We start from the raw sequence: 110,399 nt of genomic DNA, 5'->3' as shown, positions 1-110,399 counted from the left end.
AACAGCAGCATTGTAGATGGCGCTGACGCGAAGCGCGATTTCGGGCACCTCATAGGCCGCGCCCAGGCGCCAGCCAAGGCCCGATCCATCCAGCGAAATGTATTCTGTCGCGGCCGGGTAGGGAGCGGGCAGCACGAGGCTTGCTTGATAGTCCAACTGTTGTGCCGAAAGGCCGCCGATGATGCTGGCAACGCCGGGGCCGACATTGAAGCCATAGGTGCAGGTTGCACCGATATCGGTAGAGGTGAGGCGCTCGCGCAGGATCTGCCCCGTGGCGCGGCCATAGACAGCGTCGCGGTCGATGCCGGTACCCCAAGGATTTTGCACCGAAACCAGACACGAGGCGTTATCCAGCAGGTCCGCCTTGAAGCCAAAATTGTAGTAGAGGCGGTTCGATGATGTTGCCACAGTGCCAGGGCCGAAGCCGGGATTGGCGATGTCATGATTGATGGTTACATGGGTCAGCGTGCCCCGGCCGACATAAGTCGCCGGGTCAAACAGCAGATCCCAATTATAGCCATTGGCTTCAAGGCCTCCGGCCTGGGCCATGCCGGTTGTGGCAGAAGCGGCACAAGCCGCGAGCATAAGGGCGTGTAAGTGGCTGCGCGCCATCGATTTCCTCCTCAACAGCGGCAATCCTCCATCGCCGCTTCGCAACCCGCCGCATTTGCGATCTGGTTGACGTATAGGTCAAGAGCATAGCAATTCGCTGAGCGGGTCAATCTGGGCGAAGCTCAAATTTGTCCAAATTGTGCACGCGATGCAGCGGCGCAACAGAAGGATGTCTGCGCTTTGCACCGGCGCAACAAAAAAGGCGGCAGGGATGCCTGCCGCCTCGGTGCTTGATTTCAGTCTGGCCGGCTTACGCCGCCATGGCCTTCTGCAAGTTCTTGTCGATGGCATCGAGGAAGCCCAAGGTCGACAGCCATGGCTGATCGGGCCCGACCAGGAGCGAAAGGTCCTTGGTCATCTTGCCTTCTTCGATAGTGGCAATTGTGACCTTTTCCAGCGTCTCGGCGAAGCGGGCGAGCTCGGCATTGTCGTCGAGCTTGGCGCGGTGGGCGAGGCCACGGGTCCAGGCAAAGATCGAGGCGGTGGAGTTGGTCGAGGTTTCCTTGCCCTGCTGATGCTGGCGGTAGTGACGGGTCACCGTGCCGTGGGCAGCTTCGGCTTCCACGATCTTGCCATCGGGCGTTGCCAGAACCGAGGTCATCAGGCCCAGCGAGCCGAAGCCCTGCGCCACGATGTCGGACTGCACGTCGCCGTCATAGTTCTTGCACGCCCAGACATAGCCGCCGCTCCACTTAAGAGCCGAAGCCACCATGTCGTCGATCAAGCGGTGTTCGTACCAGATCTTCTTGGCTTCGAACTGCTCCTTGAACTCGGCATCGTAGATCTCCTGGAAGATATCCTTGAAGCGGCCGTCATAGGCTTTGAGGATGGTGTTCTTGGTGGAGAGGTACACCGGCACGCCCCGGGCGAGGCCGTAGTTGAAGCTCGAATAGGCGAAGTCGCGGATCGAGTCGTCGAGGTTGTACATGGCCATGGCCACGCCGGCGCCGGGCGCCTGGAACACTTCATGCTCGATGGTCTGGCCATCTTCGCCGGTGAACTTGATGGTCAGCGTGCCCTTGCCGGGGAAGGTGAAATCGGTCGCGCGGTACTGATCGCCAAAGGCATGGCGGCCCACGATGATCGGCTGCGTCCAGCCCGGAACAAGCCGCGGCACGTTCTTGCAGATGATGGGCTCGCGGAAGATCACGCCACCCAGAATGTTGCGGATGGTGCCGTTGGGCGACTTCCACATCTTCTTGAGCTTGAATTCTTCGACGCGCTGCTCGTCGGGCGTAATAGTCGCGCACTTGATGCCGACGCCGTGCTTCTGGATGGCCTTGGCGGCATCCACGGTGATCTGGTCGTTGGTGGCGTCGCGGCTTTCAACGCTGAGGTCGTAATACTCGATCGGCAGGTCGAGATAGGGATGGATGAGCTTGTCCTTGATCGCCTGCCAGATAATGCGGGTCATCTCATCGCCGTCGAGATCGACGACCGGGTTAGCGACCTTGATTTTGCTCATGAAGTTTTCTCCCTGGAAATCCATAGCTTGGCCCTGTGGCCTCGTTCGGGTGCCCCTATAGCACCACGGGCCAGAAGCGCAAAGACCGGCTCGGCATGGGGGCTTGCCCGTGAGGCGCTACTTGGGCGGGAGAGAAGAGACGAAGGCGAGGGCGCTGGCGATCCATTGCCCCAGCACATGGTCATCCTCCAGCACATCGCCGCCGACTTCCACATAGCCACCCATGGTGCGATCTCCCATGGTGGCGGGGCTAGCGCCTGGTAGGGCAAGATGCCCTGCGACATTGTCCTTGCCGACGCGCGCCAGCAAGACGCCTTCCTTGCTTATGGCGACCAGCATGTTGCCACTCACCATGAAGGCGCGGCCGCCAAACATGCGCTTTTCGGTGACGATCAAGCGGGGATCTAAAAGCGCGCGGATCCGATCGGATAGTTCGTCACAAGCAAAACTCACGGCTGGCCACCTTCGCGATAGGTTTGATGGCGAGGCAGGTGGTCGGCAATTAGATCCCATTCCTGCTGGCTGCGCGCAAAGATCAGCTGGTTGGGGCTGAACCAGCTGTTTTGCCCAGCGAAAAAGCCAATTGGGAGCATGCGCAGGGCGGGTGCGCGAGAGGATTGCCCATAAAGCGGCGTGCCGCATCGCGGGCAGAAGTGGCGCGTGAACTGGGCACCCGACTCGCTTGGCCGCGCAAAGGATTTTGCCTGTCCCACAACGCCTAGAGACTCGGCTGCAACAATGGCGACGTCGGCATGGCCTGACCCCGTCGAGCGCTGGCAATCAAGGCACGCGCACATCAACATGGACAGCACCGGCCCATGGACCGTGAGTTCAACAGCGCCGCAAGCACATGGCGCTTTAAGATCAACAATGAACCGGTCTGGCGCGTTCATGGTTGAAGGCTCGCACGGCCTTTGCCGGGCGGCAAGGCCCTTGGGCTTGCCTTTGCGTGCCCTAGCGGCCAGATTGCACCGCAGGTCCAGGAGAAAATGATGCCGCTCTATCCGACCTACCCCCTCCAAACGGAGCGGCTAACCCTGCGCCCCTTCACGCGGGGCGATGTGGATGGGGTGTTTGCCTATCGCCAACTCGAGGAGGTCGCGCGCTTCCTGTTTGATCATCCGCTCAGCCGGGAAGAATGCGCGCTTGCCGTGCAGCAGCGCATCACACAGACCGGCCTTGCCGAGGCGGACGACAAGATCATCCTTGCCGTTGAGCTTACCGGAACCGGCGCCCTGATCGGAGAGGTGTCGCTGATCTGGCGCAGTGTCGAGGCCCGGCAGGGGGAGCTGGGCTGGATCTTTCATCCGCAATACCAGAAGCAAGGCTTTGCCACGGAAGCCGCCAATTTCATGCTGGATCTTGCCTTTGGTCCCGGAGACATGCACCGCGTCTGCGCCCGGTGCGATGTTCGCAATGAGCGCTCCTGGCGGCTGATGGAGCGCCTGGGCATGCGGCGCGAGGCGCATTTTCGCGAACACGCCATCTTCAAGGGCTCCTGGGACGAGGAGTTCATCTACGCCATTCTTTGGCAGGAATGGCACCAATCGCGCACGCAAAAGCTGCAGTCGCCCTGACGCTCCGCTCATCATGGGCGTCTGTTATTTCCGGGTGGTCAGAGGAACTTACCTGCGAAAGCAACGTTCAAGAAGCTGGGTCATCCTTTTGACCGTGGGAGCGGAACTATCATGTCATCATTGTCACTGCCTGTTGAAACCGACCGTTTGGTGCTGCGCACGTTTGAGCGCAGCGACATTGATGATCTTTGTGCCTATCATTCCCTTCCGTCCATGCAGCGCTATGTCTTTAGCCGCACGCGCGATCATGCCGATGTTGCCGGCGCCCTCAACATCATGCGCAATCACGTGAGCCTGCAGCGCCCCGGCGATACGTTGACCCTGGCCATGATCCGCAAGGGCGACAAAAAACTGATCGGCCATATTTCCCTGCAATGGTCGGATGCGACCGCGGGGCAGGGAGAAGTTCGCTTCTGCATTAACCCAAGCTATTCCGGTCAGGGCTTTGCCAAGGAAGCGATCAGCGCGGTGTTCGACCTTGCCTTCAATCATTTCCGTATCCATCGCATCTTTGCCCGCTGCGATGGCCGCAACCATCATTCCATCAAGCTCATGCAGCAGATGGGCATGCGGCTCGAAGCCCATTACCGCGAGCATGCCCTGTTCCAGGGCGAGTGGGATGAAGAGCTCCACTTTGCGATCCTTGATCGCGAATGGCAGCGTTCCACCAAGGTCCGCGATCTGCCGCCGCGCCATCGCGTCGCCTGATTTGATTTCAGCGCCCTTTATCGGCTATGTGGCCTGATCGTTTGGATTGGGCAGCATGGCCGGTACGGATTCTTCCCTCAAAATCGAATTGCGGCCCACGCCAGCGATTATCCTGTGTGAACCCCAGCTGGGGGAAAACATAGGGACCGCCGCGCGGGCCATGGCCAATTTCGGCCTTTGGGATCTGCGGCTAGTGCGCCCCCGCGATGGCTGGCCCAATGAACGGGCCGTTGCCGCAGCGTCCAGGGCCGATCACGTCATCAACCAGGTGCGTGTCTTCGAGACGCTGGAAGCGGCCATTGCAGATCTGAGCCTCGTTTATGCCACGACGGCGCGTTCGCGCGACATGCAGAAGACCGTGCTTGGGCCCAACGAGGCCTCCGCCAACCTTCACAGCCACATCAGCAATGGTCGCGGAGCAGGGTTGCTGTTCGGGCGCGAGCGCTGGGGCTTGCTGAACGAAGAAGTTGCCTTGGCCGACGCCATCGTTACCCTTCCAGTAGAGCCGGCCTTTGCATCCCTGAACATCGCGCAGGCTGTCTTGCTGATGTCCTATGAATGGCGCCGCCACAGCGATCTGGGCACGCAACTACCCTTCTCAGACAACATGGCGGAAGTGGCGCCACGCGAAGAGCTGGTCGGGCTTTTCGGTCATCTCGAAGCGACGCTGGATGAATCGGGCTTCTTCACCACGCCCGACAAGCGGCCCACCATGGTCAACAACCTGCGTACCATGCTGGAGCGCGGCAAGTTCACCAGCCAGGAGATCCGCACCTTGCGCGGTGTGATTTCATCCATCGACCGGCGGCATCTTCGGCACAACAGCAATCGGCAGAAACCGCAGAAGGAAGGCGAGGAGTAGGGGATATTGGGCGGAGGCTCCGGATGAAGCCCACATGGATTTCACACTCTTGAGTTAGCGAAACCCATAGAAGTTCCACTCCCCGATGGCAGCTCACCTCAGCAATCGCCTGCTGAGCGCAACTTCCGCAAATCCTCGACTCATCCCCCAATTCCGCCTTTGACGGCGACACGCCGTCATGCCATTGGCTTAGATCATGAGCACGCCCCCAGCCGACGCCGCGCGTCGGGCCTTTAGCTATATCGGTTTTCGCTTTTTCTGGATCACCACGCTGCTGGTGAGCTTTGCCGTCCAGATCATGTCGGTGTCCATTGCATACCAGATCTATACGGTAACGCGTGAACCGCTGCTCGTCGGGCTGGTGGGGCTGTGCCTATTCCTGCCCGCGCTGGTGCTGATCCTTGTAACGGGCCTTGCCGCGGACCGCTTCAATCGACGTGGCATCATGGCGATCTGCCTTTCGGTGGAACTGCTCTGCGCCGTCGGCTTCCTGCTTTTCGTCAATGCCGAAGCGCACGAAATCGGGCCCTTGTTCGCCATTCTTGTGGTGCTGGGCACCGCGCGCGCCTTTTGGGGGCCTGCAGCCCAGTCGCTTGCGCCCAATCTTGTGCCGCCGGAGGCCCTGTCCAACGCCATCACCGTCAATGCCTCGGCCTGGCAGATCGCCGCCATTGCCGGTCCTGCGCTGGGTGGTGTGCTTTACGCCTTCGGGCCCGTCATCGCCTTTGGCACGGGCGCTGTCCTGCTGTTCTGCGCCATCGGCAGCGTGATGATGATTCCGAAGCCCCCGCAGCGCGAATCGCATGCGGCGACCAGCATGGAAACGCTTCTGGGTGGCTTTCGCTATATCTTCAGCAACAAGGTTGTGCTGGGCGCCATCTCACTCGACATGTTTGCCGTGCTGATGGGGGGCGCTGTTGCCATGCTCCCGATCTACGCCACGGATATTCTCCATGGCGGCTCGATTGCCAATGGCTTGCTGCGTGCCGCGCCCGGCTTGGGTGCCATCGCCATGGCGCTGTTTCTCACGCGCTTTCCTATCCGCAATTTTGCCGGCCGGCTCCTTTTCGTGTTCGTGGCCCTGTTCGGCGCCTTTACCGTGGTATTCGGCTTTTCTACTTCTATCTGGATCTCCATTCCGGCACTGGCGCTGGTAGGCGCCTCCGACATGGTCAGCGTGACCATCCGCGAAACCATCATGCAGCTGTGGACGCCCGAGGAAGTGCGCGGGCGCGTCAATGCCGTCAATTCGGTGTTTATTGGCGCCTCCAACGAGCTGGGTGAGTTCAGGGCGGGGACCGTTGCCCACTTCATTGGCCCCGTCGCGGCTGTGGTGATTGGCGGTTTTGGCGCTATGGCCGTTGCTGGCATCTGGAGCCAGATTTTTCCGGGCCTGCGCGACCAGGACACGCTGGATCGTAAGATGGTCGCCGACGGCGTAGCCGAACCCAGCACAGTCAAATAGCTATCGCGTGCCACGCTTGACTTTCCCGGGGACCGCCTATATCACGCGCCCACCTATTGCGGCTCTTTGAGCCATAGGCGCACCCGGGATCTCCTCCATTGTTGGGATCTGTCGGTCATCCTTTCGGGGGTGGCAGAGGAGGGCGCGATCCGTTTTTTCGACTTTGAAAAGGATACGCGATGTCGAAGCGCATTTCTGCTAAGCACAAAATTGACCGCCGTCTTGGCGAAAACATCTGGGGCCGTCCGTCCAGCCCGCTCAATGCCCGCGCCTATGGCCCCGGCCAGCATGGCCAGCGCCGCAAGGGCAAGCTGTCGGACTACGGCCTGCAGCTTCGCGCCAAGCAGAAGCTCAAGGGCTACTACGCCTCCATCACTGAAAAGAGCTTCAAGAAGCTCTACAACGAAGCCGCCCGCGTGAAGGGTGACACTGGCGAGAACCTGATCGGCCTGCTCGAATCGCGCCTGGATGCGATCGTCTACCGCGCCAAGTTCGTTGCCACCCCGTTTGCTGCCCGCCAGTTCGTGAACCACGGCCACATCCTGGTGAACGGCAAGCGCGTCAACATCCCATCCTACCAGGTCAAGGTTGGCGACAAGATCGAAGTGCGCGAACGCTCCAAGCAGCTCGCCATCCTGATCGAAGCCACCCAGCTGGCCGAGCGCGATGTTCCCGATTATGTGGAAGTCGACCACAACAAGATGACCGCCACCTATGTGCGCGTTCCCGCCCTGTCGGACGTGCCCTATCCGGTCCAGATGGAACCGAACCTGGTCGTCGAATTCTACTCGCGCTAAGCGAACTTCCCGATGTGAAAGGGCCGCTCCTCGGAGCGGCCCTTTTGTTTTTTCCGAACAAGCGCGTCGTTGGCCTTTGAACTACGAGGCCTCGGAGCCTCATGGTGAGCCTGTCGAACCATGGGGCAGGCGGAGTGCGGGCTCAGATTGTTGCTGCGTCTCCAACAGTTGGATTGATGGGTTCCTGATCCTGGGGGATGAAGCCCTCAAAGCGGCGCAGGCGCATATAGATCGACTGCAGCTCCACGATGGTCGTCCATGCCCGTGCAAAGAACTGGAATGACGTCGCGACTTCGCCAAAAGCGTTCTGCACCTGCTGGTAGATACCCAACGTAAGCGTGCCTGCCAGAATCGATGGCGACAGCGTCAGCAGCGGCACATATCCGGCAACTTGAAGGTACGAATACCGAGCCAGGTTGAAGTAGGTGTAGTGGAAGTACAGCCGGTAATAGTTCTTCTGCACATTGGCAAATAGCTCGCGGAAGGTGGGCGGATCGGCTCGGTCAGCGTGGTCCTCGCCATAGACCAGCTCCTTGCGGAGGGCCGCTTCGACTTTTTGATTCTCGAAATTGAGCCCAGGCAGGCGAATGCCGACAATCCAGAGCAGGGCTGTGCCAAAAGCCGACACCACCAGCGCAATCCACACAAGACTGCCCGGGATTTCTCCAAAGAACGGCACCTCGGTCACATTGGCCGATAGCCTCCAAAGAATGGGCAGGAACACCACCAGGGTCATCAGCGCCGACAGGAAGCTGGTGCCCAGATCCTCCACGATTGAGGCGAACCGCATCGTATCTTCCTGCACGCGCTGTGCGGCGCCTTCAACCGAGCGCAGCTGTGGCCAATAGTTCATGTAGTAGGCGGTCATCGCCTTGCGCCAGCGGAATACATAGTGCGAGGTGAAGAAGGCAGTGAACACGAGGAAAATGATGTTGGGCAGCAGCACCGCCATCAGCGTGATCACATAGGGCCAGTATTCTTCGGGCGACACGGACCCAGGCTGGCTCAATGCTCGTTGGACGACGTCGAAGAACCCGCCTTGCCAAAAATTGACGAAAGCGCTGACCTGCACCTGTCCATAGGTGATCAGCACAAGCGCAGTGCTGCCCACGACGGACCACCAATACCACTCGTTGCGCTTGTAGAAGTACCAAAAGGCGCAAAACAGGGCAGAGCAGATCAGGATGTACCAATATTCCCAAACCCTGCCGCCTTCGAGGAAGATCTCGCCCGGCTGCACGCAATTGGAAACAGCCGCGGGTACGGCGGCGCTTTCGGTACTGGCGGGAGCATTGGGCGCCGTTAGCTCGGCTCCCGCTGCCGGTTGCGGCACGGCCTCATCGGCTACGGTCGCTTGATCAGGGGCGGGCGCAGCAGCGCAAATCGGGGGGGTAACAAATCGATCGAAACTGATAACGCTGCGCAGCGGTTCACCCGCTAGCTGAAACACCAGTGTGGCGAACAACATCCACACCAATGCCGATGTGAAAAAGACTTTGGGAACAGGAAAGAAAGAGCGAAACACCGCGATACTCCAGGGTGTTATGGACGCGTCATCTAAATGCGGCGTCTGGGCGAAAGCAAGAACGGCAAATTAAGCTTTGGTAAGGTCCGCAGGTGCCGGTTTTCCTTCCCCTCTGCGGGCAAGGACGCTATCAGCTACGGAGCGATACGAGAGCGAGTTCCGGCATGAGCGAGGTGATGGAAACAACGACGGGTCAGCCCGACGAGGCTGAAACCGGCGGGCACCCTGTCTATTCCCAAGCGCCGCACACCGTCGAGTTCAACAAGCTGCGCAAGCGCCTGGTGCGCAACACGCGCGAGGCGCTCGAGAAGTTTGTCATGGTGCGGCCCGGCGAGAAATGGCTCGTGGCGCTTTCGGGCGGCAAGGACAGCTATGGCATGCTTGCGCTGCTGCTGGATCTGCAATGGCGCGGGCTGCTGCCCGTGGAGCTCCTTGCCTGCAATCTCGACCAGGGCCAGCCCAATTTCCCCAAGCACATCCTGCCCGACTATCTCGGTAAGCTCGGCGTGCCGCACCGTATCGAATACAAGGACACCTATTCGATCGTGACCGAGAAGCTGCCCGCCGGCGCGACCTATTGCTCGCTGTGTTCACGCCTGCGCCGCGGCAATCTTTATCGCATTGCGCGCGAGGAGGGCTGCACAGCCCTGGTCCTCGGCCACCATCGCGACGATAGCCTCGAAACCTTTTTCATGAACCTCTTTCATGGTGGCAAGCTCGCGGCGATGCCGCCGCGGCTGCTGAACGACGAAGGCGATATCGAGGTGCTGCGCCCGCTCATCTATTGCGCCGAGGATGATCTGCAGCGCTTCTCCGATGCCATGGCCTTCCCCATTATCCCCTGCGATCTCTGTGGTTCCCAGGAAGGGCTTGAGCGTAACGCCATGAAGGCCATGCTCGCCGACATCGAAAGGCGCATGCCCGGCCGCAAGGACGTGATGATCCGCGCGCTGGGGAACATAAATGCCAGCCACATGCTTGACACCAAGCTGTTTGATTTCAACGCCCTGTTCGACAAGAGGACTGCCTCGTGACCTTTGATGCCCTGGAGCTTGCCAATATCCTTCGCGATGCTTCGCGCGCCGAGGCCCTGCCGCGCTTCCGGCGGCTCGATGCCAGCATGGTCCACACCAAGACCGAAGCGATCGATCTGGTCACCGAAGCCGATATCGCCACCGAACAGGTGATCAAGACGCGCATTGCGCAATGGATGCCCGAGGCGCTGTTTGTGGGCGAAGAGTCCGTCGCAGCCGACCCGGCGCTGCTTGGCCGCCTGGCTGATGCGGATCTCGCCATTGTGGTCGACCCCATTGATGGCACGGCCAATTATGCTGCCGGCATGCCGCTCTTTGCCTGCATGGCGGCAGTAGTTTCGGGTGGCGAAACCGTGGCCGGGATCATCTATGATCCCATGGGCGATGACTGGATCATGGCCGAGCGAGGCGGCGGCGCCTGGCTGCGGCGGCCCAATGGCGAAGCCGTGGCGCTCCGTGTCGCGCCGCCACTGCCGCTAGAGGACATGGTGGGCACGGCATCGGCTGCCTATATGCCAGCCGGCTCCCGCGCCCGGATCCTGCAAAACAGCGACAAAGTTCGCCTGATGAGCAATTTCCGCTGCGCAGGCCACGAATACCGCATCTTCGTTTCCGGCCACACGCAGTTTTCCTGCTACAACAAGCTCATGCCCTGGGACCATCTGGCCGGCGTCCTGATCAGCCAGGAAGCCGGGGGCTACGCAGCCCGCATCGACGGCTCGCCCTACCAGCCCCATCATGTTGATGGCGGCCTGCTGGTGACGGCTGACCGCGAAAGCTGGGACGTCCTGCGGCGCGAGGTTTTTACGTTCTAGCCGGACGCCAAGTCGCTTCCCAAACGCGATCGTCATCCTCGGGCTCGACCCGGGGGCGTTACACTTTACACGGAGTTTAGGAAGTGCAGTGCCCTCGGTCAGGCCCCAGGGTGACGCTCAGTGGATTACTTCCAAACCGCTCGCGCGGCCGCCTCCAGTGCCCCCGTTCCATGCGGAATGTCCAGTGCCTGCAGCCCCGCTTCCATGCTCGCCAAAACACCCAGCACCATGTGCGCATTCACATGGCCCATGTGCCCCACGCGCAGGAAATCGGCATAGGCGGGCTCATGAGGCGCCGCCATGCCCAGGCCAATACCCAGCGTCACACCGGCTTCCGCTTCCAGCCAGGCCCGCAAGGCGCCCGCGCCGCCATTGGGGATAGTTGCCGATGTCACCGACCAACCGCGTGATTTCGTGTCGGCGACGTTTAGGGCAATGGCGCTGCCCTGGCCCCAGGCCCCGAACGCCGCCCAGACGGCGCTTGCCAGCTTGTGATGCCGCGCCCAGACGTTTTCAAGCCCCTCTTCATCAAGGATCATGGTGAGCGCTTCACGTAATCCATAAAGATGGTGCGTCGGCGCCGTACCGCCAAAATATTGCCAGAACTCGGCGCCGATCCCGCGTGGCTTCCAGTCCCAATAGGGCGTCACAAGGTCCGCGCTTTGCGACAGTTCCAGCGCCTTGTCCGAAAACCAGATAAAGCCCAGTCCGGGCGGCACCATTAGGCCCTTCTGGCTCGCGCCAACAAGAACATCGATGCCCCAATCATCCATCCGCAGCTCGTCGCATCCGAGCGAAGCAATCGCGTCCACGGCTAGGAGCGCGGGATGGCCTGTAGCATCGATCGCTGCACGGATGGCGGCAATGTCATTGCGGGCGCTGGAGGCCGTATCGACATGGGTGACAAGCACAGCCCGAATCTCCCGCGCTTTGTCTGCCTCCAACGCCTGGGCAATCCGCTGCGGATCAGCCGGGCCGTTCTTGCCGAAGTCGATGATATCGATCTCTATTCCTTGCCGGCGCGCCGCCTCCGCCCAGCCAAAGCCGAAGCGGCCTGTTGCTGCAAGGAGCGCGCGGTCACCGCGGCTGAACATGTTGCAATTAGCCGCCTCCCAGGCGCCATGGCCATTGGTGATGTAGATGGCAACATTCTGAGCCGTCATTGCCACCCGCTTGAGGTCATCGATGATCGTTTTCGTCATCTCGACCAGTTCGCCCTCATAAATGTTCGGCGCCGTCCGGTGCATGGCATTGAGCACCCGGTCGGGCGACACGGAAGGGCCAGGAATAGCGAGATAGGAGCGTCCCGTGTTTAGGGGCATGTGGCGGGTCCAGAAATGGTCAGTGAAGCTGATCTATCAGTCATGACTCGTGCAGGGAGGGCAAGGGGTGGTGATGCTGATCATACATCGCCGGTGTTCCCAAAGGCCGTATGGTGATCCCATCGAATCACGGGGCCGTGCAGTGGAGGCCTCGTGTGCCACGCCCTTATGGTTCGACAGCCTCACCATGAGGCTACTGAGCATCCACGGTCGCAGCTTGGCAAAAGGCCTGCGTGCAGTGGCACCATCCCATCCCACCCACAATGTCACCCCGGGCTCGACCCGGGGCCCACCCCAAGATCCCACCCCAGCCGCAAGGTGGTTCAAACGATCCACCTCCATCCAATAAGCCATCTCAGGATGGATCCCGGAGCAAGTCCGGGATGACACCGCGTTTGTGGCTGATCCGGCGAACTAAATCTCTCCCGCTTCTCCTCCCACCATCCTCCTGCGCTAATCTCCCCCCACTGCCTTCACTAACCAGCGGGTCGCGCGAACCGGCTTGTGAAGGGGCAGATGGGGCGGGGATGTCGCGATCCCCGTAGGACGGCGGAAGTGATTGTGGGGGCTATTGACGCCTCTCGTCCAGAGTCGCGCCGGGATCAGCCTAAAATCCCATCTGATGTGGCGAGGCTCTGTCTCACACACACTAAACTACTCCGAGGCAGGGCCTCGCCACATCAACGCTGTTCAAAACGCACAAGGGGCGATGCTTGCGCACGCCCCTTGCAATCCTGCGAAGCTGAAAGCCCCGTCTGTGAGCGATCCGAAAAACTCAGTGGGCAGCATGGCTAAGATCGGCGTCGCTATGTTCCTCTCCCACGCCGAAAAGCTTGCCGCGCTCGGCGATGAGGATGCAGATCAGTGCCAGCACGCCCATGCTGAAATATCCCGTAGCGGCCGGAACGGTGGTGCCGTCGAAATGCTGCCCGGTATAGCTGCCGATCAGTGCGCCGCCCACGGTCTGGATAAAGCCGAACACCGCGGCGGCGGTGCCGGCCACCGCGCCCAAGGGCTCCATGGAGAGCGAGTTCATGTTGGACGCGGCCCAGCCGAAGCTGAACATGATTACGGCCAGAAGCGAGAAAAACAGCCAGAGCGGCAGGAAGCCGATCAGCGCAAAGAACAGCCACACGGCAGCAAAGCCGGTGAACGACAGCATGGCCCCATGCGACAGCCGGCGCATGCCAATGCGGCGCACAATGCGCGAATTGGTGAAGGACGAAACGCCCATCAAGCCTGCCATGGCGGCAAAGGCGACGGGGAAGTAGACCCCCAGATCATAAATATCGACATAGATCTGCTGGCTCGAGCTGATGAAACCGAACAGGGCGCCGAAGAGGAAAGTGCCGGCCAGCCCATAGGAGATGGCCACGCGGTTGGTGAAAACGATCACGAACCCATCGAGCACGGCCTTGAAGCTGAGCGGCCGACGGTGTTCCACGGGAAGGGTTTCGGGCAGGCGGATAAAGGTCCACAGCCAGAAAGCTGCCGCCAGCACGCCCATGAAGATGAAGATATTGTGCCAGTCACCAACCAGGAGGATGATCTGGCCAATGCCGGGCGCGATAACGGGAATCGCCATGAAGACCATGAAGGTCAACGACATGACTTCGGCCATTTCGCGACCCGAATAGCGGTCGCGCACCACGGCGGTGGCAATCACGCGCACGCTGGCGGCACCCATGCCCTGGATGAACCTCAACACCAGCAGGATGGCAAAGCTGGGCGCAAAAATCGCGGCAATGGCCGCCGCGATATAGAGCGCCATGCCGGCCAGCAGCGGCGCTCGCCGGCCAAAGCGGTCGGTCAGCGGCCCGAACGCCAGCACGGCAATGCCCATGCCCAGCATATAGGAGGAGATCACGAATTGCCGCTCGTTCTCGCTCGCCACGCCAAGCGCCTCGCCCATATAGGGCAGGGCCGGCAGCATGACGTCGATCGCCAGGGCATTCAGCGCCATCAGCGCTGCAATCAGGCCAATGAATTCGGGACGCGAAAGAACGCGCGTGAAATGGTCGGACATGGGTGATCTCTGAAATGAAGTCGCCGCAGGAGGGGCGCCAAAGTCGTGGTTGGGCGGACCATGAACCCCGTGTGAGGCTTTGGCAAGCTTTGATCGGCAGAAAACGATGGTTCCTGCCGAAGGTTTCCGTCAGGCGGTCTTGAGGACAAAAGAAGGTGCACCGCGCTCATTGATGGGCAGGTGCAGGGCAGCAGAACCAAGGCCAAGCAGAACGCCCAGGTACCACACAAGACTATAGGAGCCGGTCTGATCATAGACATAGCCACCCAGCCAGACGCCCACAAAAGAGCCGATCTGGTGGCTGAGGAAGGCCACGCCATAAAGCATTCCCATATAACGGGCGCCGAAAAACAGCGTAACCAGACCTGCCGTCAGCGGGACGGTAGAGAGCCAAAGCAGACCCATGGCCGCTGCAAAGGCGTAAGCGGTGACTTCGCTCACGGGAATCAGCAGGAACAAGCCGATGGCCACGGCGCGCAGGAAATAAATGGTTGCGAGCAGTATCTGCTTGGGCAGGCGGCCACCGAGATAGCCGGCAAGCAGCGAGCCCATGATGTTGAAGAGGCCAATAACGGCAATGGTCCAGCTGCCCACTTCTGGCGAAAGCCCGCATTGCACAAGGTAGGCCGGCATGTGGACGTTGATGAAGGCGAGGTGAAAGCCGCAAACAAAAAAGCCGATCACCAGCAGGCGATAGGAGCCATGCCCCCAGGCCTTGGCAAGCGCCTCCATGAAGGGCAAATCGGCATGGCCGGTGGTATTTTCGGTATGCCCACGCAAGGCGTAGCTCAGCGGGATGATCAGCAGCAGCGCCATGCCGAGGTAGAGCAGGGCCGATTGCCAGCCAAAGGCATTGATGAAGCCCTGGCTGATCGGAGCAAAGGCGAATTGCCCAAAAGAGGAAGCAGCCGTCGCCACGCCGAAAATCAGCGAGCGCTTTTCTGCCGGAACCGAGCGGCCGAAGGCGGCCATGACGACGCTGAAGGAGCAAACGGCGATGCCAACGCCGGTGATGATGCCTGCCGTTACGGTCAGAAACCCCGCTGTTGGCGAAAATGCCATGCCCAGAACACCCAAGGCATAGATGGCAGCACCAACAGCAATCGTTCGGCCGGTACCGACCCGATCGGCAAAGGCGCCAGCGAAGGGCTGGGCTATGCCCCACGCCAGGTTCTGGATGGCCATCGCCATTCCCCAGCCCTCGCGGCTCAGGCTCAGATCGCTGGTCATGGGAAGCGTGAAAAGGCCGAAGCTGGTGCGCACGCCATTGCCGATCGCAGCAATGATGCAGCCCGCAATGATCAGGACAAGCAGGGGCACGGCAGGGCGAAGGGCGGTCGAAGGCATGGCAGGCTATCTCGAATGGGCTCGCTTCCTTGTACGCCTGCGCCCGGATGTCGCAAGCAACAAAGCGGAATGGCTTCCATCAATGGCGCTGATGACTTGACGCCTGCGTTGATCGCACCGACAAGGTGCCGCAAAAACAAGGACGTTTCCTTTGATCCGCCATATCGTGTTTTTCACCGCCAAGCCGGGCGAGAGCGTCGAAGCTATCTGCGAGGGGCTGAACCTTTTAGCCACCATCCCGCACAGCCAGCATTTCGAGGTGAGCCGCAACAGCAAGGTCGACCAGATCTCCAACGAGGTGGACGTGGTCGTTTATGCCGAGTTCAAGGATGCAGAGGCGCTGGCGCAATACAAGGCACACCCGACCTATGCCGAGGCTACCCGGCGCGTCCGCCCCTTGCGCGAGCTACGCCTTTCCGCCGATTTCGAGGCGCAATAAAAAACGCCGGACTTTGGGGTCCGGCGCTTTCTAAAGAGACTGGCTTCAGGCCGACTGCTTCACCGCAATACCGGCCGCTTCGAGCTGGCTCTGCAGCTCGCCGGCCTGGAACATCTCACGCACGATATCGGCGCCGCCGACGAATTCGCCCTTGATGTAGAGCTGGGGAATGGTCGGCCAATTGGTATAGGCCTTGATGCCGTCGCGCAGCTCGGCGCTTTCCAGCACATTGGCGCTGCCATATTCGACGCCGAGATAGTTCAGGATCTGCACGACCTGACCGGAGAAGCCGCACTGGGGAAAATCGGGCGAACCCTTCATGAACAGGAAGATGTCATTGTTCTTCACCTTGTCGTCGATGAAGGCATTAATGTCGGTCATGGAAGAAACCTTTCGTCGGGCTGCGCGGCCAGAATTGTGTTGCCGCATAAATAGGTCATCGCCATGGCGATGTCGAGGTCACCATCGGCAGCTCACGATGATGCGATATGCCGCCTGATCCAGGGGTGATCGGCGCAATCGGGAAGGGTGTTGAACAAGACGGCGTCCCAACCAGCCGCCTGTGCACCGGCGATCACCGCAGGCGTATCGTCGAAAAACAATGGAGGCTGTTCCTGCGGGCCTATCTTGCTGTCGACGAAGCGGAAGAACCTTAGGTCGGGTTTCCGGACGCCAATGCGGGCGGAATAGAAGATGTCCTCAAACAGATCGCAAAAGCCTAGATGGCTCCAGAGCCAGTGCGCACGCATGTGCTCCTGGTTGGTTGCAATATACAAGCGCACATCTGCTGCCATCTTCAACCGCCGGATAGCTTCGAGCAGGGGCTGGTTCAGCTCGCTGTCGCGCTTGAGCCAATAATGAAGGAAAGCCATGGGCGAATCCTTGTAGCCAAGGCCCGGCAGGCGCCGTTCCAGCGCTTCGATGATCGAGACCTGCCCGGTCACCACGCGCTTGAGGAAGATGTCGTAGATGAACTCAGACACAAAACGCTGCGGATCGACGCCCAAATCAGCGAGCAACTCACTGTCCCATCGCCGCACATAGGCTGGGTTGGCGTGCATGCCGTGGATCAACACGCCATCGACGTCAAAAATGACGGCGCGGCTCACCGCCTGGTTCTGTCGATTGCGCCAAGTCCAGCAAGCACTTCGCTTGTTATCTTGAGCTCCTGGATCACATCAGCATGCTTGCGAAAGCCGATGAGTTCACGCTGCACAAAATACTCCCAGACGACAAGGCGAGCTGCGGAAAGCGCCGCGTCACGGTCGGCTTCTGCGCTGGAGAGTGCAGCCATGGCGGCAACGACCTTGCGCTCGGCCGCACCTAGCGAAGAAGCGCGCTCGGCAACGATCTCGTGCTCGATCGCCGCCGTTCCGGCGTCCGGGCGAACGGCCCGGATCAGGTCCAGCGAGTCGCGCAGCGACATGGGAGCTACTCGGGCACACCGGTTTGCAGAGCGAGCGCGTGCAGTGCTCCGCCCATGTCGCCTTGCAAGGCTGCATAAACAATCTGATGCTGTTGCACGCGAGACTTGCCGCGGAACTGTTCCGAGATCACCGTGGCGGCCCAGTGGTCGCCATCACCGGCAAGGTCGCGGATTTCGATCGTGGCATCGGGCAGCGCGGCCTGGATGCGGCGTTCGATTTCGTTGGCTTCCATGGGCATGGCATAACTCCTGGCAAGAGGCGGCTGAGTGCGCCGACTCTTCCAAGATATGGCAGGGTACCCTGGGCTTCAAGCCAACCTTAGGCGATCACCCCATCCATATAGCTGGGGAACCAGCTTTCATGCGCTGCCTTGAGGTCTGCCACCGGCACTGGCCGCGCGGCGCCGAGGATCAGATCGGTTCCTCCGGTGGTGCCGATCCAGGGCGCAAAGACGCCAAGCTGCTCAGCTTGGTTCCACAGCGAGAGGATTTCATCGCCCTGCGGATCGAGATCAACGGTGACAAGATAGCGGCCCTGATCCTCGCCAAAATATTGCAGGATCGGATCCTGGCCGTTGAGGTCAGCAATGGTCGCGCCAATGCCGGATGCCACGGCCATCTCCCCGAGTGCCACTGCAAGGCCGCCATCGGAAAGATCGTGAACGGCGGTCGCAACGCCGTCGCGGATCAGCTTGCGTACGAAGTCGCCAGTGCGGCGCTCATGAGCAAGATCGACATGGGGCGCCGAACCATCGCGGCGGCCATGGAGATCGCGCAGGTAAATGGATTGGCCCAGATGCGTGCCGCGCTTAGGCGGAGCGCCGACGAGGAGGATCATCTGGTTCTCGGCGGCGAAGCCGATCCGTGCCATCTTGGTCCAATCGGGCAGCAGGCCAACACCGCCAATAGTCGGGGTTGGCAGAATTCCCCGGCCGTTGGTTTCGTTGTAGAGCGACACATTGCCCGAAACGATCGGGAAATCCAGCGCACGGCAGGCTTCGCCGATCCCCTTGATGGCATGCACCAGCTGGCTCATGATCTCGGGACGTTCGGGATTGCCGAAATTAAGGTTGTCGGTGGCGGCCAGTGGCTCGGCGCCCGTCGCCGTCAGATTGCGCCAGGCTTCGGCAACGGCCTGCTTGCCACCTTCATAGGGGTCGGCCTCGCAATAGCGCGGATTAACGTCCGAGGTGAATGCCAGGCCCTTGTTGGGGTGACCATCGACACGGATCACTCCGGCATCACCGCCAGGGCGCTGCATGGAATTACCCTGGATCAGAGTATCGTACTGCTCGTAGACCCAGCGGCGCGAAGCAATCTGGTGGCCGCCCATGAGCTGGAGGAGGGCGTCGGCAACATCCATCTGCGGCACGTCATCGTCCGCCAGAGCGGGAGCTGGTACGGAGGGCGTCCAGGGACGATCATATTCCGGCGCTTCGTCACCCAGTTCCTTGATGGGAAGGTTCGCCACTTCCTCGCCCTGCCAGAGAACGCGGAAGCGCAAATCGTCCGTGGTCTTGCCGACAGTGGCAAAGTCCAGCTCCCATTTTTCGAACACGGCGCGTGCTTCCGCCTCCTTCTCAGGGTGCAGCACCATGAGCATGCGCTCCTGGCTTTCACTCAGCATCATCTCGTAAGGGGTCATGTGGGTTTCGCGCACAGGCACTTTGTCGAGATCGAGTTCGATCCCGAGGTCGCCTTTGGCACCCATCTCAACGGCCGAACAGGTAAGACCCGCGGCACCCATGTCCTGGATGGCGATCACGGCACCGGTGGCCATCAGTTCAAGGCAGGCTTCAAGCAAACGCTTTTCAGTGAACGGGTCGCCAACCTGAACCGTGGGGCGCTTCTCCTCGATGTCGTCACCGAACTCGGCCGACGCCATGGTCGCGCCACCGACACCATCACGTCCGGTCTTGGCGCCGAGATAAACAACGTGGAGGCCGACACCTTCAGCTTTCGAGTAGAAGATCTTGTCGGTGTCCGCGAGGCCCGCGGCAAAGGCATTGACCAGAATGTTGCCATTATAGCGTTCGTCGAACTCGACTTCGCCACCCACGGTCGGCACGCCAAAAGCATTGCCGTAGCTACCGACGCCGGCGACAACGCCGGAAACCAGATGGCGTGTCTTTTCATGGTCAGGCGAGCCGAAGCGCAGCGCGTTCATGGCTGCAACCGGACGAGCGCCCATGGTGAACACGTCGCGCAGAATGCCGCCGACGCCGGTCGCCGCACCCTGGTAGGGTTCGATGAAGCTGGGGTGGTTGTGGGATTCCATCTTGAAGACCACTGCCTGCCCATCGCCAATATCGACGACACCTGCGTTCTCGCCTGGACCCTGGATCACGCGTGGGCCAGTGGTCGGGAGAGTCTTGAGCCACTTCTTGGACGATTTGTAGGAGCAATGCTCGTTCCACATCGCCGAGAAGATGCCCAGCTCCGTATAGGTCGGCTGGCGGCCGATCAGCGCAACGATCTTTTCGAACTCGTCGGGCTTGAGCCCATGATCGGCAACGAGTTGGGGCGTGATGGCGATGTGGTTCTGGTAGGTCATCAAGAGTCTTTTCCGTGGGGAGGCTCTGGAAAATATTCCGGTTACGTTTGGGCGTTCAGGGGCTTGTTCCTAGTCATGAACAAGGTTCCAGTTGCGCGTCAGGAAGTTGTCGAGGGCAATCACCAGGGCTGCGAGGGCGGCGAGACCCGCGGCCATGGTCACCGCTCCAACGAGCACGGCACCCAAGCCCAGTTCATCGACGTTCATGAATGGATAGGGATAGCGATGAACCCAAAGTCCCCGCATCATGACAAGGACGAAGTACACAAATGTCGGCAGGAGCATAAGGGGAAGATTGCTCCAGCGAAGCTTGCCGTGGGGCTGTCCCCCAATCCACCACAGTAGGTACAGCAGCGGCGTTACATAGTGCAGCAACTTATCGGAGAGTTCGAGCAGGCCCGTTGGAGCATAAAGGTGACGCAAGACAAAGAAAACGTAGAGGTTCACCAAAGCCATGCAGGCGACCATGGATCCACGCAGAATCGAATTGCGGAAAATGGCGAGCCTTTGGTTGGGCAGCATGTCCGAAAGATAGATCAGGACCAGAACGATATTGGTCAGGATCGTATAAAAGGAAAAGAAGCTGCCCAACGCGCCGGGAAGGTCCCGTCCCATGGCCAGCGAGACCTGCATGGAAAGGACGAACTCCAGCAGCAATCCGGCGGTGCCGGCCGCGAGGCCGAGACCGGTCAACAGCTTTCGCGGATTGACCGGCGCTCTGCGCATCAAGCAGCCTGGCCGAGCAGTCCGGAGAACAATGCCCTGCAATCGTCCCCGCCATGTGCGGACTCGATCAGGTTTTCAGGGTGAGGCATGAGGCCGAGCACGTTCTTTCGCTCGTTCAGAATGCCGGCAATGTTGTTGATCGAGCCGTTGGGGTTGGTTCCATCGGCGTAGCGGAAGGCGACCCGGCCATCACCTTCGAGGCACGCCAGCGTTTCACTATCCGCAAAGTAATTGCCGTCATGGTGCGCCACGGGGCAGCGGATGATCTGGCCCTTCGAATAGCCGCGCGTGAAAGCCGTATCCGCATTGGTGACTTCGAGCTTGACCTCGCGACAGACGAATTTAAGCGACTGATTGCGCATCAAGGCCCCGGGCAACAGGCCTGCCTCAAGCAGGATCTGGAAGCCATTGCAAACGCCAAGGACGTTCACGCCCGCTGCGGCGCGAGCGCGCACCTTGTCCATGATCGGTGAGCGAGCAGCAATTGCACCGCAGCGCAGATAATCGCCATAGGAAAAGCCGCCGGGGATGACGATTAAGTCGACATCCGGCAAGTCGGCATCCTGGTGCCAGACGATGGCAGGGGCGGTGCCGGAAATCTTGGTAAGCGCCGCGATCATGTCGCGGTCGCGATTGAGCCCGGGGAAGACGATGACGGCAGATTTCATCGACTGGTCCTCGCTATGTCAGGAGTTTCGAGACCTTTTGGTGGAGCTTGGCCGAAAAGGCAAGGGTCTTGGAGGCGGTTTCCTTGTCCTGTGATGGACGGAAAGGAAAACGAGCCTTACTCGGCAGGAATTGCGACGCTACTCGGGCGCGATCCTTTGGAGCCGGGCAGGTGAGCCCAAACGGGGCGCTCGAACAAGAACCTACCCCAACCCGTGCGCAGCACCAGCCAGTAGAGGATCAAGGGCGAGACAATCGCGACAGTCATGGTCAAGGCTGTCAGCAGGGTTGGTTCAACCAGCCCCAGCTTGATAAGGATCGTGCGCGCCACACCCATCGGCAGGACGAAAGCTACATAGACGATCAGCGATTTCGAACCCAGCCAACGCAGCCAGTTCATCCACGGCAGTCGTGTCAGGAGCGCGGCGATGACGCAAAGCGCTGCTGCGCCGGCAAGTGCGAGAATAAGGTGGATCCCGGGCAGCCCGGCAAGGCCCATAATTGGGTGAACGGCGTGCATAACGAAGCCTGGCGAAAACACCAGAGCCCCGTTAATGGCGGCCCAAATGCCGAGGGCAGTTAGCGCGGGGCCTGCATGATCTTGCGCCCAGGCCGCCAGGCGGAACAGGCGTGGGGCGAAGATGAAGCCGCAATAGAAGAACAAGAAGTAGGCACAGAACTGATCAACGAGATAGCTGCCGCTGTGTACACTGGCCATCTGCAAGACCGCGCCAGCCCCGAACACTGCCCAGACAGGAACTTTCAGATCGTACAGGACCTTGGTGGCAGCGCCGACCACCGCCAGCATGTAAATGAACCACAGCACGCCATAGGGCTGAACAACAGCCCATGCGATTTGCTCCAGCGCGCCGATGGGATTGGCAGAGAGCAGGCCGACCTTGAAGATGATGTGGATCAACGCCCAAAGCACGTAGAAATAGAAATAGTGCACGATGCGGCGGTCGGCAAAGGCGCGCCGGGGGCGATCGATGACCTGGGACAGGAACAGGCCCGAGATCAGAAAGAACTCCGGCATGCGGAATGGGGTCGCGAAAGCTATCGTCCAATGAAATGCGCCGATGCCGCCGGTATCTTCACCAACGCTGGAGGCCGCATACATCATGACGACGAGGAAGATGGAGAGGCCCTTGGCCATATCCACCCAGTCCAACCGCTTCGCCTGCTCTGCCATCGTCCACATCCCACCTGGTCTGCGGCGGAAATGCTAGCCGGTAAGCCTCTCGCGAAAGCTAACGCATTATCGGCAATGTCGCGACAAATGCAGAAGTGGTAAGCGCATCCTTATCCATTGCCTGCAAATACCTTCCGGCAGGGCGGATGAGGCGACAATGCCGAAGCCAAAAGGTCCGGGTCTATCGCTAGCAATGTCGCTCGGATCCTATCCAGCTGCCTCCATTGCTCGGGTCAACTGAATTCTTGCCGCGGTAATCAGACCGGAACCGACGCGTATGCTGCAAACAGGAGGCCGAGAGTAGCAAAAAACATCACTGACAGAGAAACGGTTTTGAGCATGGCAATATGGTCCTGCGCCTCTTCTTGGCGCGAAATAGTTATCGTCCTGAGACGTTAATTAGTGATTTCGATCGCGTAATTCTCGATCACGGTGTTCGCCAGCAGCTTTTCGCACATGCTGGCGATCTGAGAACGAGCGGATTCCTCGTCGGTTCCATCAACAACGAGGTCGAAAACCTTGCCTTGCCGAACGCTGCTGACCCCAGGAAATCCGAGGCCTTTCAGTGATCCTTCAATAGCCTGGCCCTGCGGGTCCAGCACGCCAGCCTTGAGGGTGACGGTTACACGCGCCTTCATATCGCCACTCCGAGGACGGTTATTGAACGAGGCGCGGACCAGTGGTCAGCGCATTATCGGTTTCAACAAGAATGCCGAGCCGCTGGGCAACTTCTCGGTAGTTTTCTATCAGCCCGCCAAGGTTTTCGCGGAAACGATCCTTGTCCATCTTGGTGCGGGTCTTCACGTCCCACAGACGGCAAGAGTCCGGTGAAATCTCGTCGGCCAGAACGATGCGCATGAGGTCGCCTTCATAAAGGCGGCCACATTCAATCTTGAAATCCACGAGCTGGATGCCAACGCCCATGAAGAGGCCGGTCAGGAAATCATTGACGCGGATGGCCAGGCTCATGATGTCGTCAAGTTCGGCGGGAGTAGCCCATCCGAAGGCCGTTATGTGCTCTTCACTGACCATGGGGTCGTGGAGCGCATCATCCTTGTAGCAAAACTCAATGATCGAACGTGGCAGCTGCGTGCCCGGCTCAAGGCCCAGACGCTTCACCAGCGAACCAGCCGCGAAATTGCGCACGATGATCTCGAGCGGAATGATTTCCACTTCCTTGATCAGTTGCTCGCGCATGTTGATGCGGCGGATGAAGTGGGTCGGAATGCCCAGGCCATTGAGCTTGGTGAAGACGAACTCGGAGATGCGGTTATTGAGCACGCCCTTGCCGTCAATGATCTCATGACGGGCGCCATCACCGGCCGTGGTGTCGTCCTTGAAATATTGAACCAGAGTGCCCGGCTCAGGACCCTCGAACAGGATCTTGGCCTTGCCCTCATAGATTTTACGTCGACGGTTCATTGGGAATCCGGACTGTGGAGGAGGGAAGAATTTGGCCGCTTCATGCGCCAGAACAGCCTAAAAATGCAAGCTCTTTCGATTCTTGAAGTTAAGGCGGGCATCGATCGACCAAAGGGTCGCACCTCTGGGCGGGGCGTTGATTTGGCTGGCTGAACCGCCTATGTCGTTTGCGAAGCGCCGGAAAGCGGCAGGGTTAGCCAAGCGGGAGACTTGCATGAGCCAGTTCGAGGATCGTCAGAAAGGCCAGGAGGCAAAGTTTGCCTTTGACGCAGAAAAAAAATTCAAGGCCGAAGCGCGCCGCAACAAGCTGGTTGGCATCTGGGCGGCGGAACTGATGAGTCTCACCGGCGAAGAGGCAAAGGCCTATGCCGCCGAAGTAGTTGCCGCGGACTTTGAAGAAGCTGGCGATGAGGACGTGTTCCGCAAGGTTTCCGCCGATCTTAACGCCAAGGGGCTGAACATCAGCGACGATGTGATTCGGCAGAAAATGCAGCAGCTGGTACTGGTGGCGAACGAGCAGATTGCTGCCGAAGGCTAAGCTTTCTGGTTGGTTCAGGATTTGCGAGGGAGCTGGCGTGCCGGCTCCCTTTTCATTCGTGGGAGGCTTAGGCGCCTATACTATCGGAAAAGTGTTCACCACTGTGATCACCCGGCCTGCCAGAGTGATCCATTCTCGTTGGAACATCACTGCATTGTTCCGAGCCGGGCAATGATGGTGTGATGAGGTGCGATCTGGTCGTTCTTTCGGGGGAGGAAGACCGCCCAAACATCAGATCCGTTGCATCAACCTCGTGAACATCAGCAGTCCTTCTGGCCAGGGTCCATGGCCGGACTCCACATTGATGTGGCCCGCCTCGCCCGCCTGGTGGAAGTCGGAACCCCAGCAGGTGGCAAATTCAACGGCCCGGTCGATCGCACAGAGAGGGTCGTTGGCTGATGCAACCAGCAGGGACGGGAACGGCAGTGGATCGCGCGAAATAGGGCGGAAGGCGTGCGTTTCTTCCGGCGCTGCTGCGCTGAGTTCGATATCTGGCGGTGCAACAAGGAAAGCGCCGCGCACATTGGACGGCAACTTTGAACTAGCCTGGGCAACAGCAATCACGGAAAGAGAATGAGCTACCAATACAACAGGCCGCGTTGTCAGCCGCGCCGCTTGATCGATGGTGTCGACCCAATCGGTTAGGTCAGGTTCGTTCCAATCGGCTTGCTCAACGATGGCGGCGTTGTTCATGCGCTCGGCCCAGCGGACCTGCCAGTGACCCGCCTGGGAACCACCAAGGCCCGGCAGGATCAAGATGTCACATTCGGAAAGCTTCATGCCGCGTCACCGAAAACCCGCTGAAATATCGTGTCGACATGCTTCAGGTGGTAGGCGTCATCAAACATGGCGTCGATTTGTTCATCCGACAGAGTCACTTGCGGATCCGACTTGAGGTTGGCAGCGAACTGGCCAGCCCGATCGCCGCGCATCTCCCAGACCTTCATGGCATTGCGCTGGACAGCGGCATAGCTATCCTCGCGGCTGTAACCGGCTTGAGTGAGGGCAAGCAGGACGCGCTGTGAGTTGTGCAGCCCGCCCAGCAGGTCCAAATTTTTGCGCATGTTCTCGGGATAGACGACAAGCTTGTCGATGACTCCGGTAAGGCGTGCCAGCGCGAAGTCCAGGGTGACAGTTGCGTCCGGGCCGATCATGCGCTCGACGGAGGAGTGCGAGATGTCGCGCTCGTGCCATAGCGCCACATTTTCAAGCGCTGGCGTGACCATGCCGCGAACGAGACGAGCGAGGCCAGTGAGATTCTCCGTCAGCACCGGATTGCGCTTGTGGGGCATAGCGGAGCTCCCCTTCTGGCCGGGTGAGAAGAACTCCTCAGCTTCGAGAACTTCGGTGCGCTGCAGGTGTCGGATTTCGACGGCAACGCGCTCGATAGAGGAGGCAACGACGCCGAGCGTAGCAAAGAACATGGCGTGGCGGTCGCGCGGGATCACCTGGGTTGAGACGGGCTCGATGCTCAGACCGAGCTTTTCGGCAACGTATTCCTCCACCTGCGGATCGATATTGGCGAAGGACCCGATAGCACCCGATATAGCCGCAGTGGCTATTTCAGCGCGGGCAGCGACAAGGCGGGCGCGATTGCGGGAGAATTCGGCATGAGCTTCGGCCAGCTTGACGCCAAAAGTGGTGGGCTCGGCATGAATGCCATGCGAACGTCCGATGGTGATGGTGTCCTTGTGTTCATAGGCACGGCGCTTCAGGGCCGAGAGCAGCGCATCCACATCGGAGATCAGCAGGTCAGCGGCTCGGGCCATCTGTACTGAGAGCGTGGTGTCGAGAATGTCGGACGAGGTCATGCCCTGGTGGACGAAGCGGGCATCGGGTCCGACGATCTCGCTGAGATGAGTAAGAAAGGCGATAACGTCGTGCTTGGTAGTGCGCTCGATTTCGTCGATGCGCGCGACATCGAAGGCGTAGTCGCCATGCTCCGCCTTGCGAGCGTTCATCACATCCCAGATGTTCTGGGCTGACTCCTTCGGGACAACGCCTAGCTCAGCAAGCTTGGTCGTCGCATGGGCTTCAATTTCGAACCAGATGGCAAAGCGGGTCTCGGCCGACCAGATGGAGACCATTTCGGGGCGAGAATAACGCGGGATCATGGGCTTAGGCTTTCCGGTTCAGAAATCGATTCAGACGAGACGGGTGCTTGCAGCAGTGCGAATAGCAGAGATGCGGGGCTGGTACGTGGAGGGATCGTTGCCGCTATAGACGGATGAGCCGGCGACAAGGACGTTGGCGCCGGCGTCGGCCACGGCGCGGGCATTGTCTGGGCTAATGCCGCCGTCGACTTCCAGATCGATGGGGCGATCGCCGATCAGGGCGGAAGCCTGCCGTAGCTTGGTTAGCGCCGCGGGAATGAAGCTTTGGCCACCAAAACCCGGGCTGACCGACATGACAAGGAGCAGGTCGATATCGTCAATGACATCTTCGAGAGCGGAAACAGGCGTGGCGGGATTGATTGAGACGCCGGCCTTCTTGCCTTCGGCACGTATGGCCTGCAGCGTGCGGTGAAGATGAGGACCGGCTTCGGCATGGACGGTGATGATATCAGCGCCTGCCTTGGCGAAGGCGGGAATGTAGGGATCAACGGGGGCGATCATGAGGTGTACGTCGAATGGCTTCGTCGTAAACTTGCGAACCGATGCCATAACCAGCGGGCCAAAGCTGATATTGGGCACGAAATGGCCGTCCATCACGTCGACATGGATGTAGTCGGCGCCCGCGGCATCGATCGCCGTGATCTCTTCACCCAGGCGGGAGAAATCGGCTGACAGAATCGAGGGGGCGATCCGGATGGGTCGGGTGGTCATCAGAACCTCGGCGATGGCTGATCCATGCCTTAACTCTGTGGGGGAGTGGAGACAAGGGCAGGGGGAGTGTATTGAGCATTGATGAACATGTGCCGCCGCGGGTCACAAAGCGCTGATGCGACAGGGTGCGCATTGCTTTGTGGGCCATGCGCGCTAGAACAGCAGGCAAAAGGAGCGTCGGCCTCTTGGAATTTTCGTTGCCATTGGTGTTCGGGGCAGGGGTGCTGAGTTTTCTCTCGCCCTGTGTGCTACCGCTGGTGCCGCCATATCTAACCTATATGAGCGGAGCGAGCTTCGATCAGCTGCGCGATGAGGGCACGACGGTCGGTGCGCTGCAGCGGCGCGTGGCGTTCACTTCGCTGTTTTTTATTCTGGGATTCGCTGTTGTCTTCGTTACCCTTGGCGCCACGGCGACGGCGTTTGGGCAGGCCTTCCGGCAGGCACTGCCAATCCTAACGCCGGTCGCAGGCGTGTTGATCATTGCCATGGGGCTGCATTTTATCGGTGTTTACCGGATCGGTTTGCTGGACCGGCAGATTCGTCATCAAGGCCCAGGCGTTGCGAGCGGGCCTTTGGGTGGGTTCCTGCTGGGGCTGGCATTCGCTATAGGTTGGACGCCTTGCATCGGGCCAGTGCTGGCGGCCGTTTTGTCGGTAGCAGCGAGCAAGAACACGGCGCTGGAAGGGGCGTCACTCCTGGGGCTTTATTCGCTGGGACTGGGCGTGCCGTTCTTCCTCGCGGGCATTGCTGTGGGGCCATTCCTGGCTTTCTTTCAGGGGTTCAAGCAGCACCTGCACACCGTAGAGCGCGTGATGGGCGTGCTGCTGGTCATAACAGGCGTGCTGTTTCTAACCGGGAATTTCACCCGGATTTCGTACTGGTTCCTCGAGACGTTCCCTGTGCTTGCCACCTTTGGCTAGAACAGCTTCAGGCTCCGCAGCGAGGCGTGGCCAGATTTGCCGATCACCAGGTGGTCGTGCAGCGTAATACCCAGGGACTTGCCTATGTCGGCAATCTCGCGGGTCATGCGCACATCGGCGGAGGAGGGTGATGGATCGCCAGAGGGGTGATTGTGCACCAGGATGATGGCAGTAGCGCTTAACTCCAGCGCCCTCTTGATAACCTCGCGCGGGTAGACGGGTGTATGGTCTACAGTCCCGGTCTGCTGCACCTCGTCGGCAATTAGGCGGTTCTTCTTGTCGAGAAAAAGCACGCGCAGGTTTTCTATGGAGTCGTAGGCCATCTGGGCCGTGCAATAGTCGATCAACTGGGTCCATGACGACAGGATAGGCTTGTCAAAATTGATGCCATCGCGGGCAAAGCGTGCGGCCGTCGCTTGAATCACCTTAAGCGACGTAACAGATGTAGGGCCCAAGCCTTTGATGGATTTCAGGCGCTCTGGGCTAGCCGCAAACACGGCCGAGAACGAACCGAATTCCTTGAGCAGGGCCTTGGCCAGCGGCTTGGTATCCTTGTGGGGGATTACGATGTGGAGCAGGATTTCAAGCAACTCGTAATCCTCGAAAGCTTCTCCGCCGACCTTAAGGAAACGGGCCCGTACCCGTTCCCGGTGGCCGGCATGGTCTGGCTTGGAAGTAGGGGGCGGCTCGGCAGGTGCTTCGTAGATAATTGGTGACTGCTCGCCGGTGGCGGGCAGTGCGGTAGCGATAAAAGAGGCTTCGTCGAACGTTTTGCCCCTGCTGCTCATCAGGCGGCTCGCGCCGCGAGAGGATTGAACAAGCCCCCAGGCGAGAGGGTGAAAATCTCGCAGCCAGTTTCGGTTATGCCGATGGAGTGCTCGCATTGCGAGGACAAGGTGCGATCGCGGGTGACCGCGGTCCAGCCATCCGAAAGGATTTTCACGTGAGGGCGGCCCAGATTGATCATGGGCTCGATGGTGAAGATCATGCCGGGCCTTAGCGGTACACCGCCGCCGGGAGTGCCGAAGTGGAGAATGTTAGGTTCGTCGTGGAAGAGCTTGCCCAGCCCGTGTCCCACAAAGTCCCGAACCACGCTCATGCGTTCAGCTTCGGCGATCGCCTGGATGGCGGCGCCGATATCACCTGACGTGTTACCGGGCTTGGCCATCGCTATGCCCGCCTCAATAGTTTGATAGGTGACTTCGATCAAGCGCTCTGCCTTGCGGGAGATTTCACCCACCGGATACATGCGGCTCGAATCACCGTGCCAGCCGTCCACAACGAGTGTGAGATCAATGTTGACGATGTCGCCTTCGCGAAGCGGGCGCACGTCTGGAATGCCATGGCACACGACGTGGTTGATGGACGTACAAACGGAGTGCCGGTAGCCCTTGTAGAAAATCGTTGCGGGAACGGCGCCGTTGTCCCGCGCAAATTCGTAGGCGATCTTGTCGAGCGTGGCCGTAGGTACGCCCGGTTCGACATATTCGGTCAAGATATCCAGTGCACGAGCAGTCAGCGCCCCTGCCTTGCGCATCCCCTCGAAACCCTCCTCCCCATGCAGGGGAATAACCCCGGCCGTGCGGCGGGCTTTTGCGGGGGCATCAACGAAGGTGATCATCACAGACTCCAGCTATCACGAGGCAAAATAGTCATTCAGCTGGCATATGGAAAGGCCAAGAGGCTCGCTTGACGCAAGTGTCACCGGCGGGCATTGCTGAAGCAGACCAGCCCGATGGAATCCTTTTACATGTCTGATATTCAGAGCGTCACTGCGGGCCTCGTTGTGATCGGCGACGAGATCCTGTCGGGACGGACCAAGGACGTCAATATTGGTGCAACGGCAGAATTCTGCACCGATCTCGGAATCGAACTCAGAGAAGTGCGGGTGGTGAGTGACGACACCGAGGACATCGTGGCGGCCGTTAATGCGCTGCGGGCGCGCTATACCTATGTGTTCACGACCGGCGGTATTGGCCCCACGCACGACGATATAACAGCAGATTCTGTTGCCAAGGCTTTCGGGGTCGCCTTGCCGATCAATTCGCAGGCGCGTGCAATGCTCGAGGCGCGGTGGAAGGAGACTGGGACAGAGGTCAACGAAGCGCGGCTGCGGATGGCGCGGATTCCTGAGGGTGCCGATCTGATCGTCAATAGCGTAAGTGCAGCCCCCGGCTTCCGGATCGGAAATGTGCATGTGATGGCAGGGGTTCCGATCATCATGCGCGCCATGCTTGAGGCCATTGCGCCAACCTTGAGGGGTGGCAAGAAGGTGCAGTCCGTAACGGTGAAAGCGGCTGTGGGCGAGGGAAGCGTGGGCGGACCCCTCGCGGAACTGCAGGCGCTATATCCCGATGTGAAGATGGGCAGTTATCCTCAAATGGGCAAAGGCCGCTTGATGACGGAACTGGTGCTGCGCTCGTCGGACCCAGTGCGATTGGAGGAAGCAGCGGGCAAAGTACGGGCCATGGTGGCCGCAGCACATGCCAAGGCCGGTGTGCAAGCGCCAGAAGAATGATTGGCGTTGGCGCCATGCTTTGCTAAGCAGGCGCCTTGCGGGTTCAAGCCAGCGCGCGGCGCTGGTTCAGGAGAGATGATTTGACCAGCCAGAACGAGAAGTCCTTTCCCGTGACATGGGATCAGTTTCACCGCGACAGCAGGGCGCTGGCCTGGCGGCTTGCGGGCGTTGGCCCGTTTGATGCCGTGGTGGCTATTGCACGCGGGGGGCTGGTGCCAGCCGCGATCGTAGCGCGCGAACTCAATATCCGCACGGTCGAAACAGTTTCGGTAAAAAGTTACGATCACCAGAACAAGGGCGGGATCAAGGTTCTCAAGGAGATCAGTGCGCCCGTTTTGGAAATGGCGCGCACCGGAGCAAAGGTCCTGATTGTAGATGATCTGGTAGACACGGGCTCCACGGCGCGCGTCGTTCGCGAGATGTTGCCAGGGGCGCACTTCGCCACGGTTTACGCAAAGCCCAAGGGCCGCGAAATGGTGGACACTTTCATCACCGAAGTCAGCCAGGACACCTGGATTTTCTTCCCTTGGGATCTCGACGTGGCCTATGTCGCGCCGATCTCCGGGGGCACAGACTAGAAGTTTCGCGGGCGTGGTGGAACGGTAGACACACCGGACTTAAAATCCGGAGGGGGTATCCCCGTGCGGGTTCGACTCCCGCCGCCCGCACCAGATTTGGGACAAGCAGATGATCGAGAAGATCGACGTCGGCATGGCACCGTCCTCTGCGCCAGTGAGCGACTGCGTGCGCGCCGGCAAGCAGGTGTGGCTCGTGGCAATCGCGGAAGATCCGGTCACCGGGAACATTGTTTCCGGCGACATCGAGGTGCAAACGCGCCAGACGCTGGAGAACCTCAGGCGGGCAATTACCGCGGCCGGTGGCACGATGGCCGATATCGCCCAGGTGCAGGTTTTCCTGACGGACAAGGCCGATGCTGCGGGGATGAACGCCGTTTATCGCGAGTATTTCAACGAACCTTACCCGGTCCGGGCGACGGTGATCGCCGGGTTGCTTGCCGAGGGCCTCAGGGTGGAAATGCTGGCGGCCGGAGTGATCGGCTGATGTTGTTGAAGCGCGACTTGCTGGAGCAGATCAAGGCCGGCGAAGTCGACCTCGTTTTCCGCCGCTGGAGCAAGCCGACGGTCAAAGCAGGCGGCACGCTCAAGACCAAAGTTGGCATCTTGGCGATCAAGGCGATCGACGACATGAACCCTGACGATGTGACCGAGGCGGAGGCACGAAGAGCGGGCTTTAGCGATGTGGCTGCGTTTCGCCGCTGGCTAGACACCATGAAGCCGGGACATTTGTTTCAGCGGATCGAAATCGGCTATCTGGGCGAGGCATAGAGCGCGTGCTCGTCACTATGATCTTCAATCCCGCGCCTAGAACGGCACTGGCGCGACAAACACCCTGAACTCGCCAGTACTCGGGTGTGTGAAGCCAAGCTCAGCCGCGTGAAGCTGGAGCCGATCGGCCGCGGCGAAAGCTTCGGGATCCGCATAAAACGCATCGCCCAGAATCACATGGCCGATGGCCTTCATGTGTACTCTAAGCTGGTGGGTGCGACCGGTCAGGGGGGTGAGGCGGACGCGAGTGGCATTGGGTTCCCGCTCAAGCACACTCCACTCCGTCTGCGAGGGCCGGCCATGTTCCCAATCCACGCGCTGGCGAGGCTTGTTTTCCCAATCGGTGGCGAGGGGTAAATCCACAAGCCCGCTATCCTGTTCAATGATGCCGTCAACACGGGCGATGTAGGACTTCGTCGTCTTGCGGTGCTCGAACTGAGAGCCAATACGGCCATGGGCGTGCTTGTTGAGCGCCATGACCAAAACACCCGATGTGTCCTTGTCGAGTCGATGGCACATTCCGGCCGTCGGCCATTGCTGGCGGGCGCGATATTCAAGGCAATCCCATAGGGAGGGGTCCTTGCCAGGTACGCTCAGCAATCCGCTGGGCTTATCCAGAACAAGGATATCATCGTCCACGTGAAGGACGTTGAGATAAGGATCGAGCGGGGGATGGTAGTCGACAAGGGTAGGCATGGGGCCGGGCATAAGCGGTCTCTAGCAGAGCCAGGGTTGTTTGGACAACCTCGTGACCGTTGACAGCACGGTGATGGAACGCCTGCAACGCTGGGTTGTTGTTCAGGTAACCAAGGAGGTTTCCCATGCATAAAGATGAAGCGAACGGTGCCGGCAAGCAGGTCAAGGGCGCACTCAAGGATGCGGCTGGAGGATTGACCGGCGATGAAAACATGCAGGCCGAAGGCAAGATGGACAAGACTGAAGGCAAGATGCAGCAAAAGATTGGTGAGGTTAAGGAAGGCGTGCGCGACGCGCTGAAACGCTAGTCCTTCCAAGCCGAATTCATGATGGCCGCTTCTCAGGGGCGGCCATTTTCTTGTGCGCGCGGAGAATACTGGTTTGTGACAGACAGTCGAACATAAGTGTTCAGCATGGAAAAAGGTGCCGGCCTGAGTTACGGATTTTAGTGCATGAGTTTTGGTTTCACCCACCGCAAGAATGTTCAGGCCCAGGTTCGCGCCATTGCAGGCGAGCAGATCCAAAAGGCGCTGGAGGAAGCAAGACAACCCTCTCATGAGCTCGGCAAAACCGTGCATGGCCTGCGCCGCCGGTGCAAGAAGCTACGCGGATTGGTGCGCCTAGTGCGGCCTCATCTGAAACATGCCGATCGGGAAAATGCAGCCTTCCGCGACGCGGCGGCCTCGCTTTCGCAGGCCCGCGATGCGGCCGTGATGGTGGAAACCTTTGCGACTCTGCTGGAGTTTGATCGCACAGAGGGGGGCAGCGTCATTGCCGATCCAGAAGCCCGGCGGATCACCGCGGCGCTGGGGCAAGCGGCGCAGCACTCGGATGCAGGGCGAGACGAGCAATTTGCGCAGTTCAGTTCCCTCTTTGAGGCTGCCCAGCGGCGTGTGGAGCGTTGGTCTTTCAACGGCCGAAACTTTGATGTTGTGGGCGACGGGCTGGCGCTGAACTACAAGCAGTTTTGCAAGCGATTGATTGCGGCAGAAGATGGTAGATCGCCCGAGAGCCTCCACGATTGGCGTAAGGTTGCCAAGTACCACGGCCATCATCTGAATTTGTTGCGTTCAGCCGCACCCGAAATGATCAAGGGGCGCGAAGAGGCCGTGGACGCCCTTGGCGACTTGCTGGGCGACCATCATAATCTAGCGGTGCTGGACGAGACCTTGCGCAAGCTGGGCATCGGCGTTTCTGTTTTCGATGCAATCGAAAAGCAGCAGCGGAGGATGGCGGACGCGGCATTTGTCCTGGGGCGCCAACTTGCGGCGGAACAGCCTAAGGCGCTGCACCGGCGCTTTGAGAGCTACTGGGCTTTGCTGCCGGAGAAGGGCTGAGATGGCAACAGAGATTGAGCGCAAGTTTCTGGTAACTGGAGCGGGATGGCGACCCCTTGTAGCCAGGAGGATTGCCATCAGGCAGGGCTATTTGTCTTCGAATGCCAAAGCCACTGTGCGCGTCCGCACCAAGGATGACCGGGAGGCTGTAATCACTCTAAAAGGCGCTGTTTCGGGCATGTCACGGGCCGAGTACGAGTATGACATACCGATAGAGGACGCGCGCGAGTTGCTCGCAATGGCCCAGCCGCATGTGCTGGAGAAGCATCGACATCTAGTGCCTTTTGGCGGACTGACATGGGAGGTCGATGAGTTCGGCGGACGGCACCAAGGGTTGGTGATGGCGGAAGTGGAACTTAGCCATGAAGATCAGGACGTGCAAATGCCGGATTGGATCGGCCGCGAAGTGACCGATGATGATCAGTACTATAATGCCAGCCTATCTAGAGCCGAAGGTTTCCCTCAAACCTGAGCCGATCACTGCCAGCGCTTGAAGCTTTTGAGGTGGTCGACTGCTTTGGCAACACTGGTCGTGATCTTGTCGACGCTGTCGGTAACAGGAACAACCAGGACGTTCTCCGATTGTGGGTCAGGCACTTCCAGTGTGGCGAATTGAGAGTCTAGCAGGCTTGCGGGCATGTATTCGTGCTTGCGGCGAGCGATGCGCTCGGCAATGACCTCCTTGCTACCCTGCAGATAAACAAACAGGATCGGTTCGCCCGCCTTCTCCACAAGATAGTCGCGGTAAACCCGACGCAGGGCGGAGCAGGCGCCGACGGCTACATCCTTGGGCGCGGCGGCCTTGTGCAGCGCTTCTGCCAAACTTTGAAGCCACGGCCAGCGATCTTCATCCACCAGCGGAATGCCGGCGCGCATTTTCTCCACATTGGCGGGTGGATGGTAACCGTCCCCGTCAAGGAAAGGCGCATGTAGCCGCCGTGCGACGGACTGGCCAATAGTGGACTTGCCGGACGAGCTGACGCCCATGACGATGATGATGCGAGCAGGGACCAAGGTCATTTTCAAACTACCGCTGTAAAGCCGCCATCCACATAGAGGACGTGGCCGTTGATGAAATTGGATGCAGGGGAAGCTAGGAAAACTGCGGCACCGCCAAGCTCTTCAACCTCACCCCAGCGGCCTTGTGGAGTGCGTTGTTCTACCCAATCGTTGAACTTGGGATCAGCAATCAGCGCCTTGTTGAGCTCGGTCTTGAAGTATCCCGGCGCTATGGCATTGATGTTGAGCCCGCGCGGTGCCCAATCGGCTGCCATACCCCGGGTAAGATTAGCCACTGCGGCCTTCGCGGCTCCATATGGAGCAACATTGGGCCGTGCGGCCGAGGACAGCACTGAGCAGATGTTGATGATCTTGCCATGTCCGCGGCCTATCATGCCCTTGGCTACGGCCTTGCTCACTGCAAAGGTGGATACGACGTGTGTTGAGAGCATCAGCTCGAACTTGTCGAACGCGAAATCTTCCAAGGGACCACGGATCTGTATGCCGGCATTGTTGATCAGGATATCGATCGGCCCGATCTCCTTTTCACAATGCATAACGGCATCTGTGACGCTTTCTTCGCTGGTCACATCGAAGGCAAGGGCGTGAACATCCGCCCCAGTGGCGGCGAGATCGGCAGCAGCGGCGCCGAGGGCGACTTCATCGCGGGCATTCAGGACAATCGAGGCGCCTGCACCAGCGAGGGCCGACGCCATCGCAAGGCCAAGCCCCCGGCTGGATCCCGTGACCAGGGCGCGTCTGCCGGTTAGATCGAAACTGGGCGCCATGGGGTCCTCCCTAAAGTTGGCGGACCCTAGGGGCGGGTCTGCATGGAGGCAATAGATTCTTCCATACCAGGAGCGATTTTTGGACGTTCTGCCCCAGAATCCGCCTTCCGTCTTTGGTGCAATTGTGGTCAGTTCCCCACCGCCCTGCATGCGTTGGGCGCATGGATAGACTGAAAGACCTTCGGAAGGACGCTGTATGTCGACTGCGGATATTGGCCTGATCGGGCTGGCGGTGATGGGCTCGAACCTGGCGCTCAACATTGCAGAGAAAGGCTATACGATTGCGGTCCATAACCGGTCCCCCGGTCGTATCGACGAGTTCGTCGCCGAGGCCAAGGAACAGGGGCTGGATGGCAAGACGATCGCCAAGTACGACCTCGCCGAGTTCGTGCAGGCGGTGAAGCGCCCACGCTCCATCATTATCATGGTCAAGGCTGGCGCGCCTGTCGACGCAATGATCGAGCAATTGCTGCCGCATCTTGAGCAGGGCGATGCCATTATCGAGTGCGGCAATTCGCTGTTCACCGATACGCAGCGCCGGTTCGATTATCTCGGCCCCAAGGGCATTGGTTACCTCGGTGTTGGGGTGTCGGGTGGTGAAGAAGGCGCGCGCCATGGGCCTTCCATCATGGTGGGCGGCTCCAAGGAGCAGTGGCATAATGCGGAGGCCGTGCTGACGGCTATCGCTGCCAAGTTCAATGGCGAAAGCTGCTGTGCCTATCTCGGCGAGGGTGGTGCTGGGCACTTCGTCAAGACCATCCACAATGGCATTGAATATGGCGACATGCAGATGATTGCCGAGGTCTATGGCGTCATGCGCGACGGGCTTGGCATGAGCCCCGGCGAATGCGCTGACGTGTTCAAGGAATGGAACAAGGGTCCGCTCAATTCCTACCTGATCGAAATCACCGGTCATGTGCTGGCTGCTGTCGATGACCAGACCGGCCGGCCTTTGGTGGAGCTGATCCTGGACAAGGCTGGGCAGAAGGGCACGGGTGTCTGGTCCGCCATTGCAGCACAGCAGATGGGTGTGCCGGCTACGGCCATTGAAGGCGCCGTGGCGGCTCGCTCGATCTCGGCGCGCAAGGATGAGCGCGTCGCCGCTGAAGGCATCTATGGCAAGCCGAACCGCAGCCGGACCGACGTGTCGCTTGCGGACCTTGAGAAGGCGCTGCTGGCAGGCAAGATCGTGTCCTACGCGCAGGGTTTTGCCGTGATCGCCAAGGCTTCGGAAGAAAACGGCTGGGGCCTGCCGCTGGCAACGATCGCCAAGATTTGGCGCGCCGGCTGCATTATTCGCTCGCGCTTCCTTGATCAGATGTCGGCGGCCTATGAGAAGGGCGGCAACGTCAATCTGCTGGTCGTGCCGGACTTTGTTGAACTAATGAAGGACGCGCACCCGAGCTTGCGCAAGGTTGTTGCGGCTGCTGCAACCGGCGAGTTCCCGATGATCTGCCTTTCGGCCGCGCTGAGCTATTTCGACAGCTATCGTCAGGCCCAGGGTACGGCCAATCTGATCCAGGGCCAGCGCGACTTCTTTGGCGCGCATGGCTTTGAGATCCCCGGCCGTGGCGGTGATCTGCATGGCACCTGGCCATCGACGCTGGGCAAGTAAACACAAAAGCAAAAGCCCCGCATCTGCGGGGCTTTTTTATATTTCAGCCTTGGCCGATTCGCCTTCGGTAACTTCTAGGTGTTCATCCTCCGGCGAAGCAACATAGGGAACGCGGGCAACAACAACGCGACCCTCGTCCTCGATCTCAAACACGCCTTCAGTTGGTTCATCGGCGAGAGCGGCGGCAGCGTGAGCCGCAAAGCTTGCTTCCTCGATGGCGTTATTCAGCGACGGCAATTTGAGGCCGTCGATGTCGATCTCGTGCTCGCCAGTCTTGGTGGTGTGATTAAAGAAAAAGCGTGGCATTTCCTAGCTCCTATCCTTCTGGGAACTAGGGAAGACTCGGTTTGTTCCGCGGGCGTTGTTCACGAATGCGAAGGCTGGGAGCTGCGTCGGCGTGGCTAAGGCAACACCTCTGGCCTTTCTCAGAGCTCGCGAAACATGACGTAGCTGTCCACAAACCCGTGCACGGGGTGATTGAAAGCGCTTGGCAGCGTTCCCACGATGGCAAAGCCAAGTGACTGCCACAGGCGAACAGCCCGCTCGTTGGTCGAGACGACGTGGTTGAACTGCATGGCACGAAAACCATGTACGCGGGCGCTCTCAAGGGAGTGCTGGCACATGGCGCGGGCTACACCCTTGCCTTGAGCCGCAGGCGCTGTCATGTAACCGCAATTGGCGACATGGGCTCCTGGACCGAGCTGGTTGGGCTTGAGGTAATAGGTGCCGAGCACGGCGCCGTTCTCTTGGGCGACAAACACTTGGTGAGCGGGGCTGAACCAATAGTCCCGCGCCTGCTCGTCAGTGAAGTCGCTCGGCATGGCATAAGTTTCGCCTGCCTGCAGCACTGGCGCTACAATACCGACCACCGCATTCTGATCAGCCTCTTGGGCAAGACGAATCTGCATACTGGCTATTGGTCCTCAAGCGGGGGCGTTCGCACTTGGCCAGGCGGCGCCATTTCGGGGACCACGGGGTGGTTTGCAATACTGGGACGATGGCTCAGCTCGAAGCGCCATGCAGCAATTCCAAAAAGGATCAAGGACACAAGAACAGCGATTCCGCTCGCGATAAACGGGGCGCCGGGGAAGTAGTGGCCGGATTCGGGTGCGCTGGTATAATAGGAAAAAATCTGCGTCGCAGCGAGGGGGCCGATGATTGTCGCAAGGGAACTGGCGGCATTGACCGCCCCCTGTAGTTCGCCCTGAGAATTGTCTGGCACCTGCCGGGACAGCACGCCGTTGATGGCAGGCGGGGCGAGCCCGCTGATCGTCCCGACGGCGATAAACAGGTACAACTGATAGACGTCGGCGGAAAAAGCCATACCCATAAAGGCGATTGCCGCTGCCAGGAGGCCGACAATCCCAACCGCTGGTTCGCCGAGGCGCTTGGAAAGAGGCGCCGCCAGTACGGCCTGGCTGATCGCGAAGCCGATTCCGAAAGCGCCCAGTGTTCGGCCAATCGAGGATGAAGTGAAGTTGAAAACGTCCACCGCAAAATAGGGGAATACGTTTGGCAGCGCCTGAGTGGTCAGTTGCAGGAAGAAGAGGACCGCTAGTAGCCAAAGCACTGCCGGGTATTTGCGAAGGGAGACAATGGCGCCGAACGGATTGGCGCGGCGGATGTCGAACTTGCGACGCGACGCTTTTGGAAGGCTCTCGGGCAGTACCAGTAGGCCAAAAAGGAAATTGGCGAAGGCCAGACCCGCTGCCGCATAAAACGGAACCCGGGGACCAATTTCACCAAGTTCGCCGCCGACAACGGGGCCGATAATGAAGCCCAAACCGAAGGCGGCGCCGATCAGGCCAAAACGGTGCGTTCGTTTATGGGGCGGGGTGATGTCGGCCATATAGGCGGTTGCCGTCGCCAGCGCTGCCCCCGCAATGCCTGCAATCACGCGGCCGATGAACAAATACCAGACCACGGGCGCAATCGACATCATGAGGTAATCGAATGTGAGCCCCAGCAGCGAGCACAGCAGCACTGGGCGCCGGCCGAACCGGTCCGACAAATTGCCGAGCACGGGGGAGAACACAAACTGCATGAAGGCGTATGTGAAGACGAGATAGCCGCCGATCACGGCAGCGTTTGCCACGCCCCCACCGGTCAGTTCCTCCAGCAGCTCAGGAAGAACCGGCACAATGATGCCAACGCCGATCATGTCCAGCAGGATCGTCACCAAGATGCAGGTAAGTGTCAGGCGTGAGCGGGTCGAAGCTTGCATGCTTGGGCGCTAATCTCGCTTTATCCGAATGCGTCTCGGAATGTGCCGCGCAGTTGACACAGGCAGGACTACCAACGCAAGAGTGAACCGGGAGCCAAGGTTCCACACTTGTTTGATGTTCCGGTGGATAAACGGGCGGTCAAGGCACCACTCCCGCGTCGTGGGCATAGAGCCAACTGAGGCGGCGGATATGGCCTTGGCTGCCCTGCAGCGAGATTGCGAGGTCGCGAGCGAGGCGGAATGGGCCTTCCATGTGAAAGATGTGTCCGTTCATCTCGGATATCCGTCGAACGCGATTGACGCGGCTCTGCCGGATATCCTGATAGCGCGCGAAGGCCTCAGCGGCGCTTCCATGCCGTACCAGAAGAGGTGCAAGTACGGCCGCATCTTCAATGCCCATTGCGGCGCCCTGAGCCTGAAACGGCACCATGGCGTGCGCGGCATCGCCCGCAAGGCCGATATTGCCCTTGAACCAGGCGGAAGCGGCTACCGTATAAAGCGGCCAAGCCGTCCATGTGTTTTCGGCAGCGGCCAGCAGCGCCGCAATGTGCGTGCTCTTGTGCACCGATCTTGGGAGGACCGGCTCAGACAGGGGCTCCGCACCTGTGTTCTTCAAGAACATCACCAGATTGACCTGTTGCCGGTGTGGGAGCGGATAGCACACAAGATGGAAGCCGGGTCCAAACAGTACGGACACCCGATCGAGCGCTAGATGGCCCTCTATGCTGCTCCAGGGCAGCAAGGTTCTCCAGGCGGTGCGACCCTGACGACGTGCCTGGCGCCCTTGCAGCAGAGTTCGGCGGGTGAGGGAATGAACACCATCGGCGCCGATCAATGCGTCGGCCCGGCCGGTGCGGGATTGACCATCGGCTTCGGCCACCGAAACAGTTACGCCGCGCTCGTCGGAGAATGCGCCCCAACTGCCGACACCAAAGATCATGTTTATGTTGGCAAAACGCCGGGCGGCCTTAAAGAGCACATCGGCAAGATCAGCTCGATGCATGACGGCGTAGGGTGAGCCAAAACGCTCGCGCATGATGCTGCCGAGTTCAAGAGTGACCAGTGGAGCAGGCCGGCGGAATGGGTATATGTCGATCCCTGTGGGTTCGATGCTACGCGCCGATATCGCATCATCCAGCCCGAGCCTATTCAGAAGCAGCCGGGCGTTAGGGCTGATCTGAAGCCCTGCACCAAATTCGGAGAGGCTTTGGCTTCGTTCAAGCACAACCACGCTGGCGCCGAACTTCGCCAGGGAAAGCGCAAGCGTCAGGCCAGTGATGCCCGCGCCAGCGATGTAGAAAATCTTGCCGTCGCCCGGCATGAGCCGACGCTAGGCAGCGTCGGATTGGAACATCGCCGAGGGCGGGTTTGACGCGCCGGGCGAAAGACGCGAGCTATAGATGTAATGGGTCGAGCAATAAGGGCAGACGATTTCGTTGTCTTTGCCCATGTCGAGATAGATATGGGGATGATCAAACGGGGGTAGGGCGCCGACACACTGGAATTCCTTTGATCCCACTTCGATTTGGCGCAGGCCTTCGGTGTTGTGAAAATGGGGCGTGGAATTGTTTGCCATGGCGATGACCTGATGCCGTGTTTTGCGTTGGCCGGACCATAGTGGAAGGGCCCGGCTAAGGGAAGTGGTTGCGCACCTTGCCGCGACCTTGTGCTTCAACAAGCGCAAGATGAGGTCTACTGAGGGCGCGAGGCTCGTGGCATAAGGGGCAACGAGACAGGAGCCAGCCATGCCAACATTTCAATCCGGTGAATTGACCCTATCATACGAAGTGTTTGGCAAGGGGCTGCCGGTCCTGTGCATCCATGGCTTCGCTTCAAGCGGCAAAGTCAATTGGATCGAAACGGGCTGGGTGGAAACGCTGACAGATGCTGGCTACCAGGCGATTGTCCTGGACAATCGGGGGCATGGCCAATCCGACAAGCCGCATGACCCGGATGACTATTATCCCAGCGACATGGCGCGCGATGCCGTCGCGTTGCTGAATCATCTGGAGATCAAGCGTGCAGCCGTGCTTGGTTATTCAATGGGTGCTCGGATTGCCGCATTCATGGCCTTCGAGCACGAAGCTCGAGTTGCGTGCGCAATCTTTGGCGGCATGGGCATGAACTTGATCAATGGCCTGAGCGACGGCAATGACATCATAGCGGGGCTGAGGGCGCCTTCGCTTGAGAGCCTCACGCATCCAACAGCGCGGCAGTTCCGCATTTTCGCCGATCATACCGGTTCGGATCGGGAAGCCTTGGCGGCGTGCATGGAAACCTCACGGCAACCCATGGCGCGAGCGGACGTGCGCAGAATTGGCGTGCCGGTTCTTGTGGCTGTCGGCGAAGCCGATGACATGGCAGGATCGCCCGAGCCGCTTGCTGCGCTGATTCCTAGGGCCGAAGCTCTTGTCATCCCCAAGCGAGACCATATGCGGGCAACTGGAGACAAGGTGTTCAAAGCTGCCGCGCTCGAGTTTTTGGGCAGAACATTTGGCAGCGGCGGTTCTGCGTGAACCAATATTGCGCTGGCGCTTTGTATCTGAGCATCGGATGGCCTATATTGGTGGCTCACGATGAAGCGGAGTCCCGCCATGAGCAGCAGCGCCAAGCTTTCGGCTGAAGTTAAGTCCATCGATCCTGTTTGGGACGCTGTACGCAGTGGCGCGCGCCAGATCGTAGCCGACGAGCCTTCATTGGCGAATATGGCAATTTCGTCAATTTTGAACCATGACACATTTGAGCAAGCGCTGGCACACCGCTTGGCTGCACGGCTCGATCATGACGATGTGTCGGCGGACATCATCCGGCAGGCTTTTGCGGAGACGCTGGTGGATGCGCCGGAGATTGGACATTTTGCGCGTGTGGACCTTGCCGCAACGCTGGAGCGCGATCCTGCGTGCGATCGAGCACTGGAGCCACTACTCTATTTCAAGGGCTATCAGGCAATCCAGACGCACCGCTTTGCGCATGCCATGCTCCACGCAGGTCGCCGCGACTTTGCGCTCTACCTGCAGAGCCGGGCCAGCCAGGTGTTCCAGGTCGATATCAACCCGGCTGTGGTCATGGGCAAGGGCATCATGCTGGACCATGGTACAGGTCTTGTGATCGGCGAGACGGCGACCATAGGCGACGATGTATCCATGTTGCAGAATGTGACACTGGGCGGCACGGGAAAATCGGACCAGGACCGTCACCCCAAGATCGGCAATGGTGTGCTGATCGGGGCAGGGGCCAAGGTTCTCGGCAATATCAAAGTGGGTGATTGCTCACGCATCGGAGCAGGTTCGGTTGTGCTCAAGGAAGTGCCGCCGCGTGTTACCGTCGCTGGCGTGCCGGCCAAGGTCATCGGCGAAGCCGGGTGTGCCCGCCCGGCATTGGTGATGGACCATGTCGTGCTGGTTCACGACATGAACAACTGATCCGGCACTAGCCCGCAAGCCCTTGTGAGCGGGTATATGGCACCCTTTGGGGTTGATTGCGTTTATCGGCTGACTAGATTGCCGCCTCAACGCAAAACAGCAGGATACCTCCAGTGAACCATCCCGAAATCATCAAGCTGCAAAAGTTCCTGCAGATGAAATTCAACAACAAGAACATCGATGTACGGCCGCGAAATAAGCTCAACGACTCGGTGGAAGTTTTTATCGGCGACGAGTCCATTGGACTGATCCATGCAGACGACGAGGACGGAGACAAGTCCTACATCTTCAATATGTCGATCCTCGACATCGATCTGGACGAAGTTTCCTGAGCTTTTAGGACCAGGCGCCGATACGGGCCAGCCAGAGCTCCATCCCGTCGTCGAACTGGCGCCAATATTGCAGAGCCGCGGCATCGAATGTGAAGGTCGCGGCTATGCCGCTCGGCAGATAGACCGTTCGAACGCATTTCACACTGGAGCCGGCAGCGACCGGCTCTATGCATTTAGCGACGAACGGATTGGGTGAGAGCGCATCATACCAGACGGTCTCACCCTGATAGCCGCTTGAGCCTTCCATGGGCTTGCCGATCAGGCCCGGTACACCCCCCAGCGTATCGCCGTCGAACTGGTGAAGATAAACAGTGTCGAGCAGGGCAGCGCTGGTGCGGGCGCGGCTTCGCGGCATCAGGGTGATGTCCACAGGCATTCCAAGGTCCGGCGCTGGCTCAAATACTACTCTGAGATCGATCTGATTGGTGAAGCCAGGTTTCAGCTGCTCGCCGAACTTGAACCAGGATTCCGGAATCGTGAGTTCATGGCCCGAAATCGTCTGGCTGACAGGATTGCCCGCCTCCAACGTTGGCGCAGCGATTCGCGCCTGACGACCCAGTTCATCCACCAAATAGGCTACGCCCACAGCTCCGAGCAGCACCAGAAGAGCGATTCCGGCGAGGTTGAACCCAAGGGAATGAGGCTGATCGCTTGTGCCATGGGGAGAAGCTTGCAAACTCATTGTCAGCGTTAACCAATCTCGCGGAGGGAAGGTGACAGATCATTGGGCAGCCAATATGCTTAATGAAGAGTTAACGAGGGCACCTCGGCCAGCAGAAGCCGGGCAGCGGAGAACAGCGGCATGACCAAGGAATTGTTTCTGGCGGCCTTTCTGATCGGCGTCGGCTTGTGCCTTTCTGGCGCGGGAACGCACCTTTACCAGATGGTGGCCAAGCAGCCCGCCATGCTCCGCTACGACGGCAAGACCTTTCTCGATACGCTTGGCCATTTGCTGATGAGCTTCATCTGCGGCCCCTACATCATGCTGCAACTCGGCTGGCGACACGAGCAGGGCGGTACGCTGTCCATGACCTCAGCGCTAGTGTCTGCCATGGTGGCATTTGGCTGGTCGTTTATTACCGGATTGCTGTTCATGGGAGCCTATGTAGCCATCCGTTACCCCTGATCGGCGCGTTCGCGGCGGTCGTCACCCGCCAGCACCAAGCGCCAAAGCAATGAGGCCAGCTTCGGGAAACCGAAGCTGGCCTCATTCATCAGACCCCTATCAGGGATAGGCTTTTGGCGGGGTCCGGAAAGCGGTGAAATTTACTGAATGGCGGCGGTGATGAGGTTGATGTCGCGAGCGTCGAACATGTCGACCCATTTGCCGGCGTCCACCTGGGATTGCCCCTTGATGAACTTGTAGGGCGTGGCGCTCCACAGATCGATGGTGCCGACCTGGTTGTCGAGAACCAGATCGCCGCGGTCAGTGCGGACGAGCAGAACAGCATGACCTTCGCCGTTGGCCTGCTTGACCACCGAGATGAGCAGCACGCTTGCGGGCCAACCTGCGTTGATCAGCTCGCGGCGCTTGGCAAGGACGTAGTCTTCGCAATCGCCATAACCATTGGGGTAGGTCCAGAACTCGGCGGTCTGGTAGAGATCGTCATCGGTCACGGCGACGATGGTCTGGTTGTAATAGGCGTTAACGGCCTGAAGCTGCTGCCAGAGCGCTTCGGTCAGCGGCATGGCGGAGACAGGATTGCTGTGCGCGCTGCATTCGGCCGGCCGCGCCTTGCAGAATTCGGCATGGCCTACCGGGATGCTGGTGGTGGCCGATGAAGTTTGCACATAGGCGATGTTGGTGGTGTCAATGGCCTGGGCAGGAGCGGCAGTCGCCAGCAGCGCGATCATGGCGCCGAGCAGTGCTCCCAATCCCGTCTTGTGTGCAAACATAGTGTGATCTCCCTGATGGAGACCACGTTAGAGAGGGCCGATTAGGCCGATCGAAAAAGTGCAACGCAGTTTTTATGCGTATTTTATGGACTGGTTTTAGTGGTGATTAACCATGGACTGGCTGGAGGTTACCTGCCGATGTTTGCCAAGACGCGGCGATAAACATCGTCGTCTTGGCTAGCTCCCTCGCGGCACTGCTTGGATCCGATGTGGATGGTAGCTGCCGTGGCAAGCGCAGGGGAGAGGTATGCGAAGCTCTCTTGGAGCACATCGCCCGATGAAATCCCCCAATTCTGGTGGTAGGCTACCAGGTTCCCGCCGTCGGCATCAACAATCACCGCCGTTACGCAGACATAGTCGTGGTCGTATGGATCATTGTTGGTGAGGCGCTGCGTGAGTAAAGCACGCCCCGCCGCCAGATCGAGCGTCACATTGATGTCGACCCACTGATTGCGCTTCCAGTCCCATTTCTGATGGTAGATCGGGCAAGCGACCAGCTTGCCGGTGACGTCGCATTCGTTGATCTCTATCTTTTGCCATGCATAGCCTACCCAATCGGCCCGGCCGTCGGCGTGACTAGCCTGCAGCGAGGCGCCGGCGAAAAAGAGGCCGACAAGAGCCAGCAGGCTCAGGCGAGCGGACACGGAAACGTTGGATCGCATCGGCAGGGTAGACCCGCGGTCAGTTCATGCGCAGATTTTGCTGCACAATCGTGATCATTTCCTGCGACGAGGCAAACTCGACCGCGACGCCATTCTGGAAGTGACGCACAACGCGGGCACGCATGCGTCCCAGCGTGATCGGCGTGCCCATGGCGGGACGTACATCAAGCTCAACGGCGGCACCGGAAAGCGAGATATCGATGATCTTGCAATTATAGCGCCGGCCATCGTCGAGAACCACGGTGGAGTGGCGGATGTCGGGAACTACGCGCTCGTGGCGGCGGTCCTCGGGTAGGTTGAGGATGTCCTTGTTGGCAAGCCAGGTGAGCTGGGCCGCCATCTTGTCGCGCTTGCGGGCAGAAGCAACGATGTCCATCATGAAGCCGCCATCGATCTGGCTGGTGATGCAGCCCTCGATCCGGCCAATATGATCGATATAGGCGATCACCTTTTCGCCGACGATCCCGGCGACAGGCGCTACGACCATAGCGTCACCGGGCGACATCTCAAGAACCTGGCAAGGAAATTCGCGTCGATCGGCAAGCATGTATCGGCCAAGGACCGAGACCTTGACCCGCTGGAACTTGGCGGCTTCGGCGCGAGTGCGCACAGGCGCAATGAACCGCGGAGAGGGGAGATCGTCGATGAGCATTCGCCTGACCGCCGAACATGATGTTTGGCTGACAGGTTAGCGGGCGGTGGTTAACGCATGATGAGTGCGCAACGAGTTTAGCGCGGCACAGGCCGCGCAAATTGCGCGCTTCAGGCTAGGAGCTAATTAGCCACGACCGCCGTCGATTACGGCGAGATGAGCGTAGCGTCGAGCGCTGCGGCCATAAACCGTTGCGGGCATGCCGAAAGGGGCTGCGCTGCCGCTGAATTCGACTTCATTGACGACCTTGGTCGCCACTTCTCGCGCGCTGTCTTGGTATTCGACATCGTCGGGCCAGATCAGGCGAAGGCCGGTGATGCGCTGCTCCATTATGGGCTGCACGCCCAGCCAATAGGGCTCTTCCATGGCGGTCATTGCGCCAAGCAGGCGCGTGTGGGTAGAGCCGTTATGACGCAGGGGCATCAGAATGGTTTCGAAGCTGACCTTGGTATGGATCGCGGTCGTGCCTTGGAAGGTGACGAGAGCCACGGCATGATCTTCCGTAACAGCGCGGATCAGCGTGTCGATGGCGTCGACGTCGCGCTCATGCCAAAGCCGGGAAAAGGAGCGGCCCTTGAGTTCGCGGCAATAGCTGGTGCACAGGTGGGAGCCGGCCAGGCGGAAGGAGAAGCCTTCGCTTTCATCCAGTTCAAGAATAAACGTGTTGGCCAGGGATTCGCGAATCTTGGTCGGATCAATGTCCTTGCGCTCCGGTGCGCTGCGCGAACCGCGAATCGTGTTCCAGTACTCGTAGAGGGCCCGGGTGCTTGTTTTTTGCATGTTCTTGATCCGCTAAGAGGCCAGCCAGGCGTTCCCCCCATGGAGCGCCTCAGCCGTGGAGCCGACATTGGCAAAAAGGCGGGCCAAAAGCGCTCTTAAAGAATAGTTAAGGTTAACGGGGCTGTCCCATTGTGGAAAAGAACCGTGTAAGCCGCAGGCGGCCAGTGAGTGTGGAGCGAAGTGATGAGTGAACAAGACCGATCTGGGCAAACCCCTGCGCCACCTGTGCGAGAGCCAGTTTTTCTGCTGCCTGGGGCAGTTACGGGGGTGATCGGGGTGTTAATCGCCGTTCACCTCGCATCGACCCTCGTGCTTAACGAAGAGGGAATGCTGATGCTGGTATTTTACGGAGCGTTCCAGCCGCTGCGTATACTGGCCGCCTTTGACGATTTCTGGCTCGGCATTCCCCTGATCTGGACACCGTTCACCCATGCCTTGTTGCATGGAGGCTGGGACCATCTTTTCGTGAATGTCGCATGGTTCGCCATTTTCGGAACGCCACTGGCGCGGCGCTATGGGGCAGGGCCGATGCTGGCGATTTTCTTTGTTTCGGCTGCGGCTGGCGCAGCTTTGTTTGCTGCAACCTCGCTTGCGACAGGATCGTACCTGATCGGCGCGTCAGGCGGCGTGGCTGGGCTGACGGGCGCAGCAACCCGCTTTATCTTTCAACCCGTGATCGTTTCCAGGCATCCCGAAACGGGGGAACAGATCGTGTTGGGACGCAAGCTTACTGGATGGGGCGATCTGATCCGAGATTCGCGGGCGCGCTTCTTTATCCTGATCTGGGTCGTGCTCAACGCCGCGGTTCCGCTGTTCCCGCTGATCACCGGCAATCAGATGTCGATCGCCTGGCAGGCGCACCTCGGTGGCTTCTTTGCTGGAATACTGATGGTCGGGTTGTTTGAGCGCCGGAGCGTCTAGCGCTTGTAGATCTCGGATGGGTTAAACAGTTTCGGCAGGCCGGTGTCGGTCAGAACCGCCACGCGGTCTTGCACTGCGGCCCTGCGATAAAAGCAGGTCTTTCGCCCGGTGTGGCAAGCTGCACCGCGACCTGTTTGCCGAACCACGAGCAATATTGCGTCCTGGTCGCAGTCGGTACGCAGTTCGACCACTTCTTGAAGCTCGCCTGAGGTTTCGCCCTTTTTCCAGAGCTGCCCGCGCGAGCGGGACCAGTAGTGGGCGATCCCTGTCTGGAGTGTCAGGGACAGCGCTTCGGCGTTCATGTGCGCCAGCATCAGCACTTCGTTGGTGCCCAACTCGGTGGTGATGACGGTCACCAGCCCGGCGGCATCGAAGCGGGGCGCAAATGCCGTGCCTTCTTCCAATTGTGCATGAGAGAGGGTGCTGGGATCGGTGAAGCTTATGGTCATGGGGCGGCTTTTAGTTCGTCCGGTTTGCTCGCGCCAGAGGAGTCGCCCTTAGCGCTTGCCGATCATGGCATAGAAGCGATCCTGCTCGGCACGTTCCTCCGCAAATACGCCGGTGAAGCGATGGGTGATGGTGGCCGCGCCATGAGCGCGAACGCCGCGCATGGACATGCACATGTGTTCGGCTTCCAGCATGACGGCTGCGCCGCGAGGCCCCAGATGTTCGTTGATGGCGTCGATGATCTGGGATGTCAGATTTTCCTGCGTCTGCAGGCGGCGGGAGTACACTTCCACCAGACGCGCCAGCTTGGATAGGCCAACCACACCGTCGTGAGGCAGATAGGCGATGTGGGCCTTGCCGACAAACGGCACCATGTGATGCTCGCAATGGGAGCTGAACGGAATATCACGGACAAGGACTATATCGTCATAGCCGCCGACTTCCTTGAAGGTCTTGGACAGGATGGCGCCCGCGTCCATGTAATAGCCGGCGAAGAACTCGCCGTAAGCCTTTGCAACGCGAGCCGGTGTTTCGAGGAGGCCCTCGCGATTTGGGTCATCGCCAGCCCAGGCCAAAAGGGTTTTGACCGCGGCTTCGGCTTCTTCACGAGTGGGACGCGGATAGGGCCCGGTGGCAGTCGATGCAGTGCCGAGCGGCTTGAGATTAGCATCCATGAGGGCTGGCTCCTTGAGGCGAAACAAAGTTACGCGAGCAGGGCAGATTTAGTTTCGGTGATAGCGCAGCACTAACATTGCCCGCTCGATCAACTATATAAGCTCGCAGCAAACAGCGACAAGAAACAGAATTGTTTGGTTGATGGACATTAGCGATCTCTATTCCGAGAAGATCCTTGAGCTTGCAGCAAATGCCCTCCAGCCCCCCAGGCTTGCCCATCCCGATGCCAGTGCGCGCAAGGTGAGCCGCGTATGCGGGTCGTTGATCGAGGTGGATGTGGTTGTTCGTGATGGTGTTATCGCCGAGTACGGCCAATACCTCTCGGCCTGCGCGCTGGGGCAGACTTCGGCGGCCGTGGTCGCGCGTGAGATTGTTGGAACAACAACAGGTGATTTCCTGCGCCTACGCGACCAGATGCACGCCATGCTTGGGGGAAATGGACCCGTGCCTGACGGCAAGTGGGCCGACCTGGCTTATCTCGAGCCGGTGCGGGAGTACAAGGCGCGGCACATGTCGACCTTGCTGGTGTTTGATGCAGTGGCTGAGGCGCTCGGAAAGATTGAGTCTGCACAAGCTGTTGCGGCGGCGAATTGATGGAGCGATTCAGCTCCACGCTGGGGCGCCTGGTTGATCTGCCGTTCAAACTTGCCGCCGTATTGCTGATCACCATTTATCGCTACACCCTCTCGGCTTTTGCGGGGCGTACGTGTCGGCATTTGCCGACCTGCTCGGAATATACCAGCACCGCGATCTGGTCATTTGGGTTCTGGCCGGGCGGCTGGATGGGGCTGGCGCGGTTTGTCCGGTGCCGTCCGGGCGGTACGCATGGCTATGATCCCGTGCCTGATGCAGTGCCTGCCGGAGCCAAATGGTATGCACCGTGGACTTATGGGCGCTGGCGGTGATTACTTTACGCCCTTGTGGTTCGACGGGATCACCTTGAGGGGTACGCGCAAGCTCCGAAATAACCCGTAGAGCTCATCCCAAGCCCATCAAAGGCTGGGGTGGCATTGTGCAAAAACCATGATAGACAGGCGCGCTTGCTGCGGCAATTGCGGCGAGAAAACCCTTTTCTGGAGATCCTGAAATGACGATCAAGGTGACGTTTCCCGACGGTGCAGCTCGCGAGTTTCCGCGTGGCACCACCGGGACCACCATCGTTGAGGGTATCTCCAAGTCGCTCGCCAAGAAGACCGTTGCGATGCGCTGGAACGGCGTGCTCAGCGATCTGAGCGATCCGCTGGAGGCTGACGGCCGGATTGAGTTCGTGACGCGCGATAGTGGCTCCAAGGACGTGCTGGAGCTGATCCGGCACGATGCGGCGCACGTGTTGGCGGAAGCAGTGCAGGAGCTGTGGCCCGGCACGCAGGTGACGATCGGTCCGGTGATCGAGAACGGCTTTTATTACGACTTCAAGCGCGACGAGCCGTTCTCGGAAGAGGACTTTCCAGCCATCGAGAAGAAGATGGCCGAGATCGTCGATCGCGGTGCGGCCTTCACCAAGGAAATCTGGACGCGCGACCAGGCCAAGGACTTCTTTCGGGCCAAGGGCGAGGACTTCAAGGTCGAGCTGGTGGATGCCATTCCAGCCGACCAGTCGCTCAAGATGTACAAGCAGGGCCAGTGGATCGACCTTTGCCGCGGGCCCCATATGCGCACGGTCAAGGATGTCGGTACGGCGTTCAAGCTGACCAAGGTGGCGGGCGCTTATTGGCGCGGCGACAGCAACAATCCGGTGCTGAGCCGCATCTACGGCACGGCTTTTGCGACCAAGGAGGAGCTCGAAGCCTATCTTCACATGGTGGAGGAGGCCGAGAAGCGCGACCATCGCAAGATCGGGCAGGAGATGGACCTCTACCACTTCCAGCCTGAAGCGCAGGGCTCGGTGTTCTGGCACCCCAAGGGCTATGTGCTCTACAACCAGATGGAGGCCTATATCCGGCGCCGTCTGAACGAGTCCGGCTATGTCGAGGTCAAGACCCCGCAGCTGATGAGCTCCAAGTTCTGGGAGCAGTCGGGACACTGGGGCAAGTATCGCGAGAACATGTTCGTGGTGCCCGACGAGGTGCCTGGCACGGAAGAAGAGGGGCCGGTGTTGTCTGGCAAGGGCGACCTCATGGCGCTCAAGCCCATGAATTGCCCGGCGCATGTGCAGATCTTCAACCAGGGCATCAAGTCCTATCGCGACCTGCCGCTGCGCATGGCGGAATTTGGTTGCTGCCACCGCAACGAGGCGCACGGCGCCTTGCACGGGCTGATGCGCGTGCGCCAGATGACGCAGGACGATGCGCATATTTTCTGCCGGGAAGACCAGATCCAGAGCGAGACCGAGCACTTCGTGCATCTGCTGTATTCGGTTTATGGGCACATGGGCTTTGACAATGTGGTCATCAAGCTTGCGACCCGGCCGGAGAAGTTCGGTGGCACGATCGAGCGCTGGGATGCGGCCGAGAAGGCGCTGGGCGATGCCCTGCGGGCGACCGGCTATGAGTTCGAGATCGCAGAAGGCGAGGGGGCGTTTTATGCGCCCAAGCTCGAGTTCCACCTCAAGGACGCTATTGGCCGCTCTTGGCAGGTTGGGACGCTGCAGCTCGACTATGTGCTGCCCGAGCGGCTCGACGCGACCTATGTGGCCGAGGATGGCTCGCGCAAATATGCCGTGATGCTCCATCGTGCGATCCTGGGGTCGCTGGAGCGCTTCATCGGCATGATGATCGAGAACTATGCGGGCAAGATGCCGATGTGGCTGGCGCCGACGCAGGTTGTGGTTGCCACGATCGTCTCGGAAGCGGACGAGTACGCCGAAAAGCTGGTGCGCCAGCTGCGGGCGGCCGGCATTCGTGCGGAGATAGATACCCGCAACGAGAAGATCAACTACAAGGTGCGCGAGCACTCGGTGGGCAAGGTGCCACTGATGTTCGTGGTAGGTCGCCGCGAGGCCGAGGAGGGCACCGTGTCGGTTCGCCGGCTCGGCACCGAGGGGCAGAAGGTCGAGCCGTTCATGGACGCCTTGGTATCCCTGATGTCAGAAGCAACTGCCCCGGACCTTAAGGCGAAGGCTGCCTGAGCCATGCCGCAACGTCCGTCCAACCGCGAAATCAAGGCCCTCACCCATTTGGGTGAGGACAATGCCCTTGGGCCAGGCGACTTCAAGGATATCGGCGAAAAGGTTTTTGCCGGTATGCTCAAGAAGGGCTGGGTGGTCGAGGCCGAGGGCATGCCGGGCAAGTATCGGGCGACCATCAAGGGGCTGACGATCCACGAGGGTGAGATCATCTTTGCGGGCCGGCTGCGACGGTAGCGACCCCACCTAACCTCCCCCTGATAGGGGGAGGGACAGCGCGGTGGGCGGGGTACTATGCTGCCTAGAACCGGATTGGTCCCTCCCCTCCTCAGGGGGAGGCTAGGAGGGGGTTGATCTTCTGTTATGGCCGACCGCATACCCATAACCCGTACCATCTCGATCGATCCTTCGGAGATCGAGGAAACATTTGTGCGGGGGACGGGGCCGGGTGGGCAGAATGTCAATAAGGTGTCAAGCGCGGTGCAGCTGCGCTTTGACCTGCAGAACTCCCCATCCATTCCCGAGGGGATGAAGCGGCGGGTGGCGGCCATTGCGGGCAAGCGCCTGACCAAGGATGGGGTGATCGTCCTGATGGCGAACAGCCACCGCGACCAGCCGATGAACCGGCAGGAAGCACAGGCTCGGCTTGTTGCCCTACTGGCCGAGGGGGCGCATGTGCCCAAGCCGCGGGTGGCGACGCGGCCGACCCTGGCATCCAAGAAGCGGCGGCTGGAGGGAAAGGCGATCCGATCCAACATCAAGCAGATGCGTAGCGTACGGCCGGAAGGCGACTAGGCGATGCGCTATTTTGTGACCGGCACGGCGGGTTTCATTGGGTTTCACCTGGCGCGGCGGCTGTTGGCAGAGGGGCATGATGTTGTCGGGTTCGATGCAGTTACGGATTATTATGACGTTCCGCTCAAGCGGGCGCGGCTGGCTCTGTTGGAGAAGGAGCGGGGTTTTACCGCCGTGGAGGCGCGGCTGGAGGATGCGGATCGGCTAGAGGGAGCCGTGGCGCAAGCGCGGGCAGATGTGGTTGTTCACCTCGCGGCGCAAGCGGGCGTGCGCTATAGCCTTGAGCATCCCCAAAGCTATGTGCAATCCAATCTGGTCGGGACGGCCAATCTGCTGGAAGTTGTCCGGTTATTCCCCCCGCAGCATTTTATTTTTGCGTCGTCTAGTTCGGTTTATGGCGGCAACAGCAAAATCCCCTTCTCGGAAACCGATCGCGCAGATGCGCCGGTGTCCCTTTATGCTGCCACGAAAAAGGCGGGGGAGGAGATGGTGCATTCCTATGCGCATTTATGGGGCCTACCAGCCACTTGCGTCCGGCTGTTCACGGTTTATGGGCAGTGGGGTCGGCCGGACATGGCGCTGTTCCGGTTTGTGGAGCAGATGCTGGCCGGCAAGCCGATCGATGTTTATGGGGAAGGCCGGATGCTTCGGGATTTCACCTTTGTCGATGATGTGGTGGAGGCGCTGGTGCGCCTCGCGGAACGGCCGCCAGTGGTGGCAAAGCCCTTGCCGCATGACAGCCTTTCGGAGGTTGCGCCATTCCGGACGGTGAACATCGCTGCGGGAAAGCCGGTGCAATTGCTTGAATTTATTAGGGCTATCGAAGCGGCAAGCGGGGTTCGGGCGGAGCTGCGCATGCTGCCAATGCAGGCGGGCGATGTGATGGCGACGCAGGCGGATACGCGCTTGCTTGGGGCGTTGATTGGGCCCATGCGGCAGACTGGTGTAGCCGATGGCGTTGCCAGGTTTGTCGACTGGTATCGCGAATATTACGGTAAATAGATCAAGGATTTGGGATTGGCTGAGACGAGTTTGAAGTTCGGGACGAGCGGCTTGCGCGGCTTGGCGGTGGAGCTGGAAGGCGAGGCGGCGCGGCGCTATGCGGCAGCGTTCTTACAGCACCTCAAGACCATAGGTGCGCTGGGCGGTAGCAAGGTTTTTCTGGGGCGTGACTTCCGGCCGTCAAGCTCGGCCATAGCGCGGGACTGCGCTGTTTCTGTTACACAATTTGGCCTTCAGCCTGTGGATTGCGGGACTATTCCGACGCCGGCACTGGCCTATCATGCCATGGCGCAGGGCTGTGCGGCCATCATGGTGACGGGCAGCCACATTCCGGTGGATAGGAATGGATTGAAGTTTTACCTGCCCTCTGGCGAGATCAGTAAGGCCGATGAAGCGGGTATCATTTCGGCCCTTTCGCGTGCACAGACTGTTAACGTTGAGGTTCGCATTCTTGACGAATCCAGTGACGCGGAGGCGCGTTATTTCACGCGCTTTGCCGACCTGCTGCCGCCAAATGCCTTCCATGGTTTGCGTATTGGTGTGTTCGAGCATTCCACGGTCGCGCGCGACCTGCTCTCGGCCATTATGCGCCATGCCGGAGCTGAGGTGATAAGTCTTGGGCGGATCGATAGCTTCGTGGCAGTGGATACCGAAGCGTTTGGCGATGCGGTGTTTGCGCCATTGGCTGGCTGGGTCCGGTCCGAGAAGCTCGATGCGATCGTGTCTGCAGATGGCGATGGGGACCGGCCGCTGCTGATGGATGGCGAGGGCGTCTTTGTGCGCGGCGATGTGCTGGGGCTTCTGGCAGCGCAGTTCCTGGGTGCGCGCACGGTGGTGACGCCGGTGACGTCCAATTCGGCGATCGAGCGAACCGGGTTTTTCGAGCGCGTGGTGCGCACCAAAGTGGGCTCGCCCTATGTGGTGGCGGCCATGGAAGACCATGCGGATGGGGTGGTGGGGTTCGAGGCCAATGGCGGCACGTTTGTGGGCGAGGGCATCTCGGTCGATGGCCGCCCCATGGCGCCGCTGCCAACGCGCGACGCGGTGCTGCCATTGTTGTGTGTGCTGGGGTTGGCAGCGCGCCAGGGCAAAAGTGTGAGCCAGATCGTTGCGGCGCTGCCGCTGCAGCATGCCATGGCCGACCGATTGCAGGATGTGCCAGCGGAGCGGAGCGGCGCTTTTCTCGGACGGCTCGCGGACGATGCGGATTTTGCTGCCGCCTTGTTTGGCGAGCACGGGATCGCGAGTCTTTCCACCATTGATGGGCTGCAGTTCCGGACGCTGTCCGGGGACATGGTGCATTTCCGGGCTTCGGGGAATGCCCCGGAGCTGCGGTGCTATGTGGAGGGGGGCACGGCGGAGGTGGCGAGGGGATTGCTGGAATGGGCCATGGAGGCTGCGCGGGGGCAGGTCAGGGGGTAGGGGCGTTCGCCAGTGATACAACCGGCCACCTTGCGGCAGGACGGCCATCTTGGGATGGATCCCGGCTCGAGGCCGGGATAACATCGGCGGCGGGGAGGCGTATTCGTGGGCCTTGGGCTACCTGGCTGGGATCAATACCGCGACCATTTTGGAGAACGGCACCTACCGTAACGTTCTCCCGCTCGACCACATGACATTGTTGCAATCCGTTATTTCGTACTGCCGTGAGAACCAAGGTTAGCAGGTTGTCGCCGCTGCCGACGCCCCCCTTCCCATGCTGGAGATTAAGCACTGGCCTAAGCAGTAGGCCGCGGGCGCCGTTTCATGGGCATCTTGTCCACACTCTTCAACGCGCACGCTTTGACAAGGAACCTTTGCTTCAGCCAAGTTCGCCCTGTACGGGGGAGCCACGCATGGCGGTCGAACGGTTCGACGGAATTCTGATCAAATACGAGGGGCTTGATGCTGATCACGCCTTGGTCGACATGGGGCAACTCGGGGCTTCTATTCAAGGCGCATCTCGCTTGATAGCAGCCGGCGGCCATATCGCCCTAACGAGCAAGTTCAACAAAGAAGACTTCGGCAAGTCCATCCGGATAATGACGCGCCCGCCGCAAGCGGGTTCATATGAGATGTGGGCGCTGCTTTTGCCCGTCTTGCCGTTGGCAACTCCGTTCCTCCCGGTACTCGACACAGTTTTCAAAACCGCAGCCACGAAAGTGACGGAGGCGGCGGTGAACGCGGCCCTTGCAACATGGGCAGGGCGGAAGTCGGAAGCGCAGGAAAATCGAGAGCTCCTGTTGGAAGCAATGAAAGAGATGGGTCACACCACCAGAACGGCGATGGAAGCTTTCGAACGCATGACGAACTCCTTGCATGCGTCGGGCCGGCAGTTCGTTGCGCCCATTGGATCTTCGGCAGCAACGGTCCAGATAGGGCGTGAAGAAAACGGCGCCTTCCCAATCAACGCAGTCGATCGGGAGGTCATTGACCGCAAGAGCGGCACGCGGATCGCAGAGGAAAGCACCTTTACCGTCCTCATCACCGAATTGGACCTGGTAACGCACAACTGCAAGGTTGAAGTGCTCGACAGCGAGGGTGTGTCTGGACGCATTGCGGGCACCATCACAGACCCTCAAGTTGAGCTGCCAAAAAATCCATACTCGTCAGCATTCGACGCGCAAACACCGATCAGGGTAAGAGCCAAACCCCGGCTCGTCGACGATCAGGTTGAGAAGCTGTTTATCTCTGACGTCGCGGCGTAAGCAGCACATCGGAAAACTTCAATATTCCAGCGCGCCACAAATTTTGCCCAACGTCGAGCGACCGCCAGCCGCAGCCGTTTGGACTGCACTCAGGGGGTTGACGGGGCTGGACGCCTCGGGAGAGTTGAGAAGGGCCGCATTGCTGCGGCCCTTTTTGTTTATTTGGCGGTGGCGGAGATGTTGACCTTGCCGATGAGGATGCTGGGGTCGGTTTCGGCGGCCATGAAGTCTTCTATGCCGAGGCCCGGCTCCTCCTTGGCGGTCAGGTCGATGTTGAGGCGCTTGGCCTTGCCGCTGATGAAGCTGTTGATGGCGCCACCAACTTTTTGCGCTTCGGCAGCGCCTGCCATGATGCCGATCACCGTGCCTTCGGCTAGCCCTGCAAAGACCGGACGCAGGGTGGCCGGATCGGCGTCCTGCTCGGCGCCGAGGGTGGCGAGGATGATGTCGGAAAGCCCTTGGTCCAGAACATCGAGATTGAGCTTGGAGATGACGATGCCCATGGCTGCGGCCAGGGCTGCGTCTTCGTCCATCCCGAACAGGGCTTCGGTGGCATTGGCAAAAGTGCCAGCGAGTTTCACCGTGGCGAGATCTGCGCCTGTGACGGAAAGCTCGGTCAGCTCGATGCTATCTTCGGCCTCGTTCCAGTTCGCCTTGAGCGCGAAGCCCAGATCGAGCGAGGAGATGCCGAGTTGCCGCAACTGGGCGAGCTGAACGTCATCGGTATCGGCGGGAATTTCGGCAACAATGTTTGTGGCCTGGGTGCTGACCTGGGTCGGAATGCCGTTGAGATAGCCGCCCAGCGTCAGGTCAAATGCCCCTATGCCGCCAACAATGCGCTCGTCGGGAACGGCTGGATCGGACACATCCACGGAAACATCGCTCAAGGAGAAGCCTTCAAAGGCGGGGATCAGCGCGCGGCCGTTTTCGGCGAACCAGGCGTCGTCCACGGCTTGGGGGGCGGCGTTGATCGCAGCGATGGGGCCTGAAATATCCATGCCCTTAACCGTCAGATTGCCGACATTGATCGCGCCATCGCCTTCAATGGTGACGTCGAGGTCATCGACGGTGTAGGAGGGGTAATAGCCCGGGCGCATTGCGCCGACCGACATGCTGGCGACACTGAAGGCTACGGAGCGGTCTTCGTCATCAATGCCGGAGCAGTCGAAACCTTCGAAACTAATGGGCGAGGTTTCAAAGGCCGTCAGCAGATCGACATACATGCGCAGGGCATCGCCGACCATTTTGGGATCGGAGGTGCCGTCTTCACTCGATTCTTCCAGCGCTTCGGACAGCGTCATGATCTCGGCGAAGCTGTGGTTGAGGGGGCGTGCCTTGAACTCGGCGGCAGAGGCCGCGCCAATGGTGCATTCGATTTCGTCGCCACTGACCGTGCCGCCGCCGAAGCTGAAATCGGTGTAGATGGTTTCGAGCTCGGTCTGGCCGCTTGCATCCACAAGGCCGTAGAGGCCGAGGACCCCGGCAATATCGAAATTGGCGGCCGAGAGCGTGCCCATGTCGATGTTGGTGTCTTCTGTCGTGGCAGTGATGCCGCCCAGGGTGATGATGGCGGCGGTGCCGTTTACGACGTCGCTGAGAACGATGTCGCTGAAGGTCATCTCAAACTCTGTCGTTTCGCCGTCCACCACGGATGAAGCCGAGACGGTGATCTCGGGAACATCGATGCTCTTGGCGGTGAGGCGGGCAAGGGCATCGGCATTGCCCGCGACATTGCCGCTGAAAATGTCGCGCAGGGTGTTTTCATCGAGATTGGAACCGTCGGTCTCGATGGTGGGAATATCGACACTCAATTCCGTTTTGGGCGCGGATTGAGCGGTTTGTTCGGCGGGCGGGTTCTTGTTTTTGGTTTTTTGCGCCCAGGCGGGAGCGGTGGAGAGGGTGGTGGTGACAAGGCAAAGCGCCGCAAGGGCAGCCAGGCGCCGCGCTGGGGTCGGTTTTTTGAGCATTGATTGTTCTCCCGCGATGATGTGGCGCAATGTGGGGGATTGTGATGTGGGCAGCAAGTGGGAATGGGGGGGCTTGAGACCTTGCCACACCCCTCGGGTCAAGCCCGAGGGCAGGCTCTTGTGGTTCGACAGGCTCACCATGAGGGCTGTTGAGGATGTGGCGATTGTTGATAGTTCTGGTGGTTAGTCCAGCGCCTATGAAATTCTCCAGGTGTGCGGACCTTCAGTAGCCCTCATGGTGAGCCTGTCGAACCACGAGGGCGTGGCATTAGGGGTCGTGCTGGCGGTTCTTGGACAAGGCGGCGAGGCGCTCCCAGTCGCCGGCGATCAAAGCTTCTTTTTTCTCCCGGCTCCAGCCCTTGATTTGCCGTTCGCGGGCGACCGCGGCACTGGAGCTGTCGGTTGTTTCAGTGAACACGAGTTCGACCGGGCGTCGAGAGTAGGTGTAGCTGTCCACGATGCCTTCATTGTGCTGCCATAGGCGCTGTTCGGCCTCCATGCGCGTGAGGCCGGTGTAGTAGGAGCCGTCGCTGCAGCGCAGGATGTAGATGGTGAAGAGCATTGTGCTGCTGTGGGGCACGCCCTCGTGGTTCGACAGGCTCACCATGAGGGCTACTGTTGAGCCGGGGCAGCTTGAGGGCGCTCGCGGTCTGGGTCAAGCCTCGTACTGCACCCCTGGGGTCAAGTTGGGGGGCAAGCCCTCATGGCTCGACGGGCCTGCCATGAGGGCTACTTTGATCGGAGGCGCAGGAGGGTCAGAAAGCGGCGGTTAGGACTTCGACTTCGGTGGCGGCGCCGGGTTGGATCTGGAATTCGCGGTTGAAGACCTGCTCGCCCTGCTTGGCGAGGACGAGGTAGTCGCCTTCGGCAAGGACCGTGCTGGGGAAGGCGCCGAGATCGGTGAAGATGGTGTCGCCGTCGGACGTCTTGACCGTCCATTCGACGTCGGCAATGGCCTCGCCGCCGGCTTCGGAGACCAGCTTGAAGGAGACCTGGGCCGCGTGGTGGTAAAGCGTTGCGTCGGTCAGCTGGCCAGGCTCGACACGGAGGTTGGCACGCACCACGGCATTGATGGTGCCGAAATGAGAAACGATGTGGTAGGTGCCCGCGTTCAGGGTCACGATCTCGTTAGCTTGCAGACCCTCGGCGATGGGGATGCGGCTCGACTCGTCGGCGCCGGTGAAAATGTCGAAGGTGAGCAGCCCAGGCGGAATGGCGACATCGCCCGTAACGGCTGAGTTGAGGCGCAGGGCGCCGGCTTCGATAATGAAGTTCTTCTGGTTATCGCCCGGAGCGATGGCCATGGTTTCGCTTGTCTGGGCGCGGCCATAGGCGACGTGGACCACATATTCGCCGGGCGGCAGCTGCAGATTGGCGGGCCCGCCTTCAGACTTGGCGACAAGGGCCAGTTCCCCCGAAGCGTCGGGGGTGGTGTCGAAAATGCGCCAGACCAGGCCATCGGGTATCTGGGCGCCGTCCTGGGTAATGCGGGCGGAGAGCTGGACAGGCTGCGGCACTGAGGTGGCGGAATTGATGGCTTCTGCAGCAGGCGTTGGGCCCGCGTCAGGGTTGCGCGAGGGGGCGGCCGGTTGCTCGTCCCGCTGGGGCTGGGGCCGGGGCCGGGGGCGCGGGATGGGCGGCATCTCGTCCTCCGCCTCCTGGGCGAAGGCGGGCGCTGCGATATAGGCGGGGGTCAGCGGCGCGAGGAGGGCAAGGGCAAGCACCAGAAAAAGGATTTGCCGCATGCGCATCTGGTCTCCTGCCCGATCTGGCTTGTTCAGCATGGTGTTGGTAGGTGGCGAATGGGGAAAAGCTGTGTCACAGAGCAGCCAAGTTGAAAACAGTGCAAAGTGCCTCACAAGCAATTTTGTGGGTGCGCCAAATCTGAGGGGGCTTTAAATGCCGGCCAATACGCAAGTGATCGAACATTTTTTGTCCCGCCGATCGGTGGGCATCGGGTTTCTCCAGGAGCCCGGTCCCAACGGGCAGGAGCTCGAGCTGTTGCTGCGGATCGGGACGCGCGTGCCTGACCATGGCAAGCTCATGCCATGGCGGCTGGTGATCATCGATGGCGATAATCGGCGCAAGGCGGGGGAAAGGCTAGCCGAGATCGGGGCGGAGCGCACGCCCGGATTGGACGAGGCCAGCCTTGAGGCCGAGCGCAATCGCTTCTTGCCGGCGCCGTTGACCATCGGCGTTCTGTCTTCGCCGCAGGATCATCCCAAGGTGCCCCAATTCGAGCAGCTCCTGTCGGCGGGCAATGTGGCGTTCAATCTGGTTCATGGCGCTCATGCGCTCGGCTTTGCGGCATCGTGGGTAACGCGCTGGTTTACGTTCGACGATGAGGCCGCCCGCATGCTGGGCGCGCGCGAGGGTGAGCGGTTCGTGGGCTTTGTTCACGTTGGCACGCCGACCACGGTGATGGAGGATAGGCCGCGGCCAGAGCTCGACGCGGTGGTGACGCGCTGGAGCGAGGCTTAACAGGGGATTAAGCGGGGTTAACGACGGGTTAACCAAACGGGCCGATGATGGCGGGGTCGATTCCCCTGGTTTGATCCTGCGCATGGGCGTGCAGCCTGTTTCCGTACCGAGAAGTCTGGCGACGGTGCTGAATGCTGCCGGCGAACGCAATGGCGTGGACTTCGACTATCTGCTGCAAACGGCGGTCCGCGAGAGCAGTCTCAACCCGCAGGCCAAGGCGCAGACATCGTCGGCCGTGGGGCTGTTTCAGTTTTTGGAAAGTACCTGGCTGCAGGTGCTCAAGGAACAGGGGCCGCGGCTCGGCTATGGCGACATTGCCGCCCATGTGGAGCGCACGCGGGGAGGGGATTATGTGGTCGCCGATCCGGCACGCAAGGCCGAGATCCTCAAGCTTCGGGAAGATCCGCACATGGCGGCGGATCTGGCGGCGGCGTTCACCAAGACCAATGGGGACTACCTGCGGCAAAAATTCGGGCGGATGCCCAGCGCGGGAGAGCTTTACATCGCCCATTTCCTTGGGGCGCAGGGGGCGGAGCGGATGTTTAATGCCGGGCTGCAGAACCCGGACCAGATTGCGGCCGAGCTTTTTCCGCGGCAGGCCGATTCCAATCGGGCGATCTTTTACGCCAATGGGCAGCCGCGTACCATCCGCGAGGTCTATCGCGTCCTTGTGGCCAAGCACGAGGGGGATAGCAATGCCAGTTTCACGGCGCAGCAATTGGCGGGAACGGGCGCGCCCGAGGCGGCGCCGGTGGTGCCTTCGCGCTTTTCGCCGGCCAATATGTCGTTCACCGGCCTGTTCAAGAATGAAGCCGAGGTGGAACTCGACGCGCCTGCCGATGGGAGTGGTGCGTTTTTTACCCAGCTTTATGCGCGTTAGCTGCGAGAGATAAAACCGAGGGGATGGATATAAAAGTCCCTTAAGACGTTTGAGCTTCAATGGCACCAAAGCGGGAGGATGCCCATGAAGATCGCTGATGTCGCCCATGCCGGTGCTCGCTCCGGTGCGCGTGCATTTGCCGGCGTGCCCCGCGGCTGGGTGGTGATCGGGGCGGCGCTTGCGGCCTGGATGATCTTTGCAGCGTTGGGCGCGGTGCTGTTTCAGATATTCATGATGGTTCTGGCGCATTTCTGATGCGCGCCATTTTATGGTGAACATTTCCTTAAGCCTTGCTGGTTAAAACTGTTTTCCGCGAGAAGCGGAGAGCGTCATGGTTGCCTATGGGGAGTTTGTGCGGCTGTCGCAGTCGCCAGACAGCGAAGAGCGCGGGAGCGCTGCGCATTTCTGTGCCCAGGCCTATCTTTCCCACCATGGACCGGCAGACGAACAGGCAGCGCTTTATGCGGCGCTGATCGGCTTTCTGGATGATCCTTCGGTGAAGGTGCGCGCGGCGCTGGCCTACGGGCTGTTGCATTCGCCCGTGGCGCCGCGACCGATCATTCTCGCCTTGATCCAGGACAGTCCGGTGATCGCGCGGGCTGTGCTGCAATATTCACCGGTTTTGCTGGATGCGGACCTTGTTGGGTTGGCGCGGACTTCCAGTGATCCTGCCATCCTTCAGGCGATTGGGCAGCGGCAGGCGCTGAGCGCGCGGTTAGCTGCGGCGCTGATCGGGCGGGGTGATGTGGCACTGACGCTGCGGCTGTTGCGGCGGCAGGATGTGGCGCTGGAGCAGGATCTGCTGGCGCGGCTCTGCAGCGAACTGGGGGATGATGCGAGCGCGCGTGGGGCGCTGCTGGCGCGGCGGGATTTGCCCGCTTCAGCGCGGCTCGATCTCTTGGGCAAGGTGACGGCGGCCTTGCGGGAATGCCGGATGGTGAAGGGCTCGCTGTCGGCGGAGCGGCTGGGACGGCTCCTGCGCGACAGTTCGGACACAGCGCTGGCAGCGATCGGGGAACGGGCCGCCATTCGCACGGAGCCCAGCTTTGTGTCTGACCTCGTAATCGGCGAGCGGCTCAATACGCGGGTGCTGCTGCATGCCATTGTTACGGGGCATGTGATGTTTTTTGCCGATTGCGTGGCGGAGCTGGCGCAGGCGCCGCGTTCCAAGGTGTTCACCCTGCTCGAAAGCGGGAGCCCGGCCGCGCTGGCCGCGCTGCTCGGACGGTGTGGGGTCAGCAAGGGCGTGCGGGAGCTGTTGACGCGCATGGTGATGCTGGCGCGCTCGACGGACCTGGCCGACGATGCGGGGGCGCGGCACTATGTGGTGACGGCGCTGACCGAGGAACTGATCGCCGAGCATGAGGGCGTCATTCCGCCCGAGCTGGAAGAGGCTTTCGCTTACCTCAGCGAGCAGAACATCATTCTCGCGCGCAAGGCCGCGCGTGGCGTGATGGCGGCATTTGCCGGGGAGGCGCCGCGCGTGATGGTGTTGCCCCAAAGCGAGCCGCAGCTGGCGCTGACGGCGGCCTAGAAGCGAAACTGTTCACTCAGGACACGTTCCTCAAGGCTCGTGCCGGGATCGAACAGGAGTGTGACGCCGCGCGTGCGGTCCTCGCGCACGGTGACTTCCAGCACATTGGTGAATTCTACATTGTCGGCGACCGCGCTGACGGGGCGTTTGCTCGCCTCGCGCGTGATGAACTTGACCACGGCGCGGTTGGAGAGGATTGCGCCGCGCCAGCGGCGGGGGCGGAATGGGGATATCGGGGTGAGCGCCAGAAGTTCGGCTTCGATGGGCAGGATGGGCCCGTGGGCGGACAGGTTATAGGCGGTTGAGCCGGCAGGCGTAGAGAGAAGCGCGCCGTCGCAGATCAGCTCCTCCAGGCGCGTTTCGCCATCCACCACGATCTGCAGCTTGGCCGCCTGATAGGTGGCGCGGAACAGCGAGACCTCGTTGAGGGCGAGCGCGGTCTTTGTGACACCGGTGATGTCCGTCGCCGTCATGGAGAGGGGATAGATGCGGGTGCGCTGGACGGAGTTGAGGCGCTCAAGCAGTTCATCCTCGGAAAAGGGGTTCATCATGAAACCCACCGATCCGAAGTTCATGCCGTAAACGGGAATGCCGATGCGCATGGCTTTGTGCAGGGTTTGCAGCATGAGCCCGTCGCCGCCAAGGGCAACGACCACGTCTGCCGCCTCCGCATCGCACTGGCCGTAGCGGTCGCGGAAGCGCTGTGCGGCGATGTTGGCTTCGGGCGTGTCATTGGTGACGAAGCAAATGCGTTCAGTGCTTTGGCTGGACACGTTTGTCTCCCACATGATCGCGCCTGCCTATCATGGCGCTGTTTGCTGGGCCAGAAGCAAAGCGCATCTGTGCCGCTTCTCCCCGCCCGAATGGTTTGCGTTAGCTTGCTTGCGTTGACCCCAGGAGACAGCCTATGACCGACCCCTTTGCCGGCTATGCCGGATCGCTGGATGATCCAGCCAGCTTTTGCCGCAATATCGAACCGAGTGACAGCGTGCCTTTACCCGAGGTCTCGCGCGCCATCTATATCGGCACGGCGGGTGCCGTGCGGTTGGTGGATGCATCAGGGAATGTCGTCTTGTTTGAAGGCCTGGTGGGCGGTTCCATCCTGCCGGTGCGGGCGCAGCAGGTTTTGAGCACGGGAACGACGGCTACGGCCCTTGTGGCCATGCTCTAGCGCCAGCGGATGGTGATGCGCGGGCCCAGCGCAAAAAGGAGCAGGAGCCAGAGGGATGGCAGGGCGCCCGATGTGCTTTCAAAAGCGCTGTGGATGGCGAGGGCGCATGCGATGGCGAGAAGGATCATGCCATAGCCATTGCGCTCGATCACGGCACTTCGGCTGGCGCGCACAAGAGTGAGGGCGAGCCAGCCGACAAAGAGGAGGAGGCCGGGATAGCCCAACTCCACCAGCAAGGACAAGTAGCCGCTGTGGGGCGTCTGGATATGGGGTAGCGAAAGGGTTTGCCGGATGATCGGCAGCATGTGGTCGGTCGTGGAGATGGTCGCCCAGCCCCAGCCGCTCCATGGGCGCTGGTGGGCGAAGTGGAGGAATTGGTGCCAGATTTCGGTGCGACCGGTGAAGGTAAGGTCGCGGCCAAGCGTGGCGGCTAGAGGGGCCATGATGGCGAGTCCGGCAAGAGCCAAGCCGGCAAGAGTGCCAAGGAGGAGCCAGAGGCCCTGTTGCGGGATAATGCGCAAGCGCACGATGAGCCAGGCGAGAAGCAGAATGAGGCACGCGGCGGTTCCCGCGGCGAGGGCGGTGGCCGAGCCAGATTTGAGGAGGCACATGGCGGAGACGAGTGCAGCAAGGATGGGCAAGAGCCGGTCCTTGGTTGTGAGGCTAAGCCCCAGCGCGACGATAAGCGTGACGGCGGCGTTCTCGCCCAATGTGTTCTTGTGATTGAAGAGGCCGCGCCAACGTCCGGCATCAAAGCCGGGCATGACGCCGATCGGCGTCAGAAGGGCAGCGGCGGCCGAAAGCAGTAGCAACACGCCGAGCACGGTGACCAAAAGCCGGGTGATGTAAGCGGGCGAAAAGCGGTGGCGGATAAAGAGGCAAGCCCCGAAGAACAGGAAAGCTGTGCGCAGCATTCCCATGCTGTTGGAGGGCGAAACCGACCACCAGAGGCTTGCCGCTGCAAAAAGAAGAAAGGCGCCATAGGCCGGATTGGACAGGAGCGCAGTGGGGCGGGTGAACAATAGGCGCAGGGTGCCGTAAAGACAGAAGGCCAGAAACAAGGCATTGACCAGCGCCAGCCCGGGCGCCGTGTCGCTGGGCGTGAAGCTTTGGTGCAGCCAGGCGCCGCTGAGCTTGAACATGAGCACAATGGGCAGAGCGTAGTCGAGAATAAGCAGGACATCCTGCTCGACGCGGCGACCATTTGCATTGGGCAGGGGAAGGGCTTGGCTCATGCCTGCACCTCTCGCCCGGAATGATTTTCAAGCACGCTGTCGTAGATTTGTTCGAGGATCTGCGTGCGTGCGGTGATGTCGAAGTTCTCGCGGACGAAGCGGGTGGCGCTTTTGCCCATGGAACGGGCGAGTTCGGGGGATTGGAGGAGGCGGAGAAAGGCTTGTGCGAGGTCCTGGCTGCCGGTGGGATCAACGGCAAAGCCGGTTTCGCCGTCCAGCAGGGCTTCGGCGGTTCCGCTGTCCTTGGATGTAACGATTGGTATGCCAAGGGCTTGTGCCTCGAGCAGAACAAGGCCGAGGCCCTCGACGTCGCCATTTCTAGCCTGCCGGCTAGGCAGGGTCAGAAGACGTGCGCTGGCCATGATCTCTTGTGTACGCTCGGGTGGCTGGGCGCCGTGCCAGATGATGGCTGGGGAGGTCTGGGTCTTGCTGATGACCATGTCGCGGAGCGGGCCATCGCCGACGATGTGCAGTTCGGCGTCTGGTTTGCTGGCGTGGACGACGTTGAAGGCCTCCAGGACCTGGTCGATGCCCTTTTTGGCGACGAGCCGGCCAACGAAGAGGATGCGGGGCGGGTTGGCGGCGGGATCAACGGGGATGCGGTCCGGCAGTTTGACGCCAAGATAGTGGGTGAGGGTACGCCCGGGTGGAAAACCGTCGGCGAGCAGCTTCGCGCGCAGGAAGTTCGAGACCGGAAGCACCGTGGCAGCTTTTTGGCGCAAGCGTTTGTGCCAGAATCGATAAACCTGGTCGTAGGCCGAAAGGGGGCGTAGGGCACGGGTGGCGTCGTGGCCGTGGACGGTGACGATCAGGGGGATGTTGTGGCGCTCGGCATAGGGCACCATGAAGGCGCCATTGGTGAGGTAATGGGCATGGATGATATCGGGGCGCTCTTGCGCGATCAGCCTATCCATGTGGTGGCTGAGGCCGAGGCGAAAGGCGAGACGTTGGGTGGGGCTGGACCCTTGGGGGAATAGTAGATGGCGCGGAATATCGGAGTGGTGATGCCCGCTGCTGGAGAGGGCAGCGAGAATGTAATTGTAGCGCTGCAGGTGGCGGCAATGGGCGGCGATGAAGGTCTCGGACAGGGCAAGGGCGGTTTCGGTGAAAACCAGAACGCGGCGCCGGCTCATGAAACGGCGACCTCGGCGGTGTTTGACCACCCTTCGAGTTTGGCCAGCGCTGTTGCGACGTGGCGCTCGAATGCTTCCTGTCGCTTTTGCGCCCAGCTGCGTCCGGCTGTGCCGTCCTGGCGGCCGGTATGGAGCTGGAGCATCAGGGCGGTAGCGAATTGTTCGGGCGTATCTGCGGCGGCAACGTAGCCGGGGAGGTCTGTAAGGCCACGCAGGCCAAGGCTTGTGCTGACGGTCGGTGTGCCTGATGCAATGGCTTCGATGGTCTTGAGCTGGATGCCGGCGCCGGTGATGGTGGGAATGGCGAGGACCCTGGCGCTTGCCACGAAACCGGCAGCGTCGGGGACAAAGCCCAGGCCAATGCAGTTTGGGGTGGCGCCGGGCAGATGTTCGGAGCCGCGGCCGGCGATGCGAACGCTGACGTGGGCGGGCAGGAGGGGCAGGACTTTCCGCACGAACCACTCAAGGCCGCGCCCATTCACGTCCCATGACCAGGTGCCGAGCAGGCCGATGTCGAACAGCTTTTCGGCGCGCCTTGTGGCAGGCAATAGCGGTTGACCGGCGAGGGGCATGAGGCTTGTCTTGCCATGGCCGCCCATGGCTTCAAAGGCGGAGCGTTCCGCCTCGCTCAGGGTCCAGATCTGGTTCGCAGCCTGTGCGAGTTGGGTTTCGAGCGTGCGCAGGAGGTGGCTGTCTCGCGTCAGCAGCATAGCTTGCGGCATGTTGCGTACGCGTTTCGCCTGGGTGGCATAGAGAGCGGCTTCGTGATTGTGCGCAATAAAGACCAGGGATTTGGCCCAGCGCTGCCATTGGGGCAGCAGCCAGCACATCTGGGTATGGTCGATCACAAGGAGATCGCCGGCCAATTGATCGAGCAGATCCACGTAGCGTTGCGAGCGGAACTTTTCGCAGACATAGGGCTGGTGGCGGAGCAAGGAGCCGACGAGCCAGCCGAACTTGGCCCATCCGGCAGAGGCTGTTTCGATGGCACGGATTTCTGCCGCCGTTGAGCCAGGTGGCGGGGGCGAGCTGTCGCGGGCGAAGCCGAGGACATGGACTTTATGGCCGGCCATGCGCATGGCGTCGATAAAGGCCTGGCTGGCGATCTCGGCGCCGGTGGAGCGCGCATGAGGCAGGCTGGTGGTCGCAAAGAGGATGTTCACCTTGTGGCCCTGCCAAAGGCGGGCTGGGAGGCGCCAAAGCTGCAAATAGATGTGTTTTGAACCAAGAGTGCCCCACCTTGGGCACTCGCCAGCATCCGCCAGGCTAGACGATACATGTTTGCACGTGTCGTTTTCCCGGCGGACTATTGGCTTTAGCTAGAAAATGCCCTCGCCCGAAGGCGTAGCATAGAGGATTTACTTAGGCGAGCGGCAAGGTTGCTTTCCTATTGGAAGAGCAACAGATCGGATGTTTTTTGGCTGGCAGCTTCCTTATGGGCAAAGCTGCTGGGATGAAGGCCATCGATGGTCCATTTAAAAGCGGAGCCGTCCACGCGCCACCGGCCCGAGTTTCGCGCACTCTCCACGGCGTCGGCCATGTCGAGTACGCCGTGAAGTGGATGGCTGGCGGTGCCGGCGCGGATGGCCGTTTGTGTGCCGGTCAGGGCGGGGACGCTGCCCTGGAGGGGGGCGCCGTCGCGGAGCCAGTCATTGAGCTGTTCGCGCGTGCCATCGCCGGAGGTGGAGAAGTTGGGGGCGGCTGTCTGGTTGGCGATGGTCGCGAAGCTGTCGGTGCTCGTGCAGCTTGGTGTCAGGGTCGTCTGGATGATGCGGCCATCTGGTGGGAGATGCTGCTTGGCTTGTGCCCACAGCGCGATCATGTCGGTCTGGATGGCCGGAAGCGTTCGACCGGCTCCGACGTCGTTGACGCCCAGGCCCAGAACAAGCGAGCGCGCATAGCCAAGGACGGCAAAGCGCTTGCTGTGACTCTGCCGGAGCAACTCCAGGCGGTCACCGCTCTGCGAAAGGTTGATATAGGGCAGGGTGGGACCAAGGAGGCGCGCCAGCATGCCGACATGGTCTGTGGTGTCCGCAACGTCGCCGACGCCCTCGCCAATGCTGTCGGAGAGGATAGCCACCGGCTTTTGCGCGGTTCGGCCGATCAGGGCCAGCGGCCAGACGCCATAGCTCTGGGCGGTGCCAGTATGGGTGGCCATGGTGTAGTCGGTGACGTCCGTCGTGGAGACGGTGCCCCTTTCGCCATTGGTGGCGACCTGCCCGGTTGCCGCGTTGAAAAAGAGGATCGTGGAGGCGGCCGACAGCCAGATATTGGTCCAGAATTCGGCATTGTCCGGAATGTCCACCGGGACAAAGGCGGAGACGAGGTAGTCGCCGCCGGCGATCAGTTCGCGCACGGCAAGATTGAACTGGAAGCGGTGGAATACGCCCGCAGGGTATTCAACCGAGGCGGCGCAGACCACACCGGCATTGTTGGGGTATTCGAACTTGCTGGCGGAGCGCTCCACGTACCAATTGGGGAGGACCATGGCGAGTTCGCTGATGGGGCCGCGGGCGCGATGGTGATTGCGCGCCGAGATGGCTTTGTTGGCGCCGGCCTTGCTGTTGAAGATCCGGCAATTGGTGGCGATCTGGCCATAGAACTGGCCGGGCGCCAGGGGGAAATCGGGCGCATTGGCGGGCAGGGGGCAGCGGCGGGTGAGTTGGGCCAGAATTGCTGCCTGATCGGCGCCGTATTGGGAAAGATCAAGCGTGCTCATGGCGTGCGGATCTCCGCAACGAGAAAGGCGCTACCGGAAACAAGAAAATGCTCCCCGAAGCGGAGGAAGGCTCGGCCGCGCGGCAGGGGCGGGGGGGCGGCGGATAGCGCCGGGACGGCGGCGAGGGCGGTTGCAAGTCGTAGGCTTATGGCCGACATGGCAGGGTTCTCCCAGGGGTTTGCCCGCGCATGGTAGGAGCCGTCAAAGCTGCGAGGATTTGCGGAACAAGTGCTGGGAGAAGCTGTCCTGGGTGCGGTTCAGGAGATGGCGCAGAGGAATGTGGAGCAGGAGGGGAATGGCGAGGGCAAGCGTGATGAGGAGGACATCATCATGAACACCTAGCTGGCGCAGGGAGAGGTGGATGGCCTGGTGCAGATAAAGGATGTGGAGGCTGCCTTGGCCGAGCGTGGAGAGGAGAGATGCCAAGGGCGAGTGGGCAAGGCGCCGGCTTGCGTGGATCAGGAGACAGCTGAGGGCAATTGCACCGAGCATGCTCAGGATAGGAATGCCGTAGTTGCCCGCCTTCATGTCGAGCGGCACTTGGGCGAGGAGGGTGAGGACGGCGAGTGGAAGGGCTGCGAACAGCCACCATCGTGGAGGTTTAGCAAGCCAATAGCCGGCAAGGATCAGGAGGGTGGCCATTGGAGCAACGCCCATGGCGAGCGGGGCAGTGGACCAAGGCAACAGGCTAGGCAGGGCGAAGGCTGTCAAGACCAGGAGGGCGAGGGCGTAGAGACGTCTGGTGCCAGAAAGGTGGAGAATGGCTTGGGCGAGGATCAAAGCCAGGAGGAGGCACGGGATGAACCAGAAGGTGCCGAATATGCCCCCCAGTGTGCTGCCGCCGAGGAGCAGTTTGAAAGGGAGAGTCCCGCAGCGGTCGATGCCGAGATCGGGAAAGGGGGTGCCGAGGGCGCAGCTTGCGGCGAGGGCCGGGATGCCGAGCAGGCCTAGAAAGGCGAGATAGGGCAGTAAGAGGTGGATGGCTTTGCGGCGCGCGAAGGTTTGTAGCGCTTCTGGCCGGAGCGTGACGCCGGCCAGAAGGAAGAAGAGAGGCATGTGGAAGAGGTAGATCGTGCTAGCGATCGGGGCTGCCCAGCCGGCGGAGGAATGAAGCAGGACATGGGCCACAACGACCAGCACGATGCCGATACCCTTGGCAACGTCGAGCCAGATAAGTCTTGCCCGTGTCATGGCGCCGCCGCCGCGGTGCGGCGGTATTCCTGGCGCGAGAGGACGAGGACGGCGGCGCCTGTGAGGAGGCAGGAGAGGCTGATGCCAGCATAGCTGGCCAGGACGATCAGCAGGCCATCGTGGAACAGCAGGAACAGCAAGGCCTGGAGGGCTGCGCCGGTGGCGGTTAACAGGAGGCGGAGGGAGAGGTGGCCGGCGCCGGACAGGGTGTCGGCCAGGACGGAGTTGAGGGCGAAAAGCGGAAGGATGGGAGCGAGATAAAGGAGATAGGTGACGGATAGCTCAAACTCGGGGCCGATCAGGAGGGGAAGCCATCTGGCGACGAGCAGAAGGAGCAGGGACGTGGCGGCCGTGGCGGCGAGTGCCAGGGGGAGGATCTGGAGGGCGAAGCGGAAGGAAGCGGTGACGCCGTGTTCGCCAGCTCGGAAAAAGCGGGGATAGGTCAGGCGCAAGAGCGCCTGGAGGGGAAGCAGGCCCATCTGGATGAAGCGCTGGGCGGCGCCATAAAGGCCAAGAAGCGCCGGGTCGACCAGAGGCGCCAGAACGATGCGGTCGATATTGTGCTGGCTGGCGCGTACCAGCTGCGTGCCCACGAACCAGGTGCCTTGGCGCAGGGCCGGAACAGATAGCCGCATGGCTCCGCTATTCGGGAGCGTTCGGGTGAACATGAACGAGAGGAGAAGGCCGCCGGCAAGAGTGCCGAGAGCGCCGCCGATGGCGAGAGTTTCGACACCGGGTAGAGGGTCAAGCCAGTAGGCGAGGAGCACGCCGGCAAAGCGCGGCAGGATTTGAAGGCTCCGGAGCCAATTGGCAGAACCAAGTCTTCCTAGTGCCATAGCGGCTTGTTCGGTGTTCACCATGAGGCGAAGGCCAAGCAGTTCGCCAAGGCCGACGATGAGGATGGTCCAAATGCCGATTGTTCCGCTCGTGGTCCCGAGGGTCAGGAGTGCGCAGATCATCAGCGCTGGCGGGAGGCTGAGCGCCAGGGCGGCTTTCAGGTGGCGGCGCGCGCTGGGAAAGCTTTGATTGCACTGAGACGTGCGCTTGATCAGATATTCGCCAGCGCCCCAGCCAAGCAGTTCGAAGCAGATGGGCGTCCAACTCACCAGGGCTAGATAGAGGCCGTATTGTTCGACGCCCAGAGCGCGGGCGAAAAACGCGAACAGCACGAACTGCATTGCAGCGGGAACCAGCACGGCAAGAAGGCCATAGATGAAGCTCGAGAGAGCAGCAGTTCGGCGCATCAAGACGCCTTGGCGATGAGTTCGCCGAATAGTGCCTCGTAAGCATCGGCGGATTTCTCGGTGCTGAACAAGGTTGCGCGGGCGCGCTGACGGGCGGGGTCGAAGGGGTGCTGGATAGCTCGGTCGAGCGCTTCGGCGAAGGCGTGGTGGTCGCCGGTGGCGACCAAGTGTCCGAACTGGCCGCGGTCGAGGATTTCGCCGGGGCCATTAGGACAATCGGTGGCAACTATGCTGCAGCCGGCGCCGAGCGCCTGGACGAGGACGTTGCCGAAGCCTTCCCAGAGGGAGGAGAGGGCGAATACGTCCGCCTTCTCTAGGTAAGGGCTGATCTTGGGATCAAAGCCGGGCAACGTGAGATGGTCTGATATGCCTAGGTCAGCTCCTAGCTGAATCAGCTGATGACGTAGAGGGCCTTCGCCCAGAATGATGAGTTTGGCGTGGCGACGTTCCCTGAGCTTGGCGAAGGCGCGCAACAGGGTGGGCCAGTCTTTTTGCGGGAGAAAGCGGCCGGCGCCGATGATGACCGGCCCGGCTTTGTCGTCGAGCCAGGGGTGGGTCGATGCGGTGACCGGCGCCGTCTCCCCGCTGAAGGCGGGATTGTAGATGACGCGCAGGGTATGGCGCTGGAGGCGGGCGAAGCGGGCGAGGTCGTCGGCCAGGTCGTTGCTCACGGCGACGATGGCGTCGGCTTGGGGGTAGGCGAAGGGCTGGAGGGTGAAGGCCGCGCGGTAGCGCCAGGATTGGGAATGCTGCGCTTCCAGCTTGGGGTTGGATCGCTCGGAGATCACAAGCCTGGTATTGGCGCCGGACAGCTTCAGCGCGGCAACAGCGGCAACATTGCTGGTCGGCATGGCGGTGTAGAGAATGTCATATTGTGCCGCGCGCAGGTGCCTGGCGAGCAAACTGATCGTGCTGACGATGTTTGTGGCGCCGAGCCGTATGGTGTGGACGCGCGGGTCCGGGCTGTATTCGTGGGGCTGAGGCAGCCGCGCGAGAACCAGGGTGACGTCGTGGCCGCGTGTAGCCAGTTCGCGCGAAAGTTCGACCATCATGTGCTCGACGCCGCCCAGTTCCAGCGACCAGAAGAACATGGCTATGCGCATGCGCTTCCCCTCACACAGCGCGGTTCGACGTGGCCGCGCTGCGTTGGCGTGCGCTGGTTTTGCGCATGCCCCAGGCCTGTTGCGCAAGTAGAACCAGGAAGCGGCGAATGGTCTTGCGGTATCTCGGACCGAGGCGCTTGGGCTCACGAGACCAGCGGTATGCCCATTCAAGACCATGACGGCGCATCCAGAGGGGTGCGCGTGGGACCACACCAGTGTGGAAATCGAAGGCTGCGCCGACCCCGCACAGAGTTATGCCGGGGAGCCTGTCCCGATGCTTGGCCATCCAGATTTCCTGCTTGGGTGCACCGAGCGCTATCCAGACGACGTCAGGCGCGGCGCTGTTGATGCGTTCCAGCTGTTCTTCGATGGCCTGCGGTGATGACATGCCCATCGGTGGGCTCTCGGCGCCCACGATGGTTAGTCCGGGAAAGCGCGCCTGCATCGCCTTGGCTAGAGCATCGGCCACGCCGGGCTTGCCGCCAAAGAAATAGTGCCGCAAGCCGGATGTGGATGATCGTTCGGCGAGGTACTCGATGAAATCGGGTCCGCAGGTGCGTTCTACGGGTAGGCCGTAAAGGGAGCGGCCGATCCAGGCCACTGGATAACCGTCTGGAACAACGATGTCTGCAGTTGCGAGCGCATGCTGCATGGGCGGATGGTCGTGACCCTGGATGATGCTGTGGGCATCGCTGAAACAGACGACGCGGCCAGTAGCATTGGGCTCGCTTGCCCAGCCCTCGATCGTGCGGGCGAGTTGCAAGTCGGAGATGCAGGATACGGGTGTACCGAAGACGGCAAAGGAAGGAGGGCTCATTGGTGGAGATCGCCTGCCTTGCGGTGAAGCCCGATGACATTGCCGGGCTGGGAAGCCAGCGGGGCATGCGGGGGTACGGGCCGCATCGAATGATCGGCGGGCAGACGGGCAAAACTCCAGGCCTGATCGGCGTCATAGAAGTGGTCGTGGATCTGCTTGCGGCCAGGCTTTGCCTGGTTGGTTCCGTTGAGGATGCTGAGGATCTGCACGGACGGGCGCTTGGCCTGGGTGAGGCTTGCCAGAGTCTGCTTGATCTCCCGTTGCGAGGTACTGGCCCAGCGCGAGACCAGCACGATGGTGTCGGCACGCGGAGCGATATAAAGCGCGTCAACCACGGGCTCCACTGGCGGCGTATCAAGCACGACGACTTCGAACAGGCGGGCGGCTTCGCTTACAAGGCGCGCAAAGGGGGCGCCGGCGAGGACGGTGTCGGTCGGTCGATCCGAGCCGTGGGCACTCATCAGAAGCGATAATCCGGTGTCGCTTTCGCGGGCGATTCCCGCGCGCAGATCGAACCGGCTGGGGTGTGCCGTGAGCATGTCCAGCAATCCCATGGGCGCCTGCATGCCCAGTTCCGCGGCGATTCTTGGCTGGCGCAAATCGCAGTCGATCAGCAGTGTGCGGCGTCCGGACAGGGCATAGGAGCGCGCCAGAGCCAGGGCGGTGGTGGTCTTGCCCTCGCCAAGCACGGCCGAGGTGACCATGAGAATGCGGCCTTCGCCACTGGGCATGGATTGTGCGGCGTCATCGGCGGCTAGACGCGTGCGGCGCATGGCTTCGGCGAATTCGGACAGGGGCGCGGTGATCACCAGATCGGCGAGCGTGTCATTGCCGAGCGGGAGCTTGATGCGCGGGAGCGTGGCGGCGACGCGCGTGCGAAGAGATGCCTCCATCTGCTCCCGGCTGATAAACCCGCCCACCACACTTTCGTAGACGAGGCTGCCGCCCAAGCCGGCCACCATGCCCAATGCCGCGCCGAGCGCCAGGAACACACTCCTGTTTGGGAAGAATGGAGCGGATGGGGACAGGGCGGGCGAGGCTATGCGGCTGTCGGGGACTTGTAGTTCGGCCTGGTTGCCCAATTGCAGCGAGCGGTTGATCAGCGCCTGATATTGCTCCTGGGCGAAAGCCGCCTTGCTTTGCAGATCGAAGAGGCCGGTCAGGATAGGGGCCGGCAGGTCGCTCTGGAGCACTTCATCGCGCAATTGCTGGCGCAGGATCGCCTGCTGCTGGTCCATGGCGGCAATGGTTGTGCGCAGGCTGGCGAGTTCGGCATCAGCGGACTGTTCCAGGCTTACAAGTTCCGACTGGAGGTGCTGTGTTGCAAGCTCATCCGTTTCCGCATAGGCGGCCCCATGGGCAAATGCCTGTCGCTGCTGATCGAGCACCATTGCTTGCTTGTTCCCCAAGACGGTTTGGAGAACTTTCCAGTCCTGTCCCGCAAGGCTGGCCTTGAGCAGGCTCGCACGAGCATCGGCTTGCTCCCGCGCTTGGCTCAGGGCGGAGAGTTCGCTGTTGAGGCGGTGCACGCCGCCGCCATCTGCGCTGGCAGCAAGCTGATCTATGCTCTCGCCCAGGAACTGGTTGAAGGCGGCTTCGGAGGTGACGATTTCCGCCCTTGCCTGGCTAAGGCGCGCCTGCAGCACGTCGCGGGACGCCAGCATAGTCTCGACTTTGGACGCGATCTGGTTGTCGATATAGGTCTGGGCAATGCTGTTGGCGAGGTCGGCTGCCCTGTCGGGGTCGGCCGACTTTACGGTCACCCCAATAAGGTAGGTGGGACCGCGGCGCTCTATGTTTACCGCGCGCCGCAAGCGGGCTAGTGCTTGTAGCTGGCGGTCCTCGGAGCTCAACTGAGGAAGACTTTGCAAGCCCAATGTTGCCAATGCCCGGGCGCGCAGACCTGGTGACATGTCTAGCTTATCGGCCAGATTCTGGTCCGCAATGACCTTGAGCAGCACCGTGTCGGACCGAAGCAGTTCCACTTCGCTTTCGATGCGAACATTGTCGGCGATTGCTGTTGCGCCGGGCGCAGAGGGATCAAGCAGATCCTTGCGCTGCGGATCGAACACAACCAGGCTCGTGGCTGAATATTGCGGCGCGACAAGCATGGCCGCTGCCAATGCAAGTCCGGCACAGGCCAATGTTGTAGCTAAAATCGCAAATATCCTGCGCCGCACCAGCCCAAATAGGCGGCGCAGGTCTATCTCCGCGTCTTCCATTTTTGCCCCACACCAACATTTACGCGTTGGTGCCCCCGAGAGCTCACACAATAACCATTAGACAGGTCTTATACGTGTTTTAACGTATCTTTTACTTTTGGCAATCGGAGCGGGCCATTTATTTGCATTTGGACCTATTTTGGTGGTTAGCGGAAGCAACAAGCTAGTACAATCAACAGGTGATGCTGATATAAAATTCCGTATATCTTACAGGATACCTGCAGGTTACCTGCTCGTGTTTTGTGCGGTGTCCGTACGGCCCCCGATCATAAGCACGGCCATCATCTGGCACCATGTAGAACAGCGCGGCAGCAAGTCCTGATGTGCTTCGCAGTCCCCGAAGCCTCAAACTTGCATCAAAATCATCCCCAGTACGGCCTTGATCCGCCTCTCAGCATTGTTCATATGAAAGAGGCGCGGGGGCGCAGGGTTGGGTTCAACATGCGTAGGTTTTTGCTGGCGGCATTTGCATTTGCCGGGCCGGGGCTCGCCCTGGCGCAGGAGTTCACCTCGCCGCTGGATGTGGTGAGCACGCTCTATGGCACCTATTTCCTGAACGTTCCCGTGCGCGACATCACTCCGTATTTCTCCGACGATCTCACCGATCGCCTGGGCGGCACTGTTATCGGGCACGAACAGTTCCGTCATGCGGGCTTTGACCCCCTTACAGGGCGCCTTGATTGGGCGCCGCGTGGCTTCAGGCTTTCCCTTCTTAGCCAAGCGGGAAGCACCGCACAGGTCCGTGCCGATTTCCAGGACGGCGCAAACGCTATTTCCGTCACCTACGATCTGGTGCGCGAAGAGCCGCACGGTTGGCAGATCGATCATATTGCAGGCAAGGCGGGCGATCTGAGCTGGTGCTCCAACAGCATCCTGTCCATGATCGCACCCTGACTTCTTTTTGTCCTGTCAGCGTTTTGTCAGCCCAAATCACGTAAGAAAAAGTCACCCGGACAGGATGGCTGCAATGAACGAAACAGAAGCTGACAAATACATTGCCGAGTATCGGTCCTTGCTCAAGGATTGGACCATGAGCATCACCGGCATCAAAAACGGCGACGCCAACGCGCTCCAGCGCAAGCTGGATGAAAAGCAATATGTGCTGGCCGAGATTGCAGTGGCTTTCCCCAACAAGGCCTATTCGGTGGATCTTTTAGTCAATGCCCGCACCCGCACTTGGGCCGGCTACGAAGACGAACGCATTCCGCGGCCGGCGACCAGCAGGTAGGCTGGTACCCAGTGGGGCGTTCTGCGCCTCAATTTCTGCACACAGCTAGCTGCTGCACAGACGCCTTTCCGCGTGAAAAGAATGACTAGGCCCGGGCTGAACGCCCGGGCCTTTTTTGTTGACCTGAGCTTGTCTGCACATTAATAACCGGCCAGTCGGAAATAAATGGGGCGGGATTGTGGGGCGGAAGCGGGTTATTGATCAACAGGCGGTTCTTGATGCCGGAGAAGCTGTTGTTGCGCGGGATGGGGTGACGGGCCTGACCCTTGATGCGGTCGCCAAGCAGGCCGGCATCAGCAAGGCGTCGGTTATCTATGATTACAAAAGCAAGCAGGCGCTGATTGAAGCGATCGTCGAGCGCGCGTTTCGGGCAGATCAGGAGCAGCATGCGCAGGCAGAGGCCGATCTTTCCGGCGGCGACAGCCTTGCGATACGCGGGCGCATCCACGCAGCGGCCGAGCCGCCGCTTAAGGCATTCAGGCCTGTCGCGCTGAATCTGAGTGCAGCCCTGACGCTGAATCCGGCCTTGCGCAAGCAGATGCAGGATAGCCAGGCAGCGACCATCGCGCGGATCAAGGCAGAGTCCACTTCCCCGCGTGGCGCAATCCTCGCCTATCTAGCGCTTGAGGGGGTGAAATTCCTCGAATTTTTGGACTTTCACCATTTCGGGGGGGAGGAGCGGGCTCGGATCATCCGTGAGATCGGCTGGCTGGTGAACGCAACACCCAACTCCGACTAACCCAACAGGAAAAGAGCATGACTTCAATAAACGAGGCAGCGCAGCCTGCCGCGGCAGACGCTCCATTGCCCATTCGCCGCATCTTTCTAACCGGTGGTAGCGGCTATGTCGGGCGCAATCTTGTTCGTCATTTCGTTGCAGAGGGCGTCGCTGTCGTGGCCCTGGCTCGCTCGCCACAATCGGTGGAAATCGTTTCGGCGCTGGGCGCCCAACCTTTTGCGGGTGACCTTTTCAGTCCAGACCTTGTTGAGGGGATGGCCGGCTGTGATGTGCTCATCCATGCGGCGGCCGATCTGGATCATGGCGTCGGCAGCACGGCGCAGCAGCGCGTCAACGAGGACGGGACGCGTGCCGTGTTCGAGGCGGCGAGGGCAGCGGGCGTTCAAAAGGCTATCATGGTCAGCACGGAATCCGTGCTGGCGGACGGCCAGCCGCTGGTCAATGTCGATGAAACCCATCCCTTTCCCCGTAGGCCTGCGGGCTCCTATTCGGCCAGCAAAGCCAGGGCGGAACGGCTGGCGCTGGCGTTTAACGGCTCCGAGATGGCGGTGATTGCCGTTCGTCCCCGCATGGTTTGGGGTCGTGATGATACGACAGCGCTGCCGCAATTGCTGGGGGCCGTGCGGTCGGGTCAGTTTGCCTGGATCAGCGGAGGGGATTACCAGACGTCCACCATTCACATTGCCAATCTTTGCGCGGGCATAGAGTGCGCCATTCGGAACGGTCATGGCGGGGAGGTGTACTTTTTGGCCGATGACGAGCCCGTGCAGTTCCGCCAGTTTGTTTCGGCCATGCTAGCCACGCAAGGAGTAACCGCGCCGGACAAGTCTGTGCCCTGGGGCGTGCTGCGCGCTGTTGCGACTATTGGCTCGCTCCTGCACAAACTGTCGGGTGGAAAGTTTGTGCCGCCGCTTACGCTGCAGGCTTATGCAACATCCGCAGTCGAAATCACCCTCAATATCGACAAAGCTCGGCGCGAGTTGGGTTACGTGCCGGTTATGTCTCGGGAAGCAGGACTGGCCGAGATGGTGAAGGAACAGCTTTCGTCAAACCGGCGTTGAGCGGGCCAAGTCTGCAGCCGGGTGCTTTCCGGCGCATTGTCCCGAGCTCAGCCAAAGGCCCAAGCCATGAACTTTCAACCCAGCTTGCCCAAGCTATCGCCCTATCAAGGATTTGATCTGCAATTCATCGGCGGCGACTGGAAGCGGGGGCGGTCGGAGCGGGTGAACACCGATCGCGATCCCTATACCGGCGAAACCCTGGTCGAGATCGCCCAGGCGAGCCGAGAAGATCTGGACGCGGCGTTTACATCAGCCAAGAAGGCGCAAGGCGAGTGGGAAGCTGCCCCGCCTAGCGCGAGAGCCGAGGTGATGCGCAAGGCGGCGCAGGTGATGGAGGCGCGGCGCGAGGAAATCATCTCCTGGCTGATCCGGGAATCCGGCAGCACGCGCATCAAGGCGAGCCTTGAATGGGACGCGGTGCACGCCGCGCTGCTTTATGCTGCGGGAACGGTCTATAGCCTTGAAGGTCGGATCCTGCCCACGGATGTGCCAGGCAAGGAAGGGCGCGTTTACAAGCGACCGGTTGGCGTGGTGGGGGTTATCAGCCCCTGGAACTGGCCGCTGCAGCTGACCGCCCGCTCTTTGGCGCCGGCGTTGGCGCTGGGCAATGCGGTGGTGGTGAAGCCTGCCAGCGACACGCCGGTTACGGGCGGCCTGCTGATGGGCAAGATCTTCGAGGAGGCGGGCCTGCCGCCGGGCGTGCTCAGCGTCGTTGTCGGCTCGGGCAGCGAAATCGGCGATCCGTTTGTGCAGCATGCGGTGCCGCGCGTAATCTCCTTTACCGGCTCGACGCCCGTGGGGCGTGGCATTGGCCGGCTTGCGATGGAAGCCAAGATCATCAAGAGGGTGGATCTAGAGCTGGGGGGCAACAGTCCCTTTGTGGTGCTGGACGATGCTGATCTTGAAAGGGCCGTGGATGCCGCCGTGTTCGGCAAATTCCTTCACCAGGGCCAAATCTGCATGATCGTTAATCGCTTCATTGTGGATGAGGCGGTGTGTGACGAATTCACGGAGCGGCTGGTGGAGCGCGTACGCAATCTCAAGGTCGGCGATCCCAATGCTTCGGACACCATCATTGGCCCGATCATCAACCAGAGCCAGCTCGATGGTTTGATGAAGCGTATTAAAGAAACGCGGGCCGCCGGTGTTCCACAATTACTGGGCGGCGATCCGCAGGGTCTTGTGCTGCCGCCGCATCTGTTTGGCGACGTGCGCAACGACATGCCCATCGCCGCCGAGGAATTGTTTGGTCCGGTTGCAGGGATCATCCGCGTCCGTGGTGACGAGGAAGCGCTGCGGGTTGCCAATGACACCGAATATGGGCTCTCGAGCACGGTGTTCACCGGGGACCTTGATCGCGGTGTTCGCTTCGCGCAGCGCATGGAGGCTGGCATGTCTCATGTTAATGACCAGCCGGTGAACGATCTCCCCAACAATCCCTTTGGAGGCGAAAAGAACTCCGGGATCGGGCGCTTCAATGGACGCTGGGGCGTCGAGGCCTTTACGACCGACCATTGGATCAGCGTGCAGCATACGCCGCGCCAATATCCGGAAGATGCGTCCCAGATTCAGGGGCCTTGGGGCGGTGGCTGATCGGGGACGCGGATCTTCTCAGCAATCTTGAGCTAGTCACGACCGGCTCCTTGCCGGCGTAGGCCCCTCCTGCCTGAGGTCCTGGCAATGTCGGACTCCTGGGAACCCAGCCGGGTACGAGGAGTTCCCGACTATGTCATGGTTTAGCAGGGGGAGGTAAACGCATGAGCAGATCGTCCGGTAATCGCGGCTTTTGGGCTGTAGTTGTTCTGGCCGTAGTGATGGCGGTGTTTGGCATTCCGATCATGGCCGGCGGTGTGTGGCTGATCGCCTTGGGCGGATCATGGTATTATGCCTTTGCGGGGCTTGGCCTGCTTGTTTCCGCCTTTTTCCTAGCGCGCCGATCCATGCTGGGAGTCTGGATTTACCTCCTTACCTATGCCGGCACTGTTGTGTGGGCGCTGTGGGAGAAGGGCTTCAACGGCTGGGCGCAAGTGCCGCGACTGGTGGCGCCAACAATTATTCTGGTTTTGGTGCTTCTTACCATTCCGGTGTTGCGCAATGGCACCCCGATGAGCCGCAGGGCCTTTGCCGCAGCAGCAATTGCCTTGTTTTCCATGGGCGCGGCTGGAACGCTTCTGACAAGTGTTCAGAACAGCCCCTTGGTGGCGCAGGAAGCTCCGCCGCCAGTTGAAGCGCCGGCTCCTGTTGCACCAGAACCCATAGAAGCGGCGCCGCTACCGCCAGCAGCTCCGGCAGAGCCCGCAGAACCGGCTGCACCAGAGCTGGCGGAGCCAGCCCCGCCACCTCCTGCCCCCGAGCAGCCTCGTTTCCGCACGCTGGAAGTGGGTGCGGATTGGCCGGCTTATGGCGGCACGCATGAAGCTTTGCGCTATTCGCCACTGGCGCAGATCACACCCGACAATGTCGGCCAACTCGAGGAAGTCTGGCGCTTCCGCACCGGCGATTTGCCGGAGGATGATGAGCCGTTCGGTAACCAGAATACGCCGGTGAAGGTGGGTGAGCGGCTGTATCTATGTTCAGCGCTCAACAAGATCTCTGCACTGGATGCCTCAACGGGCGCGGAGTTCTGGACCTATGATCCGGAAACGCCAACCGATGCGATCGGCTATAATGCGTCTTGCCGTGGCCTTGTGTATTTCGAGAATCCGGCGGCTGATCCCACCGAGCTTTGCGCGGCGCGTGTGGTCAATCTGACCCATGATGCGCGCATGATTGCGCTTGATACCCAGACTGGCCAGCTCTGCACCGATTTCGGTAATGGCGGGATCGTCAATCTGCTGGAAGGCATTGGCGATACGGCGCCGGGCTTTTATGCGCCCACATCGCCGCCCACCCTCGTGCGCGATGTTCTGGTGGTTGGCAGCCAGGTCAGCGACGGGCAGCAGCGCGAGGCGCCATCGGGCGTGATCCGCGGCTACAATGCCGTAACCGGTGAGCTTGATTGGGCATGGGACATGGGTCGGCCGGACCAGAAGGGGCTGCCGCCTGAAGGGGAAGTCTATACGCCCGGCACGCCCAATATGTGGACCATTGCCTCAGGCGATGACGAGCTGGGCCTCGTCTATATGCCAATGGGCAATTCGGCGGTGGACTATTGGGGCTCCGATCGCTCAGAGGCCGAGAACACCTATTCCACCGCCATCGTGGCGTTGGATGTCGAAACCGGTGATGTCGCCTGGCATTACCAGACGGTCCATTATGATGTATGGGACTATGATCTTGGTGGGCAGGGGACACTGGTGGACTTCCCGACGGAAAACGGTCCCGTTCCAGCCATCGTTATGCCGTCCAAGCAGGCGCAGTTCTATATCCTTGATCGGGCCACTGGCGAGCCATTGGTTAATATCGAGGAGCGGCCAGCGCCAACAGGTGGCGTCGAGCCAGAAAGACTCTCGCCGACACAGCCTTATGTGACGGACTTCCCCAATCTGTTGAAGCCCGATCTGACGGAAGCCGATATGTGGGGGACCACGCCGCTTGATCAGCTGTGGTGCCGCATCCAATTCCGCCAGGCCGCCTATGACGGTGTTTATACGCCGCCAACGGTGGACCAGCCCTGGATTCAGTTCCCCGGGTATAATGGTGGCGTGGACTGGGGTGGCGTGGCGATCGATCCTGAAAAGGGGATCATGATCAGCAACTACAACAACATGCCCAATTTCAACCAATTGGTGCCGCGCGAAGAGGTGGATGCGGCGGGCGTGTTCCCCATCACGGACCCCGCTCACGATCCCGATGCAGGCGGCGGCTCGCATGGGAGCCTGAGCCCTCAAGCCGGCTCGCCCTATGGCATTCGGGTGAATGCGGGATGGCGGGTGCCGTTCACGGGGCTATTGTGCAAGGAGCCGCCCTATGGCGGAATCTCCGCGATCGATCTCAACACGCGTGAAGTCCTCTGGGACCGGCCTTTTGGCTCGGCGCGCAAGAACGGACCGTTCGGCATCCCGTCCATGTTGCCGATCGAAATCGGCACGCCCAATAATGGCGGCGGCGTGATCACCGCTTCCGGCCTGTTCTTTATCGGTGCCGCAACAGACGATCTGCTGCGTGCGATCGATGTCAGCACGGGCGAGGAAATCTGGCAGGTGGCGCTACCGGCAGGCGGGCAGGCGACGCCCATGACCTATGAGGCACAAGGGCGCCAGTTCGTGGTGATGAATGCGGGTGGCCACGACTTCATGGAAACGGCGATTGGCGATTATTTCATCGCCTATGCGCTGCCCGAGAATGTGGCCACGGCGCAGTAGCGGCTAACGACAAGCGGCCGGGCGAGAGCGCCTGGCCGATCAGCGCCCGTACCATTCGGCCAGGGCCTTCATCTCATCTTCCTCAAGGAAGCGAACCACTTCGGCCATGATGTGCGCATTGGGTCCGCCGCGTTCCTCGCGGTGTTCCTTGAAGAGCTTGAGCTGGCCGAGCAGATAAGCCGGGTCCTGGCCGTCAAGCTTGGGATAGCCCGGGCGAGCCGGATTGTTGTGGCAGGAGGCGCAGGCGGGGATATCGCGCTCGGGAATGCCATTTTGGGCGATTGCGGCTGCTTCCGCTGGCGTGCCGGTTCCGCGCTGGGCGACATTGCGCCCGTAATGCTCCGCCAATTGGTTGATCTCGCCGTCGCTGAGCTGGCGTGCGGCTGCCATCATGGTGCCGCTCTGCCGGGAGCCATTGCGGAATGCCTTGAGGGCGGCTGCAAGATAGTCTGGCGTCTGAATGTCTAGACGGGGTGTTCCGGGGATACCGCCTTGGCCCTCCACGCCATGGCAGCTTTCGCAACTGCCAGTCGCATCTTCCCGGATCAAGGAGGCATAGCTGTTTGCGTTGAGGTCCGGCAGCGTTTGAAGAAACGCCACCATGTCCCAGACCTCGTCATCGCGAAGCTGACTGGGCCAGCCGGGCATGGCCGTGCGGCTGATGCCGTGCTTGAGCGTGGCAAATATGCGCGCTGGCGGATGCCACTGCGCCATGCGTTCGACCAGCAAAGGTGGGGTGGGGCTCAGATTGCGGGAGAATTGCTGCGGCGGCCGCAGCGGGCTGCCGTGGCAATCGGCGCAGACCATCTCGTAATGGCCTGCAGCGCGCTCCTTCATGCCCGCTTCGTCGAGGGCCGGCACTTCCGTGAACAGCGAGCGCAGGGTGATCGATTGCTGGGCTGCCAGATTATAGTAGGCGTCCAGCACGGCAGGCTGTGGCGGTTCGGCGGTTCGGGGCAGCACGCCGCTCAGGGGAACCCACGCAAGGCCGAACAGGGCAAGGCCTGCGCCTGCCAGATATGGCCGGAAATCGATCATGTCGCCTCCTCTCGCTGCAGCACCCGCGCCATCAGCACGAGACCGCCGGCCAGATAGATAACGCCGCCAATGGCGAGCATGATCACGCCGCCCAGTTGCTGATCCGCCAGCAGGGCCGAAGTCGGGGTGGCGTGATGGGCGTGGTCGCCAAAGATGGCTCTAGGCGCCAGCCCGATCAGCGCGCCCAAAAGGGTCATGTGCATGGAGGTAAAAAAGAGGGCCATGGCGCCGGCGAGGGCGGCAGAACGCCGGGTTTCACCAGTGCTGGTCAGAGCCACGAGCCAGACCAGCAAGGAAACGGCGGCGAAGCTGAGCTGCTCTATGGTCAAGGCCAGATATGAGCTGCGGGAGGCATGGTGCAGGGCGGGGGCATGCCAGCCCCAGACCACCACGAAATCGATGATGCTGGCAGCTATGGGCAGCGCCAATTGCGAGCGCAGCCATCCTCGCGCGCCCACGAATGGACCGATCCCCGCAGCAAGCAGCGGCACGCCAATGCCGACAACGGCCATATGGAGCGCCATGTGGGCGGTGAAGCTCCCTTGCACCATGTGAGGCAGTGGGCCGGCCCAGGCCAGCAAAAGCACCAGCAGACCGGCAATGGTAAGGGGCCGAACAATCATCGGCAGGTGGACAGGTAAAGGGCGGGAATGACGACATAAAGGATCGCCACGGCGGACAGGATGGACAACATCAGCGCTGCATGGCTGAGGAAGCGATGGCGCTCCTCGGGCGAATTGTGCTCGAACTCGAAGTCATTGTCGGTGACGCTGCGTGCCCGCACGCGCCAGATGCCCAGGGTCAGCCAGCCGATTGCCCCAAGGGCAACTACAGTGGCCGCCACGACCCAGTATTTTGCTGCGGTCAGGTCTGTGGGGCGGCCCAGTTTCTCGCAGTAGATGGCGACGAAGACGTAGCAGAACAGGAAATGGAGCGCCCAGATAATGGGCGAGGCGATAACGCGCCACAGATCGACACCGTGGCCGGTTTCGCGTTCAACTTCGTTGGGGGCGCGGGATGGGCTCATTGCAGCAGTGGAAACCCTCCGATCACCAGGGCCGTCAGCAGGCCCGAAAAACCGACAAAGTGCCAATAGAGGGTGACGTTCCACAGATCGGCGTCATGGGTGGGCGTAAGACGGTGGAAAATGGACCGCGCGAGGCAATAGGCCTGCATGATGATGCCGACAAGCAGATGGGCAATCACCCAGACCACCAGGGCCCAGACAATAGCATTATAGGTGTTGAGCGTGGGGTCGAGCCCAGTTGTCCAGGGCCCGGCCATGAGCGCCAGGCCGGTCAGCACGGCACCGATAATGCCGGCTATGATCAAGCTGCGCGCCAGAACGACATTGCCCGCAGCATTGGTTAGCCGCGACCCCAGCATGGCGCCCCAGGTGAGCAGGGTCAGGCCTGCTGCAACCAGAGGCCATTGCCAGCCGGGTCCATCCACGCCCTGAGGCGGGAAATGCTCGTTTACGGTCCAAAGGAAAAAGTAGCCGAACACAACGCTGAGGAAAGCAGTCAGATCGCCAGTCATGGTGATGAACATGGCCCACCAGCCGGTGGATCGCGGGCCGGCGACATAGAGCGGCAGCTCGCGGCCATCGCCGATATCCTTGGTCGGCTTTTCCGGGATTTGAGCCGTGCCGGTCCAAAGCCAATACAAGGTCACGCCTAGGAAGAAGATCGCGCTCGCCAGCGTCAGCCACCACAGCTTCCAAGTGGCGAGAATGAAGACGCCGCCCAGGCCGATTGCGGCCATCATAGGCAGCCAGGTTGGAGTACCGACGCGAAGAACCTGCACGGGCTGAGCGTCGAGCACCGAGGTTACCAGCGTTTCACGCCGCCCCTCTGAAGCATCGGCCAACAGGCCACGGCCGTTGTCTATATTGTCCTGAAGGTCCTTATCGTCCCAAAGGGGGTAGCGGCTGTTGATCTGTGGGATGGAGCGCAGGCCCCAATTATCTGCCGGCACCCTGCCGACCCATTCCAAGGTGCCCGCATTCCAGATGTTGCGCGCAGCATAGGGCTCCTTGCGCTTGGGGCGAACACAATCCCATACGAACAGGAGGAAGCCAGCCGCAAAAATAAAGGCGCCGACCGTCGAGACCATGTTGAGCAAGCCCCAGTCCCGATCAACACCATAGGTGAAGACCCGGCGGGGCATGCCCATCAGCCCGGTTAGATGCATGGGCAGGAAGGTGACGTTGAAGCCGATAAAGATCAGCCAGAACGACCAGATGCCGGCTTTGCGCGACAGGGTCTTGCCCGTGGCGAATGGGTAGTAATATTGCACCCCGGCAAGGACTGGGAACAGCATGCCACCGATCAGGGTGTAGTGGAGGTGGGCGACAATGAAATAGGTGTCGTGCACCTGGAAATCGAACGGCGCGACGGCGACCATGACGCCCGTTATGCCGCCGATCAGGAAGCTCGCCAGCGCCCCCAGGCAGTAAAGCATGGGCACGGTGCGCACGACATTGCCGAGCATGACCGTGGCGATGAAAACGAACAGCTGAATGCCGGTAGGGATGGCTACCGCTTCGGATGCGGCCGAGAAGAAGCCGAGCGAAATTGCGGGCAGGCCAGTGGTGAACATGTGGTGCACCCAAAGGCCAAAGCTCAGAAAGCCCGTGCCGATGGCGGACAACACGATCCATGAATAGCCGGCTATGGGACGCTGCGCGAAGGTCGGGATGATCATTGCAAGGAGCGCAATGGCGGGCAGGAAGATGATGTAGACTTCAGGATGCCCGAATATCCAGAACAGGTGTTGCCAGAGGAGCGGGTCGCCGCCGCGGCTGACATCAAAGAAGGGCCAGTCGAAAGCGCGTTCCAGCTCGAACAGGAAATCGCCTGCAATCAGCGGCGGGAAGGCGAACAGGATCATCCCGGCGACGATCAGCACATACCAGCTATAGAGGGGGGTGAGGTTAATGTGCATGCCCGGCGCGCGGCACTTGAGGACGCCCACAATCAGTTCCACGGCAGCAGCAATGGAGGCCACTTCGATGAAGCTAAGGCCCAGCAGCCAGATATCGGCACCAATGCCGGATTGCTCGGTGGACAGGGGCGGGTACATGAACCAGCCGGCATCGGGCGCGGAATTAAAGAATATGGAGCCGCAAACAAAAACCCCGCCGATAATGAAGCACCAAAAGCCAAAGGCGGAAAGCCGAGGGAAGGGCAGGTCGCGGGCGCCCAGCATGGCGGGCAGGATCAGGATCGCGACGGCCTCGAAGATCGGTACGGCAAACAGGAACATCATCACCGTGCCATGCAGGGTGAAGAGCTGGTTGTAGGTCTGCGCCGAAACCAGACCATTGTCCGGAACGGCCAATTGAGTGCGCATGATCAGCGCCAGGGCGCCACCAAACAGCATGAAGGCGAAGGACGCGCCGATATACCATTTGCCAACAGTGGAGTTGTTGACGTCGGACAGGATCGACCAACCCTTGGGCGTTTCCCAAACCTTGGCGAGTTGCTGTTCCTCTTCGGCCTTGTCGGTCATTTGAGCTCCAGCAGGAATTGAACGATGGCTTCGCGGTCCTGGTCGGGCAGGGTGGCGAAGGACGGCATGCGCACACCCGGCTTGATGTGCTCAGGCGCGATCAGCCAATCCTCGAGATTGGCTTCGGTCAGCGGCAGGGTTCCGGCGCCAATGGTGCGGCGGCTGCCAAAATGAGTGAGGTCCGGGCCCACGGCGCCCTCTTCGCTGATCCCGCGGACGATGTGGCAGGCGCCGCAGCCTGCGGCATCGAAGGCTTCGCGACCGGGGGCCGGGCGGGCTGGTTGGCGCTGTTGCTCAAGCCAAGCGTTGAACTCGCCGGCTTCATGCACCACCACGGGAAAGGCCATCAACGCATGGGAGGTGCCGCAGAATTCAGCACAGACGCCGCGGTAAACGCCTTCCTTGGTGGGCTCGAGCCGCAGCACATTGGTACGGCCCGGGATCGCATCCATCTTGCCGCCCAGTGGCGGAATCCAGAAGGAGTGGATCACATCAGTGCTGGTCAGCGCGAATTCTGCCGTAGCGCCATTGGGCAGGTGGAGTTCGTTAGCGGTCTCGACGAGCGTGCCGTCCTCCGCCTCATACGCAATGCGCCACCAGAACTGTTCTGCCGTTACATGGACGCGCAGGTCCGGCGTGTCCGCTTCTGCCCAGCTCGGAAGCAGGGCGAGGCCGACAACCAGAAGGGCTGCCAGACCAATTGTGGGGAATACGACGCCACCAAAGAACACCAGGCGGTCAGCAAATTTTTCGCTGCGCGGCGCCTTCTTGCCCAGAATGGCATAGACCGCCGCGCCCATGAACACGCACCAGACCACCGCGCCTATTGCGGTCATGAACCAGAAGAGATCGGCAAGTTCTGCTGCGTCCTGCCCGGCCGGGTGAAGGGCACTCTGCTCCGTATTACAGCCGGCGAGCCAAACAGCGGTCAGCGCAAGAAGCGAAAACCTGCATGCATTTCCAGTCCAAGTTCTGCCAGCTTGCCCCATATACTCCCGCGCCGGTGTATTGAACGGAACGCAGCTCTTGTGCATGAGTTCCTGTTCTAACCATCCTAGCGGAGAGATCATGTCGCGGCCACAGGGATACTCCCGACTTCAGATTGTTCTCCACTGGACGATTGCACTGCTGATTTTTGTGCAGCTTTCGATAAACGAGCCCATGCAGCGGGCGTTTTTCGAACGGCTCTCGGGCAAGCCGTTGAACGAGATCGATGGTGCGCAACTACATGTTATCGTTGGCTTAACCGTGCTGGTGCTCGGCATTGTTCGCGTGACAATCCGCACCCTGCGCGGAACGCCCCCGCCGCACAAGGAAACCCCAGCCATCCTGAACTGGCTGGCCCATGCCACCCACATGCTGCTCTATGGCTTTATATTCGGCATGCCGATAACGGGCGCTCTTGCCTGGTTCCTGGGCATTCCCCTTGCAGCGGTATTGCATGAAATCGGCCGCTTGATTCTGATCCCGGCCATTGCCTTGCATGTGATTGGTGCGCTCACCGAGCAGTTCGTGTTCCGCAACGATTCCCTACAACGCATGTTCAAGGCGCGCGCACGATAGGCGTGTCGAAGACTTGCTCGTGAGAGCCGCTCCAGCGGCATGAATTCCGGAACGCTGCCGGCAACATGAACTGCCCGCCGTTTGCCGCCTAGAGCTTGCCAGCTAAGCTTGTCGGGAAACAATGGGTCTAGTTGGCTGTAGCCTCTTGTGTGGTAGGCGCTTGGAAGCAGACGCCGTCTTCACCAGGAAACAACTGGGGAAGCATGCCGATGGCGTAGTCGCGCACCAGGCGATCGACCCGAACATAGGTGATCGCGTTGCACTCATGGTAATTGGGGACTGTGGAGATGGCGTACCGACCTTCCGCAAGAGCGGGGACGTTGCGGTATCGCTCATCACTCGCCAGTGCCTCGGGTGAGTCGATGTAGTAGATCACGAAGAAATCCACATCCTGGCTCCGCTCGAGCGCGGTCTCGTAATCGAAATCCATACCGTTGGGACGATCATTGCTCCGGGCGAATGGATTATCCACGCCCATCAGCTCCAGGATTTGCCCGTTCAGGGACTTGTCGCCATGGGCATACATGAAGCCGCAGCCGCCATCGTCACCGAGGCAAGCATAGGCTGCGGAAAAATCACGATCAGCGAACTGGTCCGCGACCTGCCTGGCAATGTCGGTATAGTCCGCCTCGATTTTGTTGAATGCCTGATTGGCTTCGGCTTCCTTGTTGTAGAAGGTCGAAACGAGCTTGAGCCATTCGGATGACCCCAGGGGCGTGGGCTCCGTCCGGTTCGAAATCATGATTGCCGGCAGGCCGCGGCCGCTGACCGTGGTGACCTCCTGATAGCCCGGGCCATATCCAGCCATGAAGATTACATCGGGCTCGAGCGCCAGCGTCATTTCATAATCCAGATCGGTTTCCGCGCCGATGCTTTGTGGATCGGCAGCACGATCGAGAACGCTCGCGTACCAGGCGTCCGTCTCCGCAAAGCCGAGGAAGTTCTTGGTGACGCCAACAATGCTCGGCGCAGCGCCGATCTCGTCGAGCATGGCCAGCGCGTTGCGGTGCGTGACGATCGCCCGATCGATCGGCACTTCCACAACAAGGGCGCCCGCCAGATCGCCGGAGAGCTCGGGAACAAGAGTGCCGCATTGCACCAGAACATATTTGAGCTCGGCCCTAGCCGTGGGGCTTTCAGTGTCCGCTACGGTCACCACCTTGTAGTGACCGTGGTAGGCTATGTCCCAGAATGCGGAGTGCTCGGACGCTACCTTGTCGGGAAAATAGTCCTGCCCCTGCTTGAAATCACTTGGACAATTGTTTGCGTGTGCCAGGCTCGGATTGGCCAGCAGCAGGGCGAACGTCGTTGTACCAAGGATGAATCTGATCATGGGTCGGATCTCCATTGTTGTGTTCTGTGTCCGCAATCGCTGCGAGGGCATTGACCAGATCGGAAAGGCCTTGGCCGCTGTTTGAGCAGCCTGCCTCGTCCAGCTTCCAGACCAAGGCGCCCTGTTGTGCGTCGTGAACCGCGAGCCGCCATTTTGCGTCAGCGTCCCTAGCTACCGGGTCGAACCCGGCCCGTCGGACGGCGCGACGTACCCAATGCAGACTCGGTTCGGCTGCGCTGATGGCGATTGGCAGGCCATGGCTTTTGCGAGCCAGGATGAAATTGCCGGCTGCATGGTCAAAGCTGATTTCGCTGGCCGCATAGGTGCGCTCGATGGAGCCCCCCACGGCCAGGTCTTCAGGTCCTCCGGTTTCAAACCGGCCATCGGCGTGAACCAGCCAGAGCTGGTCGGCGGCGCGCAGCGCCAAATCGAGGTCATGGGTGGACAGAAGGACCGCCAGCCCTGTTTCATCCGCAAGCTTGCGCAGGAGTGCGATCAGTTCCACGCGCCGTGTTAGGTCCAGAAAGGCCGTGGGTTCATCAAGAACCAGCACCGATGGGCGCTGTGCAAGGGCACGCGCGATCATGGAGCGCTGCCGCTCCCCGTCCGAAAGTTCGATCACCTGCCGGTCGGCCAGCTGGCTGGCTCCCGCAGCCCGCAGTGCCCATTCAATCGTCTGCCGGTCATCGTCGGCCATCGCCGAAAACCAGCCAAGGTGTGGTGATCGCCCAAGCCCCACCAAGGTCCGCACCGTCATCAGGCCCACATCGACAGGGTCGGTCAGGACCACGCTCAGCCGCTTCGCCCTTTCACGAGCGGAGAGGGCGATGAGGTTCTCACCCGATAGCAGCACCCGACCGCCAAGCGGCTTTTGACTGCCCACCAAGGTTCGCAAAAGCGTCGACTTGCCCGCGCCGTTTGGCCCAAGCAAAAAGGTCAATTGTCCCGGGAGCAGCTGGGCGGAAATCCCCTGCAGGATTGCGGTGGAACGACCCCCGCGGCGCTTGTAGCCGACGCAAAGGTTTTCCGCTGAAACCACGGGAACGGGTAGGGCGCTCATAGGGGCACCTGTCCGGCTTCGCTCCGCCTACGCAGTAGCACCCAGAGCACCACTGGTGCCCCGATAAATGCCGTTACCGAATTGAGCGGCAGCGTCACATCCGTCAGTCCGTTTCCGCCCGCGACATATTCGGCCAATAGGACAAGGATGGCGCCGACCAGGGCCGAGCCGGGAAGCACGACGAAATGATCGGATTGTCCAAGCATGCCGCGCACCAGATGGGGCGCAGCGAGGCCGATAAATCCGATAGCGCCGCAATAGGCCGTTACGACACCGGCCAGCAGGGCAACAATCGAAAGGGCCACGAATTGCACCGGGCGAACGCTGACGCCCATTGTGGCCGCATAGCGCTCGCCTAGAAGCAGAATGTTCATGGGCTTTGCGAGCAGCATTGCCGTGACGATCGTGAGCAGGCATGCCGGCGCCAACACCTGCAGATCGGACCAGGTGATGTCACGCACCGTCCCCCGGGTGAAGGTCGCGAGCCCCTGCAGCCTCTCAGGGTCGGCGTAGTAAACTAGCACATCCACCAGCGCCCCGGACAGAAAGCCAAACATGACGCCCACGATCAGCACCATAGCGGGGTTCCCGAGCCGTCGGGCAAAGGCGAGGGCAAGGATCAGCACCATGGCGGCGCCGGCCACGGCAGCCCCGGTGATCCCTAATTGTCGGACCACTGACAATCCAGACAGCCATCCTGTGGTGGAACTGCCCAGGATGACAATCGCAGCGCCCAGGATTGCCCCCGAGCTGACGCCCAGCACATAAGGGTCGGCCAATGGATTGCGAAACAGCGTTTGCATCATCGCGCCGCCTACGCCCAGCGCTGCACCGGCGAGAACAGCCGTGATCGCCTTGGGCAATCGAGCATCCATGACGATGATGCGGTGAATAGACCGCGTGCCCTCGCCGCCGGCCAGCACGTCGATGACTTCACCCAGCGGGATGAACACCGTGCCGCGGACAAGCAGAACAAGGAAGCATGCGATCACCAGGATAGCCATGACCAGCAAGCCAGCTGCCGTCCGAATTCGTGGCGACAAAGCCGGATCAAACGCGCTCATGTGTTGTTCAGCCTCAAGCAGCCAGAGCAGGTCGCCCGGACAAGCAGAGGAAAAATTTGGGCGTCAAGTTCCATCGACCAAGGCATCCACTGTTGGGGATGCAAGGACAGAATCGCGCGCTCTTGCGAACGGAATTGTCATAAGCCTGCCTCCGCCAGGGCACCTCGCCTGGCTTCATGATGTCGCTCGGCAGGTCTCCTGGCTCACGGCTCGGATGCGATGGCAGCCTTCCCACCCCACAAGGGCAGTGGCATTTGCGATCGCTCGCCGCTTACAGTTGCGAGGGCAGCCCCGGTTTTGGCCCCTGATGGGTAATCCGCACCGTGTTCCCTTTTAATCCGCGCTCCCTGGCGGAACCAAAGCACGCCCCTCTTGTCACACCCTCCGCCAGATCGCAATCGGCGGCGACGGCATCCGTGTCAATATGAACCACCTTGCCCTTTCGCATAGTTTAGGGAGGCGAACGATCTCCCCCAAGCTAACGTTGGCCCGGGACAATCCACAAAGGAGTGTCTCCATGACCCAGGATCCCAAGCCACCTTTCCCCGCCCAGCCCCAGCTGATCCCCGGCTCCAGCGCCAAAATGGATCCCGTGCCTGACTATGGCGAGGATAGCTACAAGGGCAGCGGACGACTGGCTGGCAAGAAGGCGCTGATCACCGGAGCCGACTCCGGTATTGGCCGTGCAGTGGCGTTGGCTTTTGCCCGTGAAGGCGCGGACGTCGCAGTATCCTATCTCAACGAGGAAGAAGACGCGGCCGAAACCAAGCGGCTTGTGGAAAGCGCTGGCCGGCAGTGTCTGTTGATCCCCGGCGATATTTCCAAGGCTGCTCACTGCCGCCAATTGGTGAGCCAGACCGTGGATGCCTTCGGCCAGATCGACATTTTGGTCAACAATGCCGCCCACCAGAACACATTCGAGTCGCTCGAAGAAATTCCCGATGAAGAATGGGAAGTGACCATGGCGACCAATATTTCGGCCATGTTCTACATCACCAAGGCCGCCGTTGCGCACATGAAGGAAGGCAGCGCCATTATCAACACCTCGTCGGTCAATGCCGATACGCCCAGCCCCCAATTGCTGGCCTATGCCACAACGAAAGGCGCCATTCAGAACTTCACCGCGGGCTTAGCTCAACTGCTGGCCGAAAAAGGCATCCGGGCCAATACCGTGGCACCTGGACCCGTGTGGACGCCGCTCATCCCCTCCACCATGCCGGAAGAAAAGGTTAAGAACTTCGGCAAGCAGGTTCCCATGGGCCGGCCCGCGCAACCCCGCGAACTCGCACCGGTCTACGTGATGTTGGCAAGCGATGAGTCCAGCTATGTGTCAGGCGCAACAATCGCGGTGACGGGCGGCAAGCCGATCATCTGATTTCCAAAGCAGATGAGAAGCGTCTGCCGCGGACGATTATCCGCCACTATGCGTCGGGGCAATTCTTATTTCTTGCCCTGGCGCGAGATCCATCACACAGCCGGCCTGAACGACACGGAACGACTCTGTGTTTGTTTCGGCCGAAAGCAGTTCAATGCTGGCGCCGTTCCAGTGCAGGTCGAACCGGCCCCCGCAATAGCAAAAGCCGAAACGAACCGGCGGCAAGCCCTCCGGCACTGCAGGGCGGAGATGCAGGCCATCGGCCTGGGGGCTCAAACCAAGATAGTGCCTCTGAAGAACATCCAAAGACGCAGCCATGGCGCCCAGATGGAGCCCCTCTGCTGCGGACTGCGCATGTTGAGCATCCAGATCAGGCGCTAGCGCCTCGCGCCACAGCGACCAGGACAATTGCGGATCGAAAGGCAGCAGGGCAGCTGCATAGCTCACCTGGGAGAGCGACGAGCCATGGCTGGTGCGCTGGCGATAATATTCGATGCTCCGATGCAATTGTTCGGCTGTTGCCTTGTAGCCGAGCCGACTAAATATTGCCTGCACTTGATCCAGCGTCAGCAAATAGAACAGCACGGCGAAGTCTGTTTGCTTAAACAGCTGATAGTCGTTTACGTCCTTGCCTTGCTGCTCAAGTTCCCAATCTGCGCTGCCTTGCCCTAGACTATCGGGGTCGATCTGCTTGAGGGTTTCGACATTTTCGAATTGGCAAACGAGACCAGAGGCAGAGAAAGGCACCCGCAATCGACGGCTGATCTGGTCCCATAAGCCAATCTCTTCGTTCCCGATGCCCAGCCGGTTACGCAGAGGCAGGGGAACAGCATCGAGGCTCTCAATCGCCTGCGCCAGCGTCCAGGCAGCGGTCAGATTTGTGTAGCTGTTGTTGTCGATGCCGGGCTTGTCGCGCGTGGCATATTGCGTGTGGAACTCATCCGGCCCAACCACGTGGCGAATATCGTAGCGGCCGTCCTGCGGATCGCATACGGCCAGGCTTGCCCACATCCGCGCAATCTCCACAAGCATTTCCAAGCCCTGCTCGTTGAAAAATGCCTTGTCGCCGGTCGCCCAAACATAGTGGAAAATGTCCCAGACGATGGCGGCATTGATGTGCACCTGATGATCGGTATGGTCCTCGCGCCAATGCCCGTTGGAAGGGTTCTTCTGGAAACGCGGGGTTTCCTCGTGCCCGGTCCGAGCGCTGCGCCAAGGATAGAGCGCGCCTTTCAACCCGTACTTGCGGGCATTCTCCCGGGCCGCATCAAGCCTGGTGTAGCGATATTGAAGCATTTCCCGCGCGAGTTCGGGAAAGCGCAAGCTGATCACCGGGACGGAGAACATTTCGTCCCAGAACACCTGTCCGCGATAGGCCTCCTGCCATCCCCTTGCCGGAAAGCCTACATCTCGGCCGATGTTGTGATGTGAGTAGTTCTGCAGAAGGTGGAACAGCGCAAGCTGCTGTGCCTGCTCGATGTCCCTGTCGGCGGAAGCAAGAGGCATGGCGTCCCAGAGCTCGGCCCAGGCTGAACAATGCCGATCCAGCAGGGCGTCGTAGCCTGGTGCTTCCGCCAAGGCTTGCCTGGCGCTTGCCTCTACATCCTCGCCATCGCTTGGACCGATGAATACCGCCATGATCCTGTCGATCGTGATGGGCCGCTCGGCTTCGGCCTGGACCGAAAAAATGTAGCCGACGGATTCATCGTCTATGGTGGGGCTCGTTGAATTCAATGGGCACGACACGAAGTCCCTGGTGCGCACCGCTACATTGAAATGCGAGTTGATTGTCTGCGCTTCGACATGGAGCGCGTTGCCGTCCGAGCCCTGGCCCAAAACCCGCAAGTGCTTATGGGCATAGTCTTCATGCTTTTCGATAGCGTTGTTCACGACCGAAGTGTCGATCTGTGAGCGAAACACGATCGGCCCAGACCAATTGTGTGGCGTGAGCGTGAGCCTCAAGCCTACGAGATTGGGAGCGTCCATGCTGACGAAACGCTCCTCGCTTAACGCGGTCACTCGTCCCGAGCTTTCCCTAAAACGCATATTCCGCTTCATGACGCCGGTACGAAGATCGAGCACCTGCTCGTAGTGGAGCAATTCGGTGTCTTCCAGCGAGAACCAGGCGCCATCTTCCGTCTGGTAGCTAAGCGCCAGCCCATTGGGCAGGTTGACAATGGACTCGTTCCAGACTGTCTCGCCTTGGATCTGGCTCGGCAGGGGATTGTAGCAGCCGGCATAATACATGCCGGGGTAGTGGTGATCGTCCGTCTTGGACCAGGGGCAGGCGGAGCGCAGCAGCAGCATTCCATTGCCGAGTGAAAACAACGATTCGCGACGTTTTTCGTCATCGGGGTCATAGCCAACGATGTGCACCAAGGACGTGTTTCTTACCATCTTCACCGAGCAGGAACTCCGTCCGCCACGCGCCTGGCCATTTGGTCCAGCTCCGATCGGTTGGGATAGGCTTCTTGCGAGCCTTTCCCGCTAACGGCGAGAGTGGAAGCGGCAACACCATAGATGGCGGCGTCCCGGGGAGAATGCCCTTCCAACAGGGCTATCGCCACGGCGGCGGTAAAGGCATCACCCGCGCCGGTCTTGTCCACCACCTCAACCGGGGGAGAATTGATCCTCTCCACGGCTCCAGCAGTTGCCAGCAGGCAGCCGCCATCCGACAGTTTGACGCAAACAATCTCCACGCCACTTTCCGCTAGCATGCGCGCCACCCGTTCGCTGTCGGTATCCGATGAAATCTCGATCCCTGCGATCGCGCCAGCCTCCTGCACATTGGGAGCGATGGCGTGGAGCCTGCGGAGGTGTTCCGGCTTTACGTCCTTGCCGAACGAGCCATCGGCAATAATTCGCATTTGGCGCTGAGTGGCAGCTTGAAGCGCGATCTCAACCGCTTCGGGCGAAATCTCGAAGTCGATAGTGAGAACGGCGCCGGCCTCTGCCTGCTTGATGGCTTGGCGCACAAGATCAAGAGAAGAATCGTCCCAGTCGCGATTGGCATTGCTCGCTAGAAGGATCGTCTTGTCGCCATTCTCCGGCACGGCAATCATCGCTATTGCGGTGGGGCTCTCGGCAGTGACTGAAACCCCGGACAAATCCAGCCCAGTTTGCCTAAGCGGCTGGAGCGCCTGCCCGGCGAAATGATCATCGCCCACCCGGCCGATCAGCGTAGCGCCAATGCCAAGCTTTTGGGCAAACAAGGCGCGGTTCGCGCCCTTTCCGCCTGCACGCTGTAAAAATGTCTTGGCCGGCAGCGTTCCGCCCTCAGACAAATCCGCGGACACCTCAAACTGAAAATCCGCATTGATGCTGCCGAGCGATAAAAAAGAGGAAGGCAAAATGGGTCACCTAGAAGGGGCTTGAACATCCAAAACGCCAGCCTCCGGCAGCTGTTCCAATCTCCCCCTGCGACAACCCGACGCCGCGGCAACTGCTCGCCGGCTCATTCCTTCATGCGCAGCAGCGCCATCGACGGTGGTATGTTTCTTTCAAAGACCAGCACGTCATCCACCACAATCAGGCGGGCGTGATGAATGGCTGTTCGACGCGCGGCCACATCGGGCGGCCCGGCCTTAGCATTGATCTCGTCCCATTCGGGGTGGGTGAAGTAGAACATGGCTGCGTGCTCGCCTGCCACCACGACATCAGCATGGCGCACGAAGCGCTTGTCCATGGGGTCCTCGCCCGGCTCGCCGCCGATGAGCCCCTGGCGGGTCCAGTTGATGGCATCGTGCGAGCGATAAACGCCCTGGCCGCGCCATTCATCGACGATGAGCCAGTGCCAGCCGCCCAGCTCGAAGACGTTGGGGCCTTCGTGCGGCGGGCCATCGGGAGTGCCGGGCAGCACCAGGCCCTCTTGGCGCCAGGTGAACAGGTCATCGCTGACGGCGCTCCACGTGCTGGAGCCGGCATCTTCGTCCTTGTACCACATGCGCCAAAGCCCATCGGGGCAGCGGTAAACGCAGGCGTCGATAACACGCGGACCGTTCAGCGTCAGCGGCCCGACGCGCGTCCAATTCTCCAGGTCTGGGCTAGTGAAATGGGTGATGGTGCGTGGCACGCCAGGCCAGTTGTCGGGCACGCCGGGAATGTAGCTGAGCCACATATGGTACTGCCCTTCGGCCCAGATCACTTCGGGTGCCCAGTGCGTATTGCGCTGCCCGGCATCCTTGGGATCGTCCAGTCCGGCAACAGTGCCACGATAGTGCCAGCTTGCTCCGTCGTCTCGGCTCACCGCCACGCCGATGGGCGAGCCGTGGATCCAGGTAAAGAACGGGCCGTCGGTAGCGGGCTGCCTATTGGTGTAGAACATCCACCATTCGTCGGTGCCCTGCTTGCGGATGATTGTTGGATCGGCAGCGCCGTCCTGAATGGGATCGCGGAAAATCGGTGCGCTCATCTCAGTAAACCCGCACCGATCGCTCGTCAGGCCGATCAACAAGGCGCCCGGCCTTCCCGACCAATTCACCCGCCAGTGCCACCATGCCCGGATCGGTCGCGAGCTTGCCCGCGCCGGCATCCTCGGTGCTGAGAACGCTGTTCTTGAGCAATCGGGAATAGGGATGCTCGGGATTGTCCAGCACGGTGCGTGCGTCGCCCATTTCGACGATGCGTCCCCGCTGCATGATGATCAGGCGGTTGGAAATGTAATAGGCGGTGGCCAGATCGTGCGTGATGTAGATCACGGAAACCTTGAGATCATCGCGCAAGCTCTTGAGCAGATTGACGATGCTCATGCGCAGGCTTGCGTCCACCATGGAGACGGGCTCATCGGCCACCAGCAGGGGTGGGTTGGGGATCAGCGCCCGTGCAATGGCCGCGCGCTGCAATTGCCCGCCGCTCATTTCATGGGGATAGCGGCCGCGCACTTCGGCAAGGCTGAGCCCCACTTTTTGCAGTGCGCCATCCATGGCCGCATCGATGTCGTCGCGTTGCGTTACCTTGAGGAACCGCGTGGCGGTTGATTCCAGATAGCGATCAATGCGCTTGAGCGGGTTGAAGGCTTCAAACGGGTTTTGGAACACCGGCTGGACATTTGCCATGAACTCCAGCCGCTCGGCCCGGCCTACTCTGTGGCTCACGGTCTTGCCGCGGAAGCTGATTTCGCCGCTGCTGGGCAGTTCCAGCCCAAGGATCATGCGCGCCAGCGTCGTCTTGCCCGAGCCGCTTTCCCCGATGATCGTGAAGATCTCCGGCTTTTCAACGCTCAGGGACATGGACGCATCTTCCACTGCGCGCACGATCTTGCGCGAGAGCATTCCGCCCATGGTGAACTGCTTGGAAACGTTCTTGACGTCGAGAAGCGTACTCATGCCATCACCCCATGTGCCTGATGCGGCTTGACCAGCGGCGCCACGTCCTGCCAGCGCCAGCAGGCGCTGCGGTGATCATTGGCAACTGGGATCAAGGGCGGCACCTCGGTCTTGCACTTGTCGATCGCCAGGGGGCAGCGCGGATGGAAACGGCAGCCTTGCGGCGGATTGGCAAGGCTCGGCGGCCGGCCTTCAAGAGCCGGGCGCTGCGTGGTGTCGCCAATGCGCGGCAAGCTTGCGACCAGATGGGCGGTGTAGGGATGCTTGGGGGCAAAGAACATTTGCCGCGTGGGGCCTTCTTCTACGAGGCGCCCGGCATAGATGATGCCGACGCGGTCGGTCATGTTGGCATGCACGCTCATGTCGTGGGTGACGAATACGACGGAGCTGCCCATGTCTTGCTGGATTTCGCGGATGAGGCCCAGCACTTCCTTTTGCACCACGACGTCCAGCGCCGTGGTGGGCTCGTCCGCAATCACGAATTCGGGGTGACAGACTGTGGCGAGACCAATGGTCACGCGCTGCCGCATGCCGCCCGATAGCTCGTGCGGATAGGCATTGAGAACGTCGGCTGGCAGCTTGAGGCGCTCTAGATGTCCTAGCACACGCTCACGATAGGGCGTCCCGCTGGCGGCGAGGGGGCGCTTGGCGAAGTCCTCGAAGGTCTTTCCGATGCGGCGCACAGGGTTCAGCGTGCTCATCGAGCCCTGCATGATGTAGCTGAGGCTGCGCCAGCGAATGGCGTCTAGCTGCTGCGGAGTGGCCGTGGTGACATCGATGGGGCCGCTCTTGAAGTTGAACTTCACGGAGCCATCGACAACCCGCATGGGCGGGCGGATGGCAGCCGCAAGCACCTTGATGAACGAGGTTTTGCCCGACGAGCTTTCCCCGGCAATGCCGTAGATCTCGTTCTTGCGCACGGTCATGGTGATGTCATCGACTGCGCGAACCTCCCGGCTCACGCCGAAATAGTTCATCTGGTAATAGGCCTTGAGCCCTTCGACCGTAAGGATGTCCTGTGTCATGGCGCTAAGCTCCCATACGGCGCAGGCGGCTGCGCGGGTCGATATATTCGTTCATGCTGACGGCCAGGAGGAACAGGCCCAGGAAGGTCATCACGATCAGCACAACCGGAATGACGATCCACCACCAGACGCCCACGACAATGGCAGAGTGTGAGATAGCCCAGTAAAGCACCGTCCCGATGGTGGGGTTGTTGAGATTGGTGAAACCCAGCACCGCCAGCGTCACTTCCAGCCCGATCGACCACAGCATATTGGCCATGAAGGTCGAGAAGACGATTGGCATCACATAGGGCAGGTGCTCTTCGAGCAGTATCTTGGGCGTGCTCATGCCGGCAAAGACCGCGTGCCGGGTGAACTCGCGATGCTTGAGCCCCAGGGCCACCGAGCGGATCAGGCGCGCATCAAAAGGCCAGCCAAAACAGGCCATGATCAGCGCCAGCGTGAAACTGTCCATGTTGTTCCGCAGCACGAAATAGAACAGCACCAGGATCGGGAAGATCGGCACGGCCACGAAGATGTCGTTGATGAACATCAGGACGCGGTCGACCCACCCCCCGACATAGCCGGATAGCAGCCCCACGGTAATCGAGATGATGCGGCTGAGGACCGCCACCGTGATGCCGAAGATCAGGCTGTTGCGGAAGGCTGCCGAGAGTTGCCAGAACAGATCCTGGCCGCGGGAATTGGTGCCGAACCAGTATTGGCCCGAAGGCGGCTGATCTGGCATGGCCATGTAGATCAGGCTGGGATCAACAGGCGAGAAATAGCTGAGGACCGCAAAAATCACCACCGCGCCGACAAGGATCAAGCCGATGGCAAACTCGATGTTGTAGCGGATAAGGTCCCGGAAAACGCTGAACATGGCGGGTTACTCCGTCCGCACGCGTGGATCGAGCAGGGGATGCAGCAGGTCCACGATGAAGATCGCCAGCGCGACAGCGGTGATCGAGACGGTGGATACGGCCAGCACCAGCGAGTAATCGCCGTAGTTCACGCCGTCGATCAGCAGCGAACCGATACCGGGGTAGTTGAACACCTGCTCGGTGATGACAGTGCCTGAGAACACGCCGCCGAGCGCCATGGCGAGTGCGGTCAATTGCGGGACCAGCGCATTGCGAATGACGTAGCCACCCACAATGGTCTGCTTCTTGACGCCGGCGAGCCCGGCATAGGTGACATAGTCTTCGTTGACCACATTGCTGACCAGGGCGCGCATGCCCAGAAACCAGCCGCCGAACCCGACCAGCACGAGGGACAGGGCGGGCAAGATCGAATGTTGCAGGATCGAGAAGATGAACTGCCAGCTCATGGCAGGCCGGACGTCCATGGCAAAGCCGCCCGAGATCGGCAGCACGGGCCACAGGAAGCCAAAGATGATCAGCAGGATAAATGCCACGATGTAATAGGGGATAGGCTGCACGCCCATGGCGATCAGCCCGAAGGCCTGGAAGAACCGGTTCTCGGGATGATATCCGGCCAGCGCGCCCAGCAGATTGCCGATCACGAAGGTGAAAAGAGTGGAGGTTACCAGTAGGCCCAGCGTCCAGGGCATGGCGCGCGTCACCAGTTCCATCGAGGGGGTCGGAAAGGCCAGCAGCGACGGGCCAAGATCGCCGCGCAGGAGCCTCGTCCAGAAGTTTAAGTATTGGGTGAGGATGGGCTGACCGGTGCCGTACATTTCGGTAAGGGCAGCCCGGGTGGCGGCAATGGCTTCTGGGGAAAGGTTGGAGCGCGCCGAAAGCCGTCCAAGCACCTGTTCCACCGGGTCGATCGGCGAGAGATGGGTGATAAAGAACGTCGCCGAGATGCCGCAAAAGATCACTGCAAGCAATTGCAGCAGCCTTTTGCCGACGAACCAGAAATAGCCGTGCATTGAGCCTCCTCGGCGTCCTAGATTATGTGCCGCTCAGCGGCTTCCCATAGTGCTTTGGAGGAGTCAGGTTGAGGGTGCGTCACGTGCCGCCGCATGCAGCAGAGCTCACCCTGAGCCCGTCGAAGGGGGAGGTCGTGGCGCTTAAGTTCCACTCTCCCCACCGCATGGTTCGGCAGTATCACCATGAGGTTTCCCCTCGATCTGCGCCCGGACTCCATCATGTCACCACCCTCGAAGCGGCGAGGCTTGAGCCACGCCGCCCCGAGAGGGAGATGGTTACGCCTTGGGCGTGATCTGGGTGAAGATGTACCGGCCGTTGGACCAATTGGTCACCGGGTTGGCATAGGGCTTCTCGGCGTTCGGCCAGCCTGTCCAGTAGCGGTTCGACTGCACGGAGAACACGTTGTAGGCCATGATCGGGATGTTGGGCATTTCCTCGAGATGCAGCTTCACGAACTCATGGCCATATTCGATGCCCTTGGGATCGTTGAAGTCGCTGGCGCGGATCTTCTCAATGATCTCATCGAGACGCGGATCCTTCCAGCGCATCCAGTTGCGGTCCGGCTGGGAGGCACCCGGCTCAACCACATATTCTGAGTGGTAGCTGTCGAGGAAGAAGCTGAGGTCGGGGTGGCCGCCCCAGGATTCCACGGCCCAGGCAATGTTGACGTCGTAATTGCCGACGCGCTGGCGATCCCAGGTGTCCGAAGCCGCTTCCACTTCAGCGCCGATGCCGTTTTGCGCCCAGGTCTGGGCGATGATCGAGCCGAGGCGGTTGATCACGCCATCGGTCGGCACCATCACACGGAACGCGAAAGGCTGCCCATCTGGCATCATCCACTGGTTGCCTTGCTTGCTGAAGCCAGCCGCGGTGAGCAATTCTTCGGCCGCAGCAACGTCCTGCTTCCACCAGCCATAACCAAAGGCATTGCGGATCGCGGTTGCGTCGGTCGGCACAGCGTCGCCGAACTGACCCCGAACCATGTCGGCGATCTGCATGCCGATATTGGGATCGTATGGCTTCACCTTGCGCGTGCCGGTATCGACCTCGTAGTTGATGAGGAAGTCTTGCAGCGGCGCATGGTAGTCGCGTGGATGGGTACCCGTTGGCGGCACCGAGATCGCCGAAAGCGTTGCCGCACCACGATAGGACGCCATCGACATGGCACGCGCGTCGAGCATCAGGGCGAGGGCCCAGCGCACGCGCTTGTCCTGGAACTTGGGGTTCTGATGGTTCGGGATTGCCATAACCAGAGTCGGATCCGGATGGGCATAGGGGAAGCCGGGGAACCAGCCCTGCACTTCGGGATCCTGCTGCACGATCGAGAACGTGGCTTCCGGCGAAAGGTCATGGACCATATCGAGATTGCCGTTGCGCATCTCGATCAGGCGATTGTCGGCCGAAATATTGTTCCGGTAGATAATGAAACGTGGCTTGGGTTCGCCGATCATGCCCAGGGCCGTGCGCTGCCAATCTTCGCGCTTCTGCCAGATATACCAGGTGCCGTTCGGATCAAACGAGTGGAGCGTGTATGGCCCCAGGCTCACCGGCGGATCATTGGGGAAGCTGAGGATGTCTTCGACACCTTCGAACACATGCTTGGGCATGATCCACGCGCCGGTCCAGCGTACGGAAAACAGCGTGTGGAAGCGCGAGTTCGATCCCTTGAGCGTGAAGTGAACGGTATAGGGGTCAACCGCTTCAACGGTCTCAACCTGAGCATTGTAGGCGCCATTCTGGGACAGGCCCGGCGTCGCCTTGTGCTTTTCGACGGTGAACACCACGTCATCCGCAGTAAACTCAACGCCGTCGCTCCAGAAGATGCCCTTCTTGAGCTTCACCGTCATCTCGGTGAAGTCCTCGTTGTACTCCCAGAGGCCATCTGCCAACGAATTGTAGATGGCGTTTTCGCTGGCGCCTTCGATGCCGGCATCGGGATCGATGAACCAGAATGTATCCGTGTTGAGCTGGTGCAGTCCGTTGGAAATGCCCGAGCCAGAACCGACCACCCAGTTGTTGAACCATGCAGGATTACGGATCACCCCTTCGGGGTTGTGGATAATCAGCGTCTCGTTTCGCGGGAAGCTCGCCAGGTCCGGCGCCGTGCCTGCAGCCTCTTGGGCAAAAGCCAAACCCTTGGCCGAAAGCAGAAGGGCACCTGCAGCGGTACCTAGCATAAAGCTACGTCTATCCATGTCTCTCTCCCTAGTGAAGAACGCCTCCCGCGTTCTTCTTCACGACGCCCTCCAGCGCCGTTATAAATCATACTTAAGGGATCGATCGCGACTGTCAACACATAGCTGATAAGTATCAACATTGTTGATATATAAATAGATCTGTTCACAAGGCGATGCTGGATAGGGTTGAATGTACATCGCTGCGAGTACTCTTGTTAGCCTCAATCTAGAGCATGGATAGCCCCAGGCGTTGCCGTAGAAGCGGTTGGTGATCAACGGTAAACAGCTGGCGCTCGACGAGCACGGGGATGACCCGGTCCACGAAGCTCTGTAGATCGGCTGGCATAACCGGGGCCATGACGTTGAAGCCATCAGCGGCCCCGTTGTCGAACCATTCCTGCATCGTTGCGGCTATGTCCGTCCCGGTTCCGACCGCGAGCAGATGGCCGCGGCCGCTGGCAAGGCGCATCAGCAATTGCCGGAGGCTGAGCTTGTCGCGCCGGGCAATGCCGACCAGAACGTCAAAGCGGCTCTGGCTGGACTGGTTTGTTGTTTCGTTTGCTGGATTGAGATCGGGTAGCGGCGCGTCGAGGTCCGCTTGCGACAGGTCGGTGCCCAGGAATTCGGATAGTTTGGCGAGTACATGCTCGACCACCATGAAGCCGTTCATCTGCGCCAGTCTTTCTTCGGCTTGCTTTCGCGTAGCGGCGGCGATGGGCACGATGCCGGGATAAACCAGAATGCTCTCCGGATCGCGGTCGTGGCGGGCGGCGCGCGCCTTCATATCTCGGTAAAAGTCCTGCGCCTCTTCAAGGTTGGACTGCACGGTGAAGACCATGTCGGCATAGCGAGCGGCAAAGTCTCGCCCAGCTTCTGAGGCTCCAGCCTGCGCAAGGAGCGGACGGCCTTGCGGCGAACGCGGCACGTTGAGCGGTCCCCGGCTGCGCACGAATGGGCCGTTGTGATCGATGGACCCGATCTTGGTGGGGTCGAGATAGATCCCAGCCTTTTTGTCGGCAAGGCGGGCGTCCTGTTGCCATGAGCTCCACAATGCCAGCGCTGCTTGGGTAACATCAGCGGCACGGCCATAGCGTTCGGCATGATCGGGCATGGCATCGACGCCGAAGTTCTGCGCCTCCAGCGCGTTCGATGAGGTGACTATATTCCAGCCCGCGCGTCCCTTGCTGATGTGATCGAGTGAGGCAAAACGGCGGGCTAGATGAAACGGATGATCAAAACTGGTGGAGGCTGTGCCGATGAGGCCGATCCGCTCGGTCACTGCGGCAACGGCCGAAAGGATCACGAGCGGATCCATGGCGTCGGACAGATGCCGATCGGCACTTTGCTGGAGCGCCAGGACGTCCCCCAGGAACAGGGCGTCAAAGCCGCCATGCTCGGCGCGCTGGGCGATGTCGGTCCAATAGTTCGGATCAGTGGAGGCCAGCGCATTGCTTTCGGGCATGCGCCAGCCGGCTTCGTGGCTGCCAAGCCCGAAGATCACGGCGTTAAGGCTCATGCGCTGGCGTCTGATCATGGGGCAGTGCCGAGAAGATCGTTGGAGTAATAGCGCGTGAAATCGGGCTTCTTGGTTAGGGGTGTGCCATCGCCGTCCCGAAGAATGCCGGCTTCAAACAGGAAACTGCCCATGGCCTCCATCTTGGCAGGATCAATCGTGCCGATTTCCCCATTCTCGCCTTGGAGATAATTGCCGTCGATCAGCGCCTGCAGCGATGCGCGCACGAAGTCACGGTCAAGCAGTACATCGGCATTGGCGCCAACCAGAATGTCAGTGGCCTCATCAGGATTGGCGACGGCATATTCATAGCCGGCTCGGCTCGCGTTGATGAACGCCTTGGCCGTTTGGCCATTCTCGGCAAGATATGTGCCGGTGGTGCCAAGGAAACTGGTGTGCTGGTCGGGTACGCCGAAATCGGCGTAGCGGAAGGCGCGCTGTGCCGGGCCGTCGCGTTCGGCCTTGACGCCCTCCCAGGTGGAAACCTCGAGCGTGAAATCCACCGCGCCATTGGCCAGCGCCTCATAGGCAGAGGTGCCCAGGGTCACGGTCTCGAAGTCGCCGGTCCCGCCATCGTGGCGGATGATGGTGCCGATCAAAGCGTTTTCCCAGGCGCTGCCGAAGCCGCCATAGATCTTACCGTCCAGATCACGCGGGCTCTGGATGTCCTCGCGATCCGCGTTGAACACGAGGCGCCCCGTTTCGGTCTGGACCAGCGCGTAAGTTGCTACGAGGTCGGCTCCAGCGGTGCGTTGGGTGAAAAGGCCGATTGAACCCAGAATGCCAAAATCCGCCACATGATTGGCCACCAGCGTGCCAGCGGACGTGTCGGTATAGGGCAGGATTTCAACCGCAAGCCCCGCCTCCTCATAGAAGCCCTTGGCTTCGGCCACAAAGAGGCCGATGTGATTGGTGTTGGGTGTCCAATCAAGAGCGACGGTCACTGGAATGGCCTGGGCAAGCGCTGGCGTCGCCATGCTGGCGGCAAGGCCGAGTGCCAGGATCGTGCGATAAAGGTGCATGGATCAGTCCTCTGGATGTAACAGGGTGGTCAGGATTTCGGCTTCGATGGCGGAAAGAGCGGCTGAAGCGCCTTGCCGGGGATGATCGATCGGCACCGGAAAACGGTGCACCACATGAGCTGGCCGTGACGACAGCACATAGATCCGATCCGAAAGCAGCACCGCCTCGCGCACATCGTGAGTGATAAGCAGGACCGTCCAGCGATGGCGCGTCCACATGTCGGCCAGCCAGCGCTGCATTTGCGCGCGCGTGAGGGCATCGAGCGCTCCGAAGGGTTCGTCGAGCAACAGCATGGGGCGTTGTTGCACGACGGTGCGCAACAAGGCCGCGCGCTGGCGCATGCCGCCCGAAAGCTGGGCAGGATAATAGCGTTCAAAGCCCGCCAGCCCGAACTCGGCAAAGAGCGGCTCGACTTTGGCGCGCGCAGCCTTGCGGCTCATGCCCTGAACCTCGAGGCCAAGGGTCGTGTTGTCGATGATGCGCCGCCAGGGCATGAGCGCATCGCCTTGTGGCATGAAGGCGAACCGGTGCTGCGCCGACGAAAGGGGGGTGCCGTCGAGCAACATCCGCCCGCTGTCCAGCCTCGTTGCTCCCGTCAGCAATTGCAGGATGGTCGACTTGCCGGCGCCTGAGGGTCCCAGGATCGAAACGAATTCCCCGGGCTGCACGCTAAGGCTTATGTCCGCAAGAACTTCGGTCGCGCCGAAGCTCTTGCGTAGCCCTACGAGCTCAAGACGCGCCGGGCTCATCGGCGTTGCTCCGCCAGCCGCGCCCAAGGCATGGCCGCGCGCTGCACCAAAACGCTGGCGCTAAACAACAGGAGCGTCAGCGCTGCGCTCACAAAGACAGCGGCGAGCACTAGATCGGGCCGGAAATTGTTCTTGGCATTGAGGATGTAGATGCCCAGACCGCGTGCAGCCCCCGCATATTCGGCAAAGATAGCGCCAACCACCGCGTAGGTGACGGAGATGCGCAGGCCCGCAAAGAAGTAGGGCAGGGCCGATGGCATGCGCGCCATCAAGAAGATGCGCCAGCGCGAAGCTCCCATGGACGCCAGCAACGCGGCTATGTCGCGGTTTGTCGCCTCATAGCCCTGTGCGAGGGCGACCAGCATGGGAAAAAATGTGACCAGCGCCACCAGCACGATCTTGGGCGTCAGCCCAAAGCCGAACCAAAGGACCACGAGCGGGGCAATGGCCACGAGCGGCAGGGTTTGAGTTATGATGAAGACCGGAAACAATGCTCGGCGCAGCGGCTGGAAGAAATCGATCAGCACGGAGAATAGAAAAGCCGCTGTGAGCGAGCAGGCAAAGCCTAGTGTCGTTGCTTGCAATGTTGCCAGCGTATGCCGCGCCAGTGCTTCTCGCTGTTCGAACCCTTGCGTGATGATGCGAGACGGCGCAGGCAGGGCCGTAGGCGAAATGCCAGACAGCTGCACATAGGCTTCCCAGCCCAGGATCACAGCAGCAACGGATACGAAGGCCGGGCCGGCATGGCTGAAGGCGCGCGCGAAAACGCGCGGATAAAAAGGAGCGTTCGGCATTGATCGTCCCGTTCAGCGTGCGCTGGGGCTATTGGCCGAAACGGTCAGATCGATCGTGACATGCCCGTCTGGCGGGCCGAAGCGGCAGAATGCCTGCTCCAGGGTCGCAAACAGCGTGCCGGTGTCGCCGTTGAGCTTGGTAGCGAAATGCTTGGATTTCTCGAAACAACCCGACTGCTTCAGGAATTCGATGCAACCATAGATCTCGTCCATGTGCCGGTCTTGGCCCAGCACATAAAGCGAGAGCTGGGCAACGGAGAACACGCCCGTCGTGGGCGCGCTGTGCACGGCGGCAAGGGCCGTGGCCTGCCGTTCAGGCAAAGGCGCAAGCGGACCTTCGAAAACCTTGGAGTTGCAGATGGGATCATCTGGCTCACCAGGACAGCCGCGCGAGATGGCGGCCGACAGCACGCAATGGACACCCGTTTTTGCTGCGGCGGTAAACAGATCCCGCATGGCCGGGAACAGCACTTCGGCTGGCCCCACCAGAAGCGTTGAAACATCGTCCGTCTCGATGCGCAATCGGTCCCGATAGGGATCAAGCGCGCCCAAAGCGCTCATGATGATTCCGACGAAATCGTCGGTCATGGGGTAAATGGAAATTTGTGCGCCCGAAAACATGCCCGCCTCGCTCCGCTGGTATTACCCAGATCAGCTATAGGGTCCGAAGGCTTCCCGCCCTCATCTCAGCCCCGACCTACGGAGCACCCCTGTGGATGGGCGCACCATAAGCGGTGAAGAGGATGAAATGCAACCCCGCTTCTTTATCGCGCAGTTCGCACTCGGATTGGGCGGCCTAAGGCGCATCGCCGCCCAAAGTTGGA

Annotated in this window: 117 protein-coding genes, 1 tRNA gene and 2 riboswitches (1 of these 120 cut by a window edge); of the genes, 45 read left to right on the top strand and 73 right to left on the bottom strand. The window is 60.6% G+C overall.

Going from position 1 to position 110,399, the window contains the following annotated elements:
• The 4 genes from DDE77_RS05525 to DDE77_RS05510 all read right to left on the bottom strand — a co-directional run.
• Positions 1-612, bottom strand: the 5' portion of a protein-coding gene (locus DDE77_RS05525) for an OmpP1/FadL family transporter (RefSeq protein WP_108396440.1). The gene continues 519 nt to the left of window position 1, outside the view; 612 of the gene's 1,131 nt are visible here — the first part of the coding sequence; the start codon lies at positions 610-612; its stop codon lies off the left edge, out of view.
• Positions 613-862: 250 nt separating this feature from the next.
• Entirely contained in the window at positions 863-2,077 is a 1,215-nt protein-coding gene (locus tag DDE77_RS05520) for an NADP-dependent isocitrate dehydrogenase (protein ID WP_108396439.1), read from the bottom strand.
• Positions 2,078-2,194: 117 nt separating this feature from the next.
• On the bottom strand, positions 2,195-2,530 hold the full coding sequence (locus DDE77_RS05515; RefSeq protein WP_157959686.1) for a TfoX/Sxy family protein: 336 nt from the start codon (positions 2,528-2,530) through the stop codon (positions 2,195-2,197).
• Complete coding sequence (locus tag DDE77_RS05510; protein ID WP_108396437.1) at positions 2,527-2,970, bottom strand: GFA family protein; 444 nt, start codon at positions 2,968-2,970, stop codon at positions 2,527-2,529. Before DDE77_RS05510 ends, DDE77_RS05515 begins: the two co-directional genes overlap by 4 nt.
• Positions 2,971-3,069: 99 nt before the next feature.
• Between DDE77_RS05510 and DDE77_RS05505 the strand changes: the two genes are divergently transcribed.
• The 5 genes from DDE77_RS05505 (at position 3,070) to rpsD (ending at position 7,486) form a co-directional block, all read left to right on the top strand.
• On the top strand, positions 3,070-3,654 hold the full coding sequence (locus DDE77_RS05505) for a GNAT family N-acetyltransferase (protein WP_245895101.1): 585 nt from the start codon (positions 3,070-3,072) through the stop codon (positions 3,652-3,654).
• 111 nt (positions 3,655-3,765) lie between these two features.
• Complete coding sequence (locus DDE77_RS05500) at positions 3,766-4,362, top strand: GNAT family N-acetyltransferase (RefSeq protein WP_108396436.1); 597 nt, start codon at positions 3,766-3,768, stop codon at positions 4,360-4,362.
• A 55-nt stretch (positions 4,363-4,417) separates the two neighbouring features.
• The gene (locus DDE77_RS05495) at positions 4,418-5,224 is read left to right on the top strand and encodes an RNA methyltransferase (RefSeq protein WP_108396435.1); all 807 of its coding nucleotides are present in this window, start codon (positions 4,418-4,420) and stop codon (positions 5,222-5,224) included.
• A gap of 196 nt (positions 5,225-5,420) precedes the next feature.
• On the top strand, positions 5,421-6,689 hold the full coding sequence (locus tag DDE77_RS05490) for an MFS transporter (RefSeq protein WP_108396434.1): 1,269 nt from the start codon (positions 5,421-5,423) through the stop codon (positions 6,687-6,689).
• 179 nt (positions 6,690-6,868) lie between these two features.
• Positions 6,869-7,486, top strand: a complete 618-nt coding sequence (gene rpsD, locus DDE77_RS05485; RefSeq protein ID WP_108396433.1) for a 30S ribosomal protein S4 — start codon at positions 6,869-6,871, stop codon at positions 7,484-7,486.
• Between the two features lie 142 nt (positions 7,487-7,628).
• Here the strand turns inward: rpsD and DDE77_RS05480 are convergent, their stop codons facing one another.
• Entirely contained in the window at positions 7,629-9,011 is a 1,383-nt protein-coding gene (locus tag DDE77_RS05480) for a putative transporter (protein ID WP_108396432.1), read from the bottom strand.
• Between the two features lie 164 nt (positions 9,012-9,175).
• Between DDE77_RS05480 and ttcA the strand changes: the two genes are divergently transcribed.
• Entirely contained in the window at positions 9,176-10,045 is an 870-nt protein-coding gene (gene ttcA, locus DDE77_RS05475) for a tRNA 2-thiocytidine(32) synthetase TtcA (RefSeq protein ID WP_108396431.1), read from the top strand.
• The gene (locus tag DDE77_RS05470) at positions 10,042-10,860 is read left to right on the top strand and encodes an inositol monophosphatase family protein (protein ID WP_245895100.1); all 819 of its coding nucleotides are present in this window, start codon (positions 10,042-10,044) and stop codon (positions 10,858-10,860) included. Before ttcA ends, DDE77_RS05470 begins: the two co-directional genes overlap by 4 nt.
• A 125-nt stretch (positions 10,861-10,985) precedes the next feature.
• Here the strand turns inward: DDE77_RS05470 and DDE77_RS05465 are convergent, their stop codons facing one another.
• The 3 genes from DDE77_RS05465 to DDE77_RS05455 all read right to left on the bottom strand — a co-directional run bounded on the left by DDE77_RS05465 (position 10,986) and on the right by DDE77_RS05455 (position 15,555).
• Positions 10,986-12,182, bottom strand: a complete 1,197-nt coding sequence (locus tag DDE77_RS05465; RefSeq protein ID WP_108396430.1) for a pyridoxal-phosphate-dependent aminotransferase family protein — start codon at positions 12,180-12,182, stop codon at positions 10,986-10,988.
• Between the two features lie 775 nt (positions 12,183-12,957).
• Complete coding sequence (locus tag DDE77_RS05460; protein WP_108396429.1) at positions 12,958-14,208, bottom strand: multidrug effflux MFS transporter; 1,251 nt, start codon at positions 14,206-14,208, stop codon at positions 12,958-12,960.
• Between the two features lie 129 nt (positions 14,209-14,337).
• Positions 14,338-15,555 (bottom strand): MFS transporter, encoded by a 1,218-nt coding sequence (locus DDE77_RS05455; protein ID WP_108396428.1) that lies wholly within the window; start codon positions 15,553-15,555, stop codon positions 14,338-14,340.
• A gap of 151 nt (positions 15,556-15,706) precedes the next feature.
• On the opposite strand from DDE77_RS05455, the gene DDE77_RS05450 reads away from it, so the two are divergent.
• On the top strand, positions 15,707-15,994 hold the full coding sequence (locus DDE77_RS05450; RefSeq protein WP_108396427.1) for a Dabb family protein: 288 nt from the start codon (positions 15,707-15,709) through the stop codon (positions 15,992-15,994).
• Positions 15,995-16,039: 45 nt separating this feature from the next.
• On the opposite strand, the gene grxD is transcribed toward DDE77_RS05450, so the two are convergent.
• The 10 genes from grxD to purC all read right to left on the bottom strand — a co-directional run bounded on the left by grxD (position 16,040) and on the right by purC (position 23,980).
• Positions 16,040-16,375: a Grx4 family monothiol glutaredoxin gene (gene grxD / locus DDE77_RS05445; protein ID WP_108396426.1), complete on the bottom strand. Its 336-nt coding sequence runs from the start codon at positions 16,373-16,375 to the stop codon at positions 16,040-16,042.
• Positions 16,376-16,467: 92 nt separating this feature from the next.
• Positions 16,468-17,103, bottom strand: a complete 636-nt coding sequence (locus DDE77_RS05440) for an HAD family hydrolase (RefSeq protein ID WP_108396425.1) — start codon at positions 17,101-17,103, stop codon at positions 16,468-16,470.
• The gene (locus DDE77_RS05435) at positions 17,100-17,420 is read right to left on the bottom strand and encodes a DUF6665 family protein (RefSeq protein WP_108396424.1); all 321 of its coding nucleotides are present in this window, start codon (positions 17,418-17,420) and stop codon (positions 17,100-17,102) included. The genes DDE77_RS05440 and DDE77_RS05435 overlap by 4 nt, the downstream gene beginning before the upstream one ends.
• Before the next feature lie 5 nt (positions 17,421-17,425).
• Positions 17,426-17,659: a BolA family protein gene (locus DDE77_RS05430; RefSeq protein WP_108396423.1), complete on the bottom strand. Its 234-nt coding sequence runs from the start codon at positions 17,657-17,659 to the stop codon at positions 17,426-17,428.
• 80 nt (positions 17,660-17,739) lie between these two features.
• Positions 17,740-19,974: a phosphoribosylformylglycinamidine synthase subunit PurL gene (purL, locus tag DDE77_RS05425; RefSeq protein WP_108396422.1), complete on the bottom strand. Its 2,235-nt coding sequence runs from the start codon at positions 19,972-19,974 to the stop codon at positions 17,740-17,742.
• Positions 19,975-20,043: 69 nt separating this feature from the next.
• Positions 20,044-20,700: a Pr6Pr family membrane protein gene (locus tag DDE77_RS05420; RefSeq protein ID WP_108396421.1), complete on the bottom strand. Its 657-nt coding sequence runs from the start codon at positions 20,698-20,700 to the stop codon at positions 20,044-20,046.
• Entirely contained in the window at positions 20,700-21,368 is a 669-nt protein-coding gene (gene purQ / locus DDE77_RS05415; protein WP_108396420.1) for a phosphoribosylformylglycinamidine synthase subunit PurQ, read from the bottom strand. The genes DDE77_RS05420 and purQ overlap by 1 nt, the downstream gene beginning before the upstream one ends.
• Positions 21,369-21,484: 116 nt before the next feature.
• Positions 21,485-22,558 (bottom strand): acyltransferase family protein, encoded by a 1,074-nt coding sequence (locus tag DDE77_RS05410; protein WP_108396612.1) that lies wholly within the window; start codon positions 22,556-22,558, stop codon positions 21,485-21,487.
• Positions 22,559-22,953: 395 nt separating this feature from the next.
• Positions 22,954-23,196 carry a phosphoribosylformylglycinamidine synthase subunit PurS gene (gene purS, locus DDE77_RS05405; protein ID WP_108396419.1) on the bottom strand — a complete coding sequence of 81 codons (243 nt, stop codon included), beginning with the start codon at positions 23,194-23,196 and terminating at the stop codon, positions 22,954-22,956.
• A gap of 19 nt (positions 23,197-23,215) precedes the next feature.
• Positions 23,216-23,980, bottom strand: coding sequence for a phosphoribosylaminoimidazolesuccinocarboxamide synthase (gene purC / locus DDE77_RS05400; RefSeq protein WP_108396418.1), 765 nt, complete (start codon positions 23,978-23,980; stop codon positions 23,216-23,218).
• A gap of 214 nt (positions 23,981-24,194) precedes the next feature.
• Between purC and DDE77_RS05395 the strand changes: the two genes are divergently transcribed.
• Positions 24,195-24,518 carry a DUF1476 domain-containing protein gene (locus DDE77_RS05395; protein ID WP_108396417.1) on the top strand — a complete coding sequence of 108 codons (324 nt, stop codon included), beginning with the start codon at positions 24,195-24,197 and terminating at the stop codon, positions 24,516-24,518.
• A 231-nt stretch (positions 24,519-24,749) separates the two neighbouring features.
• Here DDE77_RS05395 and DDE77_RS05390 read toward each other — a convergent pair whose 3' ends face one another.
• The 3 genes from DDE77_RS05390 to rpe are packed head-to-tail and all read right to left on the bottom strand — an operon-like array spanning position 24,750 to position 27,343.
• On the bottom strand, positions 24,750-25,298 hold the full coding sequence (locus DDE77_RS05390; protein WP_108396416.1) for an RBBP9/YdeN family alpha/beta hydrolase: 549 nt from the start codon (positions 25,296-25,298) through the stop codon (positions 24,750-24,752).
• The gene (gene purB, locus DDE77_RS05385) at positions 25,295-26,632 is read right to left on the bottom strand and encodes an adenylosuccinate lyase (RefSeq protein ID WP_108396415.1); all 1,338 of its coding nucleotides are present in this window, start codon (positions 26,630-26,632) and stop codon (positions 25,295-25,297) included. Before purB ends, DDE77_RS05390 begins: the two co-directional genes overlap by 4 nt.
• A gap of 30 nt (positions 26,633-26,662) precedes the next feature.
• A complete protein-coding gene (gene rpe / locus DDE77_RS05380) occupies positions 26,663-27,343 on the bottom strand; it encodes a ribulose-phosphate 3-epimerase (protein ID WP_108396414.1) in 681 nt (226 codons plus the stop codon).
• A 185-nt stretch (positions 27,344-27,528) separates the two neighbouring features.
• Here rpe and DDE77_RS05375 point away from each other — a divergent pair, with 185 nt between their 5' ends.
• On the top strand, positions 27,529-28,263 hold the full coding sequence (locus DDE77_RS05375) for a cytochrome c biogenesis CcdA family protein (protein ID WP_245895099.1): 735 nt from the start codon (positions 27,529-27,531) through the stop codon (positions 28,261-28,263).
• Here the strand turns inward: DDE77_RS05375 and radC are convergent.
• Entirely contained in the window at positions 28,260-29,051 is a 792-nt protein-coding gene (gene radC / locus DDE77_RS05370; protein WP_108396412.1) for a RadC family protein, read from the bottom strand. The genes DDE77_RS05375 and radC overlap by 4 nt on opposite strands.
• Positions 29,051-29,881: a type I methionyl aminopeptidase gene (gene map / locus DDE77_RS05365; protein WP_108396611.1), complete on the bottom strand. Its 831-nt coding sequence runs from the start codon at positions 29,879-29,881 to the stop codon at positions 29,051-29,053. The genes radC and map overlap by 1 nt, the downstream gene beginning before the upstream one ends.
• 132 nt (positions 29,882-30,013) lie before the next feature.
• Between map and DDE77_RS05360 the strand changes: the two genes are divergently transcribed.
• From DDE77_RS05360 to DDE77_RS05340, 5 genes are all read left to right on the top strand, one after another.
• Positions 30,014-30,781 carry a competence/damage-inducible protein A gene (locus tag DDE77_RS05360; RefSeq protein ID WP_108396610.1) on the top strand — a complete coding sequence of 256 codons (768 nt, stop codon included), beginning with the start codon at positions 30,014-30,016 and terminating at the stop codon, positions 30,779-30,781.
• An 80-nt stretch (positions 30,782-30,861) separates the two neighbouring features.
• Positions 30,862-31,359, top strand: a complete 498-nt coding sequence (gene gpt / locus DDE77_RS05355) for a xanthine phosphoribosyltransferase (protein WP_108396609.1) — start codon at positions 30,862-30,864, stop codon at positions 31,357-31,359.
• A gap of 7 nt (positions 31,360-31,366) precedes the next feature.
• Positions 31,367-31,452, top strand: a tRNA-Leu gene (locus tag DDE77_RS05350).
• Positions 31,453-31,468: 16 nt separating this feature from the next.
• A complete protein-coding gene (locus tag DDE77_RS05345; RefSeq protein ID WP_108396411.1) occupies positions 31,469-31,843 on the top strand; it encodes a RidA family protein in 375 nt (124 codons plus the stop codon).
• Complete coding sequence (locus DDE77_RS05340) at positions 31,843-32,127, top strand: ASCH domain-containing protein (RefSeq protein WP_108396410.1); 285 nt, start codon at positions 31,843-31,845, stop codon at positions 32,125-32,127. The genes DDE77_RS05345 and DDE77_RS05340 overlap by 1 nt, the downstream gene beginning before the upstream one ends.
• A gap of 36 nt (positions 32,128-32,163) precedes the next feature.
• Here the strand turns inward: DDE77_RS05340 and DDE77_RS05335 are convergent, their stop codons facing one another.
• Entirely contained in the window at positions 32,164-32,835 is a 672-nt protein-coding gene (locus tag DDE77_RS05335; RefSeq protein ID WP_108396409.1) for an RluA family pseudouridine synthase, read from the bottom strand.
• 113 nt (positions 32,836-32,948) lie between these two features.
• On the opposite strand from DDE77_RS05335, the gene DDE77_RS05330 reads away from it, so the two are divergent.
• The 3 genes from DDE77_RS05330 to DDE77_RS05320 all read left to right on the top strand — a co-directional run bounded on the left by DDE77_RS05330 (position 32,949) and on the right by DDE77_RS05320 (position 34,632).
• Complete coding sequence (locus tag DDE77_RS05330; RefSeq protein ID WP_108396408.1) at positions 32,949-33,131, top strand: CsbD family protein; 183 nt, start codon at positions 32,949-32,951, stop codon at positions 33,129-33,131.
• A gap of 144 nt (positions 33,132-33,275) precedes the next feature.
• Positions 33,276-34,160 (top strand): CHAD domain-containing protein, encoded by an 885-nt coding sequence (locus tag DDE77_RS05325; RefSeq protein ID WP_108396407.1) that lies wholly within the window; start codon positions 33,276-33,278, stop codon positions 34,158-34,160.
• A gap of 1 nt (position 34,161) precedes the next feature.
• Positions 34,162-34,632, top strand: coding sequence for a CYTH domain-containing protein (locus DDE77_RS05320; RefSeq protein ID WP_108396406.1), 471 nt, complete (start codon positions 34,162-34,164; stop codon positions 34,630-34,632).
• A gap of 5 nt (positions 34,633-34,637) precedes the next feature.
• On the opposite strand, the gene DDE77_RS05315 is transcribed toward DDE77_RS05320, so the two are convergent.
• Positions 34,638-35,180, bottom strand: coding sequence for a gluconokinase (locus tag DDE77_RS05315; protein WP_108396405.1), 543 nt, complete (start codon positions 35,178-35,180; stop codon positions 34,638-34,640).
• Between the two features lie 2 nt (positions 35,181-35,182).
• The gene (locus DDE77_RS05310) at positions 35,183-35,947 is read right to left on the bottom strand and encodes an SDR family oxidoreductase (RefSeq protein ID WP_108396404.1); all 765 of its coding nucleotides are present in this window, start codon (positions 35,945-35,947) and stop codon (positions 35,183-35,185) included.
• Between the two features lie 196 nt (positions 35,948-36,143).
• Here DDE77_RS05310 and gndA point away from each other — a divergent pair, with 196 nt between their 5' ends.
• Complete coding sequence (gndA, locus tag DDE77_RS05305; RefSeq protein WP_108396403.1) at positions 36,144-37,562, top strand: NADP-dependent phosphogluconate dehydrogenase; 1,419 nt, start codon at positions 36,144-36,146, stop codon at positions 37,560-37,562.
• A 36-nt stretch (positions 37,563-37,598) separates the two neighbouring features.
• Here gndA and DDE77_RS05300 read toward each other — a convergent pair whose 3' ends face one another.
• The 5 genes from DDE77_RS05300 to DDE77_RS05280 form a co-directional block, all read right to left on the bottom strand.
• On the bottom strand, positions 37,599-37,868 hold the full coding sequence (locus tag DDE77_RS05300; protein ID WP_108396402.1) for a DUF6894 family protein: 270 nt from the start codon (positions 37,866-37,868) through the stop codon (positions 37,599-37,601).
• Positions 37,869-37,987: 119 nt separating this feature from the next.
• A complete protein-coding gene (locus DDE77_RS05295) occupies positions 37,988-38,470 on the bottom strand; it encodes a GNAT family N-acetyltransferase (RefSeq protein ID WP_108396401.1) in 483 nt (160 codons plus the stop codon).
• A 5-nt stretch (positions 38,471-38,475) separates the two neighbouring features.
• Entirely contained in the window at positions 38,476-39,786 is a 1,311-nt protein-coding gene (locus DDE77_RS05290; protein WP_108396400.1) for a TCR/Tet family MFS transporter, read from the bottom strand.
• Positions 39,787-39,925: 139 nt separating this feature from the next.
• Positions 39,926-41,107: an FAD-dependent monooxygenase gene (locus DDE77_RS05285; protein ID WP_108396399.1), complete on the bottom strand. Its 1,182-nt coding sequence runs from the start codon at positions 41,105-41,107 to the stop codon at positions 39,926-39,928.
• A gap of 9 nt (positions 41,108-41,116) precedes the next feature.
• Complete coding sequence (locus tag DDE77_RS05280) at positions 41,117-41,362, bottom strand: zinc-finger domain-containing protein (RefSeq protein WP_108396608.1); 246 nt, start codon at positions 41,360-41,362, stop codon at positions 41,117-41,119.
• A gap of 169 nt (positions 41,363-41,531) precedes the next feature.
• Between DDE77_RS05280 and DDE77_RS05275 the strand changes: the two genes are divergently transcribed.
• From DDE77_RS05275 to DDE77_RS05265, 3 genes are all read left to right on the top strand, one after another.
• Positions 41,532-42,302, top strand: coding sequence for an alpha/beta fold hydrolase (locus tag DDE77_RS05275; RefSeq protein WP_108396398.1), 771 nt, complete (start codon positions 41,532-41,534; stop codon positions 42,300-42,302).
• A 78-nt stretch (positions 42,303-42,380) separates the two neighbouring features.
• Complete coding sequence (cysE, locus tag DDE77_RS05270) at positions 42,381-43,208, top strand: serine O-acetyltransferase (RefSeq protein ID WP_108396397.1); 828 nt, start codon at positions 42,381-42,383, stop codon at positions 43,206-43,208.
• Positions 43,209-43,321: 113 nt separating this feature from the next.
• Entirely contained in the window at positions 43,322-43,540 is a 219-nt protein-coding gene (locus DDE77_RS05265; protein ID WP_108396396.1) for a DUF3126 family protein, read from the top strand.
• Between the two features lie 4 nt (positions 43,541-43,544).
• On the opposite strand, the gene DDE77_RS05260 is transcribed toward DDE77_RS05265, so the two are convergent.
• Positions 43,545-44,222 carry a hypothetical protein gene (locus tag DDE77_RS05260; RefSeq protein ID WP_108396395.1) on the bottom strand — a complete coding sequence of 226 codons (678 nt, stop codon included), beginning with the start codon at positions 44,220-44,222 and terminating at the stop codon, positions 43,545-43,547.
• Between the two features lie 120 nt (positions 44,223-44,342).
• Here DDE77_RS05260 and DDE77_RS05255 point away from each other — a divergent pair, with 120 nt between their 5' ends.
• Entirely contained in the window at positions 44,343-44,666 is a 324-nt protein-coding gene (locus DDE77_RS05255) for a DUF6949 family protein (RefSeq protein WP_108396394.1), read from the top strand.
• Between the two features lie 140 nt (positions 44,667-44,806).
• Here the strand turns inward: DDE77_RS05255 and DDE77_RS05250 are convergent, their stop codons facing one another.
• From DDE77_RS05250 to DDE77_RS05235, 4 genes are all read right to left on the bottom strand, one after another.
• A complete protein-coding gene (locus tag DDE77_RS05250; RefSeq protein ID WP_108396393.1) occupies positions 44,807-45,436 on the bottom strand; it encodes a transglutaminase-like cysteine peptidase in 630 nt (209 codons plus the stop codon).
• A 128-nt stretch (positions 45,437-45,564) separates the two neighbouring features.
• A complete protein-coding gene (locus tag DDE77_RS05245) occupies positions 45,565-46,098 on the bottom strand; it encodes a hypothetical protein (protein ID WP_108396392.1) in 534 nt (177 codons plus the stop codon).
• Between the two features lie 19 nt (positions 46,099-46,117).
• Entirely contained in the window at positions 46,118-46,750 is a 633-nt protein-coding gene (locus DDE77_RS05240; RefSeq protein ID WP_108396391.1) for a PilZ domain-containing protein, read from the bottom strand.
• A gap of 126 nt (positions 46,751-46,876) precedes the next feature.
• Positions 46,877-47,530 carry a PAS domain-containing protein gene (locus tag DDE77_RS05235; RefSeq protein ID WP_108396390.1) on the bottom strand — a complete coding sequence of 218 codons (654 nt, stop codon included), beginning with the start codon at positions 47,528-47,530 and terminating at the stop codon, positions 46,877-46,879.
• A gap of 183 nt (positions 47,531-47,713) precedes the next feature.
• Between DDE77_RS05235 and DDE77_RS05230 the strand changes: the two genes are divergently transcribed.
• On the top strand, positions 47,714-48,451 hold the full coding sequence (locus DDE77_RS05230) for a rhomboid family intramembrane serine protease (RefSeq protein ID WP_108396389.1): 738 nt from the start codon (positions 47,714-47,716) through the stop codon (positions 48,449-48,451).
• On the opposite strand, the gene hisI is transcribed toward DDE77_RS05230, so the two are convergent.
• Entirely contained in the window at positions 48,448-48,900 is a 453-nt protein-coding gene (hisI, locus tag DDE77_RS05225; RefSeq protein ID WP_108396388.1) for a phosphoribosyl-AMP cyclohydrolase, read from the bottom strand. The two genes, DDE77_RS05230 and hisI, sit on opposite strands and share 4 nt — an antisense overlap.
• Before the next feature lie 48 nt (positions 48,901-48,948).
• Positions 48,949-49,572 carry a GTP cyclohydrolase I FolE gene (folE, locus tag DDE77_RS05220; RefSeq protein WP_108396387.1) on the bottom strand — a complete coding sequence of 208 codons (624 nt, stop codon included), beginning with the start codon at positions 49,570-49,572 and terminating at the stop codon, positions 48,949-48,951.
• Between the two features lie 142 nt (positions 49,573-49,714).
• On the opposite strand from folE, the gene DDE77_RS05215 reads away from it, so the two are divergent.
• The 8 genes from DDE77_RS05215 (at position 49,715) to DDE77_RS05175 (ending at position 57,121) form a co-directional block, all read left to right on the top strand.
• A complete protein-coding gene (locus DDE77_RS05215; protein ID WP_108396386.1) occupies positions 49,715-50,167 on the top strand; it encodes an iron-sulfur cluster assembly scaffold protein in 453 nt (150 codons plus the stop codon).
• Positions 50,167-50,478, top strand: coding sequence for a membrane protein insertion efficiency factor YidD (gene yidD, locus DDE77_RS05210; RefSeq protein ID WP_108396385.1), 312 nt, complete (start codon positions 50,167-50,169; stop codon positions 50,476-50,478). Before DDE77_RS05215 ends, yidD begins: the two co-directional genes overlap by 1 nt.
• Before the next feature lie 182 nt (positions 50,479-50,660).
• Complete coding sequence (thrS, locus tag DDE77_RS05205; RefSeq protein ID WP_108396384.1) at positions 50,661-52,640, top strand: threonine--tRNA ligase; 1,980 nt, start codon at positions 50,661-50,663, stop codon at positions 52,638-52,640.
• A 3-nt stretch (positions 52,641-52,643) separates the two neighbouring features.
• The gene (locus tag DDE77_RS05200; RefSeq protein ID WP_108396383.1) at positions 52,644-52,874 is read left to right on the top strand and encodes a hypothetical protein; all 231 of its coding nucleotides are present in this window, start codon (positions 52,644-52,646) and stop codon (positions 52,872-52,874) included.
• Between the two features lie 126 nt (positions 52,875-53,000).
• Positions 53,001-53,432: an alternative ribosome rescue aminoacyl-tRNA hydrolase ArfB gene (gene arfB / locus DDE77_RS05195; protein ID WP_108396382.1), complete on the top strand. Its 432-nt coding sequence runs from the start codon at positions 53,001-53,003 to the stop codon at positions 53,430-53,432.
• 3 nt (positions 53,433-53,435) lie between these two features.
• Positions 53,436-54,434, top strand: a complete 999-nt coding sequence (locus DDE77_RS05190; RefSeq protein WP_108396381.1) for an NAD-dependent epimerase/dehydratase family protein — start codon at positions 53,436-53,438, stop codon at positions 54,432-54,434.
• A gap of 15 nt (positions 54,435-54,449) precedes the next feature.
• Positions 54,450-55,856 (top strand): phosphohexomutase domain-containing protein, encoded by a 1,407-nt coding sequence (locus DDE77_RS05185; RefSeq protein ID WP_245895098.1) that lies wholly within the window; start codon positions 54,450-54,452, stop codon positions 55,854-55,856.
• Positions 55,857-56,269: 413 nt separating this feature from the next.
• On the top strand, positions 56,270-57,121 hold the full coding sequence (locus DDE77_RS05175) for a DUF7946 domain-containing protein (RefSeq protein ID WP_108396378.1): 852 nt from the start codon (positions 56,270-56,272) through the stop codon (positions 57,119-57,121).
• A 158-nt stretch (positions 57,122-57,279) separates the two neighbouring features.
• Here the strand turns inward: DDE77_RS05175 and DDE77_RS05170 are convergent, their stop codons facing one another.
• The 3 genes from DDE77_RS05170 to DDE77_RS05160 form a co-directional block, all read right to left on the bottom strand.
• On the bottom strand, positions 57,280-59,088 hold the full coding sequence (locus DDE77_RS05170; protein ID WP_108396377.1) for a hypothetical protein: 1,809 nt from the start codon (positions 59,086-59,088) through the stop codon (positions 57,280-57,282).
• Positions 59,089-59,356: 268 nt separating this feature from the next.
• Entirely contained in the window at positions 59,357-59,650 is a 294-nt protein-coding gene (locus tag DDE77_RS05165; protein ID WP_108396607.1) for a GIY-YIG nuclease family protein, read from the bottom strand.
• Between the two features lie 193 nt (positions 59,651-59,843).
• The gene (locus tag DDE77_RS05160; protein WP_157959685.1) at positions 59,844-60,833 is read right to left on the bottom strand and encodes a hypothetical protein; all 990 of its coding nucleotides are present in this window, start codon (positions 60,831-60,833) and stop codon (positions 59,844-59,846) included.
• Positions 60,834-60,987: 154 nt separating this feature from the next.
• On the opposite strand from DDE77_RS05160, the gene DDE77_RS05155 reads away from it, so the two are divergent.
• From DDE77_RS05155 to DDE77_RS05145, 4 genes are all read left to right on the top strand, one after another.
• Entirely contained in the window at positions 60,988-61,569 is a 582-nt protein-coding gene (locus tag DDE77_RS05155) for a nitroreductase family protein (RefSeq protein WP_108396375.1), read from the top strand.
• Positions 61,570-61,651: 82 nt separating this feature from the next.
• Complete coding sequence (locus DDE77_RS05150; RefSeq protein WP_108396606.1) at positions 61,652-62,449, top strand: transglycosylase SLT domain-containing protein; 798 nt, start codon at positions 61,652-61,654, stop codon at positions 62,447-62,449.
• A gap of 84 nt (positions 62,450-62,533) precedes the next feature.
• Positions 62,534-62,704, top strand: a complete 171-nt coding sequence (locus DDE77_RS19400) for a hypothetical protein (protein WP_157959684.1) — start codon at positions 62,534-62,536, stop codon at positions 62,702-62,704.
• A gap of 76 nt (positions 62,705-62,780) precedes the next feature.
• Positions 62,781-63,983, top strand: a complete 1,203-nt coding sequence (locus DDE77_RS05145; protein WP_108396374.1) for a DUF2336 domain-containing protein — start codon at positions 62,781-62,783, stop codon at positions 63,981-63,983.
• On the opposite strand, the gene DDE77_RS05140 is transcribed toward DDE77_RS05145, so the two are convergent.
• On the bottom strand, positions 63,980-64,756 hold the full coding sequence (locus DDE77_RS05140) for an NAD kinase (protein WP_245895097.1): 777 nt from the start codon (positions 64,754-64,756) through the stop codon (positions 63,980-63,982). The two genes, DDE77_RS05145 and DDE77_RS05140, sit on opposite strands and share 4 nt — an antisense overlap.
• Before the next feature lie 134 nt (positions 64,757-64,890).
• Between DDE77_RS05140 and DDE77_RS05135 the strand changes: the two genes are divergently transcribed.
• Positions 64,891-65,154: a spike base protein, RCAP_Rcc01079 family gene (locus DDE77_RS05135; RefSeq protein WP_108396372.1), complete on the top strand. Its 264-nt coding sequence runs from the start codon at positions 64,891-64,893 to the stop codon at positions 65,152-65,154.
• On the opposite strand, the gene DDE77_RS05130 is transcribed toward DDE77_RS05135, so the two are convergent.
• The 10 genes from DDE77_RS05130 to DDE77_RS05090 all read right to left on the bottom strand — a co-directional run bounded on the left by DDE77_RS05130 (position 65,151) and on the right by DDE77_RS05090 (position 76,818).
• Positions 65,151-66,389 carry an O-antigen ligase family protein gene (locus DDE77_RS05130; RefSeq protein ID WP_108396371.1) on the bottom strand — a complete coding sequence of 413 codons (1,239 nt, stop codon included), beginning with the start codon at positions 66,387-66,389 and terminating at the stop codon, positions 65,151-65,153. The genes DDE77_RS05135 and DDE77_RS05130 overlap by 4 nt on opposite strands.
• Positions 66,386-67,522, bottom strand: a complete 1,137-nt coding sequence (locus tag DDE77_RS05125; RefSeq protein ID WP_108396370.1) for a glycosyltransferase — start codon at positions 67,520-67,522, stop codon at positions 66,386-66,388. Before DDE77_RS05125 ends, DDE77_RS05130 begins: the two co-directional genes overlap by 4 nt.
• On the bottom strand, positions 67,519-68,685 hold the full coding sequence (locus DDE77_RS05120) for a glycosyltransferase (protein WP_157959683.1): 1,167 nt from the start codon (positions 68,683-68,685) through the stop codon (positions 67,519-67,521). Before DDE77_RS05120 ends, DDE77_RS05125 begins: the two co-directional genes overlap by 4 nt.
• Before the next feature lie 224 nt (positions 68,686-68,909).
• A complete protein-coding gene (locus tag DDE77_RS05115; RefSeq protein WP_108396368.1) occupies positions 68,910-70,241 on the bottom strand; it encodes an SGNH/GDSL hydrolase family protein in 1,332 nt (443 codons plus the stop codon).
• Positions 70,238-70,399 carry a hypothetical protein gene (locus DDE77_RS19395; protein ID WP_157959682.1) on the bottom strand — a complete coding sequence of 54 codons (162 nt, stop codon included), beginning with the start codon at positions 70,397-70,399 and terminating at the stop codon, positions 70,238-70,240. Before DDE77_RS19395 ends, DDE77_RS05115 begins: the two co-directional genes overlap by 4 nt.
• Positions 70,400-70,442: 43 nt before the next feature.
• Entirely contained in the window at positions 70,443-71,432 is a 990-nt protein-coding gene (locus DDE77_RS05110; protein ID WP_108396367.1) for an acyltransferase family protein, read from the bottom strand.
• The gene (locus tag DDE77_RS05105; RefSeq protein WP_108396366.1) at positions 71,429-72,676 is read right to left on the bottom strand and encodes a lipopolysaccharide biosynthesis protein; all 1,248 of its coding nucleotides are present in this window, start codon (positions 72,674-72,676) and stop codon (positions 71,429-71,431) included. The genes DDE77_RS05110 and DDE77_RS05105 overlap by 4 nt, the downstream gene beginning before the upstream one ends.
• Positions 72,676-73,779, bottom strand: a complete 1,104-nt coding sequence (locus DDE77_RS05100; RefSeq protein WP_170116482.1) for a glycosyltransferase — start codon at positions 73,777-73,779, stop codon at positions 72,676-72,678. Before DDE77_RS05100 ends, DDE77_RS05105 begins: the two co-directional genes overlap by 1 nt.
• Positions 73,780-73,789: 10 nt before the next feature.
• Positions 73,790-74,596 (bottom strand): WecB/TagA/CpsF family glycosyltransferase, encoded by an 807-nt coding sequence (locus DDE77_RS05095; protein WP_108396605.1) that lies wholly within the window; start codon positions 74,594-74,596, stop codon positions 73,790-73,792.
• Positions 74,593-76,818: a GumC family protein gene (locus tag DDE77_RS05090; protein ID WP_108396364.1), complete on the bottom strand. Its 2,226-nt coding sequence runs from the start codon at positions 76,816-76,818 to the stop codon at positions 74,593-74,595. The genes DDE77_RS05095 and DDE77_RS05090 overlap by 4 nt, the downstream gene beginning before the upstream one ends.
• Positions 76,819-77,259: 441 nt before the next feature.
• Here DDE77_RS05090 and DDE77_RS05085 point away from each other — a divergent pair, with 441 nt between their 5' ends.
• The 6 genes from DDE77_RS05085 (at position 77,260) to DDE77_RS05060 (ending at position 84,150) form a co-directional block, all read left to right on the top strand.
• Positions 77,260-77,712 (top strand): hypothetical protein, encoded by a 453-nt coding sequence (locus DDE77_RS05085; RefSeq protein ID WP_157959681.1) that lies wholly within the window; start codon positions 77,260-77,262, stop codon positions 77,710-77,712.
• A gap of 73 nt (positions 77,713-77,785) precedes the next feature.
• The gene (locus DDE77_RS05080) at positions 77,786-78,046 is read left to right on the top strand and encodes a hypothetical protein (protein WP_108396362.1); all 261 of its coding nucleotides are present in this window, start codon (positions 77,786-77,788) and stop codon (positions 78,044-78,046) included.
• Positions 78,047-78,224: 178 nt separating this feature from the next.
• A complete protein-coding gene (locus DDE77_RS05075; protein WP_108396361.1) occupies positions 78,225-78,785 on the top strand; it encodes a TetR/AcrR family transcriptional regulator in 561 nt (186 codons plus the stop codon).
• Positions 78,786-78,802: 17 nt separating this feature from the next.
• Complete coding sequence (locus DDE77_RS05070) at positions 78,803-79,846, top strand: NAD-dependent epimerase/dehydratase family protein (RefSeq protein WP_108396360.1); 1,044 nt, start codon at positions 78,803-78,805, stop codon at positions 79,844-79,846.
• 66 nt (positions 79,847-79,912) lie between these two features.
• Positions 79,913-81,439, top strand: a complete 1,527-nt coding sequence (locus DDE77_RS05065; RefSeq protein ID WP_108396359.1) for an aldehyde dehydrogenase family protein — start codon at positions 79,913-79,915, stop codon at positions 81,437-81,439.
• 164 nt (positions 81,440-81,603) lie between these two features.
• On the top strand, positions 81,604-84,150 hold the full coding sequence (locus DDE77_RS05060) for a membrane-bound PQQ-dependent dehydrogenase, glucose/quinate/shikimate family (protein ID WP_108396358.1): 2,547 nt from the start codon (positions 81,604-81,606) through the stop codon (positions 84,148-84,150).
• 39 nt (positions 84,151-84,189) lie between these two features.
• Here DDE77_RS05060 and DDE77_RS05055 read toward each other — a convergent pair whose 3' ends face one another.
• From DDE77_RS05055 to coxB, 5 genes are read right to left on the bottom strand one after another with little or no spacing between them, the layout of a single operon-like run.
• Entirely contained in the window at positions 84,190-85,188 is a 999-nt protein-coding gene (locus tag DDE77_RS05055) for a c-type cytochrome (protein ID WP_108396357.1), read from the bottom strand.
• Positions 85,185-85,811 carry a cytochrome c oxidase assembly protein gene (locus DDE77_RS05050; RefSeq protein ID WP_108396356.1) on the bottom strand — a complete coding sequence of 209 codons (627 nt, stop codon included), beginning with the start codon at positions 85,809-85,811 and terminating at the stop codon, positions 85,185-85,187. The genes DDE77_RS05055 and DDE77_RS05050 overlap by 4 nt, the downstream gene beginning before the upstream one ends.
• On the bottom strand, positions 85,808-86,215 hold the full coding sequence (locus DDE77_RS05045) for a hypothetical protein (protein ID WP_108396355.1): 408 nt from the start codon (positions 86,213-86,215) through the stop codon (positions 85,808-85,810). Before DDE77_RS05045 ends, DDE77_RS05050 begins: the two co-directional genes overlap by 4 nt.
• On the bottom strand, positions 86,212-88,701 hold the full coding sequence (ctaD, locus tag DDE77_RS05040; RefSeq protein WP_108396354.1) for a cytochrome c oxidase subunit I: 2,490 nt from the start codon (positions 88,699-88,701) through the stop codon (positions 86,212-86,214). The genes DDE77_RS05045 and ctaD overlap by 4 nt, the downstream gene beginning before the upstream one ends.
• A complete protein-coding gene (coxB, locus tag DDE77_RS05035; RefSeq protein ID WP_245895096.1) occupies positions 88,698-89,735 on the bottom strand; it encodes a cytochrome c oxidase subunit II in 1,038 nt (345 codons plus the stop codon). The genes ctaD and coxB overlap by 4 nt, the downstream gene beginning before the upstream one ends.
• 34 nt (positions 89,736-89,769) lie before the next feature.
• On the opposite strand from coxB, the gene DDE77_RS05030 reads away from it, so the two are divergent.
• Positions 89,770-90,264: a cytochrome b gene (locus tag DDE77_RS05030; protein ID WP_157959680.1), complete on the top strand. Its 495-nt coding sequence runs from the start codon at positions 89,770-89,772 to the stop codon at positions 90,262-90,264.
• Between the two features lie 127 nt (positions 90,265-90,391).
• Here the strand turns inward: DDE77_RS05030 and DDE77_RS05025 are convergent, their stop codons facing one another.
• The 3 genes from DDE77_RS05025 to DDE77_RS05015 are packed head-to-tail and all read right to left on the bottom strand — an operon-like array spanning position 90,392 to position 93,721.
• On the bottom strand, positions 90,392-91,597 hold the full coding sequence (locus DDE77_RS05025; RefSeq protein ID WP_245895095.1) for an ABC transporter substrate-binding protein: 1,206 nt from the start codon (positions 91,595-91,597) through the stop codon (positions 90,392-90,394).
• Positions 91,512-92,657: an ABC transporter ATP-binding protein gene (locus DDE77_RS05020; protein ID WP_108396603.1), complete on the bottom strand. Its 1,146-nt coding sequence runs from the start codon at positions 92,655-92,657 to the stop codon at positions 91,512-91,514. Before DDE77_RS05020 ends, DDE77_RS05025 begins: the two co-directional genes overlap by 86 nt.
• A complete protein-coding gene (locus tag DDE77_RS05015) occupies positions 92,654-93,721 on the bottom strand; it encodes a FecCD family ABC transporter permease (protein ID WP_170116481.1) in 1,068 nt (355 codons plus the stop codon). The genes DDE77_RS05020 and DDE77_RS05015 overlap by 4 nt, the downstream gene beginning before the upstream one ends.
• Before the next feature lie 171 nt (positions 93,722-93,892).
• A riboswitch (cobalamin riboswitch) is annotated at positions 93,893-94,097 on the bottom strand.
• A gap of 141 nt (positions 94,098-94,238) precedes the next feature.
• Here DDE77_RS05015 and DDE77_RS05010 point away from each other — a divergent pair.
• On the top strand, positions 94,239-95,096 hold the full coding sequence (locus tag DDE77_RS05010) for an SDR family oxidoreductase (RefSeq protein ID WP_108396351.1): 858 nt from the start codon (positions 94,239-94,241) through the stop codon (positions 95,094-95,096).
• Positions 95,097-95,132: 36 nt separating this feature from the next.
• Here the strand turns inward: DDE77_RS05010 and DDE77_RS05005 are convergent, their stop codons facing one another.
• From DDE77_RS05005 to DDE77_RS04945, 13 genes are all read right to left on the bottom strand, one after another.
• A complete protein-coding gene (locus DDE77_RS05005) occupies positions 95,133-97,493 on the bottom strand; it encodes a glycoside hydrolase family 65 protein (protein WP_108396350.1) in 2,361 nt (786 codons plus the stop codon).
• A gap of 2 nt (positions 97,494-97,495) precedes the next feature.
• Positions 97,496-98,446, bottom strand: coding sequence for a PfkB family carbohydrate kinase (locus DDE77_RS05000; RefSeq protein WP_281261290.1), 951 nt, complete (start codon positions 98,444-98,446; stop codon positions 97,496-97,498).
• A 104-nt stretch (positions 98,447-98,550) separates the two neighbouring features.
• On the bottom strand, positions 98,551-99,507 hold the full coding sequence (locus DDE77_RS04995; protein ID WP_108396348.1) for a glycoside hydrolase family protein: 957 nt from the start codon (positions 99,505-99,507) through the stop codon (positions 98,551-98,553).
• A gap of 1 nt (position 99,508) precedes the next feature.
• Complete coding sequence (locus DDE77_RS04990; protein WP_108396347.1) at positions 99,509-100,420, bottom strand: ABC transporter ATP-binding protein; 912 nt, start codon at positions 100,418-100,420, stop codon at positions 99,509-99,511.
• Positions 100,417-101,445, bottom strand: a complete 1,029-nt coding sequence (locus DDE77_RS04985; RefSeq protein WP_108396346.1) for an ABC transporter ATP-binding protein — start codon at positions 101,443-101,445, stop codon at positions 100,417-100,419. Before DDE77_RS04985 ends, DDE77_RS04990 begins: the two co-directional genes overlap by 4 nt.
• Before the next feature lie 4 nt (positions 101,446-101,449).
• On the bottom strand, positions 101,450-102,307 hold the full coding sequence (locus DDE77_RS04980) for an ABC transporter permease (protein WP_108396345.1): 858 nt from the start codon (positions 102,305-102,307) through the stop codon (positions 101,450-101,452).
• Between the two features lie 6 nt (positions 102,308-102,313).
• Positions 102,314-103,318 carry an ABC transporter permease gene (locus DDE77_RS04975; RefSeq protein WP_108396344.1) on the bottom strand — a complete coding sequence of 335 codons (1,005 nt, stop codon included), beginning with the start codon at positions 103,316-103,318 and terminating at the stop codon, positions 102,314-102,316.
• Positions 103,319-103,594: 276 nt separating this feature from the next.
• Entirely contained in the window at positions 103,595-105,514 is a 1,920-nt protein-coding gene (locus DDE77_RS04970) for an ABC transporter substrate-binding protein (protein WP_210204347.1), read from the bottom strand.
• A 208-nt stretch (positions 105,515-105,722) separates the two neighbouring features.
• Positions 105,723-107,030, bottom strand: a complete 1,308-nt coding sequence (locus tag DDE77_RS04965) for an LLM class flavin-dependent oxidoreductase (RefSeq protein ID WP_108396342.1) — start codon at positions 107,028-107,030, stop codon at positions 105,723-105,725.
• The gene (locus DDE77_RS04960; protein WP_108396341.1) at positions 107,027-108,031 is read right to left on the bottom strand and encodes an ABC transporter substrate-binding protein; all 1,005 of its coding nucleotides are present in this window, start codon (positions 108,029-108,031) and stop codon (positions 107,027-107,029) included. Before DDE77_RS04960 ends, DDE77_RS04965 begins: the two co-directional genes overlap by 4 nt.
• A 3-nt stretch (positions 108,032-108,034) precedes the next feature.
• Positions 108,035-108,781: an ABC transporter ATP-binding protein gene (locus tag DDE77_RS04955; protein ID WP_108396340.1), complete on the bottom strand. Its 747-nt coding sequence runs from the start codon at positions 108,779-108,781 to the stop codon at positions 108,035-108,037.
• Entirely contained in the window at positions 108,778-109,575 is a 798-nt protein-coding gene (locus tag DDE77_RS04950) for an ABC transporter permease (RefSeq protein ID WP_108396339.1), read from the bottom strand. Before DDE77_RS04950 ends, DDE77_RS04955 begins: the two co-directional genes overlap by 4 nt.
• 12 nt (positions 109,576-109,587) lie before the next feature.
• Entirely contained in the window at positions 109,588-110,196 is a 609-nt protein-coding gene (locus DDE77_RS04945) for a YkoF family thiamine/hydroxymethylpyrimidine-binding protein (RefSeq protein ID WP_108396338.1), read from the bottom strand.
• Positions 110,186-110,297, bottom strand: a riboswitch (TPP riboswitch). Its footprint overlaps the gene before it by 11 nt.
• Positions 110,298-110,399 lie beyond the last annotated feature (102 nt).

This window comes from Devosia submarina, from assembly GCF_003056345.1.
Taxonomy (GTDB): Bacteria; Pseudomonadota; Alphaproteobacteria; order Rhizobiales; family Devosiaceae; genus Devosia; species Devosia submarina.
This window is presented reverse-complemented; position numbering and strand designations above follow the sequence as displayed.

Excerpts from the sequence above, each read along its gene's own strand:
- DDE77_RS05025 (WP_245895095.1), bottom strand. The coding sequence starts at position 91,597 with ATGATCAGATTCATCCTTGGTACAACGACGTTCGCCCTGCTGCTGGCC.
- DDE77_RS05065 (WP_108396359.1), top strand. The coding sequence starts at position 79,913 with ATGAACTTTCAACCCAGCTTGCCCAAGCTATCGCCCTATCAAGGATTT.
- DDE77_RS04985 (WP_108396346.1), bottom strand. The coding sequence starts at position 101,445 with ATGACACAGGACATCCTTACGGTCGAAGGGCTCAAGGCCTATTACCAG.
- DDE77_RS05130 (WP_108396371.1), bottom strand. The coding sequence starts at position 66,389 with ATGAGCCAAGCCCTTCCCCTGCCCAATGCAAATGGTCGCCGCGTCGAG.
- DDE77_RS04965 (WP_108396342.1), bottom strand. The coding sequence starts at position 107,030 with ATGATCAGACGCCAGCGCATGAGCCTTAACGCCGTGATCTTCGGGCTT.
- DDE77_RS05020 (WP_108396603.1), bottom strand. The coding sequence starts at position 92,657 with ATGAGCGCCCTACCCGTTCCCGTGGTTTCAGCGGAAAACCTTTGCGTC.
- DDE77_RS05255 (WP_108396394.1), top strand. The coding sequence starts at position 44,343 with ATGACCAAGGAATTGTTTCTGGCGGCCTTTCTGATCGGCGTCGGCTTG.
- DDE77_RS05200 (WP_108396383.1), top strand. The coding sequence starts at position 52,644 with ATGCCGCAACGTCCGTCCAACCGCGAAATCAAGGCCCTCACCCATTTG.
- DDE77_RS04950 (WP_108396339.1), bottom strand. The coding sequence starts at position 109,575 with ATGCCGAACGCTCCTTTTTATCCGCGCGTTTTCGCGCGCGCCTTCAGC.
- DDE77_RS05420 (WP_108396421.1), bottom strand. The coding sequence starts at position 20,700 with ATGCGCAGAGCGCCGGTCAATCCGCGAAAGCTGTTGACCGGTCTCGGC.
- DDE77_RS05070 (WP_108396360.1), top strand. The coding sequence starts at position 78,803 with ATGACTTCAATAAACGAGGCAGCGCAGCCTGCCGCGGCAGACGCTCCA.
- DDE77_RS05030 (WP_157959680.1), top strand. The coding sequence starts at position 89,770 with ATGTCGCGGCCACAGGGATACTCCCGACTTCAGATTGTTCTCCACTGG.
- DDE77_RS05505 (WP_245895101.1), top strand. The coding sequence starts at position 3,070 with ATGCCGCTCTATCCGACCTACCCCCTCCAAACGGAGCGGCTAACCCTG.
- DDE77_RS05050 (WP_108396356.1), bottom strand. The coding sequence starts at position 85,811 with ATGATTGTTCGGCCCCTTACCATTGCCGGTCTGCTGGTGCTTTTGCTG.
- DDE77_RS05115 (WP_108396368.1), bottom strand. The coding sequence starts at position 70,241 with ATGAGCACGCTTGATCTTTCCCAATACGGCGCCGATCAGGCAGCAATT.
- folE (WP_108396387.1), bottom strand. The coding sequence starts at position 49,572 with ATGGATGCTAATCTCAAGCCGCTCGGCACTGCATCGACTGCCACCGGG.
- coxB (WP_245895096.1), bottom strand. The coding sequence starts at position 89,735 with ATGCACAAGAGCTGCGTTCCGTTCAATACACCGGCGCGGGAGTATATG.
- rpe (WP_108396414.1), bottom strand. The coding sequence starts at position 27,343 with ATGACCACCCGACCCATCCGGATCGCCCCCTCGATTCTGTCAGCCGAT.
- DDE77_RS05490 (WP_108396434.1), top strand. The coding sequence starts at position 5,421 with ATGAGCACGCCCCCAGCCGACGCCGCGCGTCGGGCCTTTAGCTATATC.
- DDE77_RS05160 (WP_157959685.1), bottom strand. The coding sequence starts at position 60,833 with ATGCGGCAAATCCTTTTTCTGGTGCTTGCCCTTGCCCTCCTCGCGCCG.
- DDE77_RS05455 (WP_108396428.1), bottom strand. The coding sequence starts at position 15,555 with ATGCCTTCGACCGCCCTTCGCCCTGCCGTGCCCCTGCTTGTCCTGATC.
- DDE77_RS05100 (WP_170116482.1), bottom strand. The coding sequence starts at position 73,779 with ATGCGCATAGCCATGTTCTTCTGGTCGCTGGAACTGGGCGGCGTCGAG.
- DDE77_RS05105 (WP_108396366.1), bottom strand. The coding sequence starts at position 72,676 with ATGCGCCGAACTGCTGCTCTCTCGAGCTTCATCTATGGCCTTCTTGCC.
- DDE77_RS05330 (WP_108396408.1), top strand. The coding sequence starts at position 32,949 with ATGCATAAAGATGAAGCGAACGGTGCCGGCAAGCAGGTCAAGGGCGCA.
- DDE77_RS04980 (WP_108396345.1), bottom strand. The coding sequence starts at position 102,307 with ATGTTCAGCGTTTTCCGGGACCTTATCCGCTACAACATCGAGTTTGCC.
- DDE77_RS05300 (WP_108396402.1), bottom strand. The coding sequence starts at position 37,868 with ATGCCACGCTTTTTCTTTAATCACACCACCAAGACTGGCGAGCACGAG.
- DDE77_RS05005 (WP_108396350.1), bottom strand. The coding sequence starts at position 97,493 with ATGGTAAGAAACACGTCCTTGGTGCACATCGTTGGCTATGACCCCGAT.
- rpsD (WP_108396433.1), top strand. The coding sequence starts at position 6,869 with ATGTCGAAGCGCATTTCTGCTAAGCACAAAATTGACCGCCGTCTTGGC.
- DDE77_RS05215 (WP_108396386.1), top strand. The coding sequence starts at position 49,715 with ATGGACATTAGCGATCTCTATTCCGAGAAGATCCTTGAGCTTGCAGCA.
- DDE77_RS05390 (WP_108396416.1), bottom strand. The coding sequence starts at position 25,298 with ATGAAGCTTTCCGAATGTGACATCTTGATCCTGCCGGGCCTTGGTGGT.
- DDE77_RS05125 (WP_108396370.1), bottom strand. The coding sequence starts at position 67,522 with ATGAGCCGGCGCCGCGTTCTGGTTTTCACCGAAACCGCCCTTGCCCTG.
- DDE77_RS05190 (WP_108396381.1), top strand. The coding sequence starts at position 53,436 with ATGCGCTATTTTGTGACCGGCACGGCGGGTTTCATTGGGTTTCACCTG.
- purS (WP_108396419.1), bottom strand. The coding sequence starts at position 23,196 with ATGAAGGCGCGTGTAACCGTCACCCTCAAGGCTGGCGTGCTGGACCCG.
- DDE77_RS04955 (WP_108396340.1), bottom strand. The coding sequence starts at position 108,781 with ATGAGCCCGGCGCGTCTTGAGCTCGTAGGGCTACGCAAGAGCTTCGGC.
- DDE77_RS05495 (WP_108396435.1), top strand. The coding sequence starts at position 4,418 with ATGGCCGGTACGGATTCTTCCCTCAAAATCGAATTGCGGCCCACGCCA.
- DDE77_RS05095 (WP_108396605.1), bottom strand. The coding sequence starts at position 74,596 with ATGAGCCCTCCTTCCTTTGCCGTCTTCGGTACACCCGTATCCTGCATC.
- DDE77_RS05325 (WP_108396407.1), top strand. The coding sequence starts at position 33,276 with ATGAGTTTTGGTTTCACCCACCGCAAGAATGTTCAGGCCCAGGTTCGC.
- cysE (WP_108396397.1), top strand. The coding sequence starts at position 42,381 with ATGAGCAGCAGCGCCAAGCTTTCGGCTGAAGTTAAGTCCATCGATCCT.
- DDE77_RS19395 (WP_157959682.1), bottom strand. The coding sequence starts at position 70,399 with ATGTCGGCCATAAGCCTACGACTTGCAACCGCCCTCGCCGCCGTCCCG.
- arfB (WP_108396382.1), top strand. The coding sequence starts at position 53,001 with ATGGCCGACCGCATACCCATAACCCGTACCATCTCGATCGATCCTTCG.
- DDE77_RS05285 (WP_108396399.1), bottom strand. The coding sequence starts at position 41,107 with ATGCCGGGCGACGGCAAGATTTTCTACATCGCTGGCGCGGGCATCACT.
- DDE77_RS05045 (WP_108396355.1), bottom strand. The coding sequence starts at position 86,215 with ATGAGCCCATCCCGCGCCCCCAACGAAGTTGAACGCGAAACCGGCCAC.
- DDE77_RS05150 (WP_108396606.1), top strand. The coding sequence starts at position 61,652 with ATGGGCGTGCAGCCTGTTTCCGTACCGAGAAGTCTGGCGACGGTGCTG.
- DDE77_RS05500 (WP_108396436.1), top strand. The coding sequence starts at position 3,766 with ATGTCATCATTGTCACTGCCTGTTGAAACCGACCGTTTGGTGCTGCGC.
- DDE77_RS05465 (WP_108396430.1), bottom strand. The coding sequence starts at position 12,182 with ATGCCCCTAAACACGGGACGCTCCTATCTCGCTATTCCTGGCCCTTCC.
- DDE77_RS05520 (WP_108396439.1), bottom strand. The coding sequence starts at position 2,077 with ATGAGCAAAATCAAGGTCGCTAACCCGGTCGTCGATCTCGACGGCGAT.
- thrS (WP_108396384.1), top strand. The coding sequence starts at position 50,661 with ATGACGATCAAGGTGACGTTTCCCGACGGTGCAGCTCGCGAGTTTCCG.
- DDE77_RS05295 (WP_108396401.1), bottom strand. The coding sequence starts at position 38,470 with ATGCAGATTCGTCTTGCCCAAGAGGCTGATCAGAATGCGGTGGTCGGT.
- DDE77_RS05170 (WP_108396377.1), bottom strand. The coding sequence starts at position 59,088 with ATGCTCAAAAAACCGACCCCAGCGCGGCGCCTGGCTGCCCTTGCGGCG.
- ctaD (WP_108396354.1), bottom strand. The coding sequence starts at position 88,701 with ATGACCGACAAGGCCGAAGAGGAACAGCAACTCGCCAAGGTTTGGGAA.
- DDE77_RS05090 (WP_108396364.1), bottom strand. The coding sequence starts at position 76,818 with ATGGAAGACGCGGAGATAGACCTGCGCCGCCTATTTGGGCTGGTGCGG.
- DDE77_RS04975 (WP_108396344.1), bottom strand. The coding sequence starts at position 103,318 with ATGCACGGCTATTTCTGGTTCGTCGGCAAAAGGCTGCTGCAATTGCTT.
- DDE77_RS05460 (WP_108396429.1), bottom strand. The coding sequence starts at position 14,208 with ATGTCCGACCATTTCACGCGCGTTCTTTCGCGTCCCGAATTCATTGGC.
- DDE77_RS05015 (WP_170116481.1), bottom strand. The coding sequence starts at position 93,721 with ATGAGCGCGTTTGATCCGGCTTTGTCGCCACGAATTCGGACGGCAGCT.
- DDE77_RS05340 (WP_108396410.1), top strand. The coding sequence starts at position 31,843 with ATGTTGTTGAAGCGCGACTTGCTGGAGCAGATCAAGGCCGGCGAAGTC.
- DDE77_RS05245 (WP_108396392.1), bottom strand. The coding sequence starts at position 46,098 with ATGCGATCCAACGTTTCCGTGTCCGCTCGCCTGAGCCTGCTGGCTCTT.
- DDE77_RS05135 (WP_108396372.1), top strand. The coding sequence starts at position 64,891 with ATGACCGACCCCTTTGCCGGCTATGCCGGATCGCTGGATGATCCAGCC.
- DDE77_RS05085 (WP_157959681.1), top strand. The coding sequence starts at position 77,260 with ATGCGTAGGTTTTTGCTGGCGGCATTTGCATTTGCCGGGCCGGGGCTC.
- DDE77_RS19400 (WP_157959684.1), top strand. The coding sequence starts at position 62,534 with ATGAAGATCGCTGATGTCGCCCATGCCGGTGCTCGCTCCGGTGCGCGT.
- hisI (WP_108396388.1), bottom strand. The coding sequence starts at position 48,900 with ATGACCATAAGCTTCACCGATCCCAGCACCCTCTCTCATGCACAATTG.
- grxD (WP_108396426.1), bottom strand. The coding sequence starts at position 16,375 with ATGACCGACATTAATGCCTTCATCGACGACAAGGTGAAGAACAATGAC.
- DDE77_RS05010 (WP_108396351.1), top strand. The coding sequence starts at position 94,239 with ATGACCCAGGATCCCAAGCCACCTTTCCCCGCCCAGCCCCAGCTGATC.
- DDE77_RS05510 (WP_108396437.1), bottom strand. The coding sequence starts at position 2,970 with ATGAACGCGCCAGACCGGTTCATTGTTGATCTTAAAGCGCCATGTGCT.
- purL (WP_108396422.1), bottom strand. The coding sequence starts at position 19,974 with ATGACCTACCAGAACCACATCGCCATCACGCCCCAACTCGTTGCCGAT.
- DDE77_RS05310 (WP_108396404.1), bottom strand. The coding sequence starts at position 35,947 with ATGGCGCCCAGTTTCGATCTAACCGGCAGACGCGCCCTGGTCACGGGA.
- DDE77_RS05290 (WP_108396400.1), bottom strand. The coding sequence starts at position 39,786 with ATGCAAGCTTCGACCCGCTCACGCCTGACACTTACCTGCATCTTGGTG.
- DDE77_RS05055 (WP_108396357.1), bottom strand. The coding sequence starts at position 85,188 with ATGATCGATTTCCGGCCATATCTGGCAGGCGCAGGCCTTGCCCTGTTC.
- DDE77_RS04970 (WP_210204347.1), bottom strand. The coding sequence starts at position 105,514 with ATGGATAGACGTAGCTTTATGCTAGGTACCGCTGCAGGTGCCCTTCTG.
- DDE77_RS04995 (WP_108396348.1), bottom strand. The coding sequence starts at position 99,507 with ATGAGCGCACCGATTTTCCGCGATCCCATTCAGGACGGCGCTGCCGAT.
- DDE77_RS05235 (WP_108396390.1), bottom strand. The coding sequence starts at position 47,530 with ATGCAAAAAACAAGCACCCGGGCCCTCTACGAGTACTGGAACACGATT.
- DDE77_RS05360 (WP_108396610.1), top strand. The coding sequence starts at position 30,014 with ATGTCTGATATTCAGAGCGTCACTGCGGGCCTCGTTGTGATCGGCGAC.
- DDE77_RS05260 (WP_108396395.1), bottom strand. The coding sequence starts at position 44,222 with ATGAGTTTGCAAGCTTCTCCCCATGGCACAAGCGATCAGCCTCATTCC.
- ttcA (WP_108396431.1), top strand. The coding sequence starts at position 9,176 with ATGAGCGAGGTGATGGAAACAACGACGGGTCAGCCCGACGAGGCTGAA.
- DDE77_RS05165 (WP_108396607.1), bottom strand. The coding sequence starts at position 59,650 with ATGCTCTTCACCATCTACATCCTGCGCTGCAGCGACGGCTCCTACTAC.
- gndA (WP_108396403.1), top strand. The coding sequence starts at position 36,144 with ATGTCGACTGCGGATATTGGCCTGATCGGGCTGGCGGTGATGGGCTCG.
- DDE77_RS05175 (WP_108396378.1), top strand. The coding sequence starts at position 56,270 with ATGGCGGTCGAACGGTTCGACGGAATTCTGATCAAATACGAGGGGCTT.
- DDE77_RS05430 (WP_108396423.1), bottom strand. The coding sequence starts at position 17,659 with ATGCCCATGGAAGCCAACGAAATCGAACGCCGCATCCAGGCCGCGCTG.
- DDE77_RS05280 (WP_108396608.1), bottom strand. The coding sequence starts at position 41,362 with ATGGCAAACAATTCCACGCCCCATTTTCACAACACCGAAGGCCTGCGC.
- DDE77_RS05145 (WP_108396374.1), top strand. The coding sequence starts at position 62,781 with ATGGTTGCCTATGGGGAGTTTGTGCGGCTGTCGCAGTCGCCAGACAGC.
- DDE77_RS05410 (WP_108396612.1), bottom strand. The coding sequence starts at position 22,558 with ATGGCAGAGCAGGCGAAGCGGTTGGACTGGGTGGATATGGCCAAGGGC.
- DDE77_RS04960 (WP_108396341.1), bottom strand. The coding sequence starts at position 108,031 with ATGCACCTTTATCGCACGATCCTGGCACTCGGCCTTGCCGCCAGCATG.
- DDE77_RS05230 (WP_108396389.1), top strand. The coding sequence starts at position 47,714 with ATGAGTGAACAAGACCGATCTGGGCAAACCCCTGCGCCACCTGTGCGA.
- DDE77_RS04990 (WP_108396347.1), bottom strand. The coding sequence starts at position 100,420 with ATGAGTACGCTTCTCGACGTCAAGAACGTTTCCAAGCAGTTCACCATG.
- DDE77_RS05315 (WP_108396405.1), bottom strand. The coding sequence starts at position 35,180 with ATGACCTTGGTCCCTGCTCGCATCATCATCGTCATGGGCGTCAGCTCG.
- radC (WP_108396412.1), bottom strand. The coding sequence starts at position 29,051 with ATGAGCAGCAGGGGCAAAACGTTCGACGAAGCCTCTTTTATCGCTACC.
- DDE77_RS05110 (WP_108396367.1), bottom strand. The coding sequence starts at position 71,432 with ATGACACGGGCAAGACTTATCTGGCTCGACGTTGCCAAGGGTATCGGC.
- DDE77_RS05320 (WP_108396406.1), top strand. The coding sequence starts at position 34,162 with ATGGCAACAGAGATTGAGCGCAAGTTTCTGGTAACTGGAGCGGGATGG.
- purQ (WP_108396420.1), bottom strand. The coding sequence starts at position 21,368 with ATGAAATCTGCCGTCATCGTCTTCCCCGGGCTCAATCGCGACCGCGAC.
- DDE77_RS05345 (WP_108396411.1), top strand. The coding sequence starts at position 31,469 with ATGATCGAGAAGATCGACGTCGGCATGGCACCGTCCTCTGCGCCAGTG.
- purC (WP_108396418.1), bottom strand. The coding sequence starts at position 23,980 with ATGAACCGTCGACGTAAAATCTATGAGGGCAAGGCCAAGATCCTGTTC.
- DDE77_RS05335 (WP_108396409.1), bottom strand. The coding sequence starts at position 32,835 with ATGCCCGGCCCCATGCCTACCCTTGTCGACTACCATCCCCCGCTCGAT.
- DDE77_RS05080 (WP_108396362.1), top strand. The coding sequence starts at position 77,786 with ATGAACGAAACAGAAGCTGACAAATACATTGCCGAGTATCGGTCCTTG.
- DDE77_RS05250 (WP_108396393.1), bottom strand. The coding sequence starts at position 45,436 with ATGTTTGCACACAAGACGGGATTGGGAGCACTGCTCGGCGCCATGATC.
- DDE77_RS05155 (WP_108396375.1), top strand. The coding sequence starts at position 60,988 with ATGCCGGCCAATACGCAAGTGATCGAACATTTTTTGTCCCGCCGATCG.
- purB (WP_108396415.1), bottom strand. The coding sequence starts at position 26,632 with ATGATCCCGCGTTATTCTCGCCCCGAAATGGTCTCCATCTGGTCGGCC.
- DDE77_RS05240 (WP_108396391.1), bottom strand. The coding sequence starts at position 46,750 with ATGCTCATCGACGATCTCCCCTCTCCGCGGTTCATTGCGCCTGTGCGC.
- DDE77_RS05395 (WP_108396417.1), top strand. The coding sequence starts at position 24,195 with ATGAGCCAGTTCGAGGATCGTCAGAAAGGCCAGGAGGCAAAGTTTGCC.
- DDE77_RS05435 (WP_108396424.1), bottom strand. The coding sequence starts at position 17,420 with ATGTCGCTGCGCGACTCGCTGGACCTGATCCGGGCCGTTCGCCCGGAC.
- DDE77_RS05275 (WP_108396398.1), top strand. The coding sequence starts at position 41,532 with ATGCCAACATTTCAATCCGGTGAATTGACCCTATCATACGAAGTGTTT.
- DDE77_RS05060 (WP_108396358.1), top strand. The coding sequence starts at position 81,604 with ATGAGCAGATCGTCCGGTAATCGCGGCTTTTGGGCTGTAGTTGTTCTG.
- yidD (WP_108396385.1), top strand. The coding sequence starts at position 50,167 with ATGGAGCGATTCAGCTCCACGCTGGGGCGCCTGGTTGATCTGCCGTTC.
- DDE77_RS04945 (WP_108396338.1), bottom strand. The coding sequence starts at position 110,196 with ATGTTTTCGGGCGCACAAATTTCCATTTACCCCATGACCGACGATTTC.